Here is a 112,723-nt window from a genome sequence, read left to right on the forward strand (position 1 = left end):
CATCAACCCGGTCGGCCAGAGCGGTGTGCCGTTCGACAGCTATTACGACGATCAGGCCGAGGAGTACGTCGAGGGGATGTATGTGCAGGCGCATTTCAGCGAGGAAGAGGTGACGGCCAATACCCGTAGTACCTTGAAGCTGTTGCCGGCGCGGGCTGCCCAATAGTTCTCGGTTAGCCGGACGGGCCCTATCGCGAGCAGGCTCACTCCTACAGGGGAACGCATTCCAATTGTAGGAGTGAGCCTGCTCGCGATGGGGCCCGCCAACTCAACACATCTCTCAGAGCATCAACGCAAAATTCAACCGAAACTGCTGCGGCGTCACCCCCAACCGCCGATTGAACACACTGCGCATGTGCTGCGCATCGCGAAACCCGCACTGATAGGCCACGGTCTTCAGCGGTGCCGTGGTGCTTTCCAGCAGCACCCGCGCCGCATCCACTCGCGCACTTTCGACGAACTCCGCCGGGGTGACCCGAGCCTCACGGGCGAACACCCGGGAGAAGTTGCGCGCACTCATGTTCGCCGCGTTCGCAAGATCGGCAATCGTCAAATCCCCGGTGAGGTTGGCCAGCACATAAAACTGCACCATCGCCACCGCCGACGTCGGCTCCGCATGCGGCGTGAGGAACGGGCTGAACTGCGATTGCCCGCCAGAACGCTGGGTGAATACCACCAGCCGCTTGGCCACACTCAGCGCCACTTCAGCGCCGTGATCGCGGGCCAGCAGGTACAACGACAGATCAATCCCGGCGGTGACCCCGGCCGAGGTGTAGAGCGCACCGTCCTCGACATACAGGCGATCGGCCTCGACTTGGGTCGATGGACACAACTGGGCCAAGGCTTCGGCATCGTTCCAGTGGGTGGTCACCGTGCGCCCTTCGAGCAACCCCGCCCGCGCCAGCATGAACGCGCCGTTACAGATCGAACCAAAGCGCCGCGCACGGGTGCAGGCCTCGCGCAGCCAGGTGTCGAAAGGCTTGCCGAAATCCATGAACGGCAACTGCGGGCCGCCGGCGACCAGCAACAAATCATAAGCGTCCAGCGCTTCGCTGAAGTGCCGGTGAGCGCTGATGCTCAGGCCATTGGAACAAGCCATCGGCCCGCGTTCGAGGCCGATCACCTCCAATTGATAGTGATCCTCGGGCGGCAGAAACCGGTTGGCCTCGGCGAACACATCCATCGGCCCGCTGACATCCAGCGCCTGCACGCCGGGGAACACCACGATGGCGACGGTTTTGTTCATGAGCCTCCAATGTCCTCAATGCCTGTGGCAAACACAAATCCCTGTGGGAGCGGGCTTGCTCGCGAAAGGGCCCTTACATTCAACTTATCTGTTGAATGACACACCGCTTTCGCGAGCAAGCCCGCTCCCACATGGGCCGTGCCTGCCTTGTTGATTGAGCCAACCCTAGCCAATCCAGGTTCAACAAGCGAGGTTGGCACGATTTGCAGGTCGATTGGCAAGGATCGCAGCCATGCGTTGATTGTCCGTTTAGTGCCTCGGGGAACAGACTCCATCCATCAGCGCCACGACGGCGTTTTCGACGAGGAAACACCTTATGAGCACGACCATTGCCGGCATCAAAATCCCCGACAGCGCCCTCGCCCGGGCCACCACCGAGTACATTCGCGACATCGAATCCGACCTGCTCTACCACCACTCGCGCCGGGTGTTTCTGTTCGGCGCATTGAGCGGCGAGCGCCAACAACTGGCCTACAACCCGGAGCTGCTGTACGTCGGCGCGATGTTCCACGACCTCGGTCTGGTCGAGGGCTATCGCAGTGCTGACGAGCGTTTCGAAGTGGATGGCGCCAACGCGGCCGCGGCGTTTCTCAAACCGTACGGGCTGAGCGATGACGACATCGAGCAAGTCTGGCTGTCGATTGCCCTGCACACCACGCCAGGCGTGCCAAAGCACTTGCGGCCGACCGTCGCGCTGGTCACCGCCGGGGTCGAGATGGACGTGCTGGGCATGGATTACGCGGCGTTCAGCAGCACCCAGCGCGAGGCGGTGGTGCATGCGCATCCACGCGGGGAAGGTTTCAAGGAGTGCATCATCTGCGCGTTTGCCGACGGCTTGCGCCATCGTCCGCAGACCACGTTTGGCAACGTGAAGACCGATGTGCTGGTGGATCAGGAGCCGGGGTTCAAGCCGATGAATTTTGTTGAGGTCATCCGCCAATCTCCCTGGACTGCCTAATACCCAATGTGGGGGTGTGCCCTGTGGTGAGGGGATTTATCCCCGATGGACTGCGTAGCAGTCCCTTTCTTTTTGAATCAAGAGAGGGGGCCGCTTCGCAACCCATCGGGGATAAATCCCCTCACCACAAAAGCCCGCTCCCACAGTTGGATTTGGGTTGGCCTTGATAAAGGGGCCAACCCGAGTTTGCTTTAAGCCGCTTCCGGCGCAGGCGCGCGGCGCACGTCCGGTTGCTTCCACGAATCGGCGGCGCCTTCTTCGATGGCTTGCTGGATGGCTTTCTTGCGCGCTTCTTCGGCGCGGCGGCTGAAGAACCACACCATGAACGTCACGATCGACACCGCCAGCAGAATCAGGCTGGCCACGGCGTTGATCTCAGGCTTCACGCCCAGACGCACCGCGGAAAACACTTCCATCGGCAGAGTGGTCGAACCCGGGCCGGAAACGAAGCTCGCCAGCACCAGGTCGTCCAGCGACAGGGCGAACGACATCATTCCGCCCGCTGCCAGCGATGGCGCGATCATCGGGATGGTGATCAGGAAGAACACCTTCCACGGCCGCGCACCCAGATCCATCGCCGCTTCTTCGATCGACAGGTCCAGCTCACGCAGACGCGCCGACACCACCACCGCCACATACGCCGCACAGAACGTCGTGTGGGCGATCCAGATGGTGACGATGCCACGTTCCTGCGGCCAGCCGATCATCTGCGCCATGGCTACGAACAGCAGCAACAGCGACAGACCGGTGATCACTTCCGGCATCACCAGCGGCGCGGTGACCAGGCCACCGAACAGCGTACGGCCCTTGAAGTGGGTGATGCGGGTCAGCACGAAGGCGGCCAGCGTACCCAGCGCCACCGCGGCAACGGCGGTATAGCAGGCGATTTCCAGGGAGCGCACCACCGAGCCCATCAGTTGGGTGTTGTCGAGCAGGCCGACGTACCACTTGATCGACCAGCCGCCCCACACCGTCACCAGTTTCGAGGCGTTGAACGAGTAGATCACCAGGATCAGCATCGGCAGGTAGATGAACAACAGACCCAGTACCAGCATCAGGCTGGAGAAACGGATGCGTTTCATTCTTTGCCCTCCATTTCCTTGGCCTGACTGCGGTTGAACAGGATGATCGGCACAATCAGGATCGCCAGCATCACCACCGCCAGGGCGGACGCCACCGGCCAGTCACGGTTGTTGAAGAACTCTTGCCAGAGCACTTTACCGATCATCAGGGTTTCCGGGCCGCCGAGCAGTTCCGGGATCACGAACTCGCCGACCACCGGGATGAACACCAGCATGCAGCCGGCGATGATCCCGTTCTTGGACAGCGGAATAGTGATTTTCCAGAAGCTGTTGAAGGTGCTCGAACCGAGGTCGGAAGCAGCTTCCAGCAGGCTCTGATCGTGCTTCACCAGGTTGGCGTACAGCGGCAGGATCATGAACGGCAGGTACGAATAAACCACGCCGATGTACACCGCGAGGTTGGTGTTGAGGATCTGCAGCGGCTCGTCGATAAAGCCCATGCTCATCAGGAAACCGTTGAGCAGACCGTTGTTGCTGAGGATGCCCATCCACGCGTAAACGCGGATCAGGATCGCAGTCCAGGTCGGCATCATGATCAGCAGCACCAGCACCGTCTGCAGCTCTTTGCGCGCACTGGCGATGGCGTAGGCCATCGGGTAGCCGATCAGCAGGCACAGCAGCGTGCTGAAGAACGCCATCTTCAGCGAGCCGAGGTAGGCGGCGATGTACAACTCGTCGTCGCCCAGCATCGCGTAGTTGCCCAGGTTCAGCAGCAATTGCAGCTTCTGCTCGGCGAAGGTGTAGATCTCGGTGTACGGCGGGATGGCCACGTCGGCTTCAGCGAAGCTGATCTTCAGGACGATGAAGAACGGCAGCATGAAGAACAGGAACAGCCAGATGAACGGAACCCCGATGACCAGTTGCCGGCCATTGGGAATTATTCGGTTGAGCCGTCGTTTGAACTTGCGCATGTTCATGAGCGAAGTACCACGCCGCTGTCGTCTTCCCACCACACGTAAACCTGATCGCCCCAGGTCGGACGCTGGCCGCGACGTTCGGCGTTGGCAACGAACGATTGCACCAGCTTGCCGCTCGGCAATTCGACGTAGAACACCGAGTGCCCGCCGAGGTAGGCGATGTCATGCACCTTGCCGCTCGACCAGTTGTATTCACAGGTCGGCATTTCGGCGGTGACCAGCAGCTTCTCCGGACGAATCGCGTAGGTCACGGACTTGTCTTGCACCGAGGTGCTGATGCCGTGGCCGACGTAGATCTGCCGGTCGAGGTCCTTGCAGGTGATGGTCGCGTGGCCTTCGGCGTCGTCGATCACTTCGCCTTCGAAGATGTTCACGTTGCCGATGAATTCGCAGACCAGACGGCTGGTCGGGGTTTCGTAGATGTCGATCGGGCTGCCGATCTGGGCGATCCAGCCCAGGTGCATGATCGCGATGCGCTCGGCCATGGTCATGGCCTCTTCCTGGTCGTGGGTCACCATCACGCAGGTCACGCCGACGCGCTCGATGATCTCCACCAGCTCCAGCTGCATCTGCGAACGCAGTTTCTTGTCCAGTGCGCCCATCGGCTCGTCGAGCAGCAGCAGCTTCGGCCGCTTGGCCAGCGAGCGCGCCAGTGCCACACGCTGACGCTGACCGCCGGACAGTTGATGCGGCTTGCGCTTGGCGTACTGGCTCATCTGCACCAGCTTGAGCATCTCGGCCACGCGCGCATCAATCTCGGCGTTGGGGATCTTGTCCTGCTTGAGGCCGAAGGCGATGTTCTGCGCCACGGTCATGTGCGGGAACAAGGCATACGACTGGAACATCATGTTGATCGGTCGCTCGTACGGCGGCATGTCGGTGATGTCGACGCCGTCGAGGAAAATGCGCCCCTCCGTGGGCCGTTCGAACCCTGCCAGCATCCGCAGCAGCGTGGATTTGCCCGATCCCGAGCCGCCGAGCAGGGCGAAGATCTCGCCTTTCTTGATTTCCAGGGACACATCGTCCACGGCAATCGTCTCGTCGAACTTCTTCGTGACCCGGTCGATTTTGACCAACACCTGCTTAGGTGTCTGGTCGCCCTCGAGGGCTTTCTTATAGGCGCCGGAGGCAACTGCCATTTACGAAACTCCCAGATAAAAACAGTGCAGTTCGCCCAACGCGGACGAACCCAGGATAGTTTGTGCCTTACTTGCCCGACTTGACCTTGGTCCAGCTACGGGTCATCAAACGCTGAATATTGGGTGGCAACTCGACCGACACGTAAGTCTTGTCGAGGACTGCTTGCGGTGGATAAACCGCTTCATCGGTGCGGATGGACTGTTCCATCAGCTTGTCCGACCCGGGGTTAGGGTTGGCGTAACCGACGTAATCACTGACCTGGGCGATCACCTCAGGTTTCAGCAAATAGTTGATGAAGGCGTGGGCCTCTTTGACGTTGGACGAATCCTTCGGAATCGCCAGCATGTCGAACCACAATGCGCCGCCCTCTTTCGGAATCGAGTAGGCGATGTTCACGCCCTTCTTGGCTTCTTCGGCACGGTGTTTGGCCTGGAAGATATCGCCGGAGAAACCGATGGCCACGCAGATGTCGCCGTTGGCCAGATCACCGATGTATTTCGACGAGTGGAAATAGGTCACGTAGGGACGCACGGCCAGCAGTTTGTCGGTGGCCTTGGCGTAGTCCTTCGGATTGGTGCTGTTGGCGTTCAGCCCCATGTAGTTGAGCACGGTCGGCATCATTTCATCGGCCGAGTCGAGGAACGCGACGCCACAGCTGTGCAGCTTCTTGATGTTCTCCGGCTCGAACAGCACGCTCCAGGAGTCGATCTTGTCGATGCCGAGCACCGCTTTGACTTTCTCGACGTTGTAGCCGATGCCGTTGGTGCCCCACAGGTACGGCACGGCGTACTGGTTGCCCGGGTCGTTCTGTTCCAGGCGCTTGAGCAGCACCGGATCGAGATTCGAGTAGTTCGGCAACTGCGACTTGTCGAGCTTCTGGAACGCGCCCGCCTTGATCTGCTTGCCGAGAAAATGGTTCGACGGCACGACCACGTCGTAACCGGTACGCCCGGCCAGCAGCTTGCCTTCCAGGGTCTCGTTGGAATCGAACACGTCGTACACCGGTTTGATCCCGGTGGCTTTCTCGAAGTCGGCCAGGGTGGTCTCGCCGATGTAATCCGACCAGTTATAAATATGCACCGTACCGGCGGCCTGGGCTCCGACAGCAATCGTCAGGCCGGCAGTGGCCAGCAGGGCTTTGCGCAAAGAAGAAAAAATAGGCAAGTGGAGGTCCTCTAAATTAGTTGGGCCCAAGTTGCCCCGCGTTACATGACAGCCATGGCTGCCCGGCAACCAAACCGGCGCGCAACTTACCCTCGAAAAACCGTTCCTGCAAAACTTCCTGTCATTTAATTGATCCGCTGGCCGCCGTCGCGGCGACGACGGCCAGTGGTTGCTGCGTCAAACCGGCTTATTTACCGGATTTGATCTTGGTCCAGCTGCGGGTCAGTTCACGCTGGGTAGCGGCCGGCAAATCGGCGATCGCATACAGCTTGGCCTGCACGTCGGCTGGCGGGTAGATGCCTGGATCGGAGGTGATGTCCTTGTTCACGTACTGGGTCGCTTCGGCGTTACCGTTAGGGAAGCGCACCGCGTTGGTGATCTCGGCCATCACTTTCGGTTGCAGCAGGTAGTTCATGAACTTGTAGGCGCCGTCGATGTTTTCCGCATCTTTCGGAATCGCGACCATGTCATAGAAGCTGCCGGCACCTTCCTTCGGAATGGCGTAGCTGACTTTGACCTTGTCACCGGCCTCGGCGGCACGCGACTTGGCCTGCTGCACGTCACCCGAGTAGCCGACCGCTACGCAGATGTTGCCGTTGGCCAGGTCCGAGATGTACTTGGAGGAGTGGAAGTAGGTGATCGAAGGACGAATCTTGAGGAACAGTTCCTCGGCTTTCTTGATGTCTTCTTTCTTCTGGCTGTCGGTTGGCAGGCCCAGGTAGTGCAGCGCGACCGGGAGCATTTCGGTCGGCGAGTCGAGGAAGCTCACACCGCAGCCCTTGAGCTTGGCGATGTTCTCCGGCTTGAGCAGAGTGTCCCAGGAATCGATGGTGTCGACGCCCAGTGCAGCCTTGACCTTCTCCGGGTTGTAGCCGATGCCGATCGAGCCCCACATGTACGGGAAGGCGTGCTTGTTGTCCGGGTCGCTGACCGAAACGGCCTTGAGCAGCGATTTGTTCAGGTTGCCGTAGTTGGACAGCTTGGACTTGTCCAGCTCCTGATAAACGCCCGCCTTGATCTGCTTGGCCAGGAAGTTGTTCGACGGCACAACCACGTCGTAACCGGATTTGCCCGCCAGCAGTTTGGCTTCCAGGGTTTCGTTGCTGTCGAATACGTCGTAGACGACTTTGATCCCGGACTCTTTCTCGAAGTTGGCGATGGTGTCAGGAGCGATGTAGTCGGACCAGTTGTAGACGTGCAACACCTTGTCGTCCGCGTGAACCGCACCCGCCATCATGCCCGCGACGGACAGCGCGAGAAGAGTCTTGCCAGCAAGCTTTTTACCTAATGCCTTCATGCGTCATGCTCCAAATTTTTCTTTTTTGAACCACTTTGTTCAGCGGCCGAACCCGGACAACTGGAACCGCGGCTAGTCTGGCAAGATCGGAGGCGATCTTTCAAGAAAAGGCCAACCTTTCTGACACCTTCGAGCGAGAGCGCCGCAGCTCCCCCGCTCGAAGCCTAGCACTTAGGCCTGCAACGCACTGAGGGTCAGGTCCAGACACTTGCGTGCCTTGGTCACCAGCTCATCGATCTCCGCCTTGCTGATCACCAGCGGCGGCGCAATGATCATGGTGTCGCCCACGGCGCGCATGATCAGGCCGTTATCGAAGCAGAACTGCCGGCAGATCATGCCCACGCCCCGACCTTCGTAACGCTTGCGAGTGGCCTTGTCCTGCACCAGCTCGATCGCCCCCAGCAGACCAACGCCGCGCACTTCGCCCACCAACGGGTGGTCGTTGAGTTCGCGCAGACGTTTCTGCAAATACGGTGCCGTTTCGTTATGCGCGTTCTCGATAATTTTCTCATCGCGCAGGATCCGGATGTTTTCCAGACCCACCGCCGCCGCCACCGGGTGTCCGGAGTAGGTGAAGCCGTGGTTGAAATCGCCACCTTCGTTGAGCACCTTCACCACTTCGTCACGCACGATCAGGCCACCCATCGGGATGTAGCCGGACGTCAGGCCTTTGGCGATGGTCATCATGTCGGGTTTCAGATCGTAGAAATCCGAACCGAACCATTGGCCGGTACGACCGAAACCACAGATCACTTCGTCAGCGACGAACAGAATGTCGTACTTGGCGAGGATTTCCTTGATGCGCGGCCAGTAAGTCTCTGGCGGAATGATCACGCCGCCGGCGCCCTGAATCGGCTCGGCAATGAACGCACCGACGTTGTCCACGCCGACTTCGAGAATCTTCTCTTCCAGCTGATTGGCCGCCCAGATGCCGAACTCTTCCGGCGACATGTCGCCGCCCTCGGCGAACCAGTACGGCTGCGCAATGTGGACGATGCCCGGAATCGGCAAATCGCCCTGCTCGTGCATATAGGTCATGCCACCCAGGCTCGCGCCGGCCACGGTGGAGCCGTGATAACCGTTCTTGCGGCTGATGATGACTTTCTTGTTCGGCTGGCCCTTGATCGCCCAGTAATGGCGAACCATGCGCAGCATGGTGTCGTTGCCTTCGGAGCCGGAACCGGTGAAGAACACGTGGTTCATGCCTTGCGGCGCCACGTCGGCGATGGCCTTGGCCAGTTCCAGTGCCGGCGGGTGCGCAGTCTGGAAGAACAGGTTGTAGTAAGGCAGTTCGCGCATCTGCTTGGCAGCTGCGTCGGCCAGCTCATCGCGGCCATAACCGATCGCCACGCACCACAGACCCGCCATGCCATCGAGGATCTTGTTGCCCTCGCTGTCCCACAGGTACACGCCCTTGGCGTTGGTGATGATCCGTGGACCCTTCTCTTTCAGCTGCTTGAAGTCGCTGAACGGGGCCAGATGGTGATCGCTGCTCAGGGCTTGCCACTCACGGGTTTGCGGGTTGTTGCTGGTCATGCCAATTCTCCTTGTTATCGGTGAAGGCGCGGCTGCTGCCAGCCGCGCCCGGCGTATCAGACGGCGAAGAGCAGGTACTCACGCTCCCAGGAACTGATCACGCGCTTGAAGTTTTCATGCTCGGCCCGCTTGACCGCGACGTAGCCGGTGATGAAGGTCTTGCCCAGGTATTTCTCGATGGTCGCGCTGTTTTCCATACGCTCCAGCGCGTCTTCGATGGTCAGCGGCAGGCGCAGGTTGCGGCGCTCATAGCCACGACCCACCACTGGCGCGCTTGGGTTGAGGCCCTCGACCATGCCGATGTAACCGCAGAGCAGGCTCGCGGCAATCGCCAGGTACGGGTTGGCGTCGGCGCCCGGCAGGCGGTTTTCCACGCGGCGGTTCTGCGGACCGGCATCCGGTACGCGCAGGCCCACAGTGCGGTTCTCTTCGCCCCACTCCACGTTCACCGGCGCCGAAGTGTCCGGCAGGAAGCGGCGGAACGAGTTGACGTTCGGTGCGAACAGCGGGAGCAATTCCGGGATCAGTTTCTGCAGACCACCGATGTGGTGCAGGAACAGCTGGCTCATGGTCCCGTCTTCATTGGAGAACACGTTCTTGCCGGTCTCGATGTCGATGATGCTCTGGTGCAGGTGCATGGCACTGCCCGGCTCACCGGTCATCGGCTTGGCCATGAAGGTTGCGGCCACGTCATGCTTGAGCGCGGCTTCGCGCATGGTGCGCTTGAACACCAGAATCTGATCGGCCAGCGACAGTGCATCGCCGTGACGGAAGTTGATTTCCATCTGCGCCGTGCCGTCTTCGTGGATCAGCGTGTCGAGGTCCAGCTCCTGCAGTTCGCACCAGTCGTAGACGTCTTCGAACAGCGGGTCGAATTCGTTCGCCGCTTCGATCGAGAACGACTGACGACCGATTTCCGGACGGCCCGAACGGCCGATTGGCGGCTGCAACGGATAGTCGGGGTCGTCACTGCGCTTGGTCAGGTAGAACTCCATCTCCGGCGCCACGATCGGCTGCCAGCCCTTGTCGGAATAAAGCTTCAGGACTTTCTTGAGGACGTTGCGCGGCGACAGCTCGATCGGGTTGCCTTGCTTGTCGTAGGTGTCGTGGATCACCTGGGCGGTCGGCTCGATGGCCCATGGCACCAGGTACACCGCGTTCTGGTCGGGGCGGCAGATCATGTCGATGTCGGCCGGGTCGAGCAGTTCGTAATAGATGTCGTCTTCGACGTAGTCGCCAGTCACGGTCTGCAACAGCACGCTTTCCGGCAGGCGCATGCCCTTTTCGGCGATGAACTTGTTGGTCGGCGAGATCTTGCCCCGGGTAATACCGGTCAAGTCGCCGATCATGCATTCGACTTCTGTGATCTTGTGGTCTTTCAACCAATCGGTGAGCTGGTCGAGGTTGTTACTCATAAATGCCTCTGGGCTGAGTCTCCTGACATCGTGTCAGGCAAAGTTTGACGCCGTGGCGTCGCGTTAAAGGGGGTTTGCTTGCGCGCAGTACCGGCTTACGCCTGGCACCGCGCATAGACAATGAAAGAGGAGCTTACCTGCCCTTTACGCTGGCGTTGCATTTCCTGTGCACATTCAAGGCGTGCAGAATCATGAGCACGGCTTTGGGAGCGGCACAGGCTTTGGGACTCAAAGGGATCTATATTGGAAGGAGACGCCATAAACAGGATGCTGTCCCGTGCGTCCAGAATATCGGACGTTGCCGTTGGGCCTGATGCGCACGAGAACCTCGTCGACCCGCCACGAGCCATGCTGGCTGCATTACGGACGGATTTGTCGCCACTGATGTGATGAGCATGCAGACCGGACTGTTGCGAGCAGTCGGTGATGCCGATTAACGGCAGGCGAGACATGAAGCACCCCGGTATTATTGCTGTTATGGGTTTGGTCGGAGCTTAGCCTTGTTCATTTTTTTACACAACACCCCCGTAAAAAATACAACACGGCCTGCTCAAGCCCGCGGGTGCCAAGCGTCCCAAGGACAAAAAACTGCCCCAAAGTGCCCCATAAATGCCCTTGCAGCGCTTTTTTAGGGCAAAAAAGGCCTCGCTTGACTTCGGCAGGCCGTTCGGGTTGACTGAAACCAGAAAAGATCAATGATTGATATTTTTAACAACAAAGGTGTTGCATCATGTCGGTACCCCCGCGTGCCGTTCAGCTTAACGAAGCGAACGCGTTCCTTAAGGAACATCCTGAGGTTCTGTACGTTGACCTTCTGATTGCGGATATGAATGGTGTGGTGCGCGGCAAGCGCATCGAACGCACCAGCCTCCACAAGGTTTACGAGAAAGGCATCAACCTGCCGGCCTCTCTATTTGCTCTGGATATCAATGGTTCTACGGTGGAAAGCACCGGCCTGGGTCTGGACATCGGCGACGCCGACCGGATCTGCTATCCAATCCCCGATACCCTGTGCAACGAGCCATGGCAGAAGCGCCCTACCGCGCAACTGTTGATGACCATGCACGAACTCGAGGGTGACCCGTTCTTCGCCGATCCGCGCGAAGTGCTCCGTCAAGTTGTTGCAAAGTTTGACGAGCTGGGCTTGACCATCTGCGCCGCGTTCGAACTGGAGTTCTACCTGATCGACCAGGAAAACGTGAACGGCCGTCCACAGCCGCCACGCTCGCCGATCTCCGGCAAACGCCCGCACTCGACTCAGGTCTACCTGATCGACGACCTCGACGAATACGTCGACTGCCTCCAGGACATTCTGGAAGGTGCCAAAGAGCAAGGCATCCCGGCCGACGCCATCGTCAAGGAAAGTGCCCCGGCGCAGTTCGAAGTGAACCTGCACCACGTCGCCGACCCGATCAAGGCGTGCGACTACGCAGTCCTGCTCAAGCGTCTGATCAAGAACATCGCCTACGACCATGAAATGGACACCACCTTCATGGCCAAGCCGTATCCGGGCCAGGCGGGTAATGGTCTGCACGTCCATATCTCGGTGCTCGACAAAGATGGCAAGAACATCTTTGCAAGCGAGGATCCCGAGCAGAACGCCGCGCTGCGTCACGCGATCGGCGGTGTGCTCGAGACCCTGCCGGCGCAGATGGCTTTCCTCTGCCCGAACGTCAACTCGTACCGTCGCTTCGGCGCGCAGTTCTATGTACCGAACTCGCCGTGCTGGGGCCTGGATAACCGCACCGTGGCGATCCGCGTACCGACCGGCTCAGCCGATGCCGTGCGTATCGAACACCGCGTGGCCGGCGCCGACGCCAACCCGTACCTGCTGATGGCTTCGGTCCTGGCCGGTGTGCATCACGGTCTAGTGAACAAGATCGAACCGGGCGCTCCGGTCGAAGGCAATAGCTACGAGCAGAACGAACAAAGCCTGCCGAACAACTTGCGCGATGCCCTGCGCGAGCTGGACGACAGCGAGGTGATGGCCAAGTACATCGATCCTAAGTACATCGATATCTTCGTCGCCTGCAAGGAAAGCGAGCTGGAGGAGTTCGAACACTCCATCTCCGACCTTGAGTACAACTGGTATCTGCATACCGTTTAAGCGAATTGCGACCAGATAAAACGCCGTCGGCCGTCTTGGCCCACGGCGTTTTTTTATGGCCGGATTCTGTTCTGAATGGCCGCCTGCGGCGGTTCGGGAGCAAGCCCCCTCCCACAGGGGATCTACAGCGGATGGGGATCTTTTGTACGCAGAAGATCAACTGTGGGAGGGGGCTTGCTCCCGAAGGCGTCCTGGCAGACAACACACGGCGCGGCTCGTACAATGCCCGCTGCCCCGCAGGAGACTTCCATGACGCGTCCCGCCCCCGTTCGCAAACCCCGTGCCCGCAGCCAGGCGCGGATCGATTCGATACTCGACGCCGCGCGTACGCTGCTGGCCGCCGAGGGTGTGGCCAGTCTGTCGATCTACAGCGTCGCCGAACGCGCGCAGATTCCGCCCTCCTCCGTGTACCACTTCTTCGCCAGCGTCCCGGCACTGCTCGAAGCGCTGACCGCCGACGTGCATGCGGCGTTTCGCGCCTGCCTGCAAGCGCCGATCGACCACGAGGCGCTGCGCGACTGGCGTGACCTGTCGCGGCTGGTCGAAGAGCGGATGCTGGAGATCTACGACGAAGACGCGGCGGCCCGCCAGTTGATCCTCGCCCAGCACGGCCTGACCGAAGTGACCCAGGCCGACCGCCAGCACGACATCGAACTCGGCGACCTGATGCACAAGCTGTTCGACCATCACTTCGAATTGCCGCGCCTGCCGAGCGATGTCGATGTGTTCGCACTGGCGATGGAACTGGGCGACCGCGTGTATGCGCGCTCGGTGCAGCAGCACGGGCAGATCACACCGCGCATGGCCGAGGAAGGGATGCGGGTGTTTGATGCCTATATCGGCCTGTATCTGCCGCCTTACCTGCCCAAAAGAGTTCTCTAGCGCATTCACCGGCCCCTTCGCGAGCAAGCCCGCTCCCACAGGGGAACGCATTCCAAATGTAGGAGTGAGCCTGCTCGCGATGGCAGCGCCGCCGATTCAAATCCGTGCACAAAAAGAAAAACCCCGAAGGGCTCACGCCTTTCGGGGTTGTTTTTTACTCACTGGCTTACAACTTGGCGATCGACACCTCGGTGGATTTCACGAAGGCGATCACCTCGCTGCCCACCGCCAGTTCCAGCTCCTTGACCGAGCGGGTGGTGATCACTGAAGTGACGATGCCGGAAGCGGTTTGCACGTCGATTTCCGACAGCACGTCGCCGAGAACGATCTCCTTGATCGAGCCTTTGAACTGGTTGCGCACGTTGATGGCTTTGATAGTCATGGCTTTGATTCCTGTCGTTGGATGTAACTTGAGTTATTGCGCCCAACGCAATTGCGTAGGCAGTGGTGAAACAGGTTCCGGCTCCGGCGGCTCGCCGGGCAGGGACAGAACACGGTTGAGCACTTCGGTTTCCAGCGCCGCCAGTCGATGCGATCCGCGCACTCGCGGACGAGGCAACTCCACTTGCAGGTCGAGGCCGACTTCGCCGTCCTCGATCAGAATCACCCGGTCGGCAATCGCCACCGCTTCGCTGACGTCGTGGGTCACCAGCAGCACGGTGAACCCATGCTTTTGCCAGAGTCGTTCGATCAGTTGCTGCATCTCGATGCGGGTCAGCGCATCCAGCGCACCCAGCGGCTCGTCGAGCAACAGCAGGCGCGGCTGGTGAATCAGCGCCCGGGCCAGCGCCACACGCTGCTTCTGCCCGCCGGACAAAGCGGCCGGCCACTCGTTGGCGCGATCGGCCAGACCCACCGCTTCCAGCGCCTCCAGAGCTTGCGAGCGCCAGTTGCCTTTAAGGCCGAGGCCGACGTTGTCGATGATCTTTTTCCATGGCAGCAGCCGTGCTTCCTGGAACATCAGCCGGGTGTCTTCCCGCGCATCGCTCAGCGGCGCGGCGCCGGCCAGCAGGTCGCCGCCAGTCGGGTGGTCGAGGCCGGCGAGCAAGCGCAGGAAGGTGCTCTTGCCGCACCCGCTGCGTCCGACCACGGCGACGAATTGCCCCGCCGGAATGTGCAGGTCGATGTCGCGCAGCACTTGCCGCGCACCAAAGGTTTTCTGCAGGTTGCGCACCACCAGCGGAATCCCGCGCAGCAGGCGTGGAGGTTGTTGAGCGGTCATGCCGCACCTCCCTTGGCAACCTGATAAGCCGGATGCCAGCGCAACCACACACGCTCAAGAGCACGGGCGGCGAGATCAGCAAGCTTGCCGAGTACCGCGTAAAGCAGGATCGCCAGCACCACCACGTCGGTCTGCAAAAACTCGCGGGCATTCATCGCCAGATAGCCGATGCCGGAGCTGGCGGAGATGGTTTCGGCAACGATCAGCGTCAGCCACATGAAGCCCAGCGCGAAGCGCACACCGACCAGAATCGAAGGCAGTGCGCCCGGCAGAATCACCTGCCAGAACAGGCTGAAACCGCTCAAGCCATAACTGCGCGCCATTTCCACCAGCGCCGGATCGACGTTGCGGATGCCGTGATAGGTGTTGAGGTAAATCGGGAACAAGGTGCCCAGTGCCACCAGGAAAATCTTCGCCGACTCGTCGATGCCAAACCACAGGATCACCAGTGGAATCAGCGCCAGGTGCGGCACGTTGCGGATCATCTGTACCGAGCTGTCGAGCAGGCGCTCGCCCCACTTCGACAGGCCGGTGATGAAGCCCAGCACCAGGCCGATGCTGCCGCCGATGGTGAAACCGAGTGCCGCGCGCCAGCCGCTGATCGCCAGATGCGTCCAGATTTCGCCGCTGCGCACCAGACTGACACCGGCCTCGATCACTGCCACCGGTGCCGGCAGGATTCGCGTCGACAACCAACCGGCCGACACCGACAACTGCCACACCGCCAGCAACAGCACCGGCAACGCCCAGGGCGCGAGGCTGTGGATAATTTTGTTCATGGCGCGCCTCAGCTCTGCGACGCGGCTTTGGGAAGAATGTCGTTGGCTACCATCTCGCCGAACGGGCTGACATAACCGGCGCTTTTCGGCAGTTCCGGGCGCTCGATGTCGAGGTGCGGGAACAGCAGTTCAGCGACGCGGTACGATTCTTCGAGGTGTGGATAACCGGAGAAGATGAAGGTGTCGATACCCAGATCAGCGTATTCCTTCACGCGGGCGGCCACGGTTGGACCATCGCCGACCAGCGCGGTACCGGCACCGCCACGCACCAGGCCGACGCCGGCCCACAGATTCGGGCTGACTTCGAGGTTGTCGCGACTGCCGCCGTGCAGCGCGGCCATGCGTTGTTGACCGACCGAGTCGAAGCGCGCCAGCGATGCTTGCGCACGTTTGATGGTGTCGTCGTCCAGATGCGAAATCAGCCGGTCTGCCGCTTGCCAGGCTTCGGCGTTGGTTTCCCGCACGATCACATGCAAACGAATGCCGAAGCGCACGGTACGCCCGAGCTTGGCGGCTTTGGCGCGCACTTGCTCGATCTTCTCGGCCACTGCGGCTGGCGGCTCGCCCCAGGTCAGTACCATTTCGACCTGTTCGGCAGCCAGATCCTGCGCCGCTTCCGACGAGCCGCCGAAATACAGCGGCGGACGCGGTTGCTGGATCGGTGGATAAAGCAGCTTGGCGCCCTTCACGCTGATGTGTTCGCCGTCGTAATCGACGGTTTCGCCTTCCAGCACCCGACGCCAGATCCGGGTGAACTCCACCGAGGCCTGATAACGCTCTTCATGGTTGAGAAACAGACCATCACCGGCCAACTCTTCCGGATCGCCACCGGTCACCAGGTTGAACAGCGCACGGCCGCCGGACAGACGATCCAGGGTCGCTGCCTGCCGCGCCGCGACCGTCGGGGAAATGATCCCGGGGCGCAGGGCGACAAGGAACTTCAGACGCTGAGTCACCGGGATCAGCGACGCGGCCACCAGCCACGAGTCTTCGCAGGAGCGGCCGGTGGGAATCAGCACGCCGCCAAAGCCCAGACGATCCGCCGCTTGCGCGACCTGTTGCAGATAACCGTGGTCAACGGCGCGGGCGCCTTCGGCGGTGCCAAGGTAATGGCCGTCGCCGTGGGTAGGCAGGAACCAGAAGATGTTGAGGCTCATGGAGTGGTCTCCTTGGGGATTCGATTTACTGGGCTTGGGTAACCGAGCTTTGGGCCACAGCGGCCGGTGGTGTCCAGATCACATCCTTGATGCTCAACGGCTTGGGAATCAGCTTGAGCTGGTAGAAGGTGTCGGCGATTTTCTGTTGCGCGGCGACCACGTCCGGGGTCAGGAACAACGCACCGTAGCCCTGGCGTTTCACCGAGGTCAGGGTGATGTCCGCCGGCAGGCCGAGCAGCGGCGCGACCTGCTGGGTCACGTCTTCAGGGTTGGCTTTGGACCACTCGCCAACGGCGCGCACTTCTTCGACAAGGGTCTTGATCACCTCGGGATTTTTCTGCGCGTAGGGTTTGGTCGCGAGGTAGAACTGATGGTTGTCGACGATGCCTTTGCCGTCACGCAGGGTGTGCGCTTGCAGCTGTTTCTCGGCAGCGGCCTGGTACGGATCCCAGATTACCCAGGCATCGACGCTGCCACGCTCGAACGCGGCGCGAGCATCGGCCGGCGGCAGGAACACGGTCTGGATATCGGAGTATTTGAGACCGGCATCTTCCAATGCGCGAACCAGCAGGTAGTGCACGTTGGAGCCTTTGTTCAGGGCGACTTTCTTGCCCTTGAGATCCGCCACCGATTTGATTGGCGAGTCTTTCTGTACAAGGATCGCTTCGCTGTTCGGCGCTGGCGGTTCGTAGGCGACGTAGAGCAGATCAGCGCCGGCAGCCTGAGCGAATACCGGAGGGGTTTCGCCGGTAACACCGAAGTCGATCGAGCCAACGTTCAGGCCTTCCAGCAGCTGCGGGCCGCCGGGGAATTCAGTCCATTGCACGTCCACGCCTTGGGCGGCCAGACGCTTTTCCAGAGTGCCTTTGGCCTTGAGCAGCACCAGCGTGCCGTACTTCTGATAACCGATCCGCAATGTCTCGGCTTGAGCTTGAGTGATGGCGCCGAAGGACACAGCCGCAGCAAACAGAGCGACCAGACCACGACGCAAAAATACAGTGCGCATAGCGCTCTCCTTTTTGCTGTTGGGTTTTGGCTGCACCTGCTTGGCCGTTAGCGGCTGAGTAAGGTGAGTGGAGCAAATTCGGATAAGGCTCAAATGCTCCAGCGAGCACTCAATAAACGTTCATTCAACAGGCCCGGCTCCAGCGGTTTCGGCCGGCGAGCCATGGCACTGACAAACTGATCCAGCGCTTCATGCAGACGCTGTTCCAGCGCTGGCGCCAGTTGCGCCTGGGCGCTGCCTTCGCCATAAGCGATCTGGCTGTCCTCGGCGAAAATGCCCTGGAGCATTTCCTGGGCTTTCAACGCCGACAGCACGGGCTTGAGCGCGTAATCGACCACCAGCATGTGGGCGATGCTGCCGCCGGTGGCCATCGGCAGAACAATCTTGTGGTTCAAGGCGCGTTCGGGCAGCAGATCGAGTACGGTCTTCAGCGCCCCGGAAAACGACGCCTTGTACACCGGCGTGGCGATCAGCAGACCGTCAGCGTTTTCAATCTGCGCCAGCAGGTCGAGCACCTTCGGGCTGTCGAAGCGGGCGTGGAGCAAATCTTCGGCCGGGAAGTCCCGCACCTGATAACTCACCACTTCCACCCCTTGCGCCTGCAACCAGCGTTGCGAGCGCTCAAGCAACACTCCTGAGCGGGAGCGCTGGCTAGGACTGCCACCGAGTGAGACGACCAGCATTGAGACAATTCCTTAAGCGTTACAGGCGATTCGCGGGTTGCGATCTCGCTTCGATGGGAGTGACCTTACCAGCTGATTTATATATCCATAAATCATATTTATTCATTTGGTTATGCGTTTAAGAGATATGCGATTTGCTTTGTTCCGGGCAAAAAAAACAGGCCGTGAAAACGGCCTGAAATCCCCTGCTTTGTGGTTCTGGATTTTGTGTCGGCTTGGCCGACGCCTTCGCGAGCAAGCCCGCTCCCACAGGGGAACGCATTCCAAATGTGGGAGCGGGCTTGCTCGCGAAGGCGGCGGTAGCTACAGCCCAAATTTCACTGATTCACTTGTTCGGCTGCGGCGTCAGGCGCAGGTATGGTTTCACCGCGCGATAGCCTTTGGGGAAGCGCCGCTTGATCTCTTCCTCGTCCTTGAGCGACGGCACGATCACCACCTCCTCACCGTCCTGCCAGTTGGCCGGAGTCGCCACCTTGTAGTTGTCGGTGAGCTGCAGCGAATCGATCACCCGCAGGATCTCGTGGAAGTTGCGCCCGGTGCTCGCCGGGTAGGTGATGGTCAGGCGGATCTTCTTGTTCGGATCGATCACGAACAGCGAACGCACGGTCAGCGTGTCGTTGGCGTTCGGGTGGATGAGGTCGTAAAGGTCGGAAACCTTGCGGTCGGCATCGGCCAGGATCGGGAAGTTGACGATCGTGTTCTGGGTTTCGTTGATGTCTTCGATCCACTTGTGGTGCGAGTCCACTGGGTCGACCGACAGCGCGATGGCTTTGACGCCGCGCTTGGCGAACTCATCCTTGAGCTTGGCGGTGAAGCCCAGCTCGGTGGTGCATACCGGGGTGAAGTCGGCCGGGTGGGAGAACAGCACGCCCCAGCTATCGCCCAGCCACTCGTGGAAACGAATCTTGCCGGCGCTGGAATCCTGTTCGAAGTCGGGGGCGATGTCGCCGAGTCTGAGGCTCATGGTGCTGCTCCTGATGAGTTGTTGGAGAACTCAACTGTAGCTCGTGATTCGCCATCATGAAAAAGAATAAATAACTAGATATTTAGCACTTAAAGGAATATTAAACATCGTTCACTGGACGCTCGCCCGCATCGCGACGAACATCGCCCTCAAGGTTCGAGAAGGCCTTGAGTAGCTGCAAAAGAGGGGAATTTCGGGCCAGGCTTACGGGGGTGAGCCCTGACCCGAAAATGCAAAAGCCCCGTCCGGCGCGATGCCGGACGGGGCTTTTTTTACATCAACAGCTTGAACGCGCTATTACAGCAGCGGGATCGAGTAGCTGACGATCAGGCGGTTTTCGTCCTGGTCGCGTTGACCTGGGATGTCGTTGCGCCAGGTAGCGTTTTTCCACATGAAGCCCAGGTTCTTGGCCGGGCCTTCAGGAATAACGTAACCGATGGTCAGATCGCGTTCCCACTCGGAAGCACCGGTACCGTTCTCACGACGGTTGGAGCCAACGGTGTCGATATCATCGCCACGCAGGTAGACCAAACCGGCGGTCAAGCCAGGCAGGCCGACTTTGGCGAAGTCATACGAGTAGCGTGCTTGCCAGGTTTTCTCGCCGGCACGACCGAACTTCTGGATCTGCATGTCGGTGATGGTGTAGTTCGACGAACCGTCGCCCTGGTTCAGCCAAGGGAAGTCGGAGCTGCCGTTGGAAACCTGGTAGCCGCCACCGAAGGTGTGGCCTTCAACGGTGTACAGGAACAGGCCGCTGTACAGATTGTTGTCGATCGGGCCTTTGCCGCTGACGTTGCCGACGTAGTTACCGTTACCGAAGTAGGCTGCGGTGTTGCCATTGGCGCCGTCGTCGCTGCTGTGGAAGTAGCGGAAGTCAGACTTCAGCACGCCCGGGCCGATTGCCCAGTTGTGAACCAGACCCAGGAAGTGTTGCTTGTAGAAGTCTTCCAGGTTGCCGTAGTAGTACTGGGCAGTCAGGTCCTTGGTGATTTTGTAGTCACCACCGGCGTAGTAGAACTTGTTGCTGTTGGCAACGCGAGCGTTCGCACCACCAACGGACAGGTTCTCGTTGTTGCTGGAGTTACGACCTTTCACTGCTTCGATCTGACCAGCGACCAGGGTCAGGTCCTTGATCTCGCCGGAAGTGATCTGGCCACCCTGCCAGGTTTGTGGCAGCAGACGACCGTCGTTTGTCACGATGACCGGGTTCTTCGGCTGCAGGGTACCCAGCTTCAGTTCGGTCTGGGAGATCTTGGCCTTGGCGGTCAGGCCCAGGCTCGAGAAGTTATCAACAGCTTCGCCGTTGGACTTGCTCGGGAAAACAGTGCCACCGTAGGAAGTCGAGGTTGCACCGTTGGTGCCGCCGCCCGAATCCAGGCGCACGCCCAGCAGGCCGATGGCATCGATACCGAAGCCTACGGTGCCTTGGGTGTAACCGGAGATGAAACGCAGATCGAAGCCTTGGCCCCATTCTTCGTTCTTGTTCTGCGCGCCAGCCGCTTTGGTGCCGGAGTCACGGTTGTCAGTGTTGATGTAGAAGTTGCGCAAGCCCAGAGTGGCCTTGCTGTCTTCGATGAAACCGGCGGCGCCTGCCTGCTGCGCCATAACCCCTACGGCCACAGCCAGGGCCAAGGTGGACTTGTTCATGTAAAGCTCCTCTCGTTTCTAATTCTTGTGTTCCTGGCCCGGGGTCTGATGCCCTGGATCCTAAGATGCGCGATTAGCGCCAGACCGTGACTGACAAGTCAATCGTAACCTTGTGTGTCTACGACCAAGGTCTAATCGCAGTGATTTGGTCCGTGCAGAGTAAAGATTTCCTGATAAACCCAAAAAGAATTTATTCATTCTTTTTCATATCATTCGGGAATATGGCCACTATCTAGCCATCTTCGCCCGGATACAACGTATCGGCGACTAAGCTCATTCCTAAATGGTATTTGTTAGCCTTTTTTTATATCGATTAGCTTTGGCGCAACCCCAATTCGTCAAACCCTATCGAAAAGGCGACGCCATGATGGCTAAACGCGCACTATCTAGTCAATTTGTTACAGTTTGTGTGTCGACGCTGATTTGTTTTTCCGCGCAGGCTGCCAACCTCACCATCGGTTATCAAACCGGGATCGACCCCAGCAAAGTCCCCCAGGCCGACGGCACTTACGAAACAACCATCGGCCAGAAGATCGACTGGCGACGCTTCAATAGTGGCCCGGAAGTTGTGACAGCCATTGCCTCCGGCGATGTGCAGATCGGCAACCTCGGCTCCAGCCCGTTGGCAGCGGCCGCTTCACGCAATCTGCCGATCGTCGCCTTCATTGTTTCAGCGCAGATCAATGCCGCCGAGGCCTTGGTGGTGCGTAATGGCAGCGGCATCAATAGCCCGCAGGATCTGGTCGGCAAGACCATCGCCACGCCCTTCGTTTCCACGTCCCATTACAGCCTGCTCGGCGCACTCAAGCACTGGGGCCTGGACACCTCGAAAGTCAAAGTGGTGAACCTGCAACCGGCGGAAATCGCCGCAGCCTGGAAGCGTGGGGATATCGATGGCGCATTTGTCTGGTCACCTGCACTGGGCGAAATCCGCAAGACCGGCAAGACCCTGACCGATGCTGCACAAGTCGGCCAATGGGGCGCCCCGACGTTCGAAGTCTGGGTCGCGCGCAAGGACTACGCCGAGAAACATCCTGAGGTGGTAGCCAAATTTGCCAAAGTCACTTTAGACGCGTTTGCCGATTACGCCAGCCATAAAGACAGCTGGACGGCCGACTCGGCGCCGGTACAGAAAATCGCCAAATTGACCGGTGCCAACGCCGCCGACGTGCCGGAATTGCTCGCCGGTTCCGCGTTCCCTGATGCCAAGGCGCAGCAATCAACTGCACTGCTGGAAGGCGGTACGGCGAAGGCGATTGGTGAGACGGCGAAGTTTTTGAAGGAACAAGGCAAGGTCGAGACGGTGCTGCCGGACTACTCGCCGTACGTCAGTGCGAAGTTTGCAACCGAAAACAATTGAATAGGTGGTGAGGGGATTCATCCCCAATGGACTGCGCAGCAGTCCCCTGCTTTTGGTGAAGCGGGGCCGCTGCGCGGCCCATCGGGGATGAATCCCCTCACCACAAGAATCCCTCGGTATCTTCAGAGGGTCTTTTCGAAGATCTTCGAGTTGCGCTGATAGTTGTACAGCGACGCCCGCGCCGCCGGCAGGCGCTCGACACTGCTAGGTTCGAACCCGCGCTCGCGGAACCAGTGCGCCGTGCGGGTGGTGAGGACGAACAGGGTTTTCAACCCTTGCGCCCGGGCACGGGTCTCGATGCGCTCCAGCAGCTCATCGCCGCGACCACCGTGGCGATACTCCGGATTCACCGCCAGGCACGCCAGCTCACCGGCATCCGAATCGGCAATCTGGTACAACGCCGCACAGGCGATGATCATCCCTTCGCGCTCGACCACGCTGAACTGCTCGATCTCGCGCTCCAGCACTTCGCGCGAACGACGCACCAGAATCCCCTGCTCTTCCAGCGGACTGATCAAATCGAGCAAACCACCGACGTCTTCAATCGCCGCCTCGCGCACCAGTTCGAATTGCTCCTGAGCGACCAGTGTGCCGCCACCGTCGCGGGTGAACAGTTCGGTCAGCAGCGCGCCGTCTTCGGCGTAGCTGACGATATGGCTGCGCGCGACACCGCCACGGCAAGCCTCGGCAGCAGCATCCAGCAGTTCCGCCTGATAGTTATTGCCCAGACGCGCCAGATGCGCAGGCACCTGTTGCGGACGCAGTTCGCGCACCAGTTTGCCGTTCTCGTCGATCAGACCGAGGTCGGCGCCGAACAGCAGCAGCTTGTCGGCACCGAGGTCGATGGCGGCGCGGGTGGCGACGTCTTCGCAGGCGAGGTTGAAGATTTCCCCGGTCGGCGAGTAGCCCAGCGGCGACAGCAACACGATCGAACGCTCGTCGAGCAGACGATTGATGCCTTTGCGATCGACCCGGCGCACTTCACCGGTGTGGTGATAGTCGACGCCTTCGAGCACGCCGATCGGCCGCGCGGTCACAAGGTTGCCGCTGGCCACCCGCAAGCGCGAGCCCTGCATCGGCGACGAGGCCATGTCCATCGACAGCCGCGCTTCGATAGCGATACGCAGCTGACCGACCGCGTCGATCACGCACTCCAGCGTTGCCGCATCGGTGATGCGCATGCCGTGGTGGTAGTGCGGGGTCAGGCCGCGCGCAGCGAGGCGGGTTTCAATCTGCGGGCGCGAACCGTGGACCAGCACCAGGCGCACGCCGAGGCTGTGCAACAGCACGAGGTCGTGGACGATGTTGCCGAAGTTCGGATGCTCAACGCCGTCGCCGGGCAGCATGACGACGAAGGTGCAGTCGCGGTGGGCATTGATGTAAGGGGACGCGTGACGAAGCCAATTGACGTATTCGGGCATGAACCTGGGCCTGTAATAAATAGCAGCCGAAAAAAGGGCGAAACGGAAAACGCACAGCGGGCTGATGGTTATCGTCGGAACAGGCTTGGCGACACGCGCGCTCTCCTCATGAATACGGGTTGGGGTGCTGGCAATTTACAGCGTTTGGTCAGACAAAACACCGTCCCCCCTGTGGGAGCGGGCTTGCTCGCGAAAGCGGTGAGTCAGTCGACATCGATGTACCTGATACAGCGCTTTCGCGAGCAAGCCCGCTCCCACAGGTGGACATCATCGTTTGTCCGGGTTCAGGCAATAATGTTCAATCAACTGCCGCAATAGCTGCACGGTAGGCTGCAAACGTGACATTTCAAGGTATTCGCCGGGCTGGTGTGCGCAGGCGATGTCGCCAGGGCCGAGCACGATGGTTTCGCAGCCAAGGCTCTGAAGATAAGGTGCTTCGGTGCCGAACGCTACTGCTTCGGCACTATGCCCAGTGAGCTTTTCAGCAATGCGCACCAATTCGGCGTCTTCGGCCTGCTCGAATGGCGGCACTTCCGGGAACAACGGCTGGTAGTCGATCTTCACCTGATGACGTTCCGCAACCGGATTGAGCTTGCGCAGGATTTCCGCACGTAGGACTTTCGGGTCCATGCCCGGCAACGGGCGCAGATCGAACTCCAGCGAACACTGGCCGCAGATGCGATTCGGATTGTCGCCGCCATGAATACAGCCGAAGTTCATGGTCGGCTGTGGAACGCTGAACTGCGGGTTGTTGAATTCACGCTGCCATAGCAGACGCAAACCGCGCAGCTCGCCAATGGCATCGTGCATCGCTTCGAGGGCGCTGTGGCCCAGGCGCGGATCCGACGAATGGCCGCTCTGCCCGAGGATATCGATGCGCTCCATCATGATGCCCTTGTGCATGCGGATCGGCTTGAGCCCGGTCGGCTCGCCGATCACGGCCGCACGGCCCAGTGGCTTGCCGGCCTCGGCCAGCGCGCGGGCACCGGACATCGAGCTCTCTTCATCACAGGTGGCGAGGATCAGCAGCGGTTGCTTGAACGGCTGGTCGAGCAGCGGCTGCACGGCCTCGATGATCAGCGCGAAAAAACCCTTCATGTCGCAACTGCCCAGCCCGACCCAGCGGCCATCGACTTCGGTGAGTTTCAGCGGATCGGTCTGCCACAGCGCATCGTCATAAGGCACGGTATCGCTATGCCCGGCCAGGACCAGGCCACCGGGGCCACTGCCGAAACTGGCGAGCAGGTTGAATTTGCCGGGGCTGACCTGCTGGATATCGCAGCTGAAGCCCAGATCGCCCAGCCAACCGGCGAGCAAATCGATCACCGCCCGGTTGGACTGATCCAGGCTCGGTTGGGTGCAACTGACCGACGGTGCGGCGATCAGTGCAGCGAACTGGTCTTGCATGGATGGCAAAGGCATCGCTGACTCCAACTCCCGATTTGAAGTCCATCATAGAGCCATCCGGCGCTCGGAATAAACCGCCGCAGGGCGTAGGAAGTTTGAGTCCTGTACACTGCACGGCCTTGGCAGCCACACATTCCCCCGGCTGCGCTCCCGATCCTGGATTTTCCGGCCATGCAGAAAGAAACCGAAATCAAACTCCGCGTCAGCCGCGAAACCCTCGCTGCCCTGCGCGAGCACCCGCTACTGAAAAAACGCAACAAAAATGGCTGGGAACGCCGTGAGTTGATGAACCAGTACTTCGACACCCCCGAGCGCGATCTGGCTCAGGCCAAAGTCGCCCTGCGCCTGCGCAAGGACGGTGACGAAGTGATTCAGACCCTCAAGACCCGCGGCCAGAGCGTGGCCGGTCTGTCCGAGCGTAATGAGTACGACTGGAAATTGCCCAAAGCCAAGCTCGACGTGAAGAAACTCGACGGCGAATGCTGGCCCGAGGCGCTGGCCGAGCTGGACAAGAAAACCCTGAAGCCGATCTTCACCACCGATTTCGTCCGCGAGCGCGCGGAAATCGCCTGGGGCCGCGGCAAGGCCAAAGTGGTGATCGAAGCCGCGCTGGACCTCGGTCACGTGGTGGTCGGCAAACAGAAAGAAGAAATCTGCGAGCTGGAACTGGAACTGCGCGAAGGCGAGCCTGCCGCGTTGCTGGAACTGGCCGCCGAACTGGCCGAAACCCTGGCCCTGATGCCGTGCGACATCAGCAAGGCCGAACGCGGCTACCGTCTGTACGACGCCAACAGCTACTCGCTGAGCCTGCCCGCGCCGCAACTGACCCCGGAAACCCAACTCGACGACGCCTTCGCCGCGCTGGCCTGGCACTTGCTCGGCAGCAGCCAGCGTCTGGCCGAACAATATCGCTTCAACGGCCACTGGCGCCTGCTGCAGGACTGGGTCGAGAACCTCGCGGAAATGCGCGCCCTGCTCAGCAGCCTCGGCCAGGCCGCACCGCGTCCGGCCACTCACGACCTGCGCGTGGCGCTGGATGCACTGCTGGAAGACTGGCGCCCGCTGGTGCAGGTCGGCATCGAAGACGAAGACGTACGCAAGGCCGCGCCGGAGCAATTCCTCGAAGAACTGGAAGACCCACGCTGGGGCCTGTTCTCGCTGACTGTTTCGCGCTGGCTGCTGGCCCGCACCTGGGCCGCCGAGCGCAACACCCGCGGCAACCGCCAGGGCGCCGCGCAACTGCACAGCTGGCTGCCGCGCATGCTCGGCGAAGAAGCCACGTCCCTGCAACTGCAGCGCTATCAGCAGCAGCCGGAAGATCTGGCCGAGCAACTGCCGCGCATCGAACGCATCCAGGTCTGGCTGCACCATGCGCGTAACGTGCTGGAGATCGCGGAAATGGATCGCCTGTACGGCGAGCTGAACAAACTGGCGCAACTGGCCAACGAGCCGACGATCACTGACGAACTGCTCGATGCGCGCAAGCAGCAGGCGATTGCGGTTTATCAGAATCGTGCGTGGAAAATGCTGCTGCGTATGTAATGACTGTGTGGTGAGGGGATTCATCCCCGATGGACTGCGCAGCAGTCCCTGCTTTCTACTAAAGCGGGGCCGCTTCGCGACCCATCGGGGATAAATCCCCTCGCCACGGAGGCCATCCGTGCTAGACCGGGAGGCTGGTCGTCGACTTGATCTCCGACAGCGCCACAATCGAGTTCACCTCCTGAATCCCTGGCACCAGCGACAGCTTTTCGAAGAAGAATCGCTCATACGCCTCGATGTCCGCCGCGACAATGCGCAACAGAAAGTCCACCGCGCCCATCAACACATAACACTCCAGCACTTCCGGAAAACCGCGAATCGCCTCGGTGAATTCGGTGAAGTTCGAACGCCCGTGGGCGTTGAGTTTGATCTCGGCGAAGATCTGCGTGTTCAGGCCGATCTTCTTGCGATCAAGCAAGGTCACCTGACCGCGAATGATCCCCTCCTCCTTCATCCGCTGAATCCGCCGCCAGCACGGCGATTGCGACAGCCCCACCTGCTCGGCGATCTGCGCGCTGGACAGTGACGCGTCCTCTTGCAGCAAGGCGAGAATCCGCCGGTCGTAGCTGTCCAGCTCGCTGTGCATAATCAATCCTCAAAATGATAATTTTCCGAATTACTCATGCCGAGCAATCCGCGAATTCGCTCATCTTAGACAAGAAATGCCCGGCATCGAATGTAAAAATTCCTCCACTGACTCTGGAGACCGGATATGCCTCACCTCGAAGCCGTGAATACCCCCGCGCCCCGCGCCGATGTGTGGAACGTCAACAATGCCCACTGCTGTGCGCGTTATCAGTTGCTCGCCGAAGCCGAGCCGGATCTGTTGGTGCGGGTGCTGAATCTGTTTGCGCTGCAATTCCTCACGCCGCAGCAGGTCCACGTCGAACGGCTCGACGATCTGCTGTCGATCGATATCGTCATTGATGGTCTGAGCTGGCATCGCGCCCAGGTGATTGCGGAAAAACTTCGTAACCTGATCAGTGTCTGCTCGGTGAACCTGCAAGACGCCGACACGGCGTGGGCTGCGCCGGCCCAGGCGTCCGGCTGACAAATCCGGCAACGGCTTTGTCGGGTAGTGGCCCAACAGTCTGCGGGGCCACGACTATCCTTTGCGCACAGTCGTTCAAAAGGAGCCCGCATGTCCGTTCAACTCGCCACTCAGGACCGCTGGCTGGATCTCAACGATGTGTTGCGTGAACTGGTCGCCCAGGGTTTTATCAGCCAGGACTCGGCGGAGCAGGCGCTCAACGCCCGCCGCCGCCATGCGACCCACGGCCAGCAACATCCGCTGGAGTTCATCGCCAGCCAGCAACTGGATGACCTCAGCCGTCCAGGCAAACATCTGGACCTGGAAAGCCTGACCCTGTGGCTGGCGCAGCAGGCCGGCCAGCCGTACATGCGCATCGACCCGTTGAAGATCAACGTAGCCGCAATCACCCCGCTGATGTCCTACGCCTTTGCCCAACGGCACAAGATTCTCGCGGTGGCGGTCGACCGCGATGCGGTGGTCGTGGCCAGCGCCCAGCCCTACGTCACCGGTTGGGAGGCTGACTTGACCCACGTGCTGAAGCTGCCGATCAAACGGGTGGTCGCCAACCCGGTGGATATCCAGCGTTTCAGCGTCGAGTTCTTTCGCCTGGCCAAATCGGTCAGCGGCGCCAGCACTGCCGACGCGCAGAGCGGTAACCTCGGCAACTTCGAACAACTGCTCAACCTCGGCGCCAGCGATCAGGAACCGGACGCCAACGACGCGCACATCGTCAACATCGTCGACTGGCTGTTCCAGTACGCCTTCCAGCAGCGCGCCAGCGATATCCACATCGAACCGCGCCGCGAACAGGGCACCGTGCGTTTCCGCATCGACGGCGTGCTGCACAACGTCTATCAATTCCCGCCGCAGGTGACCATGGCGATCGTCAGTCGCCTGAAAAGCCTCGGGCGGATGAACGTCGCCGAGAAGCGCAAACCCCAGGACGGCCGGGTCAAGACCAAAACCCCGGACGGCGGCGAGGTGGAGCTGCGGCTCTCAACGCTGCCCACCGCGTTTGGCGAAAAAATGGTCATGCGGATCTTCGACCCGGAAGTGCTGCTCAAGGACTTCGATCAGTTGGGCTTTTCCGCCGACGACCTGCGCCGCTGGCAGGACATGACCCGCCAGCCTAACGGCATCATTCTGGTCACCGGACCAACCGGCTCGGGCAAGACCACCACGCTGTACACCACACTGAAAAAACTGGCGACGCCGGAGATCAACCTCTGCACCATCGAAGACCCGATCGAAATGGTCGAGCCGGCGTTCAACCAGATGCAGGTGCAGCACAACATCGACCTGAGCTTCGCCGCCGGCGTGCGCGCGCTGATGCGGCAAGACCCGGACATCATCATGATCGGCGAGATCCGTGACCTGGAAACCGCAGAAATGGCGATTCAGGCGGCACTCACCGGCCACCTGGTGCTGTCGACCCTGCACACCAACGATGCCCCCAGCGCGATCAGTCGGCTATTGGAACTCGGCGTGCCGCACTATCTGATTAAAGCCACGGTGCTCGGGGTCATGGCCCAGCGTCTGGTGCGCACCCTGTGCCCGCACTGCAAGGCGCCGCTGACGCTGGAAGAGGAAGACTGGCAAACCCTGACACGGCCCTGGCAGGCGCCGCTGCCGGGCAATGCGCAACGCGCTATCGGTTGCCTGGAGTGTCGCGACACCGGTTATCGCGGACGCGCCGGGGTCTACGAAATCATGCAGTTGAGCGATAGCCTCAAAGCGCTCATCACCCCCGACACCGACCTCACCGCCATCCGCCGGCAAGCCTTCAAGGAAGGCATGCGCAGCCTGCGCCTGTCGGGTGCGCAGAAGGTCGCGGCGGGGCTGACCACCCTCGAAGAAGTGCTGCGGGTGACACCGCAGAGCGAGCAGAAATAGGCCACTACGGAACCGGATTGGCGAATCGTTATCCAACGCCGTAGTTAACCCCCAGGAGTCACTCAATCATGCGTCTCAAACTTGCTGTCGCCACCGTTGCCTTGCTGTCCCTTCCCGTTGGTTCAGCGATGGCCGACAGCTTTTGGCGTAACGTCATTTCGTCCGGCGCCACCACCGGTTCGACCTACCTGACCTTCAAGGATCACAAGCTGATCGTTGCCGCACAGGACGATGCCGGCAGCTTCGTTGCCAGCGATGGCGGCATCCGTGGGCCGTACCTGGAAGCAGCGATGCAGAAAGTCCGCGCCGACAATCCGGGCCTGCAGGCCACGGACATGGAACTGGCGAATGCGATTCTGGCGAAGAACGCAGTGGCCTCCGAGTAAGCCAGGCGCCAACAAAAATGCCGCTCGATCGAGCGGCATTTTTTTGCCCGTAATGTCGAATTCACCACAATACCCTGTGGGAGCGGGCTTGCTCGCGAATGCGGTGGGTCAGACGCATCCATTTTTCTGACACGACGCCTTCGCGAGCAAGCCCGCTCCCACTATGGCTCTGCGTGTTGCCTGAAGATCAGCGGTAATCGTCCACCGGGACGCAGGCACAAAACAGATTGCGATCCCCATAAACGTTATCCACCCGATTCACCGCCGGCCAATACTTGTGCGCCTTGGTGTGCGCATCCGGGGTGATCCCCTGCTCGATGCTGTAAGGCCGCTCCCACACTCCGGTGACATCCGCCAGGGTATGCGGCGCGCGCTTGAGCGGGTTGTCTTCCGCCGGCCAGTTGCCGTTCTGCACTTCGGTGATTTCCGCGCGGATGCTCAGCATCGCGCCGATGAAACGATCGAGTTCGGCCTTGGACTCGCTCTCGGTCGGCTCGACCATCAACGTCCCTGGCACCGGGAAGGACATGGTCGGCGCATGGAAACCATAGTCCATCAGGCGCTTGGCGACGTCCTCTTCACTGATCCCGGTCTGCGCCTTCAAGGGCCGCAGGTCGAGAATGCATTCGTGAGCGACCCGCCCGTTGCGCCCGGTGTACAACACCGGGAATGCGCCGGATAAATGCTGCGCCAGATAGTTCGCCGCGAGGATCGCCACTTCGCTGGCATCCGCCAGTTGCGGCCCCATCATCGCGATGTACATCCAGCTGATCGGCAAAATGCTCGCACTGCCCCACGGCGCCGCGCTGACTGCGCCGTTCTGTGGCAAAGGGACGTCAATCGGCACCACCGGGTGATTGGCAACGAACGGCGCCAGATGCGCGCGAATACCGATCGGCCCCATGCCCGGCCCGCCACCGCCGTGGGGAATGCAGAAAGTCTTGTGCAGGTTCATGTGCGACACGTCGGCGCCGATGTCCGCCGGCCGCGCCAGCCCGACCTGCGCATTGAGGTTCGCGCCATCCATGTACACCTGACCACCATGCTTGTGGATAACTTCGCAGATTTCGCTGATGCCCTCCTCGTACACACCATGGGTCGACGGATAGGTCGCCATCAGGCACGACAACTTGTCCCCCGCCTCGGCAGCCTTGGTTTTCAGGTCGTCCAGATCGACGTTGCCGGCCTCGTCGCACTCGACGATCACCACGCGCATCCCGGCCATCTGCGCCGAGGCCGGGTTGGTGCCGTGCGCCGAGGACGGGATCAGGCAGATATCCCGCGCGCCCTGCTGCCGGCTCTCGTGATATTTGCGAATCGCCAGCAGCCCGGCGTACTCGCCCTGAGCGCCGGAGTTGGGCTGCATGCAAATCGCATCGAACCCGGTGATCGCGCACAACCAACGCTGCAGTTCTTCAATCATCAAGGTGTAACCGACCGCCTGTTCCCGTGGCGCGAACGGGTGCAGGTTGGCGAACTGCGGCCAGGTGATCGGGATCATCTCGCTGGTGGCGTTGAGTTTCATGGTGCAGGAGCCCAGCGGGATCATCGACTGGTTGAGCGCCAGATCCTTGTTCTCCAGTTGCTTGAGGTAGCGCAGCATCTCGGTTTCGCTGTGGTGCGCATTGAACACCGGATGGCCCAGGTACGGCGTGTTGCGCTGCAGGTGGTCGGGAATGCCGGAAACCAGTGTTTCTGCGTCAATGTCGTCGACGTTCAAACCATGATCGGCACCGAGCAGCACGTCGAACAGTTTGGCCACCGTGCTTTCATCGCACGTCTCGTCGAGGCTCAAGCCGACTCGGCCACGGCCGAGAATCCGCAGGTTGATCTGCGCAGCCTTGGCGCTATCGATGATCGCGCTCTGCGCGCCGCCAACCTCCAGCGTGAGGGTGTCGAAAAACTGTGCGTTGACCCGCGCAATACCATGGCGCTCAAGGCCCGCCGCCAGGATGCAGGTCAAGCGGTGCACGCGCTGGGCGATGCGTTTCAAGCCTTGCGGCCCGTGATACACCGCGTAGCAACTGGCGATGTTGGCCAGCAGCACCTGCGCGGTGCAGATGTTCGAGTTGGCCTTCTCGCGGCGAATATGCTGCTCACGGGTTTGCAGGGCCATGCGCAATGCGACGTTGCCACGAGCGTCTTTCGACACGCCGATGATCCGCCCCGGAATCGCCCGTTTGTACTCCTCGCGACTGGCAAAAAACGCCGCATGCGGGCCACCGTAGCCCATCGGTACGCCAAAGCGCTGGGACGAACCGAACACGACATCCGCGCCCAATTCACCCGGCGGTGTCAGCAGCAACAGGCTCAGCAGATCGGTGGCGACACACGCTAACGCCTGCTGCGCGTGTAACTGATCGATGACCGGACGCAGATCACGGATCTCGCCGTGAGTGTCGGGATACTGCAGCAACGCGCCGAACACCTGATGCTGGTTGAGGTTATCCACAGCGTCGATGATCAGCTCGAAGCCGAAACCTTCGGCGCGGGTTTGCACCACGGAGATGGTTTGCGGATGACAGTTCTCATCGACGAAAAACAGATTGCTCTTCGACTTCGCCACACGCTTGGCCAGCGCCATGGCTTCTGCAGCGGCGGTGGCTTCGTCGAGCAAAGAGGCGTTGGCCAGTTCAAGACCGGTGAGGTCGATGGTCAGTTGCTGAAAATTCAACAACGCTTCGAGACGGCCCTGGGCGATCTCCGGTTGATACGGGGTGTACGCGGTGTACCAGCCGGGATTTTCCAGCACGTTGCGCAGGATGACGGTCGGCGTCAGCGTGCCGTGGTAGCCCATGCCGATCAGGCTGGTCCAGACCTGATTCTGCTCGGCGTAACCGCGCAGCTTGGCCAGCGCCGCCTGCTCATCAAGGGCCGGCGGCAAGTCCAGCGCCCGATTCAGGCGAATGCCCGGCGGCACCGTCTGCTCGATCAGTTCGACCCGGCTGCCCAGACCGAGGCTGTCGAGCATCGCCTGTTGTTCGGCGGCGTCGGGGCCCAAATGGCGGCGCAGAAAGGCTTCGGGGTCGCGTAACTGGCTCAAGGATGGCAACTGGGACATGACGGGCTCTCTCTTGGCTGGCGCTCGGCGTCAATGCAACACGGTCAAACCAGCATAGCAGCCGATCCCGACGCGCACGGCTTGGCGGCAGAGGGGGTTCCGGGGCATGCTGTAGCGCCTGCATCAGGCGTCCAACTTTCGGATGATCGAATCCTCATGAGCCAACTGCCGTTCCTGCCGTTTTCCAAACCTGTCATTGATGAAGCCACGATTGCCGCCGTCGGCGATGTGCTGCGCTCCGGCTGGATCACCAGCGGGCCGAAGGTCCAGGCCTTTGAAGCACAACTGTCGGAATACTTCGGCGGGCGCCCGGTGCGCACCTTCAACTCCGGCACCTGCACCATGGAAATCGCCTTGCGCATCGCCGGCATCGGGCCGGGTGACGAAGTGATCACCACGCCGATTTCCTGGGTCGCCACCGCCAACGTGATCCTCGAAGTCGGCGCCACACCAGTGTTTGCCGACATCGATCCGGTGACCCGCAACATCGATCTGGACAAGCTCGAAGCGGCGATCACCCCACGCACCAAAGCAGTGATTCCGGTGTACCTCGCCGGCCTGCCGGTGGACATGGAACGCTTGTACGCCATCGCCCGCAAACACAACTTGCGCATTGTCGAAGACGCCGCTCAGGCCCTGGGTTCGAGCTGGAACGGCCAGCGCATCGGCGCCACCGGCGATTTCGTGTCGTTCAGCTTTCAGGCGAACAAGAACGTCACCTGCTCCGAGGGCGGCTGCCTGGTGCTGAACACCCCGGAAGAGGCGCGGCTGGCGGAGAAGTACCGCTTGCAGGGCGTGACCCGCAACGGCTTTGATGGTCTGGACGTCGACGTGCTCGGCGGCAAGTTCAACATGACCGACATCGCCGCCACCATCGGCCTCGGCCAGTTCGCCCATATCGAGGCGCTGACCGCCCATCGTCAGGAACTGGCCCGGCACTACTTCAAATGTTTTGGCGATGACTTTGAAGCGACTTATGGCGCCCAACTGCCACCGGCGGACTTCACCCAGAGCAACTGGCACCTGTTCCAACTGGTCCTGCCGGAGCGCAAGGACGGCTTGCCGGCCCGCGCCACGTTCATGGAGCAGATGCAGGCCAAAGGCATCGGCATCGGCTATCACTACCCGCCGATCCACTTGCTGAGCCTGTACCGCGAGCGCGGGTTCAAGGAAGGCATGTTGCCAGTTGCCGAGCGCGTTGGGCGCTTGATCGTGTCATTGCCGATGTTCACCACCATGACCAAGGACGACGTCGAGCGTTCGGTGGCGGCAGTGAAAGCGGTATTGCGCGACGCCTGATCGACGCCTACAAAAAAGCCCCGAGAGATCGGGGCTTTTGCAGTATTACAGTCTGCTTATTCGCCGATGGCAGCCTTGTAGGCAGCAGCGTCCAGCAGCTTGTCCAGCTCGGCCTTGTCGCTTGGCTGGAGCTTGAAGATCCATGCGGCGTACGGATCGTTGTTCAGCTCTTCCGGCGAGTCAGCCAGCGTTTCGTTGACCGCGATCACTTCACCGCCGATCGGGGAGTAGATGTCGGACGCGGCCTTCACCGACTCGACAACACCGGCAGCCTCACCGGCAGCAAACACCTTGCCGACTTCGGCCAGTTCAACGAACACCACATCGCCCAGCGCTTCCTGCGCGTGATCGCTGATGCCCACGGTAACGGTGCCGTCGGCTTCCAGGCGTGCCCATTCATGACTTTCGGCAAAACGCAGTTCGGCGGGGATATTGCTCATGCTCGGTGTCCTCAAGAAAATTGTCAGCGGTCAGGCCCGCCGGAAAAGGTCAGATCAAGGTTTTACCATGGCGCACGAAGGTCGGTTTGACCACTCGTACCGGATACCACTTGCCACGGATTTCCACTTCGGCGCGGTCGGCGGTAGCCATCGGTACACGCGCCAGGGCAATCGATTTGCTTAGCGTAGGAGAGAAACTACCACTGGTGATCTCTCCTTCGCCAACATCGGCGATACGAACCACTTGATGGGCGCGCAAAACACCGCGCTCCTCAAGCACCAGACCCACCAGTTTGTGCGCAACGCCGGCGGCTTTTTCCGCTTCCAGCGCCGAGCGACCGATGAACTGCCGCGAAGCCGGTTCCCAAGCGATGCTCCAGGCCATATTGGACGCCAGCGGCGAGACATCCTGATGAATGTCCTGGCCGTAGAGGTTCATCCCGGCTTCGACCCGCAACGTGTCGCGGGCGCCGAGGCCGATTGGCGAAATACCGGCACCGACCAGATCGTTGAAAAATCCCGGCGCCTGCTCGGCCGGCAAAGCGATTTCCAGGCCGTCTTCACCGGTATAACCGGTGCGGGCGATGAACCAGTCGCCATCGACTTCGGCTTCGAACGGTTTGAGGTGCTGGATCAGTGCGGCGCGGGACTGGGTCACCAGTTCGGCAATCTTCTGCCGGGCCTGCGGGCCTTGAATGGCGAGCATCGCCAGATCCTGACGCTCGTGCAGATGCACGTCGTAACCGGCGACCTGCGCCTGCATCCACGCCAGATCCTGGTCGCGAGTGGAGGCGTTGAACACCAGACGATAACGGTCTTCGAGGCGATAGACGATCATGTCGTCGACGATGCCGCCACGTTCGTTGAGCATCGTGCTGTAGAGCGCGCGGCCGGGGCGATGCAGGCGTTCGACGTCATTGGCCAGCAAATGCTGCAGCCAGGCCTTGGCCTGGGGGCCGTCAATGTCGATAACGGTCATATGGGAAACATCGAACACCCCGCAATCGCGGCGCACCTCGTGGTGTTCCTCGACCTGCGAGCCGTAATGCAGTGGCATGTCCCAACCGCCAAAATCGACCATCTTCGCGCCGAGGGCGAGATGCAGGTCATACAGAGGCGTACGCTGTCCCATGGGTTTCTCCTTCCGGGCGTGGCGAAGGTGCGGACAGCCGCTGTACGGGGTGAAAGCCTCGAAATAGAAGGCTTTCAGCCGATTTCAGCGAACGGGTCTGTCAGACGAACCGCACCGAATGCCGCGCATTGTAGCCGCATGATTCAGGACTGACGACTAAGTGTTTCGGTGCGCCGAGCGGCGGATCAGGCCGATGACCGGTAACAGGCCGACCAACACCAGGGTCAGCGCCGGCAGCGATGCCCGCGCCCACTCCCCTTCACTGGTCATTTCGAAGATCCGCACCGCCAGCGTGTCCCAGCCAAACGGGCGCATCAGCAGGGTCGCGGGCATTTCCTTGAGCACATCGACGAACACCAGCAACGCCGCGCTCAGTGTGCCGGGCAGCAACAGCGGCAGATACACTTTGAAAAACAGTCGCGGCCCACTGACACCCAGACTACGTGCCGCTTCGGGCAATGAAGGCCGTATACGCGCCAGACTGTTTTCCAGTGGTCCGTAGGCCACCGCGATAAAGCGCACCAGATAGGCCATCAGCAACGCCGCCAGACTGCCCAGCAGCAATGGCTTGCCGGCGCCGCCGAGCCAGCCCGACAGCGGAATCACCAGTTCGCGGTCGAGATAACTGAACGCCAGCATGATCGACACCGCCAGCACCGAACCCGGCAGCGCATAACCAAGATTGGCCAGACTGACCCCGGAACGGATTGCCCGGGTCGGCGCCAGACGTCGGGCAAACGCCAGCAACAGCGCGACGCTGACGGTGATCAACGCCGCCATGCCGCCCAGATACAGGGTGTGCAGGATCAGCCCGGCATAACGCTCATCGAGATCGAAGCGCCCGCGCTGCCAGAACCATACGAGCAGTTGCAGCAACGGAATCACGAACGCGCAGGCAAACACCAACGTGCACCAGCCGGTCGCCGCGAACGCCTTTAGCCCGCGCAGCTGATACAACGCCTTGACCCTGGGGCGCTCGTTGCTCGCCCGGTTGGCGCCACGGGCGCGCCGCTCGCCATAGAGCACCAGCATCACCACCAGCAGCAACAGGCTCGCCAGTTGTGCGGCGCTCGGCAGGCTGAAGAAGCCGTACCAGGTCTTGTAGATGGCGGTGGTGAAGGTGTCGAAGTTGAACACCGACACCGCGCCGAAATCCGCCAGCGTCTCCATCAGCGCCAGCGCCACACCGGCGCCAATCGCCGGACGCGCCATCGGCAACGCCACCCGCCAGAACGCCTGCCATGGCGATTGCCCGAGTACCCGCGCCGCCTCCATCAAGCCTTTGCCCTGCGCGAGAAACGCGGTGCGCGCCAGCAGGTAGACGTAGGGATAAAACACCAGCACCAGTACCACAATCACCCCGCCGGTAGAGCGCACGCGCGGCAGGCGCAAGCCGCTGCCGAACCACTCACGCAGCAGGGTCTGCACCGGGCCGGCGAAGTCCAGCAGGCCGACGAAGACGAACGCCAGCACGTAGGCCGGGATGGCGAACGGCAGCATCAGCGCCCAGTCGAGCCAGCGCCGTCCGGGGAATTCGCAGAGGCTGGTGAGCCACGCCAGACTGACACCGAGCAGCGTCACACCGACGCCAACGCCGAGCACCAGCGTCAGGGTGTTGCCGAGCAGGCGCGGCATCTGGGTTTCCCAGAGGTGCGACCAGATCTGCTGATCGATGGTCTGCCACGACAGCAGCAGGACACTCAGGGGCAACAGCACCAGCGCGGCAATGGCGAGGACGATGGGGTACCAGCGGCGTTGGGCGGGGTGGGCCACTTTTGGGACTCTGAGGGGTGGTTGGTGGTTCTGATTCAGGTGTTTCAGCTCGAGATTGCTGCCCTCACCCTAACCCTCTCCCGGAGGGAGAGGGGACTGAACGTGGTGATCTTTCGATTTACGCCGACCTGATACATCGAGCCGAGCTCCGGTCTTGAAAGCCATGGAGATCGGCTCCCTCTCCCCCCGGGAGAGGGCTGGGGTGAGGGCAGCGATCTTGAGCGAACACAGCGACCGGCAAATACTCAGTTCCAACCCGCCCGATCCATCATGCGGATCGCTTCCGCCTGACGCTTGCCCGCCACTTCCACCGGCAAGGTGTCAGCGACGAACTTGCCCCACGCCGCCACTTCTTCCGAAGGTTTCACTGCCGGGTTGGCCGGGAACTCCTGGTTGACGTCGGCGAAGATTTTCTGCGCTTCAGGTGTGGTCATCCATTCGACCAGCGCCTTGGCTGCTTCCGGGTGCGGTGCATGTTGGGTCAGGCCGATACCGGACAGGTTTACATGCACGCCGCGATCGGCCTGATTCGGCCAGAACAGTTTCACCGGCAGGTCGGGCTTCTGCTTGTGCAGGCGCCCGTAGTAGTAGGTGTTGACGATGCCGACGTCGCACTGCCCGGCGTTGATCGCTTCCAGCACCGCAACGTCGTCGGAGAACACATCGGTGGACAGGTTGTTGACCCAGCCCTTGAGGATCTTCTCGGTCTTCTCGGCGCCGTGCACTTCGATCATGGTCGCGGTCAGCGACTGGTTGTAGACCTTCTTCGCCGTGCGCAGGCACAGACGCCCTTCCCAATTCTTGTCGGCCAACGCTTCGTAGGTGGTCAACTCGCCCGGTTTCACCCGTTCGGTGGAATAGGCGATGGTCCGCGCGCGCAGGCTCAGGCCGGTCCAGGCGTGGCTGGAGGAGCGGTATTGCGCGGGAATGTTGCTGTCGATGGTCTTCGAGGTGAACGGCTGGAGGATGCCCATCTGTTCGGCCTGCCAGAGGTTGCCGGCATCCACGGTGAGCAGCAGGTCGGCGGTGGCGTTTTCGCCCTCGGCCTTGATCCGCTGCATCAGCGGCGCTTCCTTGTCGGTGATGAACTTGATCTTCACCCCGGTTTTCGCGGTGTAGGCGTCGAACACCGGTTTGATCAACTCATCGATACGCGAGGAGTAGACCACCACCTCGTCGGCGGCCTGGGCGGCAGTGCTGCCGATCAGGGTCAGGGCCAGTGCGGTCAGGAGACGCTTGGGTGCCAACATGGGAGTGATCTCTCGGTCGGAAAATGTGGGCCAAATGATAAGGACTCACATTTACCAGCTCAATCGAACACTTGGGCAAGGAGTTACCAGATGTTGCACAAGCTGAAATTCATGGCGTCGGTTCTGGCCCCTTCGCGAGCAAGCCCGCTCCCACCCCTGAAATGTATTCCAATGTGGGAGCGGGCTTGCTCGCGAAGAGGCCATCAGCCTCAAACAAATCTCAGGGTTTGGCCAGTACCGGCAGATCCCCGGTCAACCCCAGCGCCTCACGCACAAACAACGCCTTGGCCTCCGGCATCTGCTCCACCAGTTTCAATCCGGCGTTGCGCAACCAGCGCACCGGCAACGGGTCAGCCTGGAACAAGCGCTCGAAGCCCTCCATCGCCGCCATCAATGCCAGGTTGTGCGGCATGCGCCGGCGCTCGTAGCGGCTCAGCACCTTCACATCCGCCAGCCGTTCGCCGCGTTCCGCCGCTTGCAACAGCACTTCAGCCAGCACCGCCGCATCGAGGAAACCCAGGTTCACACCCTGCCCGGCCAACGGGTGAATGGTGTGCGCGGCGTCGCCGATCAGTGCCAGGCCTTCGGCCACGTAGCGTTTGGCGTGGCGTTGACGCAAAGGCACGCACAGCCGTGGATCAGCACTGACGACTTCGCCCAGGCAACCTTCAAAGGCTCGCTCCAGCTCACGACAGAATGCCGCTTCATCCAGCGCCATCAGGCGTTCGGCTTCACTTGGCGTTGTCGACCAGACGATCGAGCACCAGTCCTGCTGCCCGTCACGCTCCAGCGGCAGAAACGCCAGCGGCCCGTGATCGGTGAAACGCTGCCACGCGGTCATCCGGTGCGGCTTGCTGCTGCGCACGCTGGTAACGATGGCATGGTGCAGGTAATCCCACTCGCGAGTAGCGACGCCGGTCAGACGGCGTACCGCCGAATTGGCGCCGTCCGCCGCAATCACCAGCGGCGCACGCAACTGCCGACCATCGGCCAGAGTCAGAAGCCAGTCGTCACCGGAGCGGCGCATCTGTTCCAGCCGTGCGTTGGCCAGCATGCCCAGATCGCAATCGTGCAAACGATCGAGCAAGGCATCCTGCACCACGCGGTTTTCGACGATATGGCCGAGCACTTCGGCATGCACACTGCTCGCCGAGAAATGAATCTGCCCGGTGCCGCTGCCGTCCCACACGTGCATGTCGGTGTACGGGCTGCTGCGGCGCTTGGCGATGCCGTCCCAGACGCCAAGGCGTTCGAGTATCCGCTGGCTGGCCGCCGACAAGGCGCTCACTCGCGGCTCGAACGGCGCGGCGGCGTCGAACGGTTTGACGCTCAGCGGGCTGCCGTCAAGCAGCAACACTTCCAGGCCGCTGTCCTGCAACGCCAACGCGAGGGCGCTGCCGACCATTCCGGCTCCGACAATCAGCAGATCTGCGCGCATTTCCATGCTTTAAGCCTGTCTCGCTGGCGGCATGCGCCGCCCGTAAAGGGTTTTAGCGAGCGCGCCAGTTAGTGGCGCGCTGCTGAAAGTGAAAGTGCCGACCCGCCGCTCAAGCATCCGGCCGCGTCCCCAGCCCCATGGCCTGACGAGCAAACCAGCGCTTGGCCGGTGGCAACAGATCGAGCCCGAGCAGGCCGATGTTGCGGCCCAGCGAGACCAGCGGCTGGGTGCTGCCGAACAGTCGGGTGACCTGATCGGAGAAGCCCACGGTGAGCTCCTGATCCAGACGCTGCCGCTCGCGATAGGCCTGCAAGGTGGCGAAGTCGCCCAGCGGTTTGTCGCTGGCGAGCAGTGCGGCAGCCAGTGCATCAGCATCCCGCAGGGACAGGTTGAAACCTTGTCCGGCAATCGGGTGCAGGCTGTGCGCGGCATTGCCGAGTACGGCCAGATGCGAGCGTACTTGCTCCTCGGCCTCGACCAGCGACAGCGGATACAAATGCCGCGCGCCGACCTGTTTCAAGGTGCCGAGGCGGTAGCCGAACACGCCTTGCAGCTCGCTGAGGAAATCGCGCTCGCTGAGGTCTGCCAGGCGTTGCGCATCCATGCCCAGGCGGGTCCAGACCAGTGCGCAACGGTTGTCCGGCAGCGGCAGCAAGGCCATCGGCCCTTCGTCGGTGAAGCGCTCGAAGGCCATGCCGTTGTGTGATTCGCTCGGGGTGATGTTGGCGATCAGCGCGCTCTGGTTGTACGGACGCTTGCGCACGTTGATGCCCAGTTGCTCGCGCAAACCGGAACGGCCGCCGTCGGCCAGCACCGCCAGATCGCACTCGACGGTGGTTTCATCGTTGAGGGTCAGGCGATAGCCGTCAGGCAGCGGCTCCATGCGCGTGACTTCCGCCGGGCAGCGCCAGCTGATCACGTCTTTGTCCAGGTGCTGCCACAGGCACTGGCCGAGCCAGGCGTTTTCCACCACGTAGCCCAAGGCCGGCACGCCCTCCTCCATCGCCGACAGACGAGCGGTGGAGAAGCGACCCCGGTCGGACACGTGAATCTGTTTGATCGGCTCGGCGCGGCGGGAAATTTCCTGCCACACGCCCAGCCGCTGATAGATCTGCCGCGAACCGAAGGACAGCGCCGACGAACGTGCGTCGTAGCTCGGCTGCCAGCTGTCGCCGGGGGCGAACGGTTCGATCAGGACGATTTTCCAGCCGCGGGCCTTGGCCCCGGCCTGCAAGGCCAACGCCAGACTGGCGCCGACCAGGCCGCCACCGATGATTGCCAGATTGACTCGACTCATGCCGCGTGTGTCCGTGCTTGCGCCATCAGCGCTTCGATTTCGGCAACGGTTTTCGGTACGCCGCTGGTCAATATTTCACAACCGGTCTTGGTCACTACCACGTCATCCTCGATGCGCACGCCAATGCCGCGCCATTTCTTTGCCACGTTCTGGTTGTCCGGGGCGATGTAGATGCCCGGCTCGACCGTCAGCGCCATGCCGACCTCAAGCACCCGCCATTCGCCGCCGACCTTGTACTCGCCAACGTCATGTACATCCATACCCAGCCAATGGCCGGCACGGTGCATGTAAAACGCTTTATAGGCTTCGGTCGCGATCAACTCATCGACCTCGCCTTGCAGGATTCCGAGCTTGACCAGGCCTGCGGTAATCACCCGTACCGTGGCTTCGTGCGCCTGGTTCCAGTTTTTGTTCGGAGCGATTTCAGCGAATGCGGCTTCCTGCGAGGCCAGCACCAATTCGTAGATCGCTTTCTGCTCGGCGGAAAACTTGCCGTTGACCGGCCAGGTGCGGGTGATGTCGCTGGCGTAGCAGTCGATCTCGCAACCGGCGTCGATCAACACCAGGTCGCCGTCCTTGAGCAGCGCGTCATTCTGCTGGTAATGCAGGATGCAACTGTTGCGCCCGGCGGCGACGATGGAACCGTAGGCCGGCATCTTCGCCCCGCCCTTGCGGAACTCGTAATCGAGCTCGGCTTCGAGGCTGTATTCGTACAGTCCCGGCCGGCTGGCCTGCATCGCGCGGATATGCGCCTGAGCGGAAATCCGTGCGGCTTCGCGCATCACCTTCACTTCTGCCGCCGATTTATACAGGCGCATGTCGTGCAGCAGATGATCCAGGGCAACGAATTCGTTCGGTGGCTGGGCGCCGAGGTGCGCCTTGGAGCGGATCACGTTGATCCAGTCCATCAGATGGCGGTCGAACTCCGGGTTGCTGCCCATCGCCGAATACACCCGGTCGCGGCCTTCGATCAGGCCCGGCAGGATGTCGTCGATGTCGGTAATCGGGAACGCGTCGTCAGCGCCGTAATCACGGATTGCGCCTTCCTGGCCGGCGCGCAGGCCGTCCCATAACTCGCGTTCGGCATTGCGCTCGCGGCAGAACAGCACGTACTCGCCGTGCTCGCGGCCGGGCATCAGGACGATGACCGCCTGTGGCTCGGGGAAACCGCTGAGGTACTGAAAGTCGCTGTCCTGACGGTAGACGTGCTCGACGTCGCGGTTGCGGATCGCGACTGCGGCGGCGGGCAGGATCGCGATGCTGTTGGGTTCCATCTGCGCCATCAGGGCCTTGCGGCGACGGCTGTATTCCGCTTTGGGGATATGGATCATGGGCAGATGGCTTTCCCTGGCACGCGATTAATGCAGCGACGGCTTGGCGGCTGGCGGCACGTCGGCTTTCTTGGTTTCCGAGAACAGCAGCAGCGGCGCGACGCGCAGGTATTCCATGACTTCCATGTAGTCGCTTTCGCCGTCTTCGGATTCTTCCAGAGCGTCTTGCACCTGGGAGATCGCCGCCAGATCCTGCAGCACTTCGGTGGCTTCGGTGCTGAGCATGCTGCTGTCGCGGCAGTTCAGGCCGAAACCGCTGAGGAAGCCCTGGCACCATTGGCCCAGTGCGGCGGCGCGGTCGGCCAGGGGCGCGTCATCGGTCGGCAGCAGCAGAACGACGGTGACGTCGTCACCAGTCAACTCACCCTTGACCATCTCTTGCAGGCCGATCAGGGCGTTGCGGACGTTGTCCTGTGGCTCGTTTTCCAGAAGTTCGGCGGCATCGATCAGCCACTCGTCGGCGTTGAAGCCGGCACCGGCGCAGCTGCGGCCGAGCAGCAGGCCGTGCAGTTCGGCAGGCGAGACGTTGTGGCCGCTGGACGTCAGCAGGGTGGCAAAGGCTTGGTACGGGGAATTCGCAATGGTCATGGGCAGCTAGGCGCCAGACGGCGCTATGTCTAGAATGAAGGCCTTGTATCCTACATCGACAGACTCGCCAAGACTATTAAAGGCTGTCCGCCAGCCAGGCGCCTGCCGCCCATCAGATGAATTCAGTGGACACAATGGAAGACACCGACCTGCAAGCGCTGATGGCCAGACTCGAAAAGCTGATTAGCCGAGTCGAGCAACTAAAGAGTCAAAACGCACTCTTACTAGCTCAGGAAAAGACCTGGCGCGAGGAACGCGCTCACCTCATTGAAAAAAACGAAATCGCCCGGCGTAAGGTCGAATCGATGATTTCGCGCCTCAAGGCCCTGGAGCAAGACTCATGAGTTCAAGCAATAGCGTTACCGTGCAGATCCTCGACAAAGAATATTCGATCATCTGCCCCCAGGAAGAACGCAGCAATCTGGTCAGCGCCGCCCGCTACCTGGATGGCAAGATGCGCGAGATCCGCAGCAGCGGCAAAGTCATCGGCGCCGACCGTATTGCGGTAATGGCCGCGCTGAACATCACCCACGACCTCTTGCACAAAGAAGAGCGCCCGGACATCCAGGCCAGCGGCTCGACCCGTGAACAGGTGCGCGACTTGCTCGATCGTGTCGATCTGGTGCTGGCCGACGATCCGGACATCAGCAAGGGCTGATTCGCCAGGCCGCTTGAGGTATACTCGCGGCACTCCCTGGGGTGCTTGCCAGTTGACGATGTCCCTGAGCCGATTCGCACTACCCTGGAAGTTGCACGTTGGGCTGGTGTGCATGTCCGCCAGACGGAAAGCCTTAAAGTCTACTGCATCCTCCACCTTGAACTTTCGGGTTCAAGGGCTAAGTTGACAGCGGTTCATCCGGGGAGCCTGATTCGAATCCGATGCCGGTTTTTGCCGGCATCGGATTTTTTATGCGTGCGTTTTCGCCCTCACCTGCCGAAGCCGAACCATGACCGAACCTGCGCTGCTGCCCCGCCCGCAACTCCGCCGCCTGCTGCGCAAGGCGCGCCGCTCACTGACTCCCGGTGAACAACGACAAGCCGCCAAAGGCCTGTTCCGCCAACTGGCGCAAGACCCGCACTTCCGCCGGGCCCGACATATTTCGCTTTATCTGCCCACCGACGGTGAAATCGACCCGCGTCTGCTGCTGCGTGAAGCCCAGCGTCGCGGCAAAGCCACCTACCTGCCGGTGCTCAGCGCCTGGCCGCGAACCAAAATGGTGTTCCAGCGGATTCGCCCCGGCGACAAGCTCAAGCCCAACCGCTTCCGCATTCTCGAACCACGAGCCAATCTGGCCCATCAGCGCAAGATCTGGACCCTGGATCTGGTGTTGTTGCCACTGGTGGGGTTTGACGATGCTGGCGGACGCCTGGGGATGGGCGGCGGATTCTACGATCGCAGTCTGGCGTACCTGGCCCGGCGCAAGAACTGGCGCAAGCCGACGTTGCTGGGCCTGGCCCATGAATGTCAGAAGGTCGAACGCCTGGCGCAGGCCAGCTGGGATGTACCGTTGCAGGGCACGGTCACCGATAAAGCGTGGTATTTCGCGGGATAGACGCCGCGCAGATCAGCGGCGTCGGGAAGGCAGTTTCAGCGTTTGAAGGCGGTCGACTGTTGGACCTGTTGCGCGACTTCAACCGGAGCATCGGCCTTGCTCGTCCACAGACTTTGCGCGTAACCGGTGGTCACGACACCAAGGCCGAACAAAATAACCAAAGTCCATAGCAAATCCGGTTTGCGTTTCATCGATTGCCCCCCTCAAGGCACATCATCACGATGACAGCAGCGGTTTCCGTTCGTAGGCCGTGCAGCAGCGTCAAGCTTTAAAGGCCGGCATTTTGCGACAACGTGAACCCGGGCGCAAACGCTGACGTCAACCGACCGTCGGTTTGTCATAAAATTGCCCGACAACCTGCCCAATCACCGCTTGAGGAGCAAAAGACATGGCCTATTGGCTGATGAAATCCGAGCCCGACGAACTCTCGATCAAAGATCTGGAGAAACTCGGCAAAGCGCGCTGGGACGGGGTTCGCAACTATCAGGCGCGCAATTTCCTGCGGGCGATGGCGGTGGGCGATGAGTTCTTTTTCTACCACTCCAGTTGCCCGGAGCCGGGTATCGCCGGAATCGGCAGAATTATTCAGGCGGCGTACCCGGATCCCACCGCATTGGAACCCGAGAGCCATTACTTCGACCCAAAAGCCACGCCAGAGAAAAACGCCTGGAGTGCGATTGATGTGGCACACGTCGAGACGTTTGCCCGGGTGCTGAAGCTCGATTACCTGAAACAGCAGACTGCGCTGGCCGAAATGCCGCTGGTGCAGAAAGGCAGTCGCCTGTCGGTGATGCCGGTGACGGCCGAACAGTGGGCCGCGGTGCTTGGTTTGCGCTGAGAACTCGCCGGTCACGGTTTTTACCGACAAAAGGGGCTAGGCTTGGCGCTCATTTGACTGACATCAAGCGAATGGAACGCTTGAACAGTCAGACTGCAAGCCACAGCCGCAGGATGCCCCCATGTCGACGCACAGCCGTTCTTCACTTCTATACGCCGGTTCGCTCCTGGTATTACTCGCCGTCGCTGGCGGATTAGGTTACTGGATGTCCATCAGCAGCCGCCTGGTCGAAGGACTGTCGATGGGCAACGGGCGGCTGGAAGCCACTGAAGTGCAGATCGCCAGCAAGACCCCCGGGCGCCTCGCCGAGGTGCTGGTCGACGAAGGCGACAAGGTCAGCAAGGGCCAACTGCTGGCGCGTATGGACACCCGCACCCTCGAAGCCCAGCGCAATCAGGCCGAAGCCGAAGTGTTGCGCGCCCGGGAGAATCTCAACGCCGCTCAGGCCAACGTGCAATTGCGCCAGAGTGAACTGCTGCTGGCCCAGCAAGAACTCGGCCGCTCGCAATCACTGTTCAAGCACGGTTACGTCAGCGCGCAGATCATCGATCAGTTGCAGTCACGCATCGGCACTGGCAACGCTGCCGTTGTCGCCGCCCGGGCCCAGGTGTCTGCTGTCAGTGCGGCGATTGGCGCGGCACAGGCTCAAGTCGCACAGTTGACCAGTGAAATTGACGACAGCAGTCTGCGCGCGCCGATTGATGGCGTGATCCAGCTGCGCATGGCCGAGCCCGGCGAAGTGCTGGGGGCCGGTGGTCGCGTGCTGCTGCTGATCGATCCCAACGACCAGTACATGAACCTCTATCTGTCAGCCGCGGTGGCTGGGCGCCTGGCGGTGGGCGATGAGGCTCGCGTGCTGCTCGATGCCTTGCCCGATAACCCGCTGCCGGCAAAAATCAGCTTCGTCGCAGCCAAATCGCAGTTCACTCCCAAAGAGGTCGAGACCCGCGACGAGCGGCAAAAACTGGTGTTCCGCGTCAAGCTGCGCCTGGTTCAGCCCAGCGCCGTGCCGCAGGCCAAACCCGGCATGCCCGGGGCCGGCTACGTGCGGATCGCGCCCGTCGAATGGCCGGCCAATCTGCAATGAGCGGCCTTGCGGTTCAAGCGAACGGTATCGCGCACCGCTACGGCAAACAGCAAGCGCTGAGCGACATCGCCTTCAGCCTGCCCGCCGGCACCCGCTGCGGACTGATCGGCCCCGATGGCGCCGGCAAATCCAGTCTGCTGGGGTTGATTGCCGGCGTGAAGACCTTGCAGCAAGGGCAGCTGGACGTGCTCGGTGGCGCGATCGAGGATCGCCAGCATCGCGACACACTCTATGCGCGCATCGCCTTCATGCCGCAGGGGCTGGGCGGCAACTTGTACCCGGAGCTGTCGATCCGCGAGAACATCCAGTTCTTCTCGACGCTGTTCGGCCTGTCCAGGGCTGAAAGCGAACAGCGCATGCACAGCCTGTTGCTCGCCACGGATCTGCTGAAGTTCGCCGAGCGCCCTGCCGGCAAGTTGTCCGGTGGGATGAAGCAGAAACTCGGGCTGTGCTGCGCGCTGATCCATGAACCGGATCTGCTGATCCTCGATGAGCCGACCACCGGCGTCGACCCGCTCTCGCGCCGGCGCTTCTGGGAGTTGGTCGACGATGTGCGACGCCAGCGCCCGCAACTGACGCTGCTGGTCGCCACGGCCTATATGGAAGAAGCCGAGCAGTTCGAGCATTGCCTGATGCTCGATGCCGGCAAGTTGATCGCCACCGGCCTGAGCCGCGAGCTGGCGAACGTCACCCCCAGCGGCAAACTCGATGACGCCTTCACCCATTTTCAGGGTGACAGCCAGCATGACGCTCAGCCGCTGGTGATTCCACCGCGCACCGGCAACAGCAGCGACATCGCCATCGAAGCCCACGACCTGACGCTGCGCTTCGGCGATTTCACCGCTGTGGATCACGTCAGTTTTGCCATTGGGCGTGGCGAGATTTTCGGCTTTCTTGGCTCCAACGGCTGCGGCAAGACCACCACCATGAAAGTCCTGACCGGGCTGATGCCGGCCAGCGAAGGCAGTGCGACGCTGCTCGGCAACCCGGTGAACGCCAAGGATCTGGCCACGCGCAAGCGGGTTGGCTTCATGTCGCAGAGTTTTTCGTTGTATGGCGAACTCAGTGTGCGGCAGAACCTCGAGCTGCACGCGCGGCTGTTCGACCTGCCCAAAACCGAGAGTGCACAACGCATCGAGGCATTGATTCAGCGCTTCAATCTGCTTGCGGTCGCCGACCAGCCTTCCGGGGCGTTGCCATTGGGACTGCGCCAACGTCTGTCACTGGCGGTGGCGGTGCTGCACCGCCCGGAAGTGCTGATTCTCGACGAGCCGACTTCCGGCGTCGATCCGGCAGCTCGCGATGACTTCTGGCGACTGTTGATCGAGTTGTCCCGCGAGCAAGGCGTGACGATCTTCCTCTCCACGCACTTCATGAACGAAGCGCAGCGCTGCGACCGCATCTCGCTGATGCACGCGGGCAAAGTTCTCGCCTGCGACACCCCGGCGGCGCTGCAACGCCAGTTTGCCGGCGAGACGCTGGAAGCGGCCTTCGTCACTTGCCTGGAACAGGCTCAGGGTGCTCAGGCATCAGCGCCTGTGGCCGAGCCGCAAATAGCGCCGCCGAGCGCTGCGACAACACCAGTGCCCCAGCACGGTTTCAGCCTCGGTCGCCTGTTGGCCGTGGCCAGTCGCGAAGGCAAGGAGCTGCTGCGCGACAAAGTGCGCATGGCGTTCGCCTTGGCCGGGGCGATTTTCATGATGGTGATCTTCGGTTACGGCATCTCGCTGGACGTGGAAAACCTCGCGTTCGCCGTGTACGACCAGGATCAGACACCGCAAAGCCGAGCTTATCTGGAGGCGTTTCGCGGCTCCCGGTACTTCGACGAACAGCCGGCCATTCATGACCCGCAGGAACTGCACCGGCGCCTGCAACGCTCGGAAATCAAACTGGCGCTGGAGATTCCCCCCGGATTCGGCCGCGATCTGTACGCCGGGCGCCAACCCGCTGTGGCGGCGTGGCTGGATGGCGGCATGCCGTTTCGCGCCGAAACCAGCCGTAACTATGTTGAAGCCGTGCACGTGGGCAATCTGCAACAGCTGGCCGAGCAGAGCAGCCCCGCGCTGGCCCACCCGGCGGCCGCCAGCCTGGAAACCCGCTTTCGCTACAACCAGGACGTGGTCAGCGTCAACGCTATCGGCCCCGGGGTCATGGCGCTGATTCTCGCCTTTATTCCGGCGATGCTCACGGCGCTGGGCATCGTGCGCGAAAAGGAGTTGGGCTCGATCACCAATTTCTACGCCACACCCCTGACCCGTCTGGAGTTTCTGCTGGGTAAACAGGCGCCGTACCTGCTGGTCAGTCTGGTCAATCTCGCAGTGCTGGTGGCGATGAATCGCTGGCTGTTCGGCGTGCCGTTCAAGGGCAGCCTGCTGACACTGGCATTCGGCGGACTGCTGTATGTGTTGGCCACCACCAGCATGGGCCTGCTGATTTCGGCATTCACCCGCACACAAATCGCCGCGATCCTCGGCACCATGATCATCACCAGCCTGCCGACCATCCAGTTCTCCGGGCTGATCGTGCCGCGCTCGTCGCTGGAAGGTGCGGCAGCAGTGATGGGCATGCTGTTTCCGGCGGGGCACTTCCTCGACATCGCGGTGGGTACGTTCACCAAAGCGCTGGACTTGCGTCAGCTGTGGCCGCAGTGCCTGGCGCTGTTCGGGTTCTTTGTCGGGTTCACCGGGCTGAGCCTGATCATGCTGAAAAAGCAGGAGGCCTGATGCACAAGTTCGCGCACATCCTGCGCCTGGGACTCAAGGAACTGACCAGCCTGCGCCATGACAGCGTGTTGCTGCTGTTCCTGTTCTACGCCTTCACCGTGGCGATTTACATGCCCGCCGCCGGTTCGGTGATCGGCGTGCACAACGCCAGCGTGGCCATCGTCGACGAAGACCACAGCGCCCTCTCACGCCAATTGGCCCAGGCCCTGCAGCCGCCGGAATTCCAGACGCCGGTGCTGCTGCCTTATGCGCAACTGGATCAGGTCATGGACAGCGGTGAGTACACCTTCGTGATCAATATTCCGGCGGGCTTTCAAAGCGACTTGCTGGCGGCGCGGCAACCGGCGATTCAGGTCAACGTCGATGCCACAGCCATGAGCCAGGCGTTCATGGGCGCCGGCTACATCGGCCGGATCTTCCAGCGCGAATTGCTCGACTATGCCGGTCAGGGCGGTGCAGCGGCCAAGGCACCCGTGCAACTGACTACTCGCGCCCTGTTCAACACCAATCTGGAGGGTGGCTGGTTTCTGGCGGTGACTCAGATCGTCAACAACATCACCATTCTGGCGATCATCCTCACCGGCACGGCGCTGCTGCGCGAACGCGAACACGGCACGCTCGACCATTTGCTGGTGCTGCCGCTGACGGCGCTGGAAATCATGCTGGCGAAAATCTGGAGCAACCTGCTGGTGGTGGTGTTGTGCACCTGGCTGTCGCTGGAGGTGGTGGTCAAAGGCCTGTTGGGTGTGCCGTTGGCCGGCTCGATGAGTCTGTTTTTGCTGGTGACTGCGGTTTATCTGTTTGCCAGTACCGCGCTGGGTATCTTTCTGGCGACGCTGGCGCGCTCGACGCCGCAGTTCGGTCTGCTGGCGATTCCGGTGATCATCCCGATGTTGCTGCTGTCCGGCGGCAGCACGCCATTGGACAGCATGCCGCAGTGGCTGCAATGGGTCATGCAGGGCTCGCCGTCCACACACTTTGTCAGCCTCAGCGCCGCGATTCTGTTTCGCGACGCCGGGCTGAGCGTGGTCTGGCCGGACTTGCTGGCGCTGACGGTCATCGGCCTGCTGTTCTTTCTCATCGCGCTGGCGCGCTTTCGCAAGAGCCTGGCGTCCTGAACAGCGGCCAGCGTGGTTACTGAATGATCAGGTTGTTGAACAACAGATCTTCAACCACCGGCTTGCCGGTCTCGTCATTCATCACTTGCTGGGTCTGCTTCAGGGCTTCCTGACGCAGCTTTTCCTTGCCTTCGATGCTGCCCATCGCCTCGGTGGTCTGCTGAGTGAACAGCGCCACCAGTTGATTGCGAATCAGCGGCTCGTTGGCCTTGACCAGTTTGGTCGCCTCTTCGCCGGTCACACGCAGCGCCACGTCGGCCTTGTAGACCTTCAGCTTGGGCGTGCCGTCCAGCCCGTAGTTACCCACGAACGGCGGGCTCAGGGTGATGTAGTTGACCTTCGGCGCCTCGCCTTCTTTGGCTTCTTCGGCCAGCGCTGCCACAGGCAGAGACAGGGCCAGCAACAACATGATCCACGCTTTCACAATTCGCTCCTTATCCGGTTTGCGGCCTAGCATAACGACCCGCCGCGCAAGCACAAGCTTATGGCTGACTATCAGGGCCGGGCATGCTCGTTGACCCGTTGACTGACACACCTACACTTATCGGCCATCACTCCCAAAGGAATAGCCCTGATGAAAGCCGTGCTGTGCAAAGCCTTCGGCCCTGCCGAATCGCTGGTGCTGGAAGACGTCGCCAGTCCTGTCGCGAAGAAGAACGAAATCCTGCTGGAGGTGCACGCCGCCGGGGTCAACTTCCCGGACACGCTGATCATCGAGGGCAAGTATCAGTTCAAGCCGCCCTTCCCGTTTTCGCCGGGGGGCGAAGCGGCCGGCGTGGTCAGCGCCGTCGGTGAGAAAGTCAGCCACCTGAAAGTCGGCGACCGGGTCATGGCCCTGACCGGCTGGGGCAGCTTCGCCGAACAGGTCGCGGTGCCGGGTTACAACGTGCTGCCGATCCCGCCGTCGATGGATTTCAACACCGCCGCCGCGTTCAGCATGACCTACGGCACCTCGATGCACGCCCTCAAACAACGGGCCAACCTGCAACCGGGCGAGACCCTGCTGGTGCTCGGCGCCTCCGGTGGCGTCGGCCTGGCGGCGGTGGAAATCGGCAAAGCCATGGGTGCCCGGGTCATTGCCGCCGCCAGCAGCGCGGAAAAACTCGCCGTGGCCAAGGCCGCCGGTGCCGATGAACTGATCAACTACAGCGAAACCAGCCTCAAGGACGAAATCAAACGCCTCACCGACGGCCAGGGCGCCGACGTGATCTACGACCCGGTCGGCGGCGACCTGTTTGACCAGGCCATCCGCGCCATCGCCTGGAACGGCCGCCTGCTGGTGGTCGGCTTCGCCAGCGGACGCATCCCCGAGCTGCCGGTCAACCTCGCGCTGCTCAAGGGCGCCGCGGTACTCGGCGTGTTCTGGGGCTCCTTCGCCCAGCGTCAGCCGCAGGACAACGCGGCGAACTTCCAGCAGTTGTTCGGCTGGTTCGCCGAGGGCAAGTTGAAGCCGCTGGTGTCGCAGGTGTATCCGCTGAGCAACGCGGCGCAGGCGATCAACGATCTGGGGCAGCGCAAGGCGGTGGGCAAGGTGGTGGTGCAGGTGCGCTGAGTGTTTTCTGGCCGGTGACCTCTCGGAGCCGGCCTGATTCGCGCCAGGCAGCAACACAGCGTCGCTGGCTATCAAAGCAACTCGCGAACCTCTCCCGGCAGAAAACTCATGTAGCTACGCATAGGAGCTTCCCGGCAGCCTCTGACGATCATCGGTACGCGCCGGTTCATCTTGGCGATGATTGCCAGACGTTGTTCATCGGCCAACTGACTCTTGAGAATCACGTTGGAAACGTAAGCACGGGTGTAATTAAACACTTCTGCGTCGACCCAGGCGTGCTCAGGCATGTTCCTGAAACCGTCATTGATGACGCGACACTTTACTGACTTCAGCCACTGGTTGATGTCGATCGGCTGATCCCTGGCCAATCGAAAGAGCATCGGCGCCACGATGGGCTGTTCCGCAGGCCGACCGTCTTCAACCGTCCAGGGCCTGAAGCGCCACTGTGTTATGGCGTCTTTGACCGCCTCAGCCAGATCGGGGTGATCACTTTGCACGATGTCGATCGCGCTGACCGAGCCATCCGCCTTGACGATAAAGCTGACCCTGACCTCGCCTTCGACCCCTGCCCTGGACAACCTCTTCGGGTAAATCGGCTGCGGGTTGTTTTCAGGTATGAGTAACCCTTCTGCCGCCAGTGCAAGACTGAAGATCGTCAATAAAAGCCCTGCAAAAAACCACCGCATGATCGCGCCCCTTCCCTATTGAGATGCCTGTCCGGCAACAACAGAAAGTTTACGGAGCACTGTCTTTTAACTGAATGGCGCAGCTTCGCTATTGAATGCAGGACATTTCCTGATCCCGATGGGAAATCCGACGAAACCGCTGGGCAAATGACGGCAGGTAAATTTTCTGACGGACGTTTAGCCGCCGTTCGGCCCGGCAGAGTCGCCCGACAACAAGTGCTCCTGCACCTTCAGACTGCGCGACGGAATCAGCCGGCCCTTGTCATCGAAGCGCAGGACGATCAGCCAGTCGAAGACCTCATCCGGCCATTTTTCCTGACCCATCAGGGCTGTGGGGTCACCGCCAAAGGCTTTGAGCAGTTTATTGATATGGCCGTGGTGCCAGGCGATCAGCACCGTCTGCGCCTGATTGCTCTTGCGCAACAGTTTGACCAGTTGATGCAGATCGCCATTGACGAAGGGCTGCTCGATCGCAAGGTTCAGGCGCTGGGCCAACGGGGTCAGGGTCAGGCGTGAGCGCGAACTTTCCGGGGTATCGCCGGCAGCGATCAAACGCTGGGGGGTGAACGTCTGGCCGTCGAGTTTCAGCGGATTGAAATAGTCGACGTAGGCGGCGGCGCGTTGCTCGCCTCGGGCATTGAGCACCGATCCTGTATCCGGTTTTTCCGCATGCCGAATGATCAGCACCGTGGCGTTGCCCAGGCCGGAATGAGAAGGATGATCGGTGACGATCAATGCCAGCAACACGACGGCAAGTCCCGCTGCCACCAAAAATCTCGGCACCAACATGCGAACCTTCAGTGACATTGCTTATCTCGGCTGATCAATCGGCTGAACGGGCCGCGAGTCTAAGTCACTCCATGTAGATAAGTGGTGAAAACGCCCTGTTCTTACAGCTGAGCGACAGGTTCGTAAAAGAACGTGCGACTTCCAACATTTTCCGCTGTTTTGCCGATGCGAACCGGTGCTATTTTCGGTAACGAAACTGTAACATTCGCATCCGCAGTCAAAACAAGAAATCTGGAGCTCTTGAATGTTTGCTTTCTTTCGTCCTGCCGCACATCAGGCTCCATTGCCTGAAGAAAAAATAGACAGTACTTACCGACGCCTGCGCTGGCAGATCTTCGCCGGTATCTTCTTTGGCTACGCGGGTTACTACCTGCTGCGCAAAAACTTCTCGCTGGCCATGCCGTACCTGATCGACGAAGGCTACAGCCGTGGCGATCTGGGTCTGGCGATGTCGGCCATCGCCATTGCCTACGGTCTGTCGAAGTTCCTGATGGGCCTGGTGTCCGACCGTTCCAACCCGCGCTACTTCCTGCCATTCGGCCTGCTGGTGTCGGCCGGGGTGATGTTCATTTTCGGTTTCGCGCCGTGGGCGACTTCCAGCGTGACCATGATGTTCATCCTGCTGTTCATCAACGGCTGGGCCCAGGGCATGGGCTGGCCGCCGAGCGGACGCACCATGGTGCACTGGTGGTCGCAGAAGGAACGTGGCGGCGTGGTTTCGGTGTGGAACGTGGCGCATAACGTCGGTGGCGGTCTGATCGGCCCGCTGTTCCTGATCGGCATGGGCCTGTTCAATGACTGGCACGCAGCCTTCTACGTTCCGGCAGCGGTGGCGCTGGGCGTGGCGGTGTTTGCCTTCATCACCATGCGTGACACCCCGCAATCTGTCGGCCTGCCGCCGATCGAGAAGTACAAGAACGATTACCCGGAAGGCTACGACGCCAGCCACGAAGACGAATTCAGCGCCAAGGAAATTTTCGTCAAATACGTGCTGCGCAACAAAATGCTCTGGTACATCGCCATGGCCAACGTGTTCGTTTACCTGCTGCGCTACGGCGTACTGGATTGGGCGCCGACCTACCTGAAAGAAGCCAAAGGTTTCACCGTGGATAAAACCTCGTGGGCCTATTTCTTCTACGAGTGGGCGGGCATTCCGGGCACGCTGCTGTGCGGCTGGATGTCGGACAAGATCTTCCGTGGCAATCGTGGCCTGACCGGCATGGTGTTCATGGCGCTGGTGACCGTGGCGACGCTGGTGTACTGGCTGAACCCGGCCGGCAACCCGACGGTGGACATGATCGCGCTGTTCTCGATCGGCTTCCTGATCTATGGCCCGGTGATGCTGATCGGCCTGCAGGCGCTGGAACTGGCACCGAAGAAAGCCGCCGGCACGGCTGCGGGCTTCACCGGTCTGTTCGGTTACCTGGGTGGTTCGGTCGCGGCGAGTGCGGCGATGGGCTACACCGTTGACCACTTCGGCTGGAACGGTGGTTTTGTCCTGCTGGTGGGCGCTTGCCTGCTGTCGATGGCCTTCCTGGCCCCGACCCTGTGGCACAAGCAAGTCGCCAGTCAGAGCCGCGAAGCCGTCGCCTGATCGGCTTTTGACTGACAGCGCTTGAGCCGCGCCTCCAGATTTCGATCCGGCATGGCGTGGCTGCGCAGGGCGTGGGCGGTCTGCTCGACATAATCGCGAGTGGTGCCGTAACGCCCGCAAGCGCTTTCGAACACCTGACTCAGCACGTGATCCGGCAAGTTGCCGGCATAGCTGGGCAGGTGTCGCTCCAAAACAAACCCTAACGCCTGAACCTGACTGCCATCTTCGAGCCGGCAGTTCAGCCAGTGCGGGCGATAGGACGGGAACGGCATCTCGCGTTTCCACAGCGCGTACAGCGCAGCGTCGAGGTTCTCTTCCGGCAGCCGATAGGCGAAGCCGCTGCATGAACCGCCGCGATCCAGACCAAATACCAGCCCGGGCATTTCCGGCGTCCCCCGATGCTCGTGCGACCACAAATACAGGCCGCGGTGGTAGCCATGGACGCGGCCGCGCACCCGCTCCACCGCCGTACATTCCGGGCGCCAGATCAGCGACCCGTAGGCGAACAGCCACACCGGCCCGCCCTTGTGGCGCGCCATGGTCGATTGCATGGAAGCGAGAAGTTGTTCGTGAGTGAGCTGCGGCCCCAGATCGAGCCGCGGAGGATAAGCCAGATTCAGAAAAGCAGATTCTATGGCTGTCATGACGGAAGTGTTCGGCCCCGCAAGTATTACAAGATGTAAGCGCAATTCGTTCGTTAGAACATATAGCAGTAAATCTAAAACGAAAAGTGCTAAAGGATGTATGACCTGCTCGATAGCGCTAAATCGGGTGTATTAGTCAACGCTATGCGGTTTTATATAGCCTAATACCATTGCCGAAATATCTTAAATACCCGAATGAAATATGCATAAGCCTTCGCTTGTTCAGGATTGGTTCAAGAAAGCGCAGGAATCTTCCTACTAAAATGTCGGACTTTCTTTCTTCTCCGTCGCTGAACGGCTACGTATAACGGCCTTCCTCTGGCGCAAGCCATCCCGTTTAACTGAGGCTGCACTATGAAAATCCCAAGACTTCTGGCCGCGTTGCTGATGGCTCAGGCCGGCCATGCATTGGCCGAGGACAATGCGCAAGGCAAAGGCTTCTGGTATGCCCAGACCAGTGTCTACACCCGACATTACTCGCCCGACCCCGAACACAATAATCATCAGGACTTGATCGGCATCGAACGCAATCAGGCTTCCGGCTGGGTATTTGGCGGGGCAACTTTCCGCAACTCGTTCCGCCAGCGCTCGAACTACGCCTATGTCGGCAAGCGCTATGACAGCAGCGAATATCCGCTGTATCTGAAACTCACGGGTGGGCTGTTGCAGGGTTATCACGGTGATTACAAGGACAAGATTCCTTTGAACCGCTACGGCGTTGCGCCGGTGATCATTCCGTCCGTCGGGACTCACTACGGCCCATTGGCCGCCGAGCTGGTATTTCTCGGCGCCAATGCGGCGATGGTGACTAGCGGCGTGCGTTTCTAGAAGCGCGGCTCAGGCGCGGGACGCAAGAGCTCGGCTCAATTCGCGCGGCTCAAGAGCGCGGCGCATACGCAAATACATCGGCGCGCATCTGGTGCGCATCCATCCCGGCTTCCACCAGCGCATCCAGAGTCCCGTAGACCATCGCCGGCGAGCCGCTGGCGTATACATGCAGGGACTTCAGATCGGCGAAGTCTTCACACACGGCCTGGTGCAACATCCCGCAGCGCCCTTCCCAACCGCACTGGTCGCTGACGACTTTGTGCAGGAACAGATTGGGCAGCTTCAGCCATTCGTCCCAATGCTCGATGTCGTAGAAATCTTCCGGACGGCGTACGCCCCAGTACAGATGCACCGGGTGTTTGAAGCCGTTGGCGCGGCAGTGTTCGATCAGGCTGTGGATCTGGCCCATGCCGGTGCCGGCGGCGATCAACACCAGTGGCCCGTCAGGCAACTCGGCGAGGTGAGTGTCACCGAATGGCAGCTCGACGCGCACCATCGCGTTGCGTTGCAACTGCTCGATCAGGCTCAGTGCACTGGCTTCGCGGGCCAGCACGTGGATTTCCAGATCGCGCCCGCCGTGCGGCGCCGAGGCCATGGAGAACGCCGACTTCTCGCCGTTTTCACGCTCGATCATCAGGTACTGCCCGGCGTGATAACGCGGCGGCTTGCCGGCCGGCGCACGCAGGCGCACGCGCCAGGTGTCGCCACCGACATCCCGGCATTCGATGACCTGACACGACAGGCTGCGCACCGGCAGTTCTCCCAGCGCGAGCACGCCATCCCACAGCAGGACGCAGTCTTCCAGCGGCTCGGCTATGCAAGTGTAGAACTCGCCGTGGTCGTGCACCTTGCCGGCCTGCTCGACCCGGCCTTCCACCAGCAGCGCCGCACATACGTGGCAATTGCCGTTGCGGCAGCTTTGCGGGCATTCATAGCCCAGGCGCCGCGCACCATCGAGAATCCGCTCGCCGGGCCGTATCTCAAGCACCGCTCCGGAGGGCTGCAGGGTTACACGCATCAATCTATTCCTAACTGATTCCAGATGGCATCGATCCGCTGGGTGACGGCGTCGTCCTTGACGATTACGCGGCCCCACTCGCGAGTGGTTTCGCCCGGCCACTTGTGGGTGGCATCCAGGCCCATTTTCGAGCCCAGGCCGGACACCGGCGAGGCGAAGTCGAGGTAGTCGATCGGCGTGTTGTCGATCATCACCGTGTCGCGCTTGGGGTCCATGCGCGTGGTGATGGCCCAGATCACGTCGTTCCAGTCCCGGGCGTTGATATCGTCGTCAGTGACGATAACGAACTTGGTGTACATGAACTGTCGCAAAAACGACCAGACACCGAGCATCACGCGCTTGGCATGCCCCGGATACGACTTCTTCATCGTCACCACGGCCATGCGGTACGAGCAGCCTTCCGGCGGCAGGTAGAAATCGGTGATTTCCGGGAACTGCTTCTGCAGGATCGGCACGAACACTTCGTTCAGCGCCACGCCGAGGATCGCCGGCTCATCCGGTGGACGGCCGGTGTAGGTGCTGTGATAGATCGGCTTGATCCGGTGGGTAATGCGCTCGACGGTGAACACCGGGAAGCTGTCGACTTCGTTGTAGTAACCGGTGTGGTCGCCGTACGGGCCTTCGTCGGCCATTTCGCCCGGATGAATCACCCCTTCGAGGATGATCTCGGCAGTGGCCGGCACTTGCAGGTCGTTGCCACGGCACTTGACGAGCTCGGTGCGGTTACCGCGCAACAGGCCGGCGAAAGCGTATTCGGAGAGACTGTCCGGCACCGGCGTCACGGCGCCGAGGATGGTCGCAGGGTCGGCGCCCAGCGCCACGGAGACCGGGAACGGCTGGCCCGGGTGCTTCTCGCACCACTCACGGAAGTCCAGCGCACCGCCACGGTGGCTGAGCCAGCGCATGATCACCTTGTTGCGGCCGATCACTTGCTGACGGTAGATGCCGAGGTTCTGGCGATCCTTGTTCGGGCCTTTGGTGACGGTCAGGCCCCAAGTGATCAGCGGGCCGACGTCGCCGGGCCAGCAGGTCTGCACCGGCAGCATCGCCAGGTCGACGTCGTCGCCTTCGATGACCACTTCCTGGCACACCGCGTCTTTGACGACTTTCGGCGCCATCGAGATGATCTTGCGGAAGATCGGCAGTTTCGACCACGCGTCCTTCAAGCCCTTCGGTGGCTCCGGCTCCTTGAGGAAAGCCAGCAGCTTGCCGATCTCGCGCAGTTCGCTGACCGACTCGGCGCCCATGCCCATGGCCACCCGCTCCGGGGTGCCAAACAGGTTGCCGAGCACCGGGATGTCGTAGCCGGTCGGCTTCTCGAACAGCAGCGCCGGGCCCTTGGCCCGCAGTGTGCGGTCGCACACCTCGGTCATCTCCAGCACCGGCGAGACGGGAATCTGGATGCGTTTCAACTCTCCGCGCTGCTCAAGCTGCTGCACGAAATCCCGAAGATCCTTGAATTTCATTGACGATGGCACCCTCAAAATAGGCGTACATCCTACCTGCTATGCAGCCCTGTGGCAGCCTGTCGCTGCTTACTTGGCTGCATTCGTCTGTGCTTGTCCACGGTTTTCCCGGGCCTGCAGGCCGATAAACAGCGGCTCAAGGATCGGCGCCACAAACCGCGCACCGACTTCGGACAGGTGATTGTCATCGGTGTACAGCGAATACCCACCGAGTTCGGCGTGACACAGGCCGTTTTCATCACACAGTCGCGGCGCCGGATCGACCACGCGCACCGCCGGATCATTCTGCGCCAACTGCGCGAACAACTGACTGATGAACACCTGACGTTTGTGGTGCGCCTCGACGGCCAGGCCGACGTCATCCACCGGACGATCGAGCATCGCCAGCCGCGTCAGCCGATAAGGCGGGCTGAACGCCTGCAACGGCGCCTCTTTCACCAGCCATACGCGATGCCCGGCTGCCCGCAATTGTGCGACGCGAGTGCGCAGGCCTGCGGCAAAACGCTGCTCGGCCTCGGCGCGATCGTAACGACCGTCTGGCGTTCTCAAGACATGCCCGAGATCACCCTTGGCATCGCCGTACAGGTACAGGCTCCAGCGGGCGACCAGCACCACATCGCTGATCGCCTGGTTTTTCAGCCCCTGCTCGACCCGCTTGTTGAAGCGTGCACAAACCCCGTCATGCTCCAGCCCATCGACCGGAATGCACCCTGGAGAACTGGCCAGAATCACGCTGACACCGTGAGCTTTGGCACCGTCATCGAACACCGGGATCAGCGCCGTGGCATGGCTGTCGCCCCAGACCAGCGCGCGGGTCGGCAGATCCGCCACGCCGTAATGGCAGAACAGCTTGTCGTCCGGGGTCTTGTCATCCGCCAGACATGCCATCAGCTCCGGCCGCCATTCGCGGCCTTTGGCGTATTGCAGCGCCTGCTCGGACAGGCGCCATGGCAAGCCATCGGTCCAGCGCAGTGATTGCCCGGCCAGACCGAGCACCAGGATCCCGCAGAAACCGGCCAGCAGAATCTGCCGACGACCGGCGAGCAAGCGCCGTTCACGGAACGGCGTTTCAACGAACTTCCACGACAGATAACCCAGCACCAGGGTCAGCAGAATCAACCCGGCCGTGTCGAGCGCGCCCGGCTCATCGACACTGGCGTAGCTGGAAAACACGAATACCGGCCAGTGCCACAAATACCAGGAATAGGAGATCAGCCCGAGGCCGACCATCACCCGACTGCTCAACAATTGACCAACCAGCGTTTCGCGATGACCGTTGGCCAGAATCAGCAGCACCACGCCCAGCACCGGCAGCAACGCGGTGACACCCGGGAACGGCGTCGACTTGTCATAGGCAAACACCGCCAGCAGGATCAACCCCATGCCGAGCAGGCTCAAGGCCTGGGCGGCCAGCGGCTTCAAGCGCCAGGCGTGTTTCGGCGCAACCGCCAGCATCGCCCCGGCCAGCAACTCCCAGGCGCGCATCGGCAGCAGGAAGAAGGCTTTCTCCGGATGATGCTGGATCGCCCACACACTCAGCCCGAACGACACCAGCAGCACGCCGAACAGCGCCAACCGCCAATGTTTCAGACGGCTCGAGAGCAACGTCAGCAGCAGCGGGAAGAAGATGTAGAACTGCTCCTCCACCGCCAGTGACCACGTGTGCAACAGCGGTTTCAGGTCAGAGGCAACGTCGAAGTAGCCGTCCTGACGCATGAACAGGATGTTCGAGACGAACGTCACCTGATAGCGCACCGAACGCCCCAGCTCTTCGTAGTCCTTGGGCGCCAGCAGGAACCAGCCCACCGCCAGCACCGCAATGATCATCGCGAACAGCGCCGGCAGAATCCGCCGCGCACGCCGCGCCCAGAACTCGACGAAGCTGAAACGGCCAGCCTGACGCTGATTCCAGATGATCGAGGTGATGAGGTAGCCGGAAATCACGAAGAACACGTCCACGCCGACAAAACCGCCGGTAAACCCCGGGACGCCAAAATGGAACAGCACCACGGCGATCACCGCGACTGCTCGCAGGCCGTCGATATCCCTTCGATAAGCGAGTGTGCTCATAAAATCTTTAATGCCAATCAGGTGGTTGTTTTTTGTACAGCTCGAGCCTTATTCACAGAGGCTCCGAGCGCTGTTTGTGGGTTGCCCGATCACAGACCTTACCAGATCAGGAACCTCCCATTGCCGGGGTAAATTTCATGCAAAAAAAAGGCGCCCCCCAAAGGGGCGCCCTTTTTATCGGTTCAACCGGCGATGTTACTTGCGCTTCATCGACAGGAAGAACTCGTCGTTGGTCTTGGTCGTTTTCAGCTTGTCGACCAGGAACTCGATGGCAGCCACTTCGTCCATCGGGTGCAGCAGCTTGCGCAGGATCCACATGCGCTGCAGTTCGTCGTCGGCGGTCAGCAACTCTTCGCGGCGGGTGCCGGAACGGTTGATGTTGATGGCCGGGAAGACGCGCTTTTCCGCAATCTTGCGGTCCAGCGGCAGTTCCATGTTGCCGGTACCCTTGAACTCTTCGTAGATCACTTCGTCCATCTTCGAGCCGGTTTCAACCAGCGCGGTGGCGATAATGGTCAGCGAGCCGCCTTCTTCGATGTTGCGCGCAGCACCGAAGAAACGCTTCGGTTTCTCCAGGGCGTGAGCATCGACACCACCGGTCAGCACCTTGCCGGAGCTCGGGATCACGGTGTTGTAGGCACGGGCCAGACGGGTGATGGAGTCGAGCAGGATCACCACGTCCTTCTTGTGTTCGACCAGGCGCTTGGCCTTCTCGATCACCATTTCGGCAACCTGCACGTGACGGGTCGGCGGTTCGTCGAAGGTCGAGGCAACCACTTCGCCGCGCACGGTGCGCTGCATTTCGGTCACTTCTTCCGGACGTTCGTCGATCAACAGCACGATCAGGTGAACTTCAGGGTTGTTACGGGCGATGTTCGCCGCGATGTTCTGCAGCATGATCGTCTTACCGGCTTTCGGCGGTGCAACGATCAGACCACGCTGGCCTTTGCCGATCGGGGCGCACAGGTCGATCACACGACCGGTCAAGTCTTCGGTGGAACCGTTGCCGGCCTCCATCTTCATGCGCACGGTCGGGAACAGCGGGGTCAGGTTCTCGAAGAGAATCTTGTTCTTCGCGTTCTCCGGACGATCGAAGTTGATCGTGTCGACCTTGAGCAGAGCGAAGTAACGCTCGCCTTCCTTCGGAGGGCGGATCTTGCCAACGATGGTGTCACCGGTGCGCAAGTTGAAACGACGGATCTGGCTCGGCGAGACGTAGATATCGTCCGGGCCGGCGAGGTAGGAAGCGTCAGCGGAGCGCAGGAAGCCGAAGCCGTCCTGGAGAATCTCCAGCACGCCATCACCGGAGATTTCCTCGCCGCTTTTCGCGTGCTTTTTCAGCAGGGAGAAAATCACGTCCTGCTTGCGCGAACGGGCCATATTTTCTATGCCCATCTGTTCGGCCAATTCGAGCAGTTCGGTAATCGGCTTTTGCTTGAGTTCAGTCAGATTCATATAGGAATGACGTAATCATTTATGGAGGGGGGAAATTAAGCTTTTGGCTTAATGAGGCCGCGCCGCGGAGAAGGCGACAGGATCGCGAACTTGTTCGAAAAGGAGTGCGTCGGCGACGGCTAGCAGGGGGCAGTGGAGAAACCAGTGCGGGGCCGAATGTACCACCTGAGTTTCGGAGCGTCTAGCCCTGAATACGCAAAAAGCCCCGCAAATTGCGAGGCTTTTTTTCGGCGATTTACTGCGACGCTTAGATGTTGGCGTCGAGGAAAGCAGCCAGTTGCGACTTCGACAGGGCGCCGACTTTGGTCGCTTCAACGTTGCCGTTCTTGAACAGCATCAGCGTCGGGATACCACGCACGCCGTGCTTGGCCGGGGTTTCCTGGTTTTCGTCAATGTTCAGTTTGGCGATGGTCAGCTTGCCTTTGTAAGTCTCGGCAATCTCGTCCAGAACCGGAGCGATCATTTTGCAAGGGCCGCACCATTCAGCCCAGTAGTCGACCAGTACAGCGCCTTCGGCCTTGAGTACGTCGGCTTCGAAGCTGGCGTCGCTAACGTGTTTGATAAGATCGCTGCTCATGGAATTCTCCAGGTTGTAAGCAAAAAAACGTGGCCCATCATAGCCGCCCTTCCCTTGTTCAGGAAGCCGCAGTTGATTGAGTCTTGCTATGGCACTCGATGAGTTTGGGTATAGCCCAAGTCACGCCGTGGCGGGGGCAATGAAGGAAATTCCGGTGCGCAGGGCCGCATTGCGCACGTGCTCCTGCATGGCCTTCTGGGCCGCAGCGGACGCCCGGCGCGCGAGGGCACGAAGGATCTTGCGGTGCTCCTGCCAGGTTTCCATCGCCCGTTCGGCGCGGATGAACGGTAGCTTCTGGCTTTCCAGAAAGATCTCGGCGCTGGCAGTGAGAATGCTCAGCATCGCCTGATTGCCGCTGGCCAGCAGGATGCGTCGGTGGAATTCGAAGTCGAGTTTCGCCGCGGCCTCGAAGTCGCCGGCCTTCAATTGCTCGCGCATCGCCGCAACGTTGTCCTCAAGCGCATCCAGGTCAAACGTGCTCAAGGTCACCGCCGCCAGCCCGGCGGCAAAACCCTCCAGCGCATAGCGCAACTGAAAGATGTCGAGCGGCGAGGCCTGCGCTGCGAACGGCCAGCCCGGCGCATTGTCACCCTGCGCAATGTCCACCGGTGCCTGCACGAACACGCCTTTGCCCGGCTGGATACTGACCACGCCCAGCGCACTGAGCGACGACAGCGCCTCGCGCAACGACGCCCGACTGACCCCCAGTTGCACCGCCAGATCCCGTTGCGACGGCAACGCATCGCCCGCACCGAAACCCTGCTCGGTGATCAGTTTGCGAATGGCTTGCAGCGCCACTTCGGGTACGGCGCGGGAGATCGAGTTCATGGTTTTTCAGACGAGCCAGGCCAAGGTGCGGCTAGTTGTAAAGCTATTCGCCGGATCCGGCAAGTCGTGCCCCAGCGGGGTTCGGCGCCCGCTGCCGGTGCGCCATCGGGGTGCGAAAAACAACCTGACTGTTCAGACCAGTAAGACCGAACAAACCCGGCAAACCTGCGGCCTGCCGGGGATAAATCCGGGTATTGGCACGGCCCGTGCTCTGTCCGATCGCAGAAATCACTTCCCGTCGATCCGGAGATTTGCCATGACCCTGCGTTACCGAGCCCTCCTCGCCGCTCTGTTTTCCAGCCTGATGCTGAGCCAGATCCCCGCCCACGCCGATGGCCTGGAAGACGTGGTCAAACGCGGCACACTGAAAGTTGCCGTGCCTCAGGACTTCCCGCCATTCGGCTCGGTCGGCCCGGACATGAAACCCCGTGGCCTGGATATCGACACGGCGAAGCTGCTGGCTGATCAACTTAAGGTCAAACTCGAACTGACCCCGGTCAACAGCACCAACCGCATCCCGTTCCTCACCACCGGCAAGGTCGACCTGGTGATCTCCAGCCTCGGCAAGAACCCGGAGCGCGAGAAAGTCATCGACTTCTCCCACGCCTACGCGCCTTTCTACCTCGCGGTGTTCGGCCCGCCTGATGCCGCCGTCACTACGCTCGACGACCTCAAGGGCAAAACCATCAGCGTCACCCGTGGCGCCATCGAAGACATCGAGCTGACCAAGGTCGCCCCCGAAGGCGTGACCATCAAGCGCTTCGAAGACAACAACTCGACCATCGCCGCCTATCTCGCAGGGCAGGTCGACCTGATCGCCAGCGGCAACGTGGTGATGGTGGCGATCAGCGAGAAGAACCCGAAACGCGTGCCGGCGCTGAAAGTGAAGCTCAAGGACTCGCCGGTCTATGTCGGCGTGAACAAGAACGAGCCCGCGCTGCTGGGCAAAGTCAACGAGATCCTCGCCACCGCCAAGGCTGACGGCGCGCTGGAGAAAAACTCGCAGACCTGGCTCAAAGAGCCGCTGCCGGCCGACCTCTGATCGGTCGCGCGGGAGACAATTGATGGCTTATCAGTTCGATTTCATGCCGGTGGTGCAAAACACCGACCTGCTGCTGCGCGGCGCGCTGTTCACCCTGGAGCTGACGGCGATTGGCGCGCTGTTCGGGGTCGGCGTGGGCATCGTCGGCGCACTGGTGCGGGCGTGGAACATCCGCCCGTTCTCGGCACTCTTCGGCGTCTACGTCGAGTTGATCCGCAACACGCCATTTCTGGTGCAACTGTTCTTCATCTTCTTCGGCCTGCCCTCGCTCGGGGTGCAGATTTCCGAGTGGCAGGCGGCGGTGCTGGCGATGGTGATCAACCTCGGCGCGTATTCGACCGAGATCATCCGCGCCGGCATCCAGGCGATTCCGCGCGGACAACTGGAAGCCGCTGCCGCACTGGCGATGAGCCGTTTCGAAGCGTTCCGCCATGTGGTCCTGCTGCCGGCGCTGGGCAAGGTCTGGCCGGCCCTGAGCAGCCAGATCATCATCGTCATGCTCGGTTCGGCGGTGTGTTCGCAGATCGCCACCGAGGAGCTGAGCTTCGCCGCCAACTTCATTCAGTCACGCAACTTCCGCGCCTTTGAAACCTATGCGCTGACCACGCTGATCTACCTGTGCATGGCGCTGCTGATCCGCCAGTTGCTGAACTGGATCGGCCGCCGCTATATCGCGAGGAGCAGCCAATGAGCGACTTCACCTTCTGGGACATCCTGCGCAACCTGCTCACCGGCCTGCAATGGACGCTGGCGCTGTCACTGGTGGCATTCATCGGAGGCGGGATCGTCGGGCTGCTGATTCTGGTGATGCGCATCTCGAAAAACCCGTTGCCGAGCAATATCGCCCGCACCTGGATCGAGCTGTTCCAGGGCACACCGCTGCTGATGCAGCTGTTTCTGGTGTTCTTCGGCGTGGCGCTGGCCGGAATCGAGATCTCGCCGTGGATGGCGGCGGCGATTGCCCTGACATTGTTCACCAGCGCCTATCTGGCGGAGATCTGGCGCGGTTGCGTCGAAGCGATCCCCAATGGCCAGTGGGAAGCCTCGTCGAGCCTGGCGCTGAATCCGCTGGAGCAATTGCGTTACGTGATCCTGCCGCAGGCGCTGCGCATCGCGGTGGCGCCGACCGTGGGCTTCTCGGTGCAGGTGGTCAAGGGCACGGCGGTGACCTCGATCATCGGTTTCACCGAGCTGACCAAAACCGGCGGCATGCTCGCCAACGCCACCTTCGAACCGTTCATGGTCTACGGCCTCGTTGCCCTCGGCTACTTCCTGCTCTGCTACCCCTTGTCGCTCAGTGCGCGCTACCTGGAAAGGAGACTGCATGCCTCTGCTTAGAATTTCCGCCCTGCATAAATACTACGGCGATCACCACGTGCTCAAAGGCATCGACCTGAGCGTCGAGGAAGGCCAGGTGGTGGCGATCATCGGCCGCAGCGGCTCGGGCAAATCCACCCTGCTGCGCACCCTAAATGGCCTGGAGTCGATCAACGACGGGGTGATCGAAGTCGACGGCGAATACCTCGACGCCGCCCGCGCCGACCTGCGCAGCCTGCGGCAGAAAGTCGGCATGGTGTTCCAGCAGTTCAACCTGTTCCCGCACCTGACCGTCGGCGAAAACGTGATGCTCGCGCCGCAAGTGGTGCAGAAAGTACCGAAGGCCAAGGCGACCGAACTGGCGCGCAAGATGCTCGAACGCGTCGGGCTGGGGGAGAAGTTCGACGCCTTCCCGGATCGGTTGTCCGGCGGACAGCAACAGCGCGTGGCGATTGCCCGGGCACTGGCGATGTCGCCGAAAGTGTTGCTGTGCGACGAGATCACCTCGGCGCTGGACCCGGAGCTGGTCAATGAAGTGCTCGCCGTGGTGCGCCAACTGGCCAGGGAAGGCATGACGCTGATCATGGTCACCCACGAAATGCGCTTTGCCCGGGAAGTCGGCGACAAGCTGGTGTTCATGCACCATGGCAAGGTGCATGAGGTGGGGGATCCGAAGGTGTTGTTTGCCAATCCGCAGACGGCGGAGCTGGCGAATTTCATTGGGACGGTCGAAACGACAGCCTGAAGGATTTGCAGTGGCTGTAATAGCCTCTTCGCGAGCAAGCCCGCTCCCACATTGGAACGCGGTCACCTGTGGGAGCGGGCTTGCTCGCGAATGGCCGCGCCGCGGTCTCAAGCTTTTATGCGCAGGATCAACGGTTTGAACCATGCGCGTTGGCGTCAGCGTTTGATCGTGGCACGATGGCGGGGTTATCGACCGAGACCCCCTGACCATGCCGCAATCCAAAGCCAAGAATCTGTCCCTGATCGCCGCAATCGACCTGGGCTCCAACAGCTTCCACATGGTCGTGGCCAAGGCCCAGAACGGTGAAATCCGCATCCTGGAGCGCCTCGGAGAGAAAGTACAGCTCGCCGCCGGTATCGACGATGAGCGCCATCTCAACGAAGAATCGATGCAGCGCGGCCTCGACTGCCTCAAGCGCTTTGCCCAACTGATCAACGGCATGCCACTGGGCGCCGTGCGGATCGTCGGCACCAACGCCCTGCGCGAAGCGCGCAACCGCCTGGAATTCATCCACCGCGCCGAAGAAATCCTCGGTCACCCGGTGGAAGTCATCTCCGGCCGTGAAGAAGCGCGGCTGATTTATCTGGGCGTTTCGCACACCCTCGCCGACACCCCGGGCAAGCGTCTGGTGGCCGACATCGGCGGCGGCAGTACTGAATTCATCATCGGGCAGCGTTTTGAACCACTGCTGCGCGAAAGCCTGCAAATGGGCTGCGTCAGCTTCACTCAGCGTTATTTCAAGGACGGCAAGATCACCCCGGCCCGTTACGCCCAGGCGTACACTGCGGCGCGGCTGGAGATCATGAGCATCGAGCACGCCCTGCACCGCCTGACCTGGGATGAAGCCATCGGCTCCTCGGGCACCATCCGCGCCATCGGCCTGGCGCTGAAGGCCGGCGGGCATGGCACCGGCGAAGTGAATGCCGAAGGCCTGGCCTGGCTCAAGCGTCGTCTGTTCAAACTGGGTGACGTCGACAAGATCGACTTCGAAGGCATCAAGCCTGACCGTCGGGCAATCTTCCCGGCTGGCCTGGCGATTCTCGAAGCGATCTTCGACGCCCTCGAACTGCAACGCATGGATCATTGCGAAGGCGCACTGCGTGAAGGCGTGCTCTACGACCTGCTCGGCCGCCATCACCACGAAGACGTGCGCGAACGCACCCTGACTTCGCTGATGGAGCGCTATCACGTCGATCTGGAACAAGCCGCGCGAGTTGAACGCAAGGCACTGCACGCCTTCGATCAGGTCGCCGCAGACTGGGAGCTGGATGACGGCATCTGGCGTGAACTGCTGGGCTGGGCGGCGAAAGTCCACGAAGTCGGCCTCGACATCGCGCACTACCACTACCACAAGCACGGCGCCTACCTGATCGAACACTCGGACCTTGCCGGTTTCTCCCGCGAAGACCAGCAAATGCTCGCTCTGCTGGTGCGCGGCCATCGCCGCAACATCCCCAAGGACAAGTTCGCCGAGTTCGGTGACGACGGCGACAAGCTGATCCGTCTGTGCGTGCTGCTGCGCTTCGCGATCCTGTTCCACCACATCCGTGGCACCCAGGCGATGCCGCAAGTGACACTGCATGCCAAAGGCAACACCCTCGACGTGGAATTTCCGGAGAACTGGCTGGATGAAAACCAGCTGACTCAGGCTGACTTTGGCCTCGAAGCCGACTGGCTGACGCGGGTGGGGATTGTCCTGACTGTTCACTGAGTTAAATTTCAGGTGCAAAAAAGGCGATCCTTCTGGATCGCCTTTTTTATTGGGTTCGACTTGAGTGCGGGTGTGGACCTGCCCCTCACCCCAGCCCTCTCCCGAGGGAGAGGGAGCCGATCCGTGTTGTTTTCAAAGCCTGAGTTCGACTCGAAATCTCAGGTCGATGTACCTCGAACATCCAACTCGGTCAGTCCCCTCTCCCTCCGGGAGAGGGTTAGGGTGAGGGCGCTTTTAAGCTGTTAGCTGCTCACCGGCAGAATCGGGCTGCCCAGGCGTTCCAGCAACGTCGCCTGCGCGCTGCGCGGGTTCTGGTTGCCGGTTGGCGTGTTGCGGATGTAACGGCCATCCGACTGCAGGCTCCAGCTGTGGGTGTTGTCGGTCAGGTACAGCTCCAGCTCTTTCTTGACGCGGGTCAGCAGCTTCTTGCCTTCCACCGGGAAGCAAGTCTCGACGCGCTTATCGAGGTTGCGCTCCATCCAGTCGGCGCTGGAGAGGAACATCTGCTCCTCGCCGCCGTTGAGGAAGTAGAACACTCGAGTGTGTTCAAGGAAGCGACCGATGATCGAGCGCACATGGATGTTGTGCGAAACCCCGGCGATGCCCGGACGCAGGCAGCACATGCCACGCACCACCAGATCAATGCGCACGCCGGACTGGCTGGCCTTGTACAGCGCGCGGATGATCTTCGGATCGGTCAGCGAGTTGAACTTGGCGATGATGTGAGCCGGTTTGCCTTCGACGGCGAACTGGGTTTCCCGGGCAATCATGTCGAGCATGCCCTTCTTCAGGGTGAACGGCGCATGCAGCAGCTTCTTCATGCGCAGGGTTTTACCCATGCCGATCAACTGGCTGAACAGTTTGCCGACGTCTTCGCACAAGGCGTCGTCGGAGGTCAGCAGGCTGTAATCGGTGTACAGACGCGCATTGCCGGCGTGGTAGTTACCGGTGCCGAGGTGCGCGTAACGCACGATTTCACCGGCCTCGCGACGCAGGATCAGCATCATCTTGGCGTGGGTCTTGAAGCCGACCACGCCGTAAATCACCACAGCACCGGCCGCTTGCAGACGGCTGGCCAGTTGCAGGTTGGACTCTTCGTCAAAGCGTGCACGCAGTTCGATGACTGCGGTCACTTCCTTGCCGTTACGCGCGGCGTCCACCAGCGCATCGACGATTTCCGAGTTGGCGCCGGAGCGGTACAGGGTCTGGCGCACGGCCAGAACGTGCGGGTCCTTCGCCGCCTGGCGCAGCAGGTCGACCACCGGAGTGAACGACTCGAACGGGTGCAGCAGCAGGATGTCCTGCTTGCTCACCACACTGAAAATGTTCTCGCTGTTCTGCAGCAGTTTCGGGATCTGCGGGGTGAACGGCGTGTATTGCAGCTCCGGGTGGCTGTCCAGACCGGTGATGCTGAACAGACGGGTCAGGTTGACCGGGCCGTTGACCTGATACAGCTCGGTCTCGCTCAGGTTGAACTGCTTGAGCAGATAGTCCGAGAGGTGTTTCGGGCAGGTGTCGGCGACTTCCAGACGTACCGCATCACCGTAGCGCCGCGAGAACAGCTCGCCACGCAGGGCGCGCGCAAGGTCTTCGACATCTTCGGAGTCGAGCGCCAGGTCGGCGTTTCGGGTCAGGCGGAACTGGTAGCAGCCTTTTACCTTCATGCCTTGGAACAGGTCATCGGCGTGGGCGTGGATCATCGACGACAGGAACACATAGTTGTCGCCCGGGCCGCCGACTTCTTCCGGAACCTTGATGATCCGTGGCAGCAGGCGCGGTGCCGGGATAATCGCCAGACCGGAATCGCGACCGAAGGCGTCGATGCCTTCCAGTTCGACGATGAAGTTCAGGCTCTTGTTCACCAGCAACGGGAACGGGTGCGTCGGGTCGAGGCCGATCGGGGTGATGATCGGCGCGATCTCGTCGCGGAAGTAGCGGCGCACCCAGGTCTTGATCTTGGTCGTCCAGTGACGGCGACGTATGAAGCGCACCTGATGCTTTTCCAGCTCCGGCAGCAGGATGTCGTTGAGGATCGCGTACTGGCGGTCAACGTGACCGTGCACCAGCTCGCTGATCCGCGCCAGTGCCTGGTGCGGTTGCAGACCGTCGGCACCGGCCTGTTCACGAGCGAAGGTGATCTGCTTTTTCAGGCCGGCGACGCGGATTTCAAAGAATTCGTCGAGGTTGCTGGAGAAAATCAGCAGGAATTTCAGCCGCTCCAGCAACGGATAGGACTCGTCCAGCGCCTGTTCCAGCACGCGGATGTTGAACTGCAGTTGCGAGAGCTCGCGATGGATATACAGGCTGCTGTCATCCAGGCCCGGGATCGCAATCACTGGCGCCGCCGCGACGGCTTCGGTAACCGGCGCGGGTGGCGCAGGCTCGAGTTCCGGCGGGGTTTCGGTGATCTGCTCCACCACCGGTTGAGCTTCTTTTACTGCAACTTCAGTGAGTCCTTCGGTATTCATCGAATGTTCCTGGGAGGGCTATTTCTGTTCTCGTAACAATTGAGCGGCACGGACAGCAAAGTAAGTCAGGATGCCATCAGCGCCGGCACGTTTAAAGGCGGTCAGTGATTCAAGAATTACCGCCTCGCTCAACCAGCCATTCTGGATCGCCGCCATGTGCATGGCGTATTCGCCGCTAACCTGATAGACGAAGGTCGGCACTTTGAAGGCATCTTTTACCCGCAAAAGAATGTCCAGGTACGGCATGCCGGGTTTGACCATGACCATGTCCGCGCCTTCAGACAAGTCCGCGCCGACTTCGTGCAGCGCTTCGTCGCTGTTGGCCGGGTCCATCTGATAGGAGGCCTTGTTGGCCTTGCCCAGATTCGCCGCCGACCCCACAGCATCGCGGAACGGCCCGTAATAGGCGCTGGCGTACTTGGCCGAGTAGGCCATGATCCGCACGTTGACGTGACCGGCCAGCTCCAGCGCCTCGCGGATCGCCTGGATGCGGCCGTCCATCATGTCCGACGGCGCCACGACCTGAGCGCCGGCTTCAGCGTGGGACAAAGCCTGTTTGACCAGTGCGTCGACGGTGATGTCGTTCTGCACGTAGCCTTCTTCATCGAGAATGCCGTCCTGACCGTGGGTGGTGAACGGATCGAGGGCGACGTCAGTGATCACGCCCAATTCCGGGAAACGCGCACGCAACGCGCGCGTGGCGCGCTGGGCAATGCCCTCGGGGTTCCAGGCTTCGGCAGCATCAAGGGATTTCAGTTCGACAGGCGTGACCGGGAACAGCGCCAGCGCCGGGATCCCCAGTTCGACCCATTTCGCCGCTTCTTCAAGCAGCAGGTCGATGGTCAGACGTTCGACACCGGGCATCGAGGCCACGGCTTCGCGACGGTTTTCACCCTCAAGCACGAACACCGGCAGAATCAGGTCATCGACCGTCAGCACATTTTCCCGCACCAGCCGACGCGAAAAATCATCACGACGATTGCGACGCAGGCGAGTGGCGGGAAACAGACGATTGGCAGGGGTAAAGCTCACGGCGGACTCCTGAGCCCGCGCAAACGGGCGAGCGTGACAGTTATAGACGGCCATTATGACCAACAGATTACAGTTGTGCGTACCCCGTGACATGTAGCCGCATTCCATTGTTGGCGTAGGAATTGTTCACGTCGAGACACATTTCGACACTTTCATGAATGTGTCCGAAGGGTTAGGCTGCGCGTTCATTTCGCCAGCACCCAGACAATGCTCCAACAATTTCTGCATGACTTTGGCTACTTTGCCTTGTTCCTCGGCACGTTCTTCGAAGGCGAAACCATCCTGGTGCTCGCAGGCTTCCTCGCGTTCCGTGGATACATGGACATCAACCTGGTGGTGGTCGTGGCGTTCTTCGGCAGCTATGCCGGCGATCAGCTGTGGTACTTCCTCGGGCGCAAGCACGGGCGCAAATTGCTCGCACGCAAACCGCGCTGGCAGATGATGGGCGACCGCGCGCTGGAACATATTCGCAAGCATCCGGACATCTGGGTTCTGAGCTTCCGCTTCGTTTACGGCCTGCGCACGGTGATGCCGGTGGCGATCGGCCTGTCGGGTTATCCGCCGGGACGTTATCTGTTGCTCAACGGTATCGGCGCAGCGATCTGGGCCACCGCCCTGGCAGCCGCCGCCTACCACTTCGGCGCGGTGCTCGAAGGCATGCTCGGCAGCATCAAGAAGTACGAGCTGTGGGTGCTTGGCGCGCTGCTGATTCTTGGCGTTGGTCTGTGGCTGCGCCGCCGCTTCAAGAATGCGCGACTGGCAAAACAGGTTTACGCCGACGAGCAAGCCGCAAAAGCGGCACTGCTGAATCAAGCCGAAGTGGCCAAACCTGCCGAACCGAAGACGCCAGCCGAATAACGCGCTGGCGCTTGGCGCACAGCCCTGCGCAAAGCCCGGGCTGGCCGGCTCTTTTAGTCATTTATCCCCTCTGCGCCAGCGGACTCCCGTTCGCCAGCGGCGTTCTCACGCGAAAAATCTCCTGCTCGTCACGAGGCAGGCAACCGCAAATAATGAACACCCCGCCGTTGTTGCGATCCATTTAGAAAGCGCTCCATGCAGGTGCAGCCACCACTTGGGCCTATGGCAACGCGCGATAAATTAGTGGACATTTAGCGCCATGAATCTGGAGAGAAACCCATGAGCAAAAAAGTTGCAGTGATCCTGTCCGGCAGTGGTGTGTACGACGGCGCCGAGATCCACGAGAGTGTCATCACCCTGTTGCGCCTGGATCAACGCGGCGCGCAGGTACAGTGCTTCGCGCCGAACATCGCGCAATTGCATGTGATCAATCACCTGACTGGTGAAGAAATGCCCGAGACGCGCAACGTGCTGGTCGAGTCAGCGCGCATTGCCCGCGGCAACATCAAGGACATCCGCGAGGCCAACGTCGATGACTTCGACGCGCTGATCGTACCTGGCGGTTTTGGTGCGGCGAAGAACCTCTCGAATTTCGCCGTCGAAGGCGCTGGCTGCAGCGTGCAGCCGCAAGTGCTGGAACTGGCCGAAGCGTTTGCCGAAGCGGGCAAACCGGTGGGCCTGATGTGCATCTCGCCGGCGCTGGCAGCGAAGATCTACGGCCCGGGCGTGACCTGCACCATCGGCAACGATGCCGACACCGCCACCGCGATGAACAAGATGGGCGCCAGCCATGAAGACTGCGCGGTGACCGACATCATCGAAGACAAGGCACGCAAACTGGTGACGACCCCGGCTTACATGCTGGCGCAGAACATCAGTGAGGCGGCTTCGGGGATCAACAAACTGGTGGACCGGGTGCTCGAACTCACCCACGAAAACGATGTTTGATCTCTGACTGCATGCAGAGCGAAATGTGGGAGCGGGCTTGCTCGCGAAAGCGGTGTGTCATTCAAATCAATGTTGTCTGATTCGACGCCTTCGCGAGCAAGCCCGCTCCCACAGGGGAATGGTGATTATTTCAAGGTTTGCGGGTCAGGCGGGTGAGGATGCGGTCCAGCGCATTGGCAAACGCCTGCTTCTCACGCTCGCCGAACGGCGCCGGGCCGCCGCTGATCTGGCCCTGCTCACGCAGGTCGGTGAACAGGTTGCGCACCGCCAGCCGCTCGCCCATGTTCTGCGCATCGAACTCCTTGCCGCGCGGGTCCAGCGCCGCCACGCCCTTCTTCACCAGACGATCGGCCAGCGGGATATCGCTGCAGATCACCAGTTCACCAGGCACCGCGTGCTCGACCAGATAATCGTCCGCCGCATCCGGACCGCTGGGCACCACGATCAGTTTGACGATGGCCAGCCCCGGCTTGGTCTGCGGCTGCCCGGCCACCAGCACCACTTCGAACTGGCGCTTGAGGGCGAACTTCACCACCAGATCCTTGGCGGCCCGGGGGCAAGCGTCGGCATCGATCCATACACGCATGATTTTTTCCTCTTCAAAAAAGCATCGCGGGCAAGCCACGCTCCCACAAGGTTAACGCTAAACCTGTGGGAGCGTGGCTTGCCCGCGAATGCGAGCGCAGCGAATGCTGTTAAGCAGTGACCCGCTTCTTCTCCGCGATCCGACTCCGTCCGTACAGCACAACAATCGCCAGAATCGCCACGGCCTGAGCCGTCAGCGAATAGGCGTCGGCGTGAATCCCCAGCCAGTCGAATTCAAAGAACGCCACCGGTCGCGTGCCGAAGATCCCGGCTTCCTGCAGCGCTTTCACGCCATGCCCGGCGAACACCACCGACAAGGCACAGAGCAGACCGGCGTTGATGCTGAAGAACAGCGCCAGCGGCAGTTTCGCCGAACCGCGCAGGATCACCCAGGCCAGACCGATCAGCAGCACCAGTGCGGTCGCACCACCGGCCAGCACCGCGTCATGCCCGGCGGGGCCGGCCTGCAGCCACAGGGTTTCGTAGAACAGGATCACTTCGAACAACTCGCGGTACACCGAGAAGAACGCGAGGATCGCGAAGCCGAAACGCCCGCCGCCGCCGACCAGACTCTGCTTGATGTAATCCTGCCAGGCCGCGGCGTGGCGCCGGTCGTGCATCCACACGCCGAGCCACAGCACCATGACGCTGGCGAACAGCGCCGTGGCGCCCTCGAGCAGTTCACGCTGCGAGCCGCTGACGTCGATCACGTACGCCGCCAGCGCCCAGGTGCCAAGACCGGCGAGCAGCGCCAAGCCCCAACCGATGTTGACGCTGCGCACCGCCGACTGCTGGCCGGTGTTGCGCAGAAACGCGAGGATCGCCGCCAGCACCAGAATCGCTTCGAGACCTTCGCGCAGCAGAATCAGCAGGCCGGAGATAAAGCTCAGCGACCAGCTCAGACCATCGCTGCCGAGCAGTTCAGCGGACTCTTTCAACTTGCCCTTGGCTACGTCCAGACGCTGTTCGGCCTGCGCCACCGGCAAACCGTCCTGCAACGATTGACGGTAGGCCATCAGCGATTTTTCGGTGTCCTTGCGCACGTTGGCGTCGACGTTATCCAGCGAGCTTTCGACCAGTTCGAAGCCTTCCAGATACGCCGCCACCGACAGGTCATAGGCCTGATCGTGATCGCCGGCGCGATACGCGGCCAGGCTCTTGTCCAGCGTGGCGGCGGTGTAATCAAGCAACTGCGCCGGGCCGCGCTTGACCTGCGGCGGCTGCGCGCGTTGGGTACGGAAGCTTGCGGCGACCTGCGGGCCTTCGGCGGCCTGCACCTCGGCCGGGGTCTGGCGCGCCAGATCGGCGATGTTGAAGGTCTTGTCGGACTTGGCCGCGGCCGGGTCGGCACTGAAACCGGCAATGTAGGTCGCCAGATCCCAACGCTGACGGTCGTCCAGTTGATCGGCGAACGCCGGCATGTCGGTGCCTTCGACGCCTTGGCCGAGGGTGCTGTAGATCGCGTACAGGCTCAGGTGATCGATGCGTGCGGCATCGCGCAGATTGGCTGGCGGCGGCGTCATGCCGAGCCCCGCCGGGCCGTCGCCGGCACCGCTGGCGCCGTGACACACCGAGCAGTTTTGCGCATAGAGCGGCGCGCCCCGGGTCGGATCGGGAGTGATGATCGGCGCTTGGCTGACTTCATATGCCACCGCCAGTTTCGCCCCCAGTTGTCGGGCCTGACGCGCGACGTCGGCGCCGTCCTGTTTCGCGGTGATGGCGGCGTGCAGAGCCTCGACACCCTGCTCCAGCGCAGCCTTCTCCGGTTTGGCCGGCAGACCGCCGATCAGCCCTTGCAGCACCTGGGTGAATTCCAGTTGCTCGCGGTATTCGCCGTCGTCGACGACCTTGCCCGCCTCGACCGTCGGCGGGTAGTCGGCGCTGATGTAATCGAGCAGGTGCAGCGCCTGCGGGGCGCCTTCCACGGTGTCGGCCAGCAGGTTGAAACTGCTCAGGGCAAACAGCGGGAACACCAGCCAGGCCAGGAATCGGGACGCGGCAGTCATGAATGAGTCTCAAATGGAAATGCGAAGTTACATATTGTTCACTTCGAACGCCTTTCACTCAAGCTTTGTCGACGTCTCGTGGCGTTTTAACGCAGCGCTGCGGCGCTGTTGCGGTAGTGCTCAAGCATGAATTCGACGAACACCTGCACCTTCAGTGCGACGTGCCGGGCATGCGGATAGAGCGCGTAATAGTGGCGCCGCCCAAGGCTGTAGTTGGGCAGGATTTGCACCAGCCGGCCGCTGAACAGATCGTCCTGCACTGTGGCCCGAGTGAACGCGGCGATGCCAACCCCGGCCAACGCGGCGGCGTGCAGCGAACTGATCGAATCGGCCTTGAACCGGCCCTGCACGCGCACGCTGGTGGTGAGTCCACGCGTATCGGTCAGCACCCAGTCGCTGCCACCGGCAAACGCCAGCAACTGCTGCTCGGCGAGTTCGCGCACCTGGCGCACCAAACCATTGCGCGCCACATACACAGGCGAAGCCACCAGCAACATGTCCGAGACAGTCAGCAACCGCGCCACCATGGATGAATCGGCCAAGGGTCCGCAGATGCGCAGGGCCACATCGAAACCCTCGGCGATCAGATCGACGAAACGGTCATCGCAGGCCAAGTCCACTTCAATCTCGGGATAGCGCTGCTGAAACGCCGGCAACCAGCTCGCCAGTTCCAGCGTACCGATGACCATCGGTGCACTGATGCGCAGCACACCGCTGGGGCTTTCATGTGCCTGCCCCACCGCCAGTGCGGCTTGATCGAGGCGATCGAGAATGTCCACGCACGCCGCGTAATACTGCTGCCCTGCCGTGGTCAGGCTGAAACCTCGGGTGTTGCGATTGATCAGCCGCGTGCCCAGCTCGCGTTCCAGTTGCTGCAACTGCCGGGAGATGGTCGAGTGAGTAGTGTCGAGGCGCTCGGCAGCGGCGCTGAACCCGCGACACTCGACGATGCAACGAAACGCGCGCATGGCTTGCAGTTGATTCATTAAAGCCCCGGACCTGTTGAGCGCTGAGCGCGCAAGCCTAGCGCAATCCTTGTCCACCCGGCAGCAGCAAAGCGCCCCTATAATGCGTCACCTCCGTGCTTTTGCCGTTCAAGGAAGAACCCGTCTCCATGCGCCATTGCCTGCCGCTCTACCTGCTGCTCAGCCTCAACATGCAACTGAGTGGGTGCGCCGCTTACCGCAATTACGATCAGGAAATGCAGCAGACCATCGATCAGATGGCGCAGGGCAATCTCAACGAAGCACTTTATCTGATGGAGCTGCACAATCCTTGGGAAGACAAGGATCTGCTGTATTTCATGGAACGCGGCGCGATTCTCAGCGCCGGCACCAACCTGCCAAAAAGCCAGGAAGCGTGGCGCAGTGCTGACCGGATGATTTTTCAGCGCGAAGAAGCCGTGCCCTCCGCAGGCATGAAGTTGCTGACCCGTTTCGGTAATGAAATGGGCACCATGCTGGTCAATGACAAGCTGCAGCGTTACGAAGGCTACGACTACGAAAAAGTCATGCTGACCACCGAAATGGCCCTCAACCAACTGGCGGAAAACGATTTCGACGGGGCCCGCGCCGACATCAAGAAAACCCACGAGCGCGAAACCCTTATCGCCCGCCAGCGGGAGCGGCAATACGAAGAAGCGCAAGAGCAAGCTACGCAACAGGGCATCACCCTGCACTACAAGGATCTGGAAGGCTATCCGGTGGCCATCCTCGATGCCCCGCAAGTGCTTGAGCTGAAGAACGGCTACCAAAGTGCATTCAGCCATTATCTGGCCGGCTTCACTTATGAAGCGCTGGGCGAACGCGCGCTCGCAGCGCCGGGGTATCGACAGGCGATCGAATTGCGCCCGGGCGTGCCGCTGCTCGAAAACGCTTTGCGCAACCTGGACAAACCCGGACCGGCAGCCGATGAAAGCGAGATTCTGATCGTGGTCCAGGCCGGTTTCGCCCCGGCACGCAGTTCGGTGCAAGTGCCGATCCCGGTGCGGCTGAACGAAAACCTGACGATTGTTGCACCGATCTCGTTCCCGGTGATGGTGCCCGACACCCTCACACCTGGCGTGACCCAGATCCTCGTCGACGGTAAAAAGCACCCATTGACCATGATTAACAGCGTGTCGGACATGGCCATCCGCACCTTGCGCGATGACATGCCGGCGATCATCTCTCGCGCCATGTTCCGCGCCAACATGGCCGCCATCAGCCAGGCGCAAAAGAACGAGCGCGATCCGTCCAAGGCGTCGTTGGTGGTGACCGATCCTGATCCTTTTGAAGAAGCTGACACTAGAACCTGGCGCACGCTGCCGGACAAAACCCTGGTCGCCCGTCTGCGTCTGAAAAAAGGCCTGCACCGCGTGCGCTTTCCGTATTTTCGTGCAGAAGACGGGTTCACGGTACGCGTCGACCGCAGCCATCAAGTGTTCAACCTGCGGGTATTCATGGGCCAGAACTATTACGTGGGATCGGCATTGGTCCTGCCCGAAACGCCGTGAACGAAAGGTGTCAGATAAAGCAGAGGAGTAATGGCACCAAACTAACAAGTGCGATTAAAAAGCTATTACATGGCCAGCATCGCCCGCTTATAATGCCGCGCCCGCGCTATAGCAACGCGGCATAAAAGCTCCTCTGGTTATGAGGAATTGGCAGGAGGCCAGCGCCACTGTCGATGGGTCACACCAGCCCGACCAGCACCGGCGGCTGATGCAGTTTCTAGCTCAGGGAAGAAGTACCCCCATGGCATTGCGCACTCCCACCTTGATCGCGCTCAGCGCTGTCACCCTGCTGTCCGGCTGTTCGGCGTTTCGCAACTACGATTCGGAACTGGCCCAGACCAACCAGCAACTGGCCACCGGCAACGTCGATGCCGCGCTGACCCTGCTGGAAAAAAACAACACCGGCCCCGACAAAGACCTGCTCTATTACTTCGAGAAAGGTGAGTTGCTGCGCGCCAAGGGCGACCTGTCCGGCAGCCAGAACGCCTGGACCAGCGCCGATCAGGTGGTTGGCCAGTGGGAAGATTCGGTCAAGCTCGACACCGGTAAATACCTGGCTCAGTTCGGCAGCTTCCTGGTCAACGACAAGGTGCGTCGCTACGAAGGCTACGACTACGAAAAAGTCATGCTGACCACACAGATGGCCCTCAACCTGCTGGCGGTCAATGACTTCGACGGTGCCCGCACCGCGATCAAGAAAACTCACGAACGTGAAGCGGTGATCGCCGACCTGCGCGACAAGGAATACCTCAAGAGTGAGGAAGAGGCCGAGAAAGAAGGCATCAAGACTCAGTACAAGGATCTGCAAGGCTACCCGGTCGCCAGCCTCGACGCGCCAGAAGTGGTCAGCCTGAAAAACAGCTACCAGAGTGCGTTCAGCCATTACCTGGCCGGTTTCGTCTACGAAGCCCTGGGCGAGAAAGACCTGGCTGCGCCGGGCTACCGCAAGGCGGCCGAACTGCGCCCGAACACCCCGCTGCTGGAGCAGGCGCTGGTCAACCTCGACAAGCCGAGCAAGTCCGACGATAGCGATATCCTGATCGTCGTGCAAAGCGGTCTGGCACCCTCGCGTGATTCGATCCGCGTGCCGCTGCCATTGCCGATCTCCAACAACGTGGTGATCACCCCGCTGTCGTTCCCGATCATCAAGCCGGACACCTCGACCGCACCGTTCGCGCAGATTGGCGTCGATGGCCAGCAAGTCAACCTGACCGCCCTCAACAGCACCACCGCCATGTCCCGTCGCGCCCTGCGCGATGACATGCCGGGGATCATCGTCCGCACCACCGTGCGCGCAATCACCAAAGGTGTGGCGCAGAAGAAGATCAACGAAACCAACCCGCTGGCCGGTCTGGCCGTGGGTATTTCTTCAGCTGTGCTGGAAGGTGCCGATACCCGTACGTGGCGCACCCTGCCGGACAACACCCAAGTGGTGCGTCTGCGCTTGAAGAAAGGCGAGCATCAAGTCAGTCTGCCGAGCGCTGTCGGCGGCTCGCTGGTCAAGGTCACCGTCGATCAGCGTTATCAAGTGATCAGCCTGCGTGCCGTGGGCAATCAGGTATTTGCCGGTGGCGTCGCCGCCCACGTCATTCCGAGCGCCGGCGCGACCAACGTCGCCAGCCTCAAACAACCTTAAGAACGGAGTCTTTGCATGCGCTTCAAACTCTTCGCCGTTGCCGCCCTCGCCGTGCTGGCCAGCGGCTGCGCCACCCCGCCACCTCCTGAGCCGGGCAGCGCCGCGAGCAAGGTCGTGGCCATGGGTCCGCAGAAACACATCGCGGTCGGCGCCATGCGCGTCGCCCGAGAGAACGGCTTCATGACCGTCAATGTGCAATTGACCAACACCCTCAACAGCAACAAGACGTTCTACTACCGTTTCGCCTGGCTGGGCCCGGAAGGTTTCCCGATCGCCGAAGAAGAAGTCTGGAAAAGCCAGTTGATGTACGGCGCCCAGACCAGCTTCATCCAGGGCATCGCCCCGACCCCGAAAGCCGTGGATTTCCGCCTGGAACTCAAGACGCCTTAAGTCCGCCACCCTATTCCTGTTTTAGAGAGCATTCCCATGTTTGCACGCTTTTCCTTGATCGCCGTCCTCGCCCTGCTGGCTTCCGGTTGCGCCAACACCTCGCCGACCCTGGGCAGCAAGAACATCAGCTACGGCGACACCAAAGCGGTTGAAACCGTGACCAACGAATTCGGCTCGACCGACCTGCAAATGATCGCCGAATCGATGACCCGCTCGCTGGCCCAGTCCGGCATCCTGCAGGGCCGCCCGGTGGTGCAGGTCTACGACGTGAAGAACAAGACCAGCGAGTACATCGATACCCGCGAAATCACCACCAGCATCAAGACTCAGTTGATGAAGTCCGGCACCGCCCGCTTCGCCAGCGACAACACCGCGATGCAGAGCCAGGTCGACCAGCTCAAGCTGCAGAACCAGAGCGGCCTGTACAAGAAGAGCACCGTGGCCAAGACCGGCAACATGATCGCCGCCAAATACCGTCTGGAAGGCTCGATCAGCTCGATCGTCAAGCGCAGCAGCGACTACAAGGACGTCTTCTACAAATTCAGCCTGCAACTGATCGACGTCGAAAGCGGTCTGGCCGAGTGGATGGACGAAAAAGAGATCCGCAAAACCACGGAGCGTTAATTGATGCGCGCATGGATTGGCATGATGGCCCTGGCTTGCGCGTTCAGCGTGCAAGCGGCCCCGAAAGTCGCGGTAACGGATCTGGCGTATCAGGAACGGGTGGAGCAGTACATCCACATCGTTTCGGCGCAGAACAATTACCGCGAGGGTTACTACAGCTCCAGTGGTTCGTCGAACTACAACGAGCTGGAAGCGACCACCAGCTACATCGAGCAGGGTGAACTGCGTAAATTCACCGGCGACATCAAGGGTGAAATCCTCCGCACCGGCATGTTCCAGTTGGTGCAGGGCACGCCGTACACCGCATCGTCCAAGGGTGACGTCTACGACGTGATCAAGCGCATCAAGGCCGGCAACTTCAAGGGTGCCGACTACGTGCTGTTCGGCACCGTGTCGGACATCGATTTCACCCAGGACATGAACGAGCTGGCGCACACCGACAGTTATTCGGCGGTGCTGGGCCTGACGCTGGTGGCGGATTTCAGCCTGATCAACACCAAGACCTACGAGATCACCTCGGCCTTCACGGCAATGGGCGAAGCGCAGGACACCAAACTGGTGAACGGCCGCGACATCAAGATCTCGCTGAATCGCCCTCGCGTGGTACGTGAAGTTTCGAAAGCGCTGGGTGAGGACGTGGCCGGGCAACTGAGCATGCAGCTCGGTGGCGGCGGTTACGAGCAGCCGCGTGAGGCGCAGCAGCGCAACAATCTGCCGCGTGATACCGCACCGGTGATTTTGCACTGACCGGCTGAGTGAATAACTCTGTGGTGAGGGGATTCATCCCCGATGGACTGCGCAGCAGGCCCCTTCTTGTCAGGTCAAGAGCGGGGCCGCTTCGCGCCCCATCGGGGATGAATCCCCTCGCTACAACGGAGTTCACTGGAGAAATCAGTAGGAATAAAAAGGCGACCTCAAGAGGTCGCCTTTTTTCTGCCTGCGGGTTTTACACCGCCGCTTTACGCAACGTCGCCATGAACGCCGCCGCACCGATGAACAGCCCGGCAAACGTGCGGTTCATGCGTTTCTGCTGCTGCGGTGTACGCAACAGGCGCAGCACCTTGGACGCCAGCCCGGTGTAACCGGCCATGACAATCAGATCCACGCAGATCATGGTCGCACCGATCACCACATACTGAATCAGCAGCGGTGCGTGGGGATTGATGAACTGCGGCAACACCGCGAGCATGAACACCAGCGCCTTGGGGTTACTGATGTTCACCAGAAACCCACGGAACACCAGCGCCAGCGGCTTGCCGATCGGCCGTACCGCCGCGTCATCGCTCATGTCCATCGGCAGCGCACGCCACTGCTTGATCGCCAGATAGACCAGATACGCCACACCGAACCATTTGATCGCGTGGAATGCGGTGGCCGATGCGGTGAGGATCGCGCCGACACCCGCGCCGACAATCGCGATCTGCACCGCCAGGCCGATCTGCAGGCCGAGGGCGTTCCAGTAACCGCGCCAGAAACCGTATTGCAGACCGCTGGACATCGACGCAATGGCGCCCGCGCCCGGGGACAGACTGATCACCCAGCAGGCGGCAAAGAATGCCAGCCATGTTTGAAGCTCCATCGCACACCTCGACTCATGCTCGTGACAAGACGTCAAAGCTAATGCGCTTTGGCGCGGATGACTACCGATTTTTGCTGGAGGGTTCGGGCGCGGCTGATGGCCTCTTCGCGAGCAAGCCCGCTCCCACATTGGATTTGTGTCGATCACAGATCCAATGTGGGAGCGGGCTTGCTCGCGAAGGCGTCAGATCAGACGCCCGAGGACTACTTCTCGAAACCGCTCGAAGGAAACACATCACTCCCGCGCCAGCGCCGCACCGAACGCTGGAAGAACAGGCTGTTCGGCACTTGCACCATGGCGCTGCCCGTCCCGAGCTCCTCGGCTTCGATCAACGTGGTGTAGAGCAGATTGATCGCCACCACCCGGCCTTTGACACCCGGCTTGTCGGTGGTGTCCACCAGCTCGACCACATCGCCGAGGCGGAACGGGCCGACGGTGAAGATCAGAATCGCGCAAAGCAGGTTCGACAGCACACTCCACATCGCGAAGAACGCCACCGCCGCCACCGCGACGAAACCCGACAGCGCCGTCCACAACACCGTGGCCGATACGCCGAGGCGCTCCAGCACAAAGATCAGCGCGCTGCCCATGATCAGCCAGCGCAATACGCCACGCAGGGGCATCAGCAACTGCGGCGGAAACGGATAGCGCTCGCCCAGGCGGGTGAGGAATCGAGCGACGACACGTTGAGCGAAGTAGCCGGCCAGCAGGATCAGCAGAATCTGCACGCCGAGCCAGATCGGCTCGACCCACATCGCCGGCAGCGGCAGCTTGAACGCTTCCATCAGGACAGCGCCTCCAGCTCCGCCTGCATGCTTTCCAGCGTTTCGAGTGCCTCCATCCACGCTTCTTCCAGCTCGGCTTCGCGCACTTTCAGCTTGGCCTGCTCGGCCAGCAGATCACGCAACTCGTTCTTGCGTGCCGGCTCGTAGATGTCGCTGTCACCGAGGCTGGCGTCGACCTTGGCGAGTTTTTCGTGGAGCTTGCCCAGTTCGGCTTCGAGCTTGTCGGCCTCGCGCTTGTGCGGTGCCAGTTGCTGACGCAATGCAGCAGCGGCCTGGCGCTGGGCCTTCTTGTCGGTCTTGTCCGGGTTGACCGGGGTGTTGCTGACCGGCGCATTGCGTTGACGGTATTCCACCAGCCAGCGCGCGTAGTCTTCGAGGTCGCCATCGAACTCTTCTACCTTGCCGTCCGCGACCAGGTAGAAGTTGTCGGTGGTGCTCTTGAGCAAGTGCCGATCGTGAGACACCACCAATACCGCGCCGCTGAATTCCTGCAGCGCCATGGTCAGCGCCAGGCGCATTTCCAGGTCGAGGTGGTTGGTCGGTTCGTCGAGCAGCAACAGGTTCGGCCGTTCCCAGGCGATCAATGCCAGCGCCAGACGCGCTTTCTCGCCACCGGAGAAATTCAGCACCGGCTCGTCGATGCGTGCACCACGGAAATCGAAACCGCCGAGGAAGTCGCGCAGGGTCTGCTCGCGTTCGGTCGGCGCCAGACGCTGCAAGTGCAGCAGCGGGCTGGCCTTGGCATCCAGCGAGTCGAGCTGATGCTGGGCGAAATAGCCAACCACGGTGTTTTCGCCACGGGTCAGGCGCCCGGCCAGCGGTTCAAGCTCGCCGGCGAGGTTCTTGATCAGGGTCGATTTACCGGCACCGTTCGGCCCGAGCAGACCGATCCGCGCACCCGGGGTCAGTTGCAGCTTGACCTTCTCCAGGATGGTTTTGTCGCCGTAACCCAGGCGCGCATCGGACAGGTCGATCAGTGGACTGGAGATCTTGGTCGATTCGCGGAACACGAAGTCGAACGGTGAATCGACGTGGGCCGCCGACAGCTCTTCCATGCGTTCCAGCGCCTTGATCCGGCTCTGCGCCTGACGGGCCTTGGTGGCCTGGGCCTTGAAGCGGGCGATGTAGCTTTCCATGTGCGCACGTTGCGCCTGCTGCTTCTCGTAGGCCTGTTGCTGCTGGGCCAGACGTTCGGCACGGGCGCGTTCGAACGCGGTGTAGCCGCCACGATAGAGGGTCAGTTTGCGCTGATCGACATGCGCCACGTGATCGACCACTTCATCGAGGAAGTCGCGATCGTGGGAAATCAGCAGCAGGGTGCCCGGGTAGCTTTTCAGCCACTCTTCGAGCCAGATGATCGCGTCGAGATCCAGGTGGTTGGTCGGTTCGTCGAGCAGCAACAGGTCCGACGGACACATCAAGGCCTGCGCCAGGTTCAGACGCATCCGCCAGCCACCGGAGAAATCTCCTACCTGACGATCCATCTGTTCATTGGTGAAACCGAGACCGGCCAGCAACTTGCGCGCCCGCGCATCGGCGGTATAGCCGTCGGCGCTGTCGAGTTCGGCGTGCAGACGGGCCAGAGCCGTGCCATCGTGGGCCGCTTCGGCGGCGGCGAGGTCACGTTGCACTTCGCGTAGACGCAGGTCGCCATCGAGCACATAGTCGACCGCCAGGCGTTCGAGGGTGTCGACCTCCTGGCGCATGTGCGCGATCCGCCAGTCGGCCGGCAGCAGGCAATCGCCCGAGTCCGGGTGCAACTCGCCGCGCAGCAAGGCAAACAGGCTGGATTTGCCGGCGCCGTTGGCACCGATGAGGCCGGCTTTGTGGCCGGCGTGCAGGGTCAGCTCGGCGTCTTCTAGCAGACGTTGCGGGCCACGCTGTAAAGTCAGGTTCTGAAGTCGGATCATAATGGCGGCGGAGTCTACCAGCTTCGCTCACAACTGGCGCGAGTAGCACGATGTCCTCTGACCTGTGGAGCTTTTCCCTTGCCACCTACGCCCGACCGGGCGTGGAACCTGCCTGCCTGCAACTGCAAGCGGCGGGGGCCAATGTCTGCCTGCTGCTGTGCGGTTTATGGCTGGAGCAGCGCGGCGCGGCCTGCGACGAACAGCGCGTGCAGCAGCTGAAAACGCTGGTGGGGCCGTGGGATGCGGAGGTGGTGCAGCCACTGCGTGCGTTGCGTACTCAGTGGAAAACCCTGGCCGAGGAAGATCCGGTGCTCAAGGGGCTGCGAGCACAAATGAAGGCGCTGGAGCTGGAAGCCGAACGGCATCTGCTGTGGCAACTGGAACAGGTTGCGCAGGATTGGCCGCGCGATGACGCATCAGCGTCGGGGGAGTGGCTGGAGAGTCTGACGGGATCGGCCGCCAGCCCGAACCGCGACGCGCTGCAAGTGCTGCGCGTCGCGGCAACCGGCACTTAGGAAGCGCTGGTCGGGTTGCTGCTGGCGCTCGACGCAGCGGCTGGCGTTGGCGCAGTCGTGGTGGTCGAGGTGGAAGCGGCTGGAGCAGGCGCGGCGGCCGGCGCCGGAGCGGCTGGCTTGGCAGCCGGTGCAGTCGCCGGCTTGGCGGCAGCTGGTTTGGCAACGGCCGGTTTTTTCGCGGCAGGTTTGGCAGCTGGCTTGGCGGCTGGTTTAGCGGCTGGCTTTGCGGCTACTGGTTTGGCGGCAGGCTTGGCTGCAGCGGTCGCAGGTTTTGCTGCTGCAGGTTTGGCAGCGGTTTTAGCGGCAGGCTTGGCCGCTGGTTTGGCAGCAACCTTGGCAGCAGGTTTTGCCGCGACCGGTTTGGCCGCAGTCTTGACTGCCGGTTTTGCCGCAGCGCTTTTCGCGGCCGGTTTGGCAGCCGGTTTTACCGCTACTTTGGCAGCAGGTTTAGCAGCAGCGGTTTTTGCCGGAGCGACTTTGCGCGCAGCAGGTTTTGCTGCTGGCTTGGCAGCCGGTTTGGCCGCTGCAGGTTTGGCAGCGGCAGTACGTGCGGCCGGTTTCGCAGCGCTCGCCGCAGCCGGTTTTTTCACTGCGGTTTTTGCAGCAGGTTTGGCGGCGGTTTTAGCCGGTGCCTTGGCTGCTGGTTTGGCTGCCGGTTTTGCCGCAGCGGTTTTCGCCGGGGCTTTCGCCGCAGCAGGTTTGGCTGCCGCTTTTTTCGCAGGCGCTGCTGCTGGTTTGGCGGCGCGGGAGGACAGCGCTTTGCCGGCGGCCTCTTGCACCCGGCCGACACCCTGGGCCAGTTTCAGGCTTTCCTGGGCATCGCGCTTGAGTTGCAGAATGTAGCCGCGAGTGTCGGACTGACGATCCTTCAACGCATCGAGCAGGTCTTCAAGTTCTTTGACGGCAGCCTTGGCCTTGTTCTGTGCCTTGGCTTTACCGGCAGCAGCGGCGTCCTGCAATTTGGTGCGGGACTTGTGCAGTTTTTCTTGCGCCTTGCCGCGCTGCTTTTCCAGTTTGGCGAGCAGTTTTTCAGCATCAGCCAAGGCTTGGGAGCAAGCGTTTTCCAAATGCTCGAGCAGGCTGCCCGAGAGTTGTTGGAGTAAGTGCAACGGAGTGTTTACAGGCTTCTTGGTGGCCGACATGGTTTACCTCCTGGCTGACGTGAGTGCGGCTCATACTAGACCTCTGCAGTTACCGCCGCTAGGTCATCTTGACAGTAACGAAACCGTTGCGTTGCAACGAAGCGAAAATGTTCTGCACAAAGACAAAAGCAGTTCACCGTTGCAGACCTTCGCGCTGGCATAATCGCCCGCATCTCAGGACGGAGAGTGCCCATGTCGCGCTACCTTTTTTTATCCCTCTGGATGATTTTTTCCGCCGCCCACGCCGAGGAAAAAACCACCGCGAACGATGCTCACGACCTGGCCTACAGCCTCGGCGCCAGCCTCGGTGAACGCTTGCGCCAAGAGGTGCCGCAATTGCAGATTCAGGCATTGGTCGACGGTTTGCAGCAGGCCTATCAAGGCAAGCCACTGGCACTGAGCGAAGCACGGATCGAGCAGATCCTCGCCGATCATGAATCGCAAAACGCCGAGCACTCATCGCTGCCGTCGAGCGATGCCGCGATGGAAAACGAGCAGCGTTTTCTCACCGCCGAAAAAGCCAAACCGGGTGTGAAGGAATTGGCCGACGGCATCCTGCTGACCGAACTGACGCCGGGCACCGGTGCCAAGGCCGGTCCGGATGGAAAAGTCCAGGTGTTGTATGTCGGACGACTGCCGGATGGCACGGTGTTCGATCAGAACACTCAGCCGCAATGGTTCAGCCTCGACAGCGTGATTGCCGGCTGGCGTACTGCGTTGCCGAACATGCCGGTGGGTGCCAAGTGGCGACTGGTGATTCCATCGGATCAGGCCTACGGCGCTGACGGTGCGGGCGATCTGATTGCGCCGTTTACCCCGCTGGTGTTTGAGGTCGAGCTGCGGGGCGCAACGAGCTGATCGCACCCAGCACGCAGGCATAAAAAAACGCGGTGCGCTTTCGACGCACCGCGTTTTTTTGTATGCGAGAAACGAATCAAGCCTGAACCGGATCTTCCTGCTTGTGTGCCGTGTGCAGCACTTCGATCAGGCAGTCTTCCAGTTCGAAGCGTTCGTGCAGCAGGCCACCCAGCTCCTTGAACTTCTCGGCGACGCATTTGCCTTCATCGCAAAGATCGTTGAACGCGAGGAGTTTTTCGGTGATGACGTCGATTCGCGGATAGAGCGTTTCGGCAAGTTCGAGGCCGCGCTTGTCGTTGAAGGCCTTGGCTTCACCGGTCAGCTGTTCGTAGATCTCGAAGTGCCCGGCCGACACGTAATCGACCAGCACACCGCAGAATTCCTGCAAGGGCTTGCGGCTCTCGGACAAGGCCTGAGGTTGCGCACCCAGCTTGTCGTAGGCACCGATCAGTTCTTCACGCTCTTGCAACCAGCGGTCGATCAGCAGATGAACTCCACCCCAGCGTTCCTGAGCATTCTGACAACTTTCGAGCATGGCGATCTCTCTTCCCTTGTGGGTCATGCTGCTCTACACCCGCGCCCCTCTTCTGGCTGTTATTGCTTGGGGGCCGACCGGGCAGAGCGTCATCGAGCAACATAAATCCAATGACACGTGCGGGCCAGATTATGCCCGCACGCCTATGGCTTCAAGGTACGCAGGAGATAAAGTTCATACAAGTGTTTAATCCCTGACCAGCGTGTGGTGCGACGCTTCGCCGCTGAGCGGTCGCTGCAGAGCGCTCCAGACCAGCCGCAGCAATTGATAGACCGCCAGGATCGACATCGCCACAAAGAACAGCAGGCTCCATTCCGGAATGCTCAAATCGAACAGCGTCCAGGAAATTTCTGCGCAATCTACACCGCCCCTAAGCATCCGCAACGTTGCACACAACCACGGCAGGTTGCTGAACAACGCTTCGGCATCAGGCGCGCACCTCGTCATCTGCATCAACGGGTCACTCTGCAACAACACCTGTCGCCAGGCCGCCGTCGTCCCGCCCAGGCTCAGGCCAAGCGCGGCGACCCAGTACAGCGACAGGCCGACACGCCGTGGGCCGTGGACCGCCGCCAACCCGCAACAGAACGTCAGCAACGCCATGAAAAACCTTTGCGCCAGGCACAGGCTGCAGGGCGTCAGCCCGACCGCATACTCGAGATAATAGGAAGCTCCCAGGGCCATGGCCCCTGCAGTGAAAGCCGTGAAAAACAAGGAGCGTGAACAGGCCAACGACATGGCTTTTCCGTAACAGTGGAGACAGGCAGTTACGGTAGAGGAAAGCTTGTCAGCCTTTCAAGGCGGGGCCTTGGCGACAGTTCACCAGAAGTGTAGGGAAAACCCGACAGGTGCGAGAGGAATAGGTGTAGTCCGTTGTAGGACTTTGCCCAAGACGCCCGCCACAGGTAATTTTTCGCTCACTGAACGTTAACGAGGGAGCATGCTCCCTCGCGATATCAGGCGTGAACCGGCACCGGCAACGGCGCGGCCAGCAGACGCTCATCCAGCAATCCGAGACCCTCCTGGAACAGCTGGTTACTGCGCTCGGTGTCACCCAGTTGCGCAAGCAGACGTGCCAGCTCGGCGCAGGCTTCCGGGTTACGCTGCACTCGCAGACTGCTTTCCAGGTAATCCCGTGCCTTGCCCCACAAGCTGGCTTGCAGACAGAGACGACCGAGGGTCAGCAACAGGCTCGGATCCGCTGGATGCTCCTTGAGCCAGCCTTCAGCGGCCTGCAACTGACGCGCCGGATCGCTGCCGCGCACCAGGCCATACTGACGCGCGAGATGGCTGTCGTACTTGCGCTTGAGGGCGCTGCGCAGGATTTCTTCAGCTTCGACCTGAGCACCCAACTGACGCAATTGCTCGGCGTATGCCAGCACCAGCGCCGGCTCCTGACGCTGCGCGGAGGTCAACTGCTCCCAGGCACGAGTGAGTGACTGCAGACCGACCTTGCCGTCCTCGTCCCGATGCGCCGCCAGGGACAGGTTGTTACCCCAGGCACGCCGCTCCAGTTCAGCCAGTTCGGCCGCAGGCAAAGCCTTGTCCTTGCGCAGCTCCGGCAACAGGCGAATCACCGCCGACCAGTCGCCGCGCTGCTGATGCAGACGCTGCAACTGACGCAGGGTCTGCACGTTATGCGGATGCCGTTCGTGCATCGCCTGCAGGGTCACCAGAGCGCCGTCGGTGTCACCACGATCGGTCTGCAACTGCGAATGGCTCAAGGCAATCGCCAATTCGGCCTGCGGCTGGCGCTCCAGCGCACGTTCAAGCAACTGATCACACTCTTCGTACTTGCCTTGTTCGTTGGCCGCGCGTGCCGCGCCGAGGTAATACAACAGCGGCTGGCGCTCGGCCTCGGCGGCGCGAGACAGATGACGTTGCGCGCTGGCCCAGCGACCTTCGGCCAGATCCAGCTGCCCGTGTTCGATGGCCACCTGCACCCGCCGGCTGCGGTTGCGGCGCGACCACGGATTGACCACGCCACTGGAGGCCATGACCAGCTCGACCAAGGCCTTGATGCCCCAGATCAGCAGCCACAACACCGCGATCAGGCCCAGCGTGGCCCACAGACTGGCCTCGTAGCGGAAGCTCTTGTAGGCAATCAACACGTACCCGGAGTGCTCGGCAATCGCCAGGCCCAGTGCCGCCGTCGCCGCGATCACCAGAAACACGATCACATACAGGCGTTTCATGGCGTGGTCTCCTGCGCGGTATTGGCGGCAGGTTTGGCGAACGGTTTGACCGACTCTTCAGCGTTGACGTTACGGCGCTCCAGATAAGCCTGCACCGCACTCAGCGTGCCGGTCAGGTCCGGCGTCTTGACGGTGACCGGTTGCTGGCTCAGCTCGGCAACCTGTTCAAGCATGATTTTGCTCTGCGGATTGTCCGGATTGAAATTGCCCTTGAGCACGTCCCGCGCTTCGGTCAGTGCCTGGGTGTAGACCGGCGCCTGGCCATTGAGCGCAGCCCACTGCGCCTGCTCCAGCGCGAGACTCAGGGCCAGACGCACCTGACTCAGGCTCTGCCCGGCCAGCAGTGGCTTCACATTCTTGTCGGCATTGAAATCGATGCGGATGTAACGCGACACCTGATCCCACCACTGCGCCCAGCGACTGGCGCCATCGCCGTCAGCGGTCAGGCCCAGCAGCGACTCGCCGCGATCCTTGTACTCAGGCGCCAGCTCGGTCAGTTCGATGACCTGATCACGCAAGGCACCAATGCGCAGGAACAGACCGGTGCGATCCGGCTGCTCGGTGCTGCGCAGCGCGACGAGGGTTTTCGCCACTTGCTCGCGGGCGGCGAACGAGCCGGGATCGTTCTGCTCACGCAGAATTTCGTCGGCACCCTGCACCAGCGCCTGGGCGCTGCTGATGTCCTGCAAGGCCGACAGACGCAGGCTGGCCAGACGCAGCAGATGCTCGGCCTCGGCCAGACGCCAATCCTTGCGGCTGGCGCCGAGAACGGTTTCCAGACGCTGATTGAGGCGCTGCTGATCCCCCTGCAATTGCGTCACCAGACGCTGACGTTCGGCGAGTTCATCGGCACCGGGCAATTGCGCGAGGCGCTCGGTCAGACGCTGTTCGTTGAGTTTGAGGCTCTGCGCCTGATCGTTCAACGCCTGCACCTGATCCGACTGCTGTGCGGTGTTGCTCTGCAGGTGACGCACCTGCCAGACACCCCAGCCACCGATCGCCACGCCGGCAGCGCCGAGCAACAGGGCGACAATGGCCAGTCCGTTGCCTCGGCGCGGCTCTTTGGCCGGCGGTGGAGTTTCAACCTGGGCATCGATCACAGGCTGGACATCATCTTTAGGCAAGGCTGTTTCGCTCACGTATCCATCCTTTGCATTAGAGAACGGGCACGGGATGCTCCCGTAACGCCGTCAGCAAAGCCGCGGCACTCGCGCCGCGGCAATCCACAACTGTTCGGGCCCCGGCGGCACGTGCCAGCTCGGCGACCCTTGGGCTTGGCACAAACAACGGCAACTGCGCAATTGAAGGCCAGGCATCGCCGGCCATCTGGCGCAAGTGCTCGAAACCCTGTCCACTGCTGACCACCAGCCCGTTCAAGCGTTCCGCTGCAATCCGCTGCGGCAGCTCTTGCGGCGGGTAGGCCGGCAGGTCACGCCGATACAACTCCAGATACTCGACACTAGCACCAAGCGCGCGCAGGCGCTCGGCGAGCAGCTCGCGGCCACCCTCGCCACGCAGGATCAGCACCTGCGCGCTGGGCTCGGTGACCGCCTCGCGCAGACGCGACAATTGCAGCAGGGCTTCACTGTCATCGCCGTCGGCGGGACAGTGCACATCGAGACCGTGATCGCGAAGAATCTGCGCGGTCGCCGCACCGACGCTGAACCACGGCATCGACAGCGACTGAAGCCCATGAGCGTCCAGCAGATCAAGCGCAATCCGCGCCGCCGGTTTGCTGACCACGATGACCGCGCTGCAACCCGGCAGCTGCGCCAGCGCCTGACGTATCTTGTCAGAGACCGGCAGCGGCGCGATGTCCAGAAGCGGCAGGCAACTGCTGAAAATCCCCTGTCCGGCCAACACCGCGGCCAGCGCCGCACAGTCATCCGCAGGGCGCGTCAGCAGCAGGCGCCAGCCAGTCACTCGTGACCTGCCTCGCCATACACCGCTTTGAGAATGTCGTCGGCACCCTGACTGAGCAACGCTTCAGCGACCTGCACGCCCAACGCTTCGGCATTGGCACGCGGCGCACGCGCTTCGGCGCTGAGCAGCTTGCCACCGCTCGGTTCGCCCACCAGACCACGCAACCACAACTGCTCACCTTCAAGCACGGCGTAGCAGGCAATCGGCACCTGGCAGCCGCCATTCAGGTGTTTGTTGAGGGCACGTTCAGCGGTCACGCGCGAAGCGGTGTCGGCGTGATGCAACGGTGCGAGCAAGGCGTGGATTTGCGTGTCGGCGCTGCGGCACTCGATGCCGACGGCGCCCTGACCACCGGCCGGCAGGCTGTCATCGACGCTGATGGCCGAGGTGATACGGTCTTCAAAACCGAGACGGATCAGGCCGGCCGCCGCGAGGATGATCGCGTCGTACTCGCCGGCGTCGAGCTTGGCCAGACGAGTGTTGACGTTACCGCGCAGGAAGCGGATTTCCAGATCAGGACGACGGGTCAGCAACTGCGCCTGTCGCCGCAGGCTGGAGGTGCCGACGATGGCGCCGGCAGGCAGCGCATCGAGGCTGGCGTAGGTATTGGAAACGAAAGCATCGCGCGGGTCTTCGCGTTCGCAGATACAGAACAGGCCAAGGCCTTCGGGGAAGTCCATCGGCACGTCTTTCATCGAATGCACGGCGATGTCGGCTTCGTTTTCCAGCAGCGCGGTTTCCAGCTCCTTGACGAACAGGCCCTTGCCGCCGATTTTCGACAGCGGCGAGTCGAGCAGCTTGTCGCCGCGACTGACCATGGGCACCAGCGTCACCAGCAGACCCGGATGGGCCGCTTCCAGACGGGCTTTGACGTATTCGGCCTGCCAGAGGGCCAGCGCACTTTTACGGGTGGCGATGCGGATTTCGCGAGAGGACATGGATCAATCCGTACTGAATAGATACGGCGGATAATAACAGCTCAGCCAAATCCACTTTGACTTGAATCAGAAACGGCGTGGCCTCCCTGGCCTGCAATGCCCGGTAGAAGAAAGTGCAACCGCGCGCGAAGGCCGGGTCAGAGGCCCTGCATCATCTTGCGCACACCGGCCACATGCCGACGGCTGACGATCAGCGCATCACCATTAAGGCCTTTGAGGAACAGCTGGAAATGCCCCAGCGGCGTGCGTTGCAGACGTTCGATGCGGTCACGGGCGACCAACGCGTTGCGGTGGATACGCACGAAACGCTCGCCGAATTCGTCTTCGAGGGCTTTCAGCGGCTCATCCAGCAGCACCTCGCCGCTTTCATGGCGCAGGGTCACGTATTTGTGATCGGCAATGAAATAGACCACCTGATCCAGCGGGATCAGCTCGATGCCTTTGCGGGTGCGGGCGCTGATGTGACTGCGCGGGCCATTACCGCTTTCGGCGGCGGGACGGGTCAGGGCCGAGAGTTGCGCCCGGTTGGGACGTTCAGCCCGTTTCAGGGCGTCATGCAGATGTTCGGTTCGCACGGGTTTCACCACATAGCCCACGGCGCTGGCCTGCAGGGCTTCCACGGCAAATTCATCGGGGCCGGTGCAAAACACCACGGCCGGTGGCGTTTCGCGTTCGCACAGACGGGCAGCGACCTGCAGGCCATCGAGGCCCGGCATGCGGATATCGAGCAACACGATATCCGGCTTGTGGCTGTCGATCAGCGCTAACGCCTCTTCGCCATTCGTGGCGCTGGGCTCCAGGACTGTATAACCCTCGAGCTCGCTTACCATTCGGCTTAGGCGCTCGCGAGCCAGTGGTTCGTCATCAACGATCAGGACATTCATATTGCGCTGGATTCCTGCGTGAGTCTCGCACAAGGATAGCGTAGACAGGTGAAGTGACGTCCGTCACCGCGATCCACGCTAAGACTAGCCCGAGCGCCAAAAAGTGCCGTACGTCGGCCAGCAATATTTGCCAGTGTCCGGGTCGTACTGCTCAAAGCCCGCTGTTTCCTGCGTTTTTCACGGGGTATGCCAAAGGACAAAACCACCCACCCCCTCTTCTTATAGTCGGCGTCCGGACCTTTGTGCGATCCGCAGTCGCGCCGACCCTTATGTCCAACTGTAGACGCTTGCCGGGCCGATATTGCTCAATCGAAAAATATCCTTGCGCAAATCCCCCGCAGACGGCGCCGACTATGAATGAGCAGATGAGAAAAAAACGTATCGACCGGTGTCAGCGACAGGATTGGCAACCCTGTTATTATCCGCGCCAGCGTTTCACGCCTTCTTTCTTCAAGCCGATACGAGCGAATTCATGAGCACTGACAAGACCAATCAGTCCTGGGGCGGCCGCTTCAGTGAACCCGTCGACGCCTTCGTCGCCCGCTTCACCGCCTCCGTCACCTTCGACCAGCGCCTGTATCGCCACGACATCATGGGCTCGATCGCCCACGCCACCATGCTGGCCAAGGTCGGCGTGCTGACCGATGCCGAGCGCGACAGCATCATCGACGGCCTGAAGACCATTCAGGGCGAAATCGAAGCCGGCCAGTTCGACTGGCGCGTCGACCTTGAAGACGTGCACATGAACATCGAAGCACGCCTGACCGATCGCATCGGCATCACCGGCAAGAAACTGCACACCGGGCGCAGCCGCAACGACCAGGTCGCCACCGACATCCGTCTGTGGCTGCGCGACGAGATCGACCTGATCCTGGCCGAGATCACCCGCCTGCAAAAAGGTCTGCTGGAGCAGGCCGAGCGTGAAGCGGCGAGCATCATGCCCGGCTTCACTCACCTGCAAACTGCTCAGCCAGTGACCTTCGGGCATCACATGCTGGCCTGGTTCGAAATGCTCAGCCGCGACTACGAGCGTCTGGTCGACTGCCGCAAGCGCACCAACCGCATGCCACTGGGCAGCGCCGCGCTGGCCGGCACCACCTACCCGATCGATCGCGAATACACCGCGCAACTGCTGGGCTTCGACGCCGTCGGCGGCAACTCGCTGGACAACGTTTCCGATCGCGACTTCGCCATCGAATTCTGCTCGGCCGCCAGCATCGCGATGATGCACCTGTCGCGTTTCTCCGAAGAGCTGGTGCTGTGGACCAGCGCGCAGTTCCAGTTCATCGATCTGCCGGACCGCTTCTGCACCGGCAGCTCGATCATGCCGCAAAAGAAAAACCCGGACGTGCCGGAACTGGTTCGCGGCAAGACCGGCCGCGTGTTCGGCGCCCTGATGGGCCTGCTGACCCTGATGAAAGGCCAGCCACTGGCCTACAACAAGGACAACCAGGAAGACAAAGAGCCGCTGTTCGACGCCGCCGACACCCTGCGCGATTCGCTGCGGGCGTTTGCCGACATGATCCCGGCGATCAAACCGAAACACGCGATCATGCGCGAAGCGGCCCTGCGTGGTTTCTCCACCGCGACCGACCTGGCGGACTACCTGGTGCGCCGTGGCCTGCCGTTCCGTGACTGCCACGAAATCGTCGGTCACGCGGTGAAGTACGGCGTCGACACCGGCAAGGATCTGGCCGAGATGAGCCTGGAAGAACTGCGACAGTTCAGCGACCAGATCGAGCAGGACGTGTTCGCCGTGCTGACCCTGGAAGGCTCGGTGAATGCCCGTGACCATATCGGCGGGACGGCGCCGGCGCAGGTCAAGGCAGCGGTGGTTCGCGGTCAGGCCGTCATCGCCAGCCGCTAAAGGTCAAAAGCTTCGCGAGCAAGCCCGCTCCCACATTTGGATTGATGTTGAACACAACATTGTGACCAACGAAATCCCCAGTGGGAGCGGGCTTGCTCGCGAATGCGTCCTTCAGAACGCCAAAAAACTTACTTCTTGGCAGCGATCATCGCCAAAAACGCCGGCATCGCCGCCTCTTTGTCCGCTGCAATCTTCTGCACGTGCGGATTCTGCTCAAGCCGCTCCAGCAGCGCCTTGGCTTTCGGCATCTCTGCCAGCAAATCGATCCCGAACAGTTTCTGCCCGACCGCACACGCCAGCGGCACGCTGTACAGGAAATACAAATCCGCGATGCTCAAACTGTCGCCCGCCACGTACGGGGCGAATTTGCCGTGGCGGCCCAGTGCCGCGAAACCCAGCAGCAGCTCGGCTTTGGTTTTCTCCTTGATCGCCTCCGGCACCGGCGAGCCGAAGAACGCTTCGCCATAACAGGCGCGGCCCGGCAGTTCGATGTACAACTCGATTTCCTTGGCGATCGCCAGCACCTGCGCCCGCTCGAATGGATCGCTCGGCAGCAGCGGCGTGCCCTTCTGGGTCTGCTCGAGGTATTCAAGGATGATCGCGGTTTCGTTAATAAATCCGGCATCGACGCCGAGTACCGGTACTTTGCCGCGCGGGCTGATCGCCAGCGATTGCGGGGTCGGCGTCGGGTAGAACGTCACCTCTTCGAACGCCAGGCCCTTTTCCAGCAGCGCCAGCTTGACCATGTTGTAGTAGTTGCTGACAGCGAATCCGTAGAGCTTGAACATCACATAGCCTCCAGGCCGTGCGGGGTGGGCAGTGCTTTTTTATAGATCGCAACGGTTAATCTCGCCAGTAACATCACGTTACTGAATGCGGATAAACTGGCGCCTTTCCTTTAGGAGCCTGCCATGAGCGAGCCGACAGACATCGACAACGACGAAGAAGAGTTCACCGAAGCGACGTTGATCGAAGCCATCGAGAACCAGATCGAAAGCGACAACCCGCCAGCGGCCAAGGCGACCTACAACAAGCTGACCCTGGTGGGCGTCGAGCGCGAAGAGATCCTCAATCTGATGGCCCATGTGCTGGCCTACGAGATTGACTCGATGCTCGACGAAGACCGCGCGTTCGATACCGAGTGGTATGAAACTGCGCTGCGTGCGCTGCCAGAGCTGCCACCGGAAAAGCAGTAAACCCCGATCCTGTAGGAGTGAGCCTGCTCGCGATTGCGTTCTTTCAGCAAAAAATCAGCTGACTGACACGGCGCAATCGCGAGCAGGCTCACTCCTACAATGTTTGTTACGTATCTGCCGCACCATCTCCAGGCCCCTGACTACACTGCACTCCACCTCGAAAGGAAAAACCCGGCCACCGGCACTGGACATGCCGCAAAAGCGGGTTCACCTTAGGGGCGCTGTCGTCCAATTCCTAGAAAGTCTGGAGTCCTTATGTCGCTTACCCCTGAGCTGGTTGCCGAACTGGAAGTCCTCGCACTCTTTCCCCTGGACAGTTCCCAGGAAGGTTTGAAAATTCATCAGACCGCTGCCCCGAAACATATCGCCGCCGCCAAACGCCTCTTCGAGAAAGACCTCACCGACCAGCCCGATGGCGGGTATCTGACCAGCCTGGGTCGTGATGCCGCGCAAAATGTGCAAACCGTGCTGACCATTCTGAGAGAACAGGAAACCGCCTGATTTTTCCCGTCTTCGCCCACGGGAACTCCTGCCACGGGATTTCCGCGGGCCCGCTTGATCGCTCACCGCTAAAAATCTGACGTCAAAAAACAAATTCAGCTTAAAAGTCCCGCTGCGCAAAGGCTAAACTGCCTCCCATTCCGAGACCCTCTTCGTCCGAGCCTGCGAGCCGGTTTGAGCTGACATGACGCGCACCCATGAAATCCGCCCCGACCTGGACGAAGGCATCGACCGCAAGGTGCTCAGCCAGCTGCGCGCGCGTTTTCTCAAACTCAATGAAGGCCGGCTCGGCCGGGCACTTGAAGGCCTGTCGAGCCGCCAGCAAGGCGTGCTGACCCTGCTGCCGCTGTTCTTCCACGTCAATCACCCGCTGTTGCCGGGCTATGTTTCCGGCAGCACCCCCGCCGGGCTGTCCAACTATGAACCGGACGCCAGCGCCCTCACCGAAGCGCAGCGCCTGACCCGCTCGTTCTCCTACAAGCCGCGCCATGGCAGCAACCCGCCTCGGCCGATTCACGGACTGTTTCTGATGGGCAGCCTCGGCACCCTGGCCCAGGCCGATCAGAGCGACATGGACGTGTGGGTTTGCCACGCACCGGACCTGAGCGAAAACGAACTCGCCGAGCTGCGCAAAAAATGCCAGCTCCTCGAAGCCTGGGCCGCGACCCAAGGCGCCGAGGCGCACTTCTTTCTGATCGACCCGGTGCGTTTCGTCAAAGGCGAACGCGACACCCAGCTCAGCTCCGAAAACTGCGGCAGCACGCAGCACTATTTGTTGCTGGACGAGTTTTATCGCACCGCGATCTGGCTGGCCGGGCGCACACCGATCTGGTGGCTGGTGCCGGTCTACGAAGAAAGCGCTTACGACCTGTACACCCACACTCTGCTGTCCAAGCGTTTCATTCGCGCCGACGAGACGCTTGATCTCGGGCATCTGGCGACAATTCCGCCGGGCGAGTTCATCGGTGCCGGCCTGTGGCAGTTGTTCAAGGGCATCGAATCGCCCTACAAGTCGGTGCTCAAGCTGTTGCTGACCGAGGTCTACGCCAGCGAACACCCGCAAGTGCAGTGCCTGAGCCTGCGCTACAAGCAGGCCGTGTTCGCCAATCAGCTGGATCTGGATGAGCTGGATCCGTACATGGTGGTGTACCGACGCATCGAGGAATACCTCAGCGCCCGCAACGAGCCGGAGCGTCTGGAGCTGGTGCGGCGCGCGCTGTACCTCAAGGTCAACCGCAAGCTCACCGGCAACAGCCGCACCCAGAGCTGGCAGCGCTCGTTGCTGGAACGCCTGGCGCACGAATGGCATTGGGATCAGCGCCAGCTGGCCTTGCTCGACAGCCGCAGCCAGTGGAAAGTCCGCCAGGTCAGCGCCGAACGCCGCGCGCTGGTCAATGAGCTGAATTACAGCTACCGCTTCCTGACCCAGTTCGCCCGCAGCGAACAGACCGTCAGCCTGATCAACAAGCGCGACCTGAACGTGCTCGGTCGTCGCCTGTACGCCGCGTTCGAGCGCAAGGCCGACAAGGTCGAATTCATCAATCCCGGCATCGCCCCGGATCTGGCCGAAGACACCCTGACGCTGGTGCAATCGCCGAATAAAAAAGAGCCTGGGCAAACCCAGTGGGGCTTGTACAACGGCAGCCTGAATGCCCTGGAATGGGAGCACTTCGCGCCGATCAAGCGCAGCCGCGAACTGCTCGAACTGCTGACCTGGTGCCATCGCAACGGTGTGATCGATAGCAGCACCCGACTGGCGCTGCACCCCGGTACCAGCGACATGAGCGAGTTCGAGTTGTTCAACCTGCTCGGCAGCCTGCAGCAGTGCATCGCCCTGCCCCTGCCGACCGTTGCCGAAGAACGACTGCTGCGCGCTGCGGTGCCGAGCGAAGTGCTGATGCTGGTCAACGTCGGTGTCGATCCGCTCAAGCACCACCGCGACCTGAACATCCTGATGACCACCGAGCGTACTGACTCGCTGAGTTACGCCGGGGTGCGCGAAAACCTTGTGCTGACCCTCGATCAGGTCACGCTCAACAGCTGGAATGAAGTGCTGGTCAACCGTTTCGACGGCCCCCACGCGCTGCTCGATTGCCTGCGCGACTATCTCAACAATCTGCCGCGCGGCCCGCAGCAGCCGTCATTGAAAGTGCGCTGCTTCTGCCACAACCGCGCGCAGTTCATTGCCCGGCGCGTCGAAGAAGTCATCGACACCGCGCAGACCCTGCTGCTCAGCGAGCTCAATCACCGCTACCTGATTCAGGTGCAACAGCACTATCACGTGCTGGAGCTGGTGCCGGGCCAGGTCAATCACGCAGCCCTCGCGACATTGCCGGCGCTGCTCGATTATCTGGGCGAAGAACAGCCGCGCTACAGCCCGCTGCACCTGGACCCGATGGCGCTGGAGGATCACGACCTCGCGTTGATCCTGCCGATGGGTCAGCCGGAATCGATTCAGGTGTTCTACCGGATCAGCGAACAACAGGCCGAGCTGTACGTGCTGGATGAGTTCAACGCGCTGTGGCAACAGCATCTGCCGTATCACGATGAACAGAGCCTGCTGGTACCGCTGCAGCGCTTCCTGCAATCGATCCAGTACCGACGCGAAGCGCTGTTGCCGATGGATGGCAGCCCGGCGGTCGGCCTCGACACCTTGTATTACCAGCTATTGCCTTCCGGCCCCGGGCGGGCGCGCCGGGTCGAACCACGACCGGCGCCGCAGACACCGGTCAACAAACCGTTCTACGACGTGCAGGCGATCGTCGGCAAAGCCGCACCGGGAGAGGTGCAGGTCACCTTATATTGCAATCAACGGGAATTCAGCGAGCTGGAATATGGCGACCAGCTGTTCCATGTGGTCGCCCGGGAGATCGTCGAGCAGCGCCGCGAGACCGAGCGCTATCGCTGCTACATCACCGACCTGGACCTCTCGGGCCTGCTCGGTGATGGTCAGAGTTCAAGCAATTTGTATCTGCGCTACAAGGCCGACCTGGAGCGCGCCCTGAACGAGGCGCTCGAACAGGTCTGAGGCGGGATCACTCGCGGAATTCACCGCCGTTGGCAGGCTGCGATTCAACTTCCAGCAACGTCAGTTTCAGGGTCTTGCCACCCGGAGCCGGCCAGTCGATGTGCTGACCGACCTTCAGGCCCAGCAGCGCGCTGCCGACCGGCGCGAGGATCGAGATCTTGCCTTCGTCGGCGTTGGCATCCTTGGGGTAGACCAGCGTCAGGTGATAGTCCTTGCCGCTGCCTTCTTCGCGGCAGTGCACGCGGGAATTCATCGTCACGACATCGGCGGGCACTTCATCGTGGCCGACCAGCGTATCGGCGCGGTCCAGTTCGGTTTGCAGCGCGATCACGCCCGGCGCAGCCTGGTCTTTCTCATTCAGGTTGTCGATCAAGCGCTCCAGACGTTGCACGTCCAGACGGGTAAGAGTGATGGAAGGTGCGGTCATGATCCGGGCAGACTCCTTTCTTCTGCACACAAAAAAAGCAAAACCCCGCCAAAAAAGACGGGGTTTTCACCATGCCTCGATGGGTTGAGGCGTGTTCGGACACTATCACAGCTCAAAAAATATACAAGCCACCCACTTTTGATCTGGCAAGAACCCCTGTGGCGAGGGGATTTATCCCCGATGGGTCGCGCAGCGGCCCCCAAGCTTCTGAGACTGCTGCGCAGTCTATCGGGGATAAATCCCCTCACCACAAGGTCGAGTCAAGTCAGGGCTTTTCGTGCGGCAGCCTGCTGGCAGATGATCCGACGGCGCTGATCGTCTGCCGAGCGCCATTCGCGAATATCCTCGACATGGCGGAAGCAGCCGAGACAAACCTTCTGTTCATCCAGCCGGCATACGCCGCTGCACGGCGAAGGCACGGCCGGGCTGATGTTGCTGTAAAGCGGCTTTGGCGGACGAACAGGTGCGCTATCAGTCACGAAATCACAGACCTTCGAAATCGAATTCGACACCGGCCTGCTGCTTGACGATGCGTTCGAGCATTTCGCCCAATTGCTCTTCGCTCTTGTCGCACATCCAGCGCTCGCTCTCTTCGTCGTAGTCGAAGTGGAAACCGCCGGAGACCGCCGCCAACCACAGCTGGCGCAACGGCTCCTGACGACTGAAAATCAGCTGCGTGCCGTTTTCAAACTTCACAGTCAGTACACCGGCCGAGCTTTCCAGGTCGATATCCAGGTCGCTTTCGTCAAAGATGTCCTCCAGTTTTTCCTGGGTTTCATCGACCAGATCGTGGAAACGCGCTTCGGACAAACTCATTGTGGCAACCTCAAAAAATGTCTGATCAGGCTCAAGCGCCGCAAGATACGGACGCTGCCGGCCGATTGCAAAGATTAACGACCAAGCACCTGCCGGCACATCCAACACAACACTTGTGGGAGCGGGCTTGCTCGCGAAGGGGCCGGCACATCCAGCATTTTTCTCGACTGGACCGACGCCTTCGCGGGCAAGCCCGCTCCCACAGGGGTTTATGCGTATTCAGACAGCCCCGCCGGACGGGAACCCCCTCGCATAGGCAAGCTGCCGGGTGGCCGGTATACTCCGGCGCAATTAACGCATTTTCAAGGATTTCGCCATGAAGCGCCTGATCTCTTCCCTTGCTGCGCTCGTCGCGGTTGCCTGCCTCGTTTCGGCCTGTGGTCAAAAAGGCCCGCTGTACCTGCCGGATGACGATCAGGACCCGGCCGAGCAAGCCCAGTCTTCGCAGAAGCAGCCGTCCAAAGCACACAAGCACGACGTTTACCAATAAGGGATCGCCATGGACGCTTTTAACTACCGTGGCGGGGAGCTGTTCGCGGAAGGTGTGGCGCTGTCCGCCATCGCCGACCGCTTCGGCACGCCCACCTACGTCTACTCGCGTGCGCACATCGAAGCCCAGTATCTGGCCTACGCCGACGCGCTGGCCGGCATGCCGCACCTGGTCTGCTACGCCGTCAAGGCCAACTCCAACCTCGGGGTTCTGAATGTCCTGGCCCGTCTCGGCGCCGGTTTCGACATCGTTTCCCGTGGCGAGCTGGAACGTGTACTCGCCGCTGGCGGCAGCGCCGACAAAATCGTGTTCTCCGGCGTCGGCAAGACCCGTGACGACATGCGTCGCGCGCTGGAAGTCGGCGTGCACTGCTTCAACGTCGAATCCACCGACGAGCTTGAACGCCTGCAAGTCGTGGCTGCCGAGCTGGGTGTTCGCGCACCGGTCTCGCTGCGCGTGAACCCGGACGTCGACGCCGGCACCCACCCTTACATTTCCACCGGTCTCAAAGAGAACAAGTTCGGCATCGCCATTGCCGACGCCGAAGACGTGTACGTGCGTGCCGCGCACCTGCCGAACCTGGAAGTGATCGGTGTCGACTGCCACATCGGCTCGCAACTGACCACCCTGCCGCCGTTCCTCGATGCCCTCGACCGTCTGCTGGATCTGGTCGACCGCCTCGGCGACTGCGGCATCCACCTGCGCCACATCGATCTCGGTGGTGGCCTGGGCGTGCGTTATCGCGATGAAGAACCGCCGCTGGCAGGCGACTACATCAAGGCCGTGCGCAAGCGTCTGAACGGCCGTGACCTGGCGCTGGTGTTCGAACCGGGCCGCTTCATCGTCGCCAACGCTGGCGTGCTGCTGACTCAGGTCGAGTACCTCAAGCACACCGAACACAAGGATTTCGCCATCGTCGACGCGGCGATGAACGACCTGATCCGTCCGGCGCTGTATCAGGCCTGGATGGACGTCACTGCGATCAAACCGCGTGACTCCGCTGCGCGCAAATACGACATCGTCGGCCCGATCTGCGAAACCGGCGATTTCCTCGCCAAGGATCGTGAGCTCGCGCTGGAAGAAGGCGACCTGCTGGCCGTGCATTCGGCCGGTGCCTACGGCTTCGTGATGAGTTCCAACTACAACACCCGTGGCCGTGCCGCTGAAGTGTTGGTAGACGGTGATCAGGTTTTTGAAGTGCGCCGCCGCGAAACCGTGGCCGAGCTGTTTGCCGGCGAAAGCCTGCTGCCGGAGTAACCCATGCTGCTGCGTTTTACCAAAATGCACGGCCTGGGCAATGACTTCATGGTTCTCGACCTGGTCAGCCAGCACGCGCATATTCAGCCCAAGCACGCCAAGCAATGGGGCGACCGGCACACCGGTATCGGTTTCGACCAATTGCTGATCGTCGAAGCGCCGAGCAATCCGGACGTGGATTTCCGTTACCGGATCTTCAACTCCGATGGCTCGGAAGTGGAACAGTGCGGCAACGGTGCACGCTGCTTCGCGCGCTTCGTGCTCGACAAACGTCTGACGGCCAAGCGGCAGATTCGCGTCGAGACCAAGGGCGGCATCATCGAGCTGGACGTGCGTAACGACGGCCAGATCGGGGTGAACATGGGCGCGCCGCGTCTGGTGCCGGCGGATATTCCGTTCGACGCACCGGCACAGGCCAGCAGCTATCAGCTGGAAGTCGACGGCACCACGGTCGAACTGGCCGCTGTGTCAATGGGCAACCCCCATGCGGTGCTGCGCGTACAGGACATCAACAATGCACCGGTGCATGAACTGGGGCCGAAAATCGAACACCATCCGCGCTTCCCGGCGCGGGTCAACGTCGGTTTCATCCAGGTCATCGACCGCAACCGCGCGCAGTTGCGCGTCTGGGAACGCGGGGCCGGGGAAACCCAGGCCTGCGGCACCGGCGCTTGCGCCGCGGCTGTCGCGGCCATCAGCCAGGGGTGGATGGATTCGCCGCTGTTGATCGACCTGCCCGGCGGGCGTCTGTCCATTGAATGGGCAGGCCCTGGCCACCCGGTGCTGATGACCGGCCCGGCAGTGCGTGTATACGAAGGACAAGTGCGTCTTTGAGTGAGCAGAAGCCATGACCGATAAGCCTCAGGTACCCGCCCGACAGTCCGACGAATCAGCGTCCGAGAGCCTGGAGGCGGCAGCGGTTGCCGCATACCTGGAGGCTCATCCGGACTTCTTCGTCGAGCACGAAGAACTGCTGCCTGCGATGCGCATTCCCCACCAGCGCGGTGACACCGTTTCGCTGGTCGAACGGCAGATGAGCATCCTGCGCGACCGCAACATCGAGATGCGTCATCGTCTCTCGCAGTTGATGGACGTCGCCCGCGACAATGACCGGCTGTTCGACAAGACCCGTCGCCTGATTCTGTCGCTGATGGACGCGGCCAGTCTGGAAGACGTGGTGATCAGCGTCGAAGACAGCCTGCGCCAGGACTTTCAGGTGCCCTTTGTCAGCCTGATCCTGCTCGGCGACAACCCGGCACCGGTTGGCCGCTGGGTGACTCATGCCGACGCGCAAACCGCGATCGGCGGTCTGCTCACCGAAGGCAAGAGCGTCAGCGGCACTCTGCGAGAACATGAGCTGGACTTCCTGTTCGGCGAAGAACAGCGCAAGCAGATCGGCTCCACCGCGGTGGTCGCGGTCAGCCATCAAGGCATCCACGGCATTCTGGCGATCGCCAGCCGTGATCCGCAGCACTACAAGAGTTCGGTGGGCACGCTGTTCCTCAGCTACATCGCTGAAGTCATGGGTCGCGTGCTGCCACGGGTCAACAGCTCCCTGCGCTCGGTACGCTGAGCATGGAACGACAACTGGACGCTTACTGCGAACACCTGCGCAGTGAGCGACAGGTGTCGCCGCACACCCTGTCGGCCTACCGCCGCGACCTCGATAAAGTCCTCGGCTGGTGCCTCAAGCAGAACATTGGCAGTTGGGCGGCGCTGGATATTCAGCGTCTGCGCAGCCTGATCGCCCGCCTGCATGCGCAGGGGCAGTCGTCACGCAGTCTCGCCCGATTGCTTTCGGCGGTGCGCGGGCTCTATCACTACCTCAATCGCGAAGGCCTGTGCGACCACGACCCGGCCACCGGACTGGCGCCGCCGAAAGGCGAACGGCGCCTGCCGAAAACCCTCGACACCGACCGTGCGCTGCAACTGCTTGAGGGTGCGGTCGAGGACGATTTTCTCGCCCGTCGTGATCAGGCGATTCTCGAATTGTTCTATTCCTCGGGCCTGCGCCTGTCCGAGCTGACCGGGCTCAATCTCGATCAGCTGGATCTGGCCGACGGCATGGTTCAGGTGCTCGGCAAGGGCAGCAAGACCCGCCTGCTGCCGGTCGGCAAAAAGGCCCGCGAAGCACTGGAGCAATGGCTGCCGCTGCGAGCCATGACCAACCCGGCCGACGACGCCGTATTCGTCAGCCAACAAGGTCGGCGCCTCGGCCCACGGGCGATTCAGGTGCGAGTAAAACTGGCCGGCGAGCGCGAACTGGGGCAGAACCTGCACCCGCACATGCTGCGGCATTCCTTTGCCAGCCACTTGCTGGAATCCTCGCAGGACCTGCGCGCGGTGCAGGAACTGCTCGGCCACTCGGACATCAAGACCACGCAGATCTACACCCACCTGGACTTCCAGCACCTGGCGGCGGTCTATGACAGCGCCCACCCACGGGCCAAACGCAGCAAAGGCGACGATTCATGAACATCCAGTTGATCACCTTCGACCTCGACGACACCCTGTGGGACACCGCCCCGGTGATCGTCAGCGCCGAAGCGGTATTGCGCCAATGGCTGAGCGAACACGCGCCGAATCTGGGCGCAGTGCCGGTGGAGCATTTGTGGGGGATTCGTGAGCGGGTGCTGGCCAGCGAACCGGGCCTCAAGCACCGCATCAGTGCGTTACGTCGGCGGGTGCTGTTCCACGCACTGGAGGAAGCCGGGTACGCCCACGGCGAAGCTGCGGATCTGGCCGACAAAAGCTTTGAAGTATTCCTGCATGCGCGGCATCAGATCGAGGTGTTCCCGGAGGTCGAACCGACCCTGGAAATCCTTGCCAACCATTACGCACTCGGCGTGGTCACCAACGGCAACGCCGACGTGCGTCGGCTGGGCCTGGCGGATTACTTCAAGTTTGCCTTGTGCGCCGAAGATATCGGCATCGCCAAGCCGGATGTGCGGCTGTTTCACGAGGCGTTGCAGCGTGGTGATGCCACAGCCGAAACCGCCGTACATATCGGCGATCATCCCGGCGATGACATTGCCGGGGCGCAACAAGCGGGCATGCGTGCCGTCTGGTTCAACCCGACGGGCAAGGTCTGGGAAGCCGAGCGGCTGCCGGATGCCGAGATTCGCAGCCTGACTGATTTGCCGGCGGTGCTGGCGCGCTGGAATGCCCTCTCGAACTGATCCACTATCCCCTGTGGGAGCGGGCTTGCTCGCGAAGAGGCCGTGTCAGTCGACATACAATTTGAATGACACACCGCTTTCGCGAGCAAGCCCGCTCCCACAGGGGATTGCGTGTATCCATGACCTCTTTGTTTCAGGCATGAAAAAGCCCGCAGCGACGGCGGGCTTTTTCAGCAAGCAGGTAGCACGCCTCAGATAGGGCGGCTGCCGTACTTGTTATCCGGCTTCTTGGGCGGATCGGCGACCACGTTGGCCTCCACTTCCTGCACCTTGCCGCCGCGCGCAAGGAATTCTTCCATGGCCTTGGCCAGGGCGTCGCGCTCCTTGTTCTTGGCTTCGATGCTCGGCAACTCGTCGATCGACACCGCAGCCTTGGCTTTGCCTTTGGCAGCCGGGGCCGGCGTATCGTCACCGCCATCGTCGTCAGCAACGTCTTCCGCTGCTGCTTCCAGGCCTTCCTCGGCCTCGTCTTCGTCGCCTACTTCGAGGTCGTCGTTTTCCAGATCATCGTCGCTCATGTTCTACCTCATGACTTGCGAAAAGCAGATTAGTTATAGACCAGCTTTGGCGACTGTCGAAAGTCGCCGGAAAAAAATCGGTAACCGCGGGTGACCAACGGTTTACGCCCCTTCACCGTGCAGGGTGGCGAGGACTTTACGGGCACCGCCATGATCACGGTGCTCGCCCAGATAAACACCTTGCCAGGTCCCCAGAGCCAGTCGCCCTGCCGAAACCGGCAGACTGATCTGACAGCCAAGTACGCTGGCCTTGAAGTGCGCCGGGAGGTCGTCCAGGCCTTCGTCGTTATGCTCATAGCCGTCTGTTCCTTGTGGGATCAGACGATTGAAAAATCGTTCGAAGTCGCGACGGACCGCCGGATCGGCGTTCTCGTTGATGGTCAACGACGCCGAGGTATGCTGCAGCCACAAATGCAACAGACCGACCCGGCACGCCTTGAGTTCAGGCAGGCCGGCGAGTAACTCGTCCGTTACCAGATGAAAGCCCCGGGGCCGTGCCCGCAGGGTTATCAGAGTCTGTTGCCACATACAGTTCTCCGCACGTTCGGGGCGCATTCTAGCGCGCTCTGGGAAAAAACAAAGGCCCTAATATTCCTGCAATGATGTAAGCCATTGGCCGCAGAAAAACGCTTGTCGTAAACACGACCAAAGCCGTACGAAAAATCCTTTCAGCCACTACCTGAATGACAAATTCCAGACAAAAAAATGCCCGGCAAGCCGGGCAAGTTTTTTCGATGCGCGTACTTACAGGTTGTAGCCGCGTTCGTTGTGTTGTGCCAGGTCCAGACCCACTGCCTCTTCTTCCTCGGTGGCACGCAGGCCCATGACCACGTCCAGTACCTTGAGGATGATGAAGGTGACGATCGCGGTGTAGATCACCGTGAAGCCGACGCCTTTGCACTGAATCCACACTTGCGAAGCGATGTCGGTCACGGTGCCGAAGCCGCCCATGGCCGGCGCGGCGAACACGCCGGTGAGGATCGCGCCAAGGATACCGCCGATACCGTGCACGCCGAAGGCATCCAGGGAGTCGTCGTAACCGAGTTTGCGTTTCAGCGTGGTCGCGCAGAAGAAGCACACCACACCGGCCGCCAGACCGATGATCAGCGAGCCCATCGGGCCCACGGTACCGGCTGCCGGCGTGATTGCCACCAGACCTGCAACCACACCCGAGGCAATGCCCAGTGCGCTAGGTTTGCCGTGGGTGATCCACTCGGCGAACATCCAGCCCAGTGCAGCGGCAGCGGTCGCGATCTGAGTCACCAGCATCGCCATGCCGGCAGTGCCGTTGGCGGCCGCGGCGGAACCGGCGTTGAAGCCGAACCAGCCGACCCACAGCATGGCCGCGCCCATCAGGGTGTAACCAAGGTTGTGCGGTGCCATCGGGGTGGTCGGGAAGCCTTTGCGCTTGCCCAGCACCAGGCACGCCACCAGACCGGCGATACCGGCGTTGATGTGGACCACGGTGCCGCCCGCGAAATCGAGCACGCCCCAGTCGCCCAGCAGCGAACCCGGACCGCTCCAGACCATGTGCGCGATCGGCGCATAGACCAGCGTGAACCAGACGCCCATGAACACCAGCATCGCGGAGAACTTCATGCGCTCGGCGAAGGCACCGACGATCAGCGCCGGGGTGATGATGGCGAAGGTCATTTGATAAGTGACGAACACTGCTTCAGGGAACAGCGCTGCCGGGCCGGTAATGCTGGCAGGCGTGACGCCCGCGAGGAAGGCCTTGGCAAAGCTGCCGACGAAGGAGTTCAGGTTGACGACGTTGGCTTCCATCCCGGTGGTGTCGAACGCCATGCTGTAGCCATAAAGGAACCACAGGATGGTGACCAGGCCGGTAATGGCGAAGCACTGCATCATCACCGAAAGAATGTTTTTCGACCGCACCATGCCGCCGTAGAACAGCGCGAGGCCCGGAATGGTCATGAACAGCACGAGGGCTGTGGAGGTCAGCATCCAGGCGGTGTCGCCGGAATTGAGGACAGGAGGCGCCACCGGATCTGCCGCCATAGCCAGGCCGGGCATTACGATGGACAACAGGGCGCCTAGCCCTGCGAATTTACGCAGAGTCATATTGTTTTCTCCTGGGGCGTTGGGTTTGTGGCGGCGTTTAGATCGCGTCGGTATCGGTTTCGCCGGTACGGATGCGGATCGCCTGTTCCAGATTGACCACGAAGATCTTGCCGTCACCGATCTTGCCGGTGTTGGCAGCCTTGGTTATCGCCTCGATAACCCGATCCAGATCCTTGTCGTCGATAGCAACGTCGATTTTCACCTTGGGCAGAAAATCGACCACATACTCCGCGCCGCGATACAGCTCGGTGTGACCCTTCTGCCGGCCGAAGCCTTTGACTTCAGTAACGGTAATGCCCTGCACGCCGATTTCGGACAGCGACTCGCGCACGTCGTCCAACTTGAACGGCTTGATGATGGCAGTGACTAGCTTCATGAAACTCTCTCCCGAATTGGTGGACTTGCCCCAGGAAAACAAACCCGACTCAAGTCTAAGCGCAGTGCCTGGCTTTGTAACGCATCGTCGGCCTTACCTGCCCGACTGACGCCAGCTAACCGCTGCCGGCGAAACTCCCCGTCCCGCCTGCCGCACTGCATTCGTCACAGCGACTGCATCAGTGCATGGGTCACTACCGACTAAGCAGAAAGCTTGCCATCTCGCCAAATTCCTCTGATTTCAAGCCCTTGGCCGCTGCCACAGGCGCCCGCGCAAAAAAGCCCCGACGGTTACGCACAACAACGGTGCGTTGCCGTCCGTCCGCTTGCGCGAAAAGCGTGCATCCGTGCCTGCGTCAATGACTATAGACACTGCGTGATACACTGCCCGCCACTGTTTACAGGACACATTCCATGCTCGCGCCCAAAGACTTCCTCGACGCCCTGAGCGGCACCGCCTCCCGCCTGTTCAGCGGCGACACCCCGCTGCCGAAAGCCGAAATCGAAAGCCAGTTCAAGATGCTGCTGCAGAGTGCGTTCAGCAAACTCGATTTGGTGAGCCGTGAAGAGTTTGATAGTCAGATGGTTGTATTGGCGCGTACCCGTGCTCGCCTCGAAAGCCTTGAGGCCAAAGTCGCCGAGATGGAAGCCAAGCTGACGCCGCCGGCCGAGTAAGTCTGCAGACCCTGAGCCAAAGTGCCTTGAAGTTTGCGAAAGAAATTAAACCGCTCCTGCCGAGGCAGGAGCGGTTTCCGTCAGATCAATCCTCTACAACGAATTATTCCAACGGTCTCGCAGAAACTCGTACAGGCGAAAAGCCCATAGCGCGATTCTGACGAGGCGCCACATATGTTTAAGAAACTTAGACATACTTTGGCCCTCCTTGCGTGGGGCCAAACCTCCGATGCACTTTCCGGCGTACGAACACCTTCGGGACTACACGTGAGTATGTCCGCCAAGGCGGCCGGGTGTGGGTTCCTCAAATACAGCACCGGCACGGGTCTCACACCGTGTCGAGGAACATGAAGTCTTTGCGCTCCCGGCCACACTTCGCGAATACCCCATGAGTGGGCATCGTCATTGCGGACTTTATGACAGCCCTTAGAAAGCGATTTAAACAACTTGTATCAAGTCGTTATGAGGCGCTATCAACGGGACCGTTGCCCCCCTTTCAAGCCCATCTGATAC

Annotated in this window: 108 protein-coding genes and 1 other RNA gene (1 of these 109 only partly in view); 46 read left to right on the forward strand and 63 right to left on the reverse strand. The window is 61.2% G+C overall.

Annotated features, from left to right (window positions below):
• Positions 1-166 carry the final stretch of a penicillin acylase family protein gene (locus tag E4T63_RS26835; RefSeq protein WP_135296793.1) on the forward strand. It extends 2,246 nt beyond the left edge of the window, so 166 of the gene's 2,412 nt are visible here — the last part of the coding sequence; the start codon falls outside the window, past its left edge; the stop codon is at positions 164-166.
• Positions 167-280: 114 nt separating this feature from the next.
• On the opposite strand, the gene E4T63_RS26840 is transcribed toward E4T63_RS26835, so the two are convergent.
• Positions 281-1,246, reverse strand: a complete 966-nt coding sequence (locus E4T63_RS26840; protein ID WP_135296794.1) for a GlxA family transcriptional regulator — start codon at positions 1,244-1,246, stop codon at positions 281-283.
• Between the two features lie 316 nt (positions 1,247-1,562).
• Between E4T63_RS26840 and E4T63_RS26845 the strand changes: the two genes are divergently transcribed.
• Positions 1,563-2,204, forward strand: a complete 642-nt coding sequence (locus tag E4T63_RS26845; RefSeq protein ID WP_027610519.1) for an HD domain-containing protein — start codon at positions 1,563-1,565, stop codon at positions 2,202-2,204.
• 191 nt (positions 2,205-2,395) lie between these two features.
• Here E4T63_RS26845 and E4T63_RS26850 read toward each other — a convergent pair whose 3' ends face one another.
• The 7 genes from E4T63_RS26850 to E4T63_RS26880 form a co-directional block, all read right to left on the reverse strand.
• Complete coding sequence (locus E4T63_RS26850; protein ID WP_027610518.1) at positions 2,396-3,286, reverse strand: ABC transporter permease subunit; 891 nt, start codon at positions 3,284-3,286, stop codon at positions 2,396-2,398.
• Positions 3,283-4,164, reverse strand: coding sequence for an ABC transporter permease subunit (locus E4T63_RS26855; protein WP_171061891.1), 882 nt, complete (start codon positions 4,162-4,164; stop codon positions 3,283-3,285). The genes E4T63_RS26850 and E4T63_RS26855 overlap by 4 nt, the downstream gene beginning before the upstream one ends.
• A 35-nt stretch (positions 4,165-4,199) precedes the next feature.
• Positions 4,200-5,342 (reverse strand): ABC transporter ATP-binding protein, encoded by a 1,143-nt coding sequence (locus tag E4T63_RS26860; protein ID WP_003229245.1) that lies wholly within the window; start codon positions 5,340-5,342, stop codon positions 4,200-4,202.
• A 67-nt stretch (positions 5,343-5,409) separates the two neighbouring features.
• Positions 5,410-6,507: a polyamine ABC transporter substrate-binding protein gene (locus tag E4T63_RS26865; protein WP_098966145.1), complete on the reverse strand. Its 1,098-nt coding sequence runs from the start codon at positions 6,505-6,507 to the stop codon at positions 5,410-5,412.
• A 187-nt stretch (positions 6,508-6,694) separates the two neighbouring features.
• A complete protein-coding gene (locus E4T63_RS26870) occupies positions 6,695-7,804 on the reverse strand; it encodes a polyamine ABC transporter substrate-binding protein (RefSeq protein ID WP_098966147.1) in 1,110 nt (369 codons plus the stop codon).
• Positions 7,805-7,975: 171 nt separating this feature from the next.
• On the reverse strand, positions 7,976-9,340 hold the full coding sequence (locus E4T63_RS26875; RefSeq protein WP_027610514.1) for an aspartate aminotransferase family protein: 1,365 nt from the start codon (positions 9,338-9,340) through the stop codon (positions 7,976-7,978).
• Between the two features lie 56 nt (positions 9,341-9,396).
• Positions 9,397-10,755 (reverse strand): glutamine synthetase family protein, encoded by a 1,359-nt coding sequence (locus E4T63_RS26880; RefSeq protein ID WP_003229252.1) that lies wholly within the window; start codon positions 10,753-10,755, stop codon positions 9,397-9,399.
• A 730-nt stretch (positions 10,756-11,485) separates the two neighbouring features.
• Here E4T63_RS26880 and E4T63_RS26885 point away from each other — a divergent pair.
• Both E4T63_RS26885 and E4T63_RS26890 read left to right on the forward strand, forming a co-directional pair.
• The gene (locus tag E4T63_RS26885; RefSeq protein WP_003229254.1) at positions 11,486-12,862 is read left to right on the forward strand and encodes a glutamine synthetase family protein; all 1,377 of its coding nucleotides are present in this window, start codon (positions 11,486-11,488) and stop codon (positions 12,860-12,862) included.
• 249 nt (positions 12,863-13,111) lie between these two features.
• Positions 13,112-13,744 (forward strand): TetR/AcrR family transcriptional regulator, encoded by a 633-nt coding sequence (locus E4T63_RS26890; RefSeq protein WP_098966151.1) that lies wholly within the window; start codon positions 13,112-13,114, stop codon positions 13,742-13,744.
• Between the two features lie 166 nt (positions 13,745-13,910).
• Here E4T63_RS26890 and E4T63_RS26895 read toward each other — a convergent pair whose 3' ends face one another.
• The 8 genes from E4T63_RS26895 to E4T63_RS26930 form a co-directional block, all read right to left on the reverse strand.
• Positions 13,911-14,126, reverse strand: a complete 216-nt coding sequence (locus E4T63_RS26895; protein ID WP_007967989.1) for a TOBE domain-containing protein — start codon at positions 14,124-14,126, stop codon at positions 13,911-13,913.
• 33 nt (positions 14,127-14,159) lie between these two features.
• The gene (gene ssuB, locus E4T63_RS26900) at positions 14,160-14,966 is read right to left on the reverse strand and encodes an aliphatic sulfonates ABC transporter ATP-binding protein (RefSeq protein ID WP_135296795.1); all 807 of its coding nucleotides are present in this window, start codon (positions 14,964-14,966) and stop codon (positions 14,160-14,162) included.
• Positions 14,963-15,745, reverse strand: coding sequence for an aliphatic sulfonate ABC transporter permease SsuC (gene ssuC / locus E4T63_RS26905; protein WP_135296796.1), 783 nt, complete (start codon positions 15,743-15,745; stop codon positions 14,963-14,965). Before ssuC ends, ssuB begins: the two co-directional genes overlap by 4 nt.
• Positions 15,746-15,753: 8 nt before the next feature.
• Positions 15,754-16,902 (reverse strand): FMNH2-dependent alkanesulfonate monooxygenase, encoded by a 1,149-nt coding sequence (gene ssuD / locus E4T63_RS26910; protein WP_003229262.1) that lies wholly within the window; start codon positions 16,900-16,902, stop codon positions 15,754-15,756.
• A gap of 25 nt (positions 16,903-16,927) precedes the next feature.
• Entirely contained in the window at positions 16,928-17,908 is a 981-nt protein-coding gene (locus E4T63_RS26915; protein WP_135296797.1) for a sulfonate ABC transporter substrate-binding protein, read from the reverse strand.
• 89 nt (positions 17,909-17,997) lie between these two features.
• A complete protein-coding gene (ssuE, locus tag E4T63_RS26920) occupies positions 17,998-18,591 on the reverse strand; it encodes an NADPH-dependent FMN reductase (protein ID WP_096797603.1) in 594 nt (197 codons plus the stop codon).
• A gap of 325 nt (positions 18,592-18,916) precedes the next feature.
• Positions 18,917-19,555, reverse strand: a complete 639-nt coding sequence (locus tag E4T63_RS26925) for a peroxiredoxin (protein WP_007967980.1) — start codon at positions 19,553-19,555, stop codon at positions 18,917-18,919.
• Between the two features lie 297 nt (positions 19,556-19,852).
• Positions 19,853-21,202 carry an OprD family porin gene (locus tag E4T63_RS26930; RefSeq protein WP_096797605.1) on the reverse strand — a complete coding sequence of 450 codons (1,350 nt, stop codon included), beginning with the start codon at positions 21,200-21,202 and terminating at the stop codon, positions 19,853-19,855.
• A 364-nt stretch (positions 21,203-21,566) separates the two neighbouring features.
• Here E4T63_RS26930 and tauA point away from each other — a divergent pair, with 364 nt between their 5' ends.
• A complete protein-coding gene (tauA, locus tag E4T63_RS26935; RefSeq protein WP_135296798.1) occupies positions 21,567-22,562 on the forward strand; it encodes a taurine ABC transporter substrate-binding protein in 996 nt (331 codons plus the stop codon).
• 122 nt (positions 22,563-22,684) lie between these two features.
• On the opposite strand, the gene argA is transcribed toward tauA, so the two are convergent.
• The gene (gene argA / locus E4T63_RS26940; RefSeq protein WP_007967974.1) at positions 22,685-23,983 is read right to left on the reverse strand and encodes an amino-acid N-acetyltransferase; all 1,299 of its coding nucleotides are present in this window, start codon (positions 23,981-23,983) and stop codon (positions 22,685-22,687) included.
• A 267-nt stretch (positions 23,984-24,250) separates the two neighbouring features.
• Positions 24,251-25,405: an acetylornithine deacetylase gene (argE, locus tag E4T63_RS26950; protein ID WP_135296799.1), complete on the reverse strand. Its 1,155-nt coding sequence runs from the start codon at positions 25,403-25,405 to the stop codon at positions 24,251-24,253.
• Positions 25,406-25,561: 156 nt separating this feature from the next.
• Here argE and E4T63_RS26955 point away from each other — a divergent pair, with 156 nt between their 5' ends.
• Positions 25,562-26,932, forward strand: coding sequence for an inorganic triphosphatase (locus tag E4T63_RS26955; RefSeq protein WP_027610504.1), 1,371 nt, complete (start codon positions 25,562-25,564; stop codon positions 26,930-26,932).
• 121 nt (positions 26,933-27,053) lie between these two features.
• On the opposite strand, the gene E4T63_RS26960 is transcribed toward E4T63_RS26955, so the two are convergent.
• A complete protein-coding gene (locus tag E4T63_RS26960) occupies positions 27,054-27,518 on the reverse strand; it encodes an Lrp/AsnC family transcriptional regulator (protein ID WP_027610503.1) in 465 nt (154 codons plus the stop codon).
• Positions 27,519-27,644: 126 nt separating this feature from the next.
• Here E4T63_RS26960 and E4T63_RS26965 point away from each other — a divergent pair, with 126 nt between their 5' ends.
• From E4T63_RS26965 to E4T63_RS26975, 3 genes are all read left to right on the forward strand, one after another.
• Entirely contained in the window at positions 27,645-27,983 is a 339-nt protein-coding gene (locus tag E4T63_RS26965; protein ID WP_096796142.1) for a hypothetical protein, read from the forward strand.
• Between the two features lie 90 nt (positions 27,984-28,073).
• Positions 28,074-29,858: a GspE/PulE family protein gene (locus E4T63_RS26970; RefSeq protein WP_007967966.1), complete on the forward strand. Its 1,785-nt coding sequence runs from the start codon at positions 28,074-28,076 to the stop codon at positions 29,856-29,858.
• 65 nt (positions 29,859-29,923) lie between these two features.
• A complete protein-coding gene (locus tag E4T63_RS26975; protein ID WP_177409030.1) occupies positions 29,924-30,244 on the forward strand; it encodes a DUF2388 domain-containing protein in 321 nt (106 codons plus the stop codon).
• A gap of 187 nt (positions 30,245-30,431) precedes the next feature.
• On the opposite strand, the gene gcvP is transcribed toward E4T63_RS26975, so the two are convergent.
• Positions 30,432-33,305, reverse strand: a complete 2,874-nt coding sequence (gene gcvP, locus E4T63_RS26980) for an aminomethyl-transferring glycine dehydrogenase (RefSeq protein WP_135296800.1) — start codon at positions 33,303-33,305, stop codon at positions 30,432-30,434.
• Positions 33,306-33,461: 156 nt separating this feature from the next.
• On the opposite strand from gcvP, the gene E4T63_RS26985 reads away from it, so the two are divergent.
• Positions 33,462-34,604: a DegT/DnrJ/EryC1/StrS family aminotransferase gene (locus tag E4T63_RS26985; protein WP_098966167.1), complete on the forward strand. Its 1,143-nt coding sequence runs from the start codon at positions 33,462-33,464 to the stop codon at positions 34,602-34,604.
• Between the two features lie 56 nt (positions 34,605-34,660).
• Here the strand turns inward: E4T63_RS26985 and gcvH are convergent, their stop codons facing one another.
• From gcvH to E4T63_RS27025, 8 genes are all read right to left on the reverse strand, one after another.
• Positions 34,661-35,044 (reverse strand): glycine cleavage system protein GcvH, encoded by a 384-nt coding sequence (gene gcvH, locus E4T63_RS26990; RefSeq protein WP_098966169.1) that lies wholly within the window; start codon positions 35,042-35,044, stop codon positions 34,661-34,663.
• A 49-nt stretch (positions 35,045-35,093) separates the two neighbouring features.
• Positions 35,094-36,176, reverse strand: coding sequence for a glycine cleavage system aminomethyltransferase GcvT (gene gcvT / locus E4T63_RS26995; RefSeq protein ID WP_027610497.1), 1,083 nt, complete (start codon positions 36,174-36,176; stop codon positions 35,094-35,096).
• A 156-nt stretch (positions 36,177-36,332) separates the two neighbouring features.
• On the reverse strand, positions 36,333-37,949 hold the full coding sequence (locus E4T63_RS27000) for an ABC transporter permease (protein WP_134784918.1): 1,617 nt from the start codon (positions 37,947-37,949) through the stop codon (positions 36,333-36,335).
• A 245-nt stretch (positions 37,950-38,194) separates the two neighbouring features.
• Positions 38,195-39,199, reverse strand: a complete 1,005-nt coding sequence (locus E4T63_RS27005) for an extracellular solute-binding protein (protein WP_135296801.1) — start codon at positions 39,197-39,199, stop codon at positions 38,195-38,197.
• Between the two features lie 220 nt (positions 39,200-39,419).
• Positions 39,420-40,637 (reverse strand): 2-octaprenyl-3-methyl-6-methoxy-1,4-benzoquinol hydroxylase, encoded by a 1,218-nt coding sequence (locus E4T63_RS27010; RefSeq protein ID WP_171061890.1) that lies wholly within the window; start codon positions 40,635-40,637, stop codon positions 39,420-39,422.
• A 109-nt stretch (positions 40,638-40,746) separates the two neighbouring features.
• Positions 40,747-41,934, reverse strand: coding sequence for a 2-octaprenyl-6-methoxyphenyl hydroxylase (ubiH, locus tag E4T63_RS27015; RefSeq protein WP_103368194.1), 1,188 nt, complete (start codon positions 41,932-41,934; stop codon positions 40,747-40,749).
• Complete coding sequence (pepP, locus tag E4T63_RS27020) at positions 41,931-43,265, reverse strand: Xaa-Pro aminopeptidase (RefSeq protein ID WP_135296803.1); 1,335 nt, start codon at positions 43,263-43,265, stop codon at positions 41,931-41,933. The genes ubiH and pepP overlap by 4 nt, the downstream gene beginning before the upstream one ends.
• Before the next feature lie 27 nt (positions 43,266-43,292).
• Positions 43,293-43,853: a YecA family protein gene (locus E4T63_RS27025; protein ID WP_098966178.1), complete on the reverse strand. Its 561-nt coding sequence runs from the start codon at positions 43,851-43,853 to the stop codon at positions 43,293-43,295.
• A 134-nt stretch (positions 43,854-43,987) separates the two neighbouring features.
• Here E4T63_RS27025 and E4T63_RS27030 point away from each other — a divergent pair, with 134 nt between their 5' ends.
• The 4 genes from E4T63_RS27030 to E4T63_RS27045 all read left to right on the forward strand — a co-directional run bounded on the left by E4T63_RS27030 (position 43,988) and on the right by E4T63_RS27045 (position 45,406).
• Complete coding sequence (locus tag E4T63_RS27030; RefSeq protein WP_047597101.1) at positions 43,988-44,197, forward strand: TIGR02449 family protein; 210 nt, start codon at positions 43,988-43,990, stop codon at positions 44,195-44,197.
• A complete protein-coding gene (locus E4T63_RS27035; RefSeq protein ID WP_007967943.1) occupies positions 44,194-44,511 on the forward strand; it encodes a cell division protein ZapA in 318 nt (105 codons plus the stop codon). Before E4T63_RS27030 ends, E4T63_RS27035 begins: the two co-directional genes overlap by 4 nt.
• Before the next feature lie 30 nt (positions 44,512-44,541).
• Positions 44,542-44,720, forward strand: a non-coding RNA gene (gene ssrS / locus E4T63_RS27040) — 6S RNA.
• Between the two features lie 80 nt (positions 44,721-44,800).
• On the forward strand, positions 44,801-45,406 hold the full coding sequence (locus E4T63_RS27045; protein WP_003229306.1) for a 5-formyltetrahydrofolate cyclo-ligase: 606 nt from the start codon (positions 44,801-44,803) through the stop codon (positions 45,404-45,406).
• Positions 45,407-45,441: 35 nt separating this feature from the next.
• Here the strand turns inward: E4T63_RS27045 and E4T63_RS28590 are convergent, their stop codons facing one another.
• Positions 45,442-45,597 (reverse strand): hypothetical protein, encoded by a 156-nt coding sequence (locus E4T63_RS28590; RefSeq protein ID WP_167797087.1) that lies wholly within the window; start codon positions 45,595-45,597, stop codon positions 45,442-45,444.
• A 197-nt stretch (positions 45,598-45,794) separates the two neighbouring features.
• Between E4T63_RS28590 and E4T63_RS27050 the strand changes: the two genes are divergently transcribed.
• From E4T63_RS27050 to E4T63_RS27065, 4 genes are all read left to right on the forward strand, one after another.
• Entirely contained in the window at positions 45,795-46,244 is a 450-nt protein-coding gene (locus E4T63_RS27050; protein ID WP_135296804.1) for an EVE domain-containing protein, read from the forward strand.
• 121 nt (positions 46,245-46,365) lie between these two features.
• On the forward strand, positions 46,366-47,331 hold the full coding sequence (locus tag E4T63_RS27055; protein WP_098966184.1) for an HlyD family secretion protein: 966 nt from the start codon (positions 46,366-46,368) through the stop codon (positions 47,329-47,331).
• Positions 47,328-50,054 carry a ribosome-associated ATPase/putative transporter RbbA gene (rbbA, locus tag E4T63_RS27060; RefSeq protein ID WP_135296805.1) on the forward strand — a complete coding sequence of 909 codons (2,727 nt, stop codon included), beginning with the start codon at positions 47,328-47,330 and terminating at the stop codon, positions 50,052-50,054. Before E4T63_RS27055 ends, rbbA begins: the two co-directional genes overlap by 4 nt.
• A complete protein-coding gene (locus tag E4T63_RS27065; protein ID WP_135296806.1) occupies positions 50,054-51,172 on the forward strand; it encodes an ABC transporter permease in 1,119 nt (372 codons plus the stop codon). The genes rbbA and E4T63_RS27065 overlap by 1 nt, the downstream gene beginning before the upstream one ends.
• Before the next feature lie 16 nt (positions 51,173-51,188).
• Here the strand turns inward: E4T63_RS27065 and E4T63_RS27070 are convergent, their stop codons facing one another.
• On the reverse strand, positions 51,189-51,596 hold the full coding sequence (locus tag E4T63_RS27070; protein ID WP_027610485.1) for a flagellar basal body-associated protein FliL: 408 nt from the start codon (positions 51,594-51,596) through the stop codon (positions 51,189-51,191).
• A 150-nt stretch (positions 51,597-51,746) separates the two neighbouring features.
• On the opposite strand from E4T63_RS27070, the gene E4T63_RS27075 reads away from it, so the two are divergent.
• A complete protein-coding gene (locus tag E4T63_RS27075; protein WP_115985873.1) occupies positions 51,747-52,724 on the forward strand; it encodes an NADPH:quinone oxidoreductase family protein in 978 nt (325 codons plus the stop codon).
• A 71-nt stretch (positions 52,725-52,795) separates the two neighbouring features.
• Here E4T63_RS27075 and E4T63_RS27080 read toward each other — a convergent pair whose 3' ends face one another.
• Complete coding sequence (locus E4T63_RS27080; protein WP_098966189.1) at positions 52,796-53,410, reverse strand: energy transducer TonB; 615 nt, start codon at positions 53,408-53,410, stop codon at positions 52,796-52,798.
• Between the two features lie 177 nt (positions 53,411-53,587).
• Positions 53,588-54,217: a flagellar basal body-associated protein FliL gene (locus E4T63_RS27085; RefSeq protein WP_135296807.1), complete on the reverse strand. Its 630-nt coding sequence runs from the start codon at positions 54,215-54,217 to the stop codon at positions 53,588-53,590.
• 226 nt (positions 54,218-54,443) lie between these two features.
• On the opposite strand from E4T63_RS27085, the gene glpT reads away from it, so the two are divergent.
• Positions 54,444-55,793 (forward strand): glycerol-3-phosphate transporter, encoded by a 1,350-nt coding sequence (glpT, locus tag E4T63_RS27090; protein WP_027610481.1) that lies wholly within the window; start codon positions 54,444-54,446, stop codon positions 55,791-55,793.
• Here the strand turns inward: glpT and E4T63_RS27095 are convergent.
• A complete protein-coding gene (locus E4T63_RS27095; RefSeq protein ID WP_098966192.1) occupies positions 55,769-56,437 on the reverse strand; it encodes a gamma-glutamylcyclotransferase in 669 nt (222 codons plus the stop codon). The genes glpT and E4T63_RS27095 overlap by 25 nt on opposite strands.
• Positions 56,438-56,791: 354 nt before the next feature.
• Between E4T63_RS27095 and E4T63_RS27100 the strand changes: the two genes are divergently transcribed.
• A complete protein-coding gene (locus E4T63_RS27100; protein WP_098966194.1) occupies positions 56,792-57,265 on the forward strand; it encodes a sn-glycerol-3-phosphate transporter in 474 nt (157 codons plus the stop codon).
• Between the two features lie 49 nt (positions 57,266-57,314).
• Here E4T63_RS27100 and E4T63_RS27105 read toward each other — a convergent pair whose 3' ends face one another.
• The 6 genes from E4T63_RS27105 to E4T63_RS27130 form a co-directional block, all read right to left on the reverse strand.
• Positions 57,315-58,283: a CDP-6-deoxy-delta-3,4-glucoseen reductase gene (locus E4T63_RS27105; protein WP_047596694.1), complete on the reverse strand. Its 969-nt coding sequence runs from the start codon at positions 58,281-58,283 to the stop codon at positions 57,315-57,317.
• On the reverse strand, positions 58,283-59,749 hold the full coding sequence (gene ubiD / locus E4T63_RS27110; RefSeq protein ID WP_003229330.1) for a 4-hydroxy-3-polyprenylbenzoate decarboxylase: 1,467 nt from the start codon (positions 59,747-59,749) through the stop codon (positions 58,283-58,285). The genes E4T63_RS27105 and ubiD overlap by 1 nt, the downstream gene beginning before the upstream one ends.
• Before the next feature lie 69 nt (positions 59,750-59,818).
• Positions 59,819-61,819 (reverse strand): acyltransferase family protein, encoded by a 2,001-nt coding sequence (locus E4T63_RS27115; RefSeq protein WP_135296808.1) that lies wholly within the window; start codon positions 61,817-61,819, stop codon positions 59,819-59,821.
• A 195-nt stretch (positions 61,820-62,014) separates the two neighbouring features.
• A complete protein-coding gene (gene rho / locus E4T63_RS27120; RefSeq protein WP_003229334.1) occupies positions 62,015-63,274 on the reverse strand; it encodes a transcription termination factor Rho in 1,260 nt (419 codons plus the stop codon).
• Positions 63,275-63,521: 247 nt separating this feature from the next.
• On the reverse strand, positions 63,522-63,851 hold the full coding sequence (trxA, locus tag E4T63_RS27125) for a thioredoxin TrxA (protein ID WP_003177349.1): 330 nt from the start codon (positions 63,849-63,851) through the stop codon (positions 63,522-63,524).
• A gap of 120 nt (positions 63,852-63,971) precedes the next feature.
• Entirely contained in the window at positions 63,972-64,679 is a 708-nt protein-coding gene (locus E4T63_RS27130; RefSeq protein ID WP_097089549.1) for a FadR/GntR family transcriptional regulator, read from the reverse strand.
• A 256-nt stretch (positions 64,680-64,935) separates the two neighbouring features.
• Here E4T63_RS27130 and E4T63_RS27135 point away from each other — a divergent pair, with 256 nt between their 5' ends.
• From E4T63_RS27135 to ppx, 5 genes are all read left to right on the forward strand, one after another.
• Positions 64,936-65,721, forward strand: coding sequence for a transporter substrate-binding domain-containing protein (locus tag E4T63_RS27135; RefSeq protein ID WP_096796124.1), 786 nt, complete (start codon positions 64,936-64,938; stop codon positions 65,719-65,721).
• A gap of 22 nt (positions 65,722-65,743) precedes the next feature.
• The gene (locus E4T63_RS27140; RefSeq protein WP_027610474.1) at positions 65,744-66,412 is read left to right on the forward strand and encodes an amino acid ABC transporter permease; all 669 of its coding nucleotides are present in this window, start codon (positions 65,744-65,746) and stop codon (positions 66,410-66,412) included.
• Entirely contained in the window at positions 66,409-67,059 is a 651-nt protein-coding gene (locus tag E4T63_RS27145; RefSeq protein WP_007968438.1) for an amino acid ABC transporter permease, read from the forward strand. The genes E4T63_RS27140 and E4T63_RS27145 overlap by 4 nt, the downstream gene beginning before the upstream one ends.
• On the forward strand, positions 67,046-67,783 hold the full coding sequence (locus E4T63_RS27150) for an amino acid ABC transporter ATP-binding protein (RefSeq protein WP_135296809.1): 738 nt from the start codon (positions 67,046-67,048) through the stop codon (positions 67,781-67,783). The genes E4T63_RS27145 and E4T63_RS27150 overlap by 14 nt, the downstream gene beginning before the upstream one ends.
• A 208-nt stretch (positions 67,784-67,991) precedes the next feature.
• Entirely contained in the window at positions 67,992-69,494 is a 1,503-nt protein-coding gene (gene ppx / locus E4T63_RS27155) for an exopolyphosphatase (RefSeq protein WP_027610472.1), read from the forward strand.
• A gap of 242 nt (positions 69,495-69,736) precedes the next feature.
• Here ppx and ppk1 read toward each other — a convergent pair whose 3' ends face one another.
• Positions 69,737-71,962: a polyphosphate kinase 1 gene (gene ppk1 / locus E4T63_RS27160; RefSeq protein ID WP_041072035.1), complete on the reverse strand. Its 2,226-nt coding sequence runs from the start codon at positions 71,960-71,962 to the stop codon at positions 69,737-69,739.
• An 18-nt stretch (positions 71,963-71,980) separates the two neighbouring features.
• Complete coding sequence (gene hemB, locus E4T63_RS27165) at positions 71,981-72,994, reverse strand: porphobilinogen synthase (protein WP_135296810.1); 1,014 nt, start codon at positions 72,992-72,994, stop codon at positions 71,981-71,983.
• A 207-nt stretch (positions 72,995-73,201) separates the two neighbouring features.
• Between hemB and E4T63_RS27170 the strand changes: the two genes are divergently transcribed.
• Together E4T63_RS27170 and elbB are read left to right on the forward strand one after the other, a co-directional pair.
• Positions 73,202-73,852: a DedA family protein gene (locus E4T63_RS27170; RefSeq protein WP_027610469.1), complete on the forward strand. Its 651-nt coding sequence runs from the start codon at positions 73,202-73,204 to the stop codon at positions 73,850-73,852.
• Between the two features lie 279 nt (positions 73,853-74,131).
• Positions 74,132-74,800, forward strand: coding sequence for an isoprenoid biosynthesis glyoxalase ElbB (gene elbB, locus E4T63_RS27175; protein ID WP_135296811.1), 669 nt, complete (start codon positions 74,132-74,134; stop codon positions 74,798-74,800).
• 130 nt (positions 74,801-74,930) lie between these two features.
• Here the strand turns inward: elbB and E4T63_RS27180 are convergent, their stop codons facing one another.
• The 3 genes from E4T63_RS27180 to E4T63_RS27190 form a co-directional block, all read right to left on the reverse strand.
• Positions 74,931-75,386: a YaiI/YqxD family protein gene (locus E4T63_RS27180; protein ID WP_098966204.1), complete on the reverse strand. Its 456-nt coding sequence runs from the start codon at positions 75,384-75,386 to the stop codon at positions 74,931-74,933.
• Positions 75,387-75,495: 109 nt separating this feature from the next.
• On the reverse strand, positions 75,496-77,391 hold the full coding sequence (locus tag E4T63_RS27185; RefSeq protein ID WP_135296812.1) for an FTR1 family protein: 1,896 nt from the start codon (positions 77,389-77,391) through the stop codon (positions 75,496-75,498).
• An 86-nt stretch (positions 77,392-77,477) separates the two neighbouring features.
• The gene (locus E4T63_RS27190) at positions 77,478-78,377 is read right to left on the reverse strand and encodes a LysR family transcriptional regulator (RefSeq protein WP_135296813.1); all 900 of its coding nucleotides are present in this window, start codon (positions 78,375-78,377) and stop codon (positions 77,478-77,480) included.
• A 128-nt stretch (positions 78,378-78,505) separates the two neighbouring features.
• Here E4T63_RS27190 and E4T63_RS27195 point away from each other — a divergent pair, with 128 nt between their 5' ends.
• The 5 genes from E4T63_RS27195 (at position 78,506) to E4T63_RS27215 (ending at position 83,282) form a co-directional block, all read left to right on the forward strand.
• Positions 78,506-79,885 carry a COG3014 family protein gene (locus E4T63_RS27195; protein ID WP_135296814.1) on the forward strand — a complete coding sequence of 460 codons (1,380 nt, stop codon included), beginning with the start codon at positions 78,506-78,508 and terminating at the stop codon, positions 79,883-79,885.
• A gap of 241 nt (positions 79,886-80,126) precedes the next feature.
• Positions 80,127-81,521 carry a COG3014 family protein gene (locus E4T63_RS27200; protein ID WP_135296815.1) on the forward strand — a complete coding sequence of 465 codons (1,395 nt, stop codon included), beginning with the start codon at positions 80,127-80,129 and terminating at the stop codon, positions 81,519-81,521.
• A 15-nt stretch (positions 81,522-81,536) separates the two neighbouring features.
• Positions 81,537-81,911, forward strand: coding sequence for a YcfL family protein (locus E4T63_RS27205; RefSeq protein WP_135296816.1), 375 nt, complete (start codon positions 81,537-81,539; stop codon positions 81,909-81,911).
• Between the two features lie 36 nt (positions 81,912-81,947).
• Positions 81,948-82,535 (forward strand): penicillin-binding protein activator LpoB, encoded by a 588-nt coding sequence (lpoB, locus tag E4T63_RS27210; RefSeq protein ID WP_003229365.1) that lies wholly within the window; start codon positions 81,948-81,950, stop codon positions 82,533-82,535.
• Positions 82,536-82,538: 3 nt separating this feature from the next.
• Complete coding sequence (locus E4T63_RS27215) at positions 82,539-83,282, forward strand: hypothetical protein (RefSeq protein ID WP_027610462.1); 744 nt, start codon at positions 82,539-82,541, stop codon at positions 83,280-83,282.
• Between the two features lie 199 nt (positions 83,283-83,481).
• On the opposite strand, the gene E4T63_RS27220 is transcribed toward E4T63_RS27215, so the two are convergent.
• The 3 genes from E4T63_RS27220 to E4T63_RS27230 all read right to left on the reverse strand — a co-directional run bounded on the left by E4T63_RS27220 (position 83,482) and on the right by E4T63_RS27230 (position 86,809).
• Positions 83,482-84,114: a LysE family transporter gene (locus E4T63_RS27220; RefSeq protein ID WP_027610461.1), complete on the reverse strand. Its 633-nt coding sequence runs from the start codon at positions 84,112-84,114 to the stop codon at positions 83,482-83,484.
• A 203-nt stretch (positions 84,115-84,317) separates the two neighbouring features.
• Positions 84,318-84,899: a mechanosensitive ion channel family protein gene (locus E4T63_RS27225; protein ID WP_135296817.1), complete on the reverse strand. Its 582-nt coding sequence runs from the start codon at positions 84,897-84,899 to the stop codon at positions 84,318-84,320.
• Entirely contained in the window at positions 84,899-86,809 is a 1,911-nt protein-coding gene (locus E4T63_RS27230) for an ATP-binding cassette domain-containing protein (protein WP_003229372.1), read from the reverse strand. Before E4T63_RS27230 ends, E4T63_RS27225 begins: the two co-directional genes overlap by 1 nt.
• A gap of 50 nt (positions 86,810-86,859) precedes the next feature.
• Between E4T63_RS27230 and E4T63_RS27235 the strand changes: the two genes are divergently transcribed.
• Positions 86,860-87,324: a TIGR02444 family protein gene (locus tag E4T63_RS27235; protein ID WP_098966214.1), complete on the forward strand. Its 465-nt coding sequence runs from the start codon at positions 86,860-86,862 to the stop codon at positions 87,322-87,324.
• Here E4T63_RS27235 and E4T63_RS27240 read toward each other — a convergent pair.
• The gene (locus tag E4T63_RS27240) at positions 87,321-88,466 is read right to left on the reverse strand and encodes an AlgP family protein (protein ID WP_134784942.1); all 1,146 of its coding nucleotides are present in this window, start codon (positions 88,464-88,466) and stop codon (positions 87,321-87,323) included. The genes E4T63_RS27235 and E4T63_RS27240 overlap by 4 nt on opposite strands.
• Before the next feature lie 192 nt (positions 88,467-88,658).
• On the opposite strand from E4T63_RS27240, the gene E4T63_RS27245 reads away from it, so the two are divergent.
• Positions 88,659-89,324 carry an FKBP-type peptidyl-prolyl cis-trans isomerase gene (locus E4T63_RS27245; RefSeq protein WP_135296818.1) on the forward strand — a complete coding sequence of 222 codons (666 nt, stop codon included), beginning with the start codon at positions 88,659-88,661 and terminating at the stop codon, positions 89,322-89,324.
• 76 nt (positions 89,325-89,400) lie between these two features.
• On the opposite strand, the gene rsd is transcribed toward E4T63_RS27245, so the two are convergent.
• From rsd to E4T63_RS27280, 7 genes are all read right to left on the reverse strand, one after another.
• Positions 89,401-89,859, reverse strand: a complete 459-nt coding sequence (gene rsd / locus E4T63_RS27250) for a sigma D regulator (RefSeq protein ID WP_103483669.1) — start codon at positions 89,857-89,859, stop codon at positions 89,401-89,403.
• Between the two features lie 186 nt (positions 89,860-90,045).
• Positions 90,046-90,597 carry a disulfide bond formation protein B gene (locus E4T63_RS27255; RefSeq protein ID WP_098966221.1) on the reverse strand — a complete coding sequence of 184 codons (552 nt, stop codon included), beginning with the start codon at positions 90,595-90,597 and terminating at the stop codon, positions 90,046-90,048.
• A gap of 218 nt (positions 90,598-90,815) precedes the next feature.
• Positions 90,816-92,054, reverse strand: a complete 1,239-nt coding sequence (locus tag E4T63_RS27260; RefSeq protein WP_135296819.1) for a heme biosynthesis protein HemY — start codon at positions 92,052-92,054, stop codon at positions 90,816-90,818.
• Positions 92,051-93,193, reverse strand: a complete 1,143-nt coding sequence (locus tag E4T63_RS27265) for a uroporphyrinogen-III C-methyltransferase (RefSeq protein ID WP_134784943.1) — start codon at positions 93,191-93,193, stop codon at positions 92,051-92,053. The genes E4T63_RS27260 and E4T63_RS27265 overlap by 4 nt, the downstream gene beginning before the upstream one ends.
• 16 nt (positions 93,194-93,209) lie before the next feature.
• A complete protein-coding gene (locus E4T63_RS27270; protein WP_098966226.1) occupies positions 93,210-93,977 on the reverse strand; it encodes a uroporphyrinogen-III synthase in 768 nt (255 codons plus the stop codon).
• A complete protein-coding gene (gene hemC, locus E4T63_RS27275) occupies positions 93,974-94,915 on the reverse strand; it encodes a hydroxymethylbilane synthase (RefSeq protein ID WP_135296820.1) in 942 nt (313 codons plus the stop codon). The genes E4T63_RS27270 and hemC overlap by 4 nt, the downstream gene beginning before the upstream one ends.
• A gap of 137 nt (positions 94,916-95,052) precedes the next feature.
• Positions 95,053-95,799, reverse strand: a complete 747-nt coding sequence (locus E4T63_RS27280) for a LytR/AlgR family response regulator transcription factor (protein ID WP_003229385.1) — start codon at positions 95,797-95,799, stop codon at positions 95,053-95,055.
• 472 nt (positions 95,800-96,271) lie between these two features.
• Here E4T63_RS27280 and argH point away from each other — a divergent pair, with 472 nt between their 5' ends.
• Positions 96,272-97,666 (forward strand): argininosuccinate lyase, encoded by a 1,395-nt coding sequence (gene argH, locus E4T63_RS27285; RefSeq protein WP_135296821.1) that lies wholly within the window; start codon positions 96,272-96,274, stop codon positions 97,664-97,666.
• 128 nt (positions 97,667-97,794) lie between these two features.
• Here argH and E4T63_RS27290 read toward each other — a convergent pair whose 3' ends face one another.
• Positions 97,795-98,454: a glutathione S-transferase family protein gene (locus E4T63_RS27290; RefSeq protein ID WP_134784945.1), complete on the reverse strand. Its 660-nt coding sequence runs from the start codon at positions 98,452-98,454 to the stop codon at positions 97,795-97,797.
• 123 nt (positions 98,455-98,577) lie between these two features.
• Here E4T63_RS27290 and E4T63_RS27295 point away from each other — a divergent pair, with 123 nt between their 5' ends.
• From E4T63_RS27295 to E4T63_RS27305, 3 genes are all read left to right on the forward strand, one after another.
• Positions 98,578-98,862, forward strand: coding sequence for a hypothetical protein (locus E4T63_RS27295; RefSeq protein ID WP_135296822.1), 285 nt, complete (start codon positions 98,578-98,580; stop codon positions 98,860-98,862).
• 255 nt (positions 98,863-99,117) lie between these two features.
• Positions 99,118-99,363, forward strand: a complete 246-nt coding sequence (locus E4T63_RS27300; RefSeq protein ID WP_027610446.1) for a TIGR02647 family protein — start codon at positions 99,118-99,120, stop codon at positions 99,361-99,363.
• A gap of 184 nt (positions 99,364-99,547) precedes the next feature.
• Entirely contained in the window at positions 99,548-102,391 is a 2,844-nt protein-coding gene (locus E4T63_RS27305; protein WP_134784947.1) for a class I adenylate cyclase, read from the forward strand.
• 7 nt (positions 102,392-102,398) lie between these two features.
• On the opposite strand, the gene rnk is transcribed toward E4T63_RS27305, so the two are convergent.
• From rnk to cyaY, 3 genes are all read right to left on the reverse strand, one after another.
• Complete coding sequence (rnk, locus tag E4T63_RS27310) at positions 102,399-102,818, reverse strand: nucleoside diphosphate kinase regulator (RefSeq protein ID WP_003229397.1); 420 nt, start codon at positions 102,816-102,818, stop codon at positions 102,399-102,401.
• A 260-nt stretch (positions 102,819-103,078) separates the two neighbouring features.
• Positions 103,079-103,297: a DUF1289 domain-containing protein gene (locus E4T63_RS27315; protein ID WP_081730175.1), complete on the reverse strand. Its 219-nt coding sequence runs from the start codon at positions 103,295-103,297 to the stop codon at positions 103,079-103,081.
• Positions 103,298-103,301: 4 nt separating this feature from the next.
• Positions 103,302-103,634 carry an iron donor protein CyaY gene (gene cyaY, locus E4T63_RS27320; protein ID WP_003229398.1) on the reverse strand — a complete coding sequence of 111 codons (333 nt, stop codon included), beginning with the start codon at positions 103,632-103,634 and terminating at the stop codon, positions 103,302-103,304.
• Positions 103,635-103,950: 316 nt separating this feature from the next.
• Between cyaY and lptM the strand changes: the two genes are divergently transcribed.
• The 6 genes from lptM to E4T63_RS27355 are packed head-to-tail and all read left to right on the forward strand — an operon-like array spanning position 103,951 to position 108,560.
• Positions 103,951-104,124, forward strand: coding sequence for an LPS translocon maturation chaperone LptM (gene lptM, locus E4T63_RS27330; protein WP_007911098.1), 174 nt, complete (start codon positions 103,951-103,953; stop codon positions 104,122-104,124).
• 9 nt (positions 104,125-104,133) lie between these two features.
• Entirely contained in the window at positions 104,134-105,381 is a 1,248-nt protein-coding gene (gene lysA, locus E4T63_RS27335) for a diaminopimelate decarboxylase (RefSeq protein WP_135296823.1), read from the forward strand.
• A gap of 3 nt (positions 105,382-105,384) precedes the next feature.
• Positions 105,385-106,215, forward strand: a complete 831-nt coding sequence (dapF, locus tag E4T63_RS27340; protein WP_027610441.1) for a diaminopimelate epimerase — start codon at positions 105,385-105,387, stop codon at positions 106,213-106,215.
• A gap of 13 nt (positions 106,216-106,228) precedes the next feature.
• On the forward strand, positions 106,229-106,954 hold the full coding sequence (locus E4T63_RS27345) for a DUF484 family protein (protein ID WP_097089519.1): 726 nt from the start codon (positions 106,229-106,231) through the stop codon (positions 106,952-106,954).
• A gap of 2 nt (positions 106,955-106,956) precedes the next feature.
• Positions 106,957-107,856 carry a tyrosine recombinase XerC gene (gene xerC / locus E4T63_RS27350; protein WP_003229409.1) on the forward strand — a complete coding sequence of 300 codons (900 nt, stop codon included), beginning with the start codon at positions 106,957-106,959 and terminating at the stop codon, positions 107,854-107,856.
• Positions 107,853-108,560 carry an HAD family hydrolase gene (locus tag E4T63_RS27355; protein ID WP_135296824.1) on the forward strand — a complete coding sequence of 236 codons (708 nt, stop codon included), beginning with the start codon at positions 107,853-107,855 and terminating at the stop codon, positions 108,558-108,560. Before xerC ends, E4T63_RS27355 begins: the two co-directional genes overlap by 4 nt.
• 191 nt (positions 108,561-108,751) lie before the next feature.
• Here E4T63_RS27355 and sutA read toward each other — a convergent pair whose 3' ends face one another.
• The 4 genes from sutA to glnK all read right to left on the reverse strand — a co-directional run bounded on the left by sutA (position 108,752) and on the right by glnK (position 111,536).
• Entirely contained in the window at positions 108,752-109,078 is a 327-nt protein-coding gene (gene sutA, locus E4T63_RS27360) for a transcriptional regulator SutA (protein WP_003229413.1), read from the reverse strand.
• 102 nt (positions 109,079-109,180) lie between these two features.
• Positions 109,181-109,606, reverse strand: a complete 426-nt coding sequence (locus tag E4T63_RS27365) for a secondary thiamine-phosphate synthase enzyme YjbQ (protein WP_003229414.1) — start codon at positions 109,604-109,606, stop codon at positions 109,181-109,183.
• 216 nt (positions 109,607-109,822) lie between these two features.
• On the reverse strand, positions 109,823-111,160 hold the full coding sequence (locus tag E4T63_RS27370) for an ammonium transporter (protein WP_025113244.1): 1,338 nt from the start codon (positions 111,158-111,160) through the stop codon (positions 109,823-109,825).
• A gap of 37 nt (positions 111,161-111,197) precedes the next feature.
• A complete protein-coding gene (gene glnK, locus E4T63_RS27375) occupies positions 111,198-111,536 on the reverse strand; it encodes a P-II family nitrogen regulator (protein WP_002555808.1) in 339 nt (112 codons plus the stop codon).
• Positions 111,537-111,949: 413 nt separating this feature from the next.
• Between glnK and E4T63_RS27380 the strand changes: the two genes are divergently transcribed.
• Positions 111,950-112,210, forward strand: coding sequence for an accessory factor UbiK family protein (locus E4T63_RS27380; RefSeq protein ID WP_007920416.1), 261 nt, complete (start codon positions 111,950-111,952; stop codon positions 112,208-112,210).
• Positions 112,211-112,723 lie beyond the last annotated feature (513 nt).

It is taken from the genome of Pseudomonas fluorescens (assembly GCF_004683905.1).
GTDB lineage: Bacteria > Pseudomonadota > Gammaproteobacteria > Pseudomonadales > Pseudomonadaceae > Aquipseudomonas > Aquipseudomonas putida_A.

What these genes read in the sequence shown, in the direction of transcription:
- E4T63_RS26840 (WP_135296794.1), bottom strand. Translation starts at nt 1,246, where the DNA reads ATGAACAAAACCGTCGCCATCGTGGTGTTCCCCGGCGTGCAGGCGCTG.
- E4T63_RS26845 (WP_027610519.1), top strand. Translation starts at nt 1,563, where the DNA reads ATGAGCACGACCATTGCCGGCATCAAAATCCCCGACAGCGCCCTCGCC.
- E4T63_RS26850 (WP_027610518.1), bottom strand. Translation starts at nt 3,286, where the DNA reads ATGAAACGCATCCGTTTCTCCAGCCTGATGCTGGTACTGGGTCTGTTG.
- E4T63_RS26860 (WP_003229245.1), bottom strand. Translation starts at nt 5,342, where the DNA reads ATGGCAGTTGCCTCCGGCGCCTATAAGAAAGCCCTCGAGGGCGACCAG.
- E4T63_RS26870 (WP_098966147.1), bottom strand. Translation starts at nt 7,804, where the DNA reads ATGAAGGCATTAGGTAAAAAGCTTGCTGGCAAGACTCTTCTCGCGCTG.
- E4T63_RS26875 (WP_027610514.1), bottom strand. Translation starts at nt 9,340, where the DNA reads ATGACCAGCAACAACCCGCAAACCCGTGAGTGGCAAGCCCTGAGCAGC.
- E4T63_RS26880 (WP_003229252.1), bottom strand. Translation starts at nt 10,755, where the DNA reads ATGAGTAACAACCTCGACCAGCTCACCGATTGGTTGAAAGACCACAAG.
- E4T63_RS26885 (WP_003229254.1), top strand. Translation starts at nt 11,486, where the DNA reads ATGTCGGTACCCCCGCGTGCCGTTCAGCTTAACGAAGCGAACGCGTTC.
- E4T63_RS26890 (WP_098966151.1), top strand. Translation starts at nt 13,112, where the DNA reads ATGACGCGTCCCGCCCCCGTTCGCAAACCCCGTGCCCGCAGCCAGGCG.
- E4T63_RS26895 (WP_007967989.1), bottom strand. Translation starts at nt 14,126, where the DNA reads ATGACTATCAAAGCCATCAACGTGCGCAACCAGTTCAAAGGCTCGATC.
- ssuB (WP_135296795.1), bottom strand. Translation starts at nt 14,966, where the DNA reads ATGACCGCTCAACAACCTCCACGCCTGCTGCGCGGGATTCCGCTGGTG.
- ssuC (WP_135296796.1), bottom strand. Translation starts at nt 15,745, where the DNA reads ATGAACAAAATTATCCACAGCCTCGCGCCCTGGGCGTTGCCGGTGCTG.
- ssuD (WP_003229262.1), bottom strand. Translation starts at nt 16,902, where the DNA reads ATGAGCCTCAACATCTTCTGGTTCCTGCCTACCCACGGCGACGGCCAT.
- E4T63_RS26915 (WP_135296797.1), bottom strand. Translation starts at nt 17,908, where the DNA reads ATGCGCACTGTATTTTTGCGTCGTGGTCTGGTCGCTCTGTTTGCTGCG.
- ssuE (WP_096797603.1), bottom strand. Translation starts at nt 18,591, where the DNA reads ATGCTGGTCGTCTCACTCGGTGGCAGTCCTAGCCAGCGCTCCCGCTCA.
- E4T63_RS26925 (WP_007967980.1), bottom strand. Translation starts at nt 19,555, where the DNA reads ATGAGCCTCAGACTCGGCGACATCGCCCCCGACTTCGAACAGGATTCC.
- E4T63_RS26930 (WP_096797605.1), bottom strand. Translation starts at nt 21,202, where the DNA reads ATGAACAAGTCCACCTTGGCCCTGGCTGTGGCCGTAGGGGTTATGGCG.
- tauA (WP_135296798.1), top strand. Translation starts at nt 21,567, where the DNA reads ATGATGGCTAAACGCGCACTATCTAGTCAATTTGTTACAGTTTGTGTG.
- argA (WP_007967974.1), bottom strand. Translation starts at nt 23,983, where the DNA reads ATGCCCGAATACGTCAATTGGCTTCGTCACGCGTCCCCTTACATCAAT.
- argE (WP_135296799.1), bottom strand. Translation starts at nt 25,405, where the DNA reads ATGCCTTTGCCATCCATGCAAGACCAGTTCGCTGCACTGATCGCCGCA.
- E4T63_RS26955 (WP_027610504.1), top strand. Translation starts at nt 25,562, where the DNA reads ATGCAGAAAGAAACCGAAATCAAACTCCGCGTCAGCCGCGAAACCCTC.
- E4T63_RS26960 (WP_027610503.1), bottom strand. Translation starts at nt 27,518, where the DNA reads ATGCACAGCGAGCTGGACAGCTACGACCGGCGGATTCTCGCCTTGCTG.
- E4T63_RS26965 (WP_096796142.1), top strand. Translation starts at nt 27,645, where the DNA reads ATGCCTCACCTCGAAGCCGTGAATACCCCCGCGCCCCGCGCCGATGTG.
- E4T63_RS26970 (WP_007967966.1), top strand. Translation starts at nt 28,074, where the DNA reads ATGTCCGTTCAACTCGCCACTCAGGACCGCTGGCTGGATCTCAACGAT.
- gcvP (WP_135296800.1), bottom strand. Translation starts at nt 33,305, where the DNA reads ATGTCCCAGTTGCCATCCTTGAGCCAGTTACGCGACCCCGAAGCCTTT.
- E4T63_RS26985 (WP_098966167.1), top strand. Translation starts at nt 33,462, where the DNA reads ATGAGCCAACTGCCGTTCCTGCCGTTTTCCAAACCTGTCATTGATGAA.
- gcvH (WP_098966169.1), bottom strand. Translation starts at nt 35,044, where the DNA reads ATGAGCAATATCCCCGCCGAACTGCGTTTTGCCGAAAGTCATGAATGG.
- gcvT (WP_027610497.1), bottom strand. Translation starts at nt 36,176, where the DNA reads ATGGGACAGCGTACGCCTCTGTATGACCTGCATCTCGCCCTCGGCGCG.
- E4T63_RS27005 (WP_135296801.1), bottom strand. Translation starts at nt 39,199, where the DNA reads ATGTTGGCACCCAAGCGTCTCCTGACCGCACTGGCCCTGACCCTGATC.
- E4T63_RS27010 (WP_171061890.1), bottom strand. Translation starts at nt 40,637, where the DNA reads ATGCGCGCAGATCTGCTGATTGTCGGAGCCGGAATGGTCGGCAGCGCC.
- ubiH (WP_103368194.1), bottom strand. Translation starts at nt 41,934, where the DNA reads ATGAGTCGAGTCAATCTGGCAATCATCGGTGGCGGCCTGGTCGGCGCC.
- pepP (WP_135296803.1), bottom strand. Translation starts at nt 43,265, where the DNA reads ATGATCCATATCCCCAAAGCGGAATACAGCCGTCGCCGCAAGGCCCTG.
- E4T63_RS27025 (WP_098966178.1), bottom strand. Translation starts at nt 43,853, where the DNA reads ATGACCATTGCGAATTCCCCGTACCAAGCCTTTGCCACCCTGCTGACG.
- E4T63_RS27030 (WP_047597101.1), top strand. Translation starts at nt 43,988, where the DNA reads ATGGAAGACACCGACCTGCAAGCGCTGATGGCCAGACTCGAAAAGCTG.
- E4T63_RS27035 (WP_007967943.1), top strand. Translation starts at nt 44,194, where the DNA reads ATGAGTTCAAGCAATAGCGTTACCGTGCAGATCCTCGACAAAGAATAT.
- E4T63_RS27045 (WP_003229306.1), top strand. Translation starts at nt 44,801, where the DNA reads ATGACCGAACCTGCGCTGCTGCCCCGCCCGCAACTCCGCCGCCTGCTG.
- E4T63_RS28590 (WP_167797087.1), bottom strand. Translation starts at nt 45,597, where the DNA reads ATGAAACGCAAACCGGATTTGCTATGGACTTTGGTTATTTTGTTCGGC.
- E4T63_RS27050 (WP_135296804.1), top strand. Translation starts at nt 45,795, where the DNA reads ATGGCCTATTGGCTGATGAAATCCGAGCCCGACGAACTCTCGATCAAA.
- E4T63_RS27055 (WP_098966184.1), top strand. Translation starts at nt 46,366, where the DNA reads ATGTCGACGCACAGCCGTTCTTCACTTCTATACGCCGGTTCGCTCCTG.
- rbbA (WP_135296805.1), top strand. Translation starts at nt 47,328, where the DNA reads ATGAGCGGCCTTGCGGTTCAAGCGAACGGTATCGCGCACCGCTACGGC.
- E4T63_RS27065 (WP_135296806.1), top strand. Translation starts at nt 50,054, where the DNA reads ATGCACAAGTTCGCGCACATCCTGCGCCTGGGACTCAAGGAACTGACC.
- E4T63_RS27075 (WP_115985873.1), top strand. Translation starts at nt 51,747, where the DNA reads ATGAAAGCCGTGCTGTGCAAAGCCTTCGGCCCTGCCGAATCGCTGGTG.
- E4T63_RS27080 (WP_098966189.1), bottom strand. Translation starts at nt 53,410, where the DNA reads ATGCGGTGGTTTTTTGCAGGGCTTTTATTGACGATCTTCAGTCTTGCA.
- E4T63_RS27085 (WP_135296807.1), bottom strand. Translation starts at nt 54,217, where the DNA reads ATGTCACTGAAGGTTCGCATGTTGGTGCCGAGATTTTTGGTGGCAGCG.
- glpT (WP_027610481.1), top strand. Translation starts at nt 54,444, where the DNA reads ATGTTTGCTTTCTTTCGTCCTGCCGCACATCAGGCTCCATTGCCTGAA.
- E4T63_RS27095 (WP_098966192.1), bottom strand. Translation starts at nt 56,437, where the DNA reads ATGACAGCCATAGAATCTGCTTTTCTGAATCTGGCTTATCCTCCGCGG.
- E4T63_RS27100 (WP_098966194.1), top strand. Translation starts at nt 56,792, where the DNA reads ATGAAAATCCCAAGACTTCTGGCCGCGTTGCTGATGGCTCAGGCCGGC.
- E4T63_RS27105 (WP_047596694.1), bottom strand. Translation starts at nt 58,283, where the DNA reads ATGCGTGTAACCCTGCAGCCCTCCGGAGCGGTGCTTGAGATACGGCCC.
- ubiD (WP_003229330.1), bottom strand. Translation starts at nt 59,749, where the DNA reads ATGAAATTCAAGGATCTTCGGGATTTCGTGCAGCAGCTTGAGCAGCGC.
- E4T63_RS27115 (WP_135296808.1), bottom strand. Translation starts at nt 61,819, where the DNA reads ATGAGCACACTCGCTTATCGAAGGGATATCGACGGCCTGCGAGCAGTC.
- rho (WP_003229334.1), bottom strand. Translation starts at nt 63,274, where the DNA reads ATGAATCTGACTGAACTCAAGCAAAAGCCGATTACCGAACTGCTCGAA.
- trxA (WP_003177349.1), bottom strand. Translation starts at nt 63,851, where the DNA reads ATGAGCAGCGATCTTATCAAACACGTTAGCGACGCCAGCTTCGAAGCC.
- E4T63_RS27130 (WP_097089549.1), bottom strand. Translation starts at nt 64,679, where the DNA reads ATGAACTCGATCTCCCGCGCCGTACCCGAAGTGGCGCTGCAAGCCATT.
- E4T63_RS27135 (WP_096796124.1), top strand. Translation starts at nt 64,936, where the DNA reads ATGACCCTGCGTTACCGAGCCCTCCTCGCCGCTCTGTTTTCCAGCCTG.
- E4T63_RS27140 (WP_027610474.1), top strand. Translation starts at nt 65,744, where the DNA reads ATGGCTTATCAGTTCGATTTCATGCCGGTGGTGCAAAACACCGACCTG.
- E4T63_RS27145 (WP_007968438.1), top strand. Translation starts at nt 66,409, where the DNA reads ATGAGCGACTTCACCTTCTGGGACATCCTGCGCAACCTGCTCACCGGC.
- E4T63_RS27150 (WP_135296809.1), top strand. Translation starts at nt 67,046, where the DNA reads ATGCCTCTGCTTAGAATTTCCGCCCTGCATAAATACTACGGCGATCAC.
- ppx (WP_027610472.1), top strand. Translation starts at nt 67,992, where the DNA reads ATGCCGCAATCCAAAGCCAAGAATCTGTCCCTGATCGCCGCAATCGAC.
- ppk1 (WP_041072035.1), bottom strand. Translation starts at nt 71,962, where the DNA reads ATGAATACCGAAGGACTCACTGAAGTTGCAGTAAAAGAAGCTCAACCG.
- E4T63_RS27170 (WP_027610469.1), top strand. Translation starts at nt 73,202, where the DNA reads ATGCTCCAACAATTTCTGCATGACTTTGGCTACTTTGCCTTGTTCCTC.
- elbB (WP_135296811.1), top strand. Translation starts at nt 74,132, where the DNA reads ATGAGCAAAAAAGTTGCAGTGATCCTGTCCGGCAGTGGTGTGTACGAC.
- E4T63_RS27180 (WP_098966204.1), bottom strand. Translation starts at nt 75,386, where the DNA reads ATGCGTGTATGGATCGATGCCGACGCTTGCCCCCGGGCCGCCAAGGAT.
- E4T63_RS27185 (WP_135296812.1), bottom strand. Translation starts at nt 77,391, where the DNA reads ATGACTGCCGCGTCCCGATTCCTGGCCTGGCTGGTGTTCCCGCTGTTT.
- E4T63_RS27190 (WP_135296813.1), bottom strand. Translation starts at nt 78,377, where the DNA reads ATGAATCAACTGCAAGCCATGCGCGCGTTTCGTTGCATCGTCGAGTGT.
- E4T63_RS27195 (WP_135296814.1), top strand. Translation starts at nt 78,506, where the DNA reads ATGCGCCATTGCCTGCCGCTCTACCTGCTGCTCAGCCTCAACATGCAA.
- E4T63_RS27200 (WP_135296815.1), top strand. Translation starts at nt 80,127, where the DNA reads ATGGCATTGCGCACTCCCACCTTGATCGCGCTCAGCGCTGTCACCCTG.
- E4T63_RS27205 (WP_135296816.1), top strand. Translation starts at nt 81,537, where the DNA reads ATGCGCTTCAAACTCTTCGCCGTTGCCGCCCTCGCCGTGCTGGCCAGC.
- lpoB (WP_003229365.1), top strand. Translation starts at nt 81,948, where the DNA reads ATGTTTGCACGCTTTTCCTTGATCGCCGTCCTCGCCCTGCTGGCTTCC.
- E4T63_RS27215 (WP_027610462.1), top strand. Translation starts at nt 82,539, where the DNA reads ATGCGCGCATGGATTGGCATGATGGCCCTGGCTTGCGCGTTCAGCGTG.
- E4T63_RS27220 (WP_027610461.1), bottom strand. Translation starts at nt 84,114, where the DNA reads ATGGAGCTTCAAACATGGCTGGCATTCTTTGCCGCCTGCTGGGTGATC.
- E4T63_RS27225 (WP_135296817.1), bottom strand. Translation starts at nt 84,899, where the DNA reads ATGGAAGCGTTCAAGCTGCCGCTGCCGGCGATGTGGGTCGAGCCGATC.
- E4T63_RS27230 (WP_003229372.1), bottom strand. Translation starts at nt 86,809, where the DNA reads ATGATCCGACTTCAGAACCTGACTTTACAGCGTGGCCCGCAACGTCTG.
- E4T63_RS27235 (WP_098966214.1), top strand. Translation starts at nt 86,860, where the DNA reads ATGTCCTCTGACCTGTGGAGCTTTTCCCTTGCCACCTACGCCCGACCG.
- E4T63_RS27240 (WP_134784942.1), bottom strand. Translation starts at nt 88,466, where the DNA reads ATGTCGGCCACCAAGAAGCCTGTAAACACTCCGTTGCACTTACTCCAA.
- E4T63_RS27245 (WP_135296818.1), top strand. Translation starts at nt 88,659, where the DNA reads ATGTCGCGCTACCTTTTTTTATCCCTCTGGATGATTTTTTCCGCCGCC.
- rsd (WP_103483669.1), bottom strand. Translation starts at nt 89,859, where the DNA reads ATGCTCGAAAGTTGTCAGAATGCTCAGGAACGCTGGGGTGGAGTTCAT.
- E4T63_RS27255 (WP_098966221.1), bottom strand. Translation starts at nt 90,597, where the DNA reads ATGTCGTTGGCCTGTTCACGCTCCTTGTTTTTCACGGCTTTCACTGCA.
- E4T63_RS27260 (WP_135296819.1), bottom strand. Translation starts at nt 92,054, where the DNA reads ATGAAACGCCTGTATGTGATCGTGTTTCTGGTGATCGCGGCGACGGCG.
- hemC (WP_135296820.1), bottom strand. Translation starts at nt 94,915, where the DNA reads ATGTCCTCTCGCGAAATCCGCATCGCCACCCGTAAAAGTGCGCTGGCC.
- E4T63_RS27280 (WP_003229385.1), bottom strand. Translation starts at nt 95,799, where the DNA reads ATGAATGTCCTGATCGTTGATGACGAACCACTGGCTCGCGAGCGCCTA.
- argH (WP_135296821.1), top strand. Translation starts at nt 96,272, where the DNA reads ATGAGCACTGACAAGACCAATCAGTCCTGGGGCGGCCGCTTCAGTGAA.
- E4T63_RS27290 (WP_134784945.1), bottom strand. Translation starts at nt 98,454, where the DNA reads ATGTTCAAGCTCTACGGATTCGCTGTCAGCAACTACTACAACATGGTC.
- E4T63_RS27295 (WP_135296822.1), top strand. Translation starts at nt 98,578, where the DNA reads ATGAGCGAGCCGACAGACATCGACAACGACGAAGAAGAGTTCACCGAA.
- E4T63_RS27300 (WP_027610446.1), top strand. Translation starts at nt 99,118, where the DNA reads ATGTCGCTTACCCCTGAGCTGGTTGCCGAACTGGAAGTCCTCGCACTC.
- E4T63_RS27305 (WP_134784947.1), top strand. Translation starts at nt 99,548, where the DNA reads ATGACGCGCACCCATGAAATCCGCCCCGACCTGGACGAAGGCATCGAC.
- rnk (WP_003229397.1), bottom strand. Translation starts at nt 102,818, where the DNA reads ATGACCGCACCTTCCATCACTCTTACCCGTCTGGACGTGCAACGTCTG.
- cyaY (WP_003229398.1), bottom strand. Translation starts at nt 103,634, where the DNA reads ATGAGTTTGTCCGAAGCGCGTTTCCACGATCTGGTCGATGAAACCCAG.
- lptM (WP_007911098.1), top strand. Translation starts at nt 103,951, where the DNA reads ATGAAGCGCCTGATCTCTTCCCTTGCTGCGCTCGTCGCGGTTGCCTGC.
- lysA (WP_135296823.1), top strand. Translation starts at nt 104,134, where the DNA reads ATGGACGCTTTTAACTACCGTGGCGGGGAGCTGTTCGCGGAAGGTGTG.
- dapF (WP_027610441.1), top strand. Translation starts at nt 105,385, where the DNA reads ATGCTGCTGCGTTTTACCAAAATGCACGGCCTGGGCAATGACTTCATG.
- E4T63_RS27345 (WP_097089519.1), top strand. Translation starts at nt 106,229, where the DNA reads ATGACCGATAAGCCTCAGGTACCCGCCCGACAGTCCGACGAATCAGCG.
- xerC (WP_003229409.1), top strand. Translation starts at nt 106,957, where the DNA reads ATGGAACGACAACTGGACGCTTACTGCGAACACCTGCGCAGTGAGCGA.
- E4T63_RS27355 (WP_135296824.1), top strand. Translation starts at nt 107,853, where the DNA reads ATGAACATCCAGTTGATCACCTTCGACCTCGACGACACCCTGTGGGAC.
- sutA (WP_003229413.1), bottom strand. Translation starts at nt 109,078, where the DNA reads ATGAGCGACGATGATCTGGAAAACGACGACCTCGAAGTAGGCGACGAA.
- E4T63_RS27365 (WP_003229414.1), bottom strand. Translation starts at nt 109,606, where the DNA reads ATGTGGCAACAGACTCTGATAACCCTGCGGGCACGGCCCCGGGGCTTT.
- E4T63_RS27370 (WP_025113244.1), bottom strand. Translation starts at nt 111,160, where the DNA reads ATGACTCTGCGTAAATTCGCAGGGCTAGGCGCCCTGTTGTCCATCGTA.
- glnK (WP_002555808.1), bottom strand. Translation starts at nt 111,536, where the DNA reads ATGAAGCTAGTCACTGCCATCATCAAGCCGTTCAAGTTGGACGACGTG.
- E4T63_RS27380 (WP_007920416.1), top strand. Translation starts at nt 111,950, where the DNA reads ATGCTCGCGCCCAAAGACTTCCTCGACGCCCTGAGCGGCACCGCCTCC.